Source organism: Serratia sp. OLAL2 (genome assembly GCF_002752475.1).
In the GTDB taxonomy this organism is placed as follows: Bacteria; Pseudomonadota; Gammaproteobacteria; order Enterobacterales; family Enterobacteriaceae; genus Serratia; species Serratia bockelmannii.
In genome coordinates, this window is record NZ_MSTL01000017.1 from 1 (window position 1) to 115,343 (window position 115,343).

Annotated in this window: 102 protein-coding genes, 12 tRNA genes and 3 other RNA genes (1 of these 117 running past the window's edge); 57 read left to right on the forward strand and 60 right to left on the reverse strand. The window is 59.9% G+C overall.

Going from position 1 to position 115,343, the window contains the following annotated elements; genetic code table 11:
- The 4 genes from BVU99_RS11590 to BVU99_RS11605 all read right to left on the reverse strand — a co-directional run.
- A partial coding sequence (locus BVU99_RS11590; protein ID WP_144334763.1) for an iron chelate uptake ABC transporter family permease subunit occupies window positions 1-358 on the reverse strand: 358 nt, incomplete at its 3' end.
- Between the two features lies 1 nt (window position 359).
- Window positions 360-1,115, reverse strand: coding sequence for a class I SAM-dependent methyltransferase (locus BVU99_RS11595; protein ID WP_099816703.1), 756 nt, complete (start codon window positions 1,113-1,115; stop codon window positions 360-362).
- 1 nt (window position 1,116) lies between these two features.
- Entirely contained in the window at window positions 1,117-2,112 is a 996-nt protein-coding gene (locus tag BVU99_RS11600) for an ABC transporter substrate-binding protein (protein ID WP_099816702.1), read from the reverse strand.
- A 4-nt stretch (window positions 2,113-2,116) separates the two neighbouring features.
- Window positions 2,117-4,279: a TonB-dependent receptor gene (locus BVU99_RS11605; protein ID WP_099816701.1), complete on the reverse strand. Its 2,163-nt coding sequence runs from the start codon at window positions 4,277-4,279 to the stop codon at window positions 2,117-2,119.
- A 188-nt stretch (window positions 4,280-4,467) separates the two neighbouring features.
- On the opposite strand from BVU99_RS11605, the gene modE reads away from it, so the two are divergent.
- The 9 genes from modE (at window position 4,468) to gpmA (ending at window position 13,526) form a co-directional block, all read left to right on the forward strand.
- Entirely contained in the window at window positions 4,468-5,259 is a 792-nt protein-coding gene (gene modE / locus BVU99_RS11610) for a molybdenum-dependent transcriptional regulator (protein ID WP_049295182.1), read from the forward strand.
- A 90-nt stretch (window positions 5,260-5,349) separates the two neighbouring features.
- Entirely contained in the window at window positions 5,350-6,837 is a 1,488-nt protein-coding gene (gene modF / locus BVU99_RS11615; RefSeq protein WP_025301902.1) for a molybdate ABC transporter ATP-binding protein ModF, read from the forward strand.
- Window positions 6,838-6,932: 95 nt separating this feature from the next.
- Window positions 6,933-7,505, forward strand: a complete 573-nt coding sequence (locus BVU99_RS11620) for an isochorismatase family cysteine hydrolase (RefSeq protein ID WP_049295181.1) — start codon at window positions 6,933-6,935, stop codon at window positions 7,503-7,505.
- Window positions 7,506-7,672: 167 nt separating this feature from the next.
- Window positions 7,673-8,491, forward strand: a complete 819-nt coding sequence (locus BVU99_RS11625; protein WP_099816700.1) for a CPBP family intramembrane glutamic endopeptidase — start codon at window positions 7,673-7,675, stop codon at window positions 8,489-8,491.
- Window positions 8,492-8,775: 284 nt separating this feature from the next.
- Window positions 8,776-9,828, forward strand: coding sequence for a galactose-1-phosphate uridylyltransferase (gene galT / locus BVU99_RS11630; protein ID WP_099816699.1), 1,053 nt, complete (start codon window positions 8,776-8,778; stop codon window positions 9,826-9,828).
- Window positions 9,825-10,976, forward strand: coding sequence for a galactokinase (gene galK, locus BVU99_RS11635; RefSeq protein ID WP_025301898.1), 1,152 nt, complete (start codon window positions 9,825-9,827; stop codon window positions 10,974-10,976). Before galT ends, galK begins: the two co-directional genes overlap by 4 nt.
- Entirely contained in the window at window positions 10,970-12,013 is a 1,044-nt protein-coding gene (gene galM / locus BVU99_RS11640; RefSeq protein WP_025301897.1) for a galactose-1-epimerase, read from the forward strand. Before galK ends, galM begins: the two co-directional genes overlap by 7 nt.
- Window positions 12,014-12,210: 197 nt before the next feature.
- Complete coding sequence (locus BVU99_RS11645) at window positions 12,211-12,558, forward strand: PsiF family protein (protein ID WP_025301896.1); 348 nt, start codon at window positions 12,211-12,213, stop codon at window positions 12,556-12,558.
- 215 nt (window positions 12,559-12,773) lie between these two features.
- A complete protein-coding gene (gene gpmA, locus BVU99_RS11650; RefSeq protein WP_004939834.1) occupies window positions 12,774-13,526 on the forward strand; it encodes a 2,3-diphosphoglycerate-dependent phosphoglycerate mutase in 753 nt (250 codons plus the stop codon).
- Window positions 13,527-13,575: 49 nt separating this feature from the next.
- Here gpmA and BVU99_RS11655 read toward each other — a convergent pair whose 3' ends face one another.
- The 3 genes from BVU99_RS11655 to aroG all read right to left on the reverse strand — a co-directional run bounded on the left by BVU99_RS11655 (window position 13,576) and on the right by aroG (window position 17,127).
- Window positions 13,576-14,619 (reverse strand): M48 family metallopeptidase, encoded by a 1,044-nt coding sequence (locus tag BVU99_RS11655; protein WP_049295178.1) that lies wholly within the window; start codon window positions 14,617-14,619, stop codon window positions 13,576-13,578.
- 7 nt (window positions 14,620-14,626) lie between these two features.
- A complete protein-coding gene (locus BVU99_RS11660; protein ID WP_025301894.1) occupies window positions 14,627-15,817 on the reverse strand; it encodes a DUF898 family protein in 1,191 nt (396 codons plus the stop codon).
- 257 nt (window positions 15,818-16,074) lie between these two features.
- On the reverse strand, window positions 16,075-17,127 hold the full coding sequence (gene aroG / locus BVU99_RS11665) for a 3-deoxy-7-phosphoheptulonate synthase AroG (RefSeq protein ID WP_025301893.1): 1,053 nt from the start codon (window positions 17,125-17,127) through the stop codon (window positions 16,075-16,077).
- Window positions 17,128-17,339: 212 nt separating this feature from the next.
- Between aroG and BVU99_RS11670 the strand changes: the two genes are divergently transcribed.
- The 3 genes from BVU99_RS11670 to zitB are packed head-to-tail and all read left to right on the forward strand — an operon-like array spanning window position 17,340 to window position 22,104.
- Window positions 17,340-17,945, forward strand: coding sequence for a response regulator transcription factor (locus BVU99_RS11670; protein WP_025301892.1), 606 nt, complete (start codon window positions 17,340-17,342; stop codon window positions 17,943-17,945).
- Window positions 17,942-21,142, forward strand: coding sequence for a transporter substrate-binding domain-containing protein (locus BVU99_RS11675; RefSeq protein WP_060432603.1), 3,201 nt, complete (start codon window positions 17,942-17,944; stop codon window positions 21,140-21,142). Before BVU99_RS11670 ends, BVU99_RS11675 begins: the two co-directional genes overlap by 4 nt.
- A complete protein-coding gene (zitB, locus tag BVU99_RS11680; RefSeq protein ID WP_025301890.1) occupies window positions 21,142-22,104 on the forward strand; it encodes a CDF family zinc transporter ZitB in 963 nt (320 codons plus the stop codon). The genes BVU99_RS11675 and zitB overlap by 1 nt, the downstream gene beginning before the upstream one ends.
- Before the next feature lie 35 nt (window positions 22,105-22,139).
- On the opposite strand, the gene pnuC is transcribed toward zitB, so the two are convergent.
- The 22 genes from pnuC to cydA form a co-directional block, all read right to left on the reverse strand.
- Window positions 22,140-22,865 (reverse strand): nicotinamide riboside transporter PnuC, encoded by a 726-nt coding sequence (gene pnuC / locus BVU99_RS11685; RefSeq protein WP_099816698.1) that lies wholly within the window; start codon window positions 22,863-22,865, stop codon window positions 22,140-22,142.
- A 20-nt stretch (window positions 22,866-22,885) separates the two neighbouring features.
- Window positions 22,886-23,947 carry a quinolinate synthase NadA gene (nadA, locus tag BVU99_RS11690; RefSeq protein WP_015376982.1) on the reverse strand — a complete coding sequence of 354 codons (1,062 nt, stop codon included), beginning with the start codon at window positions 23,945-23,947 and terminating at the stop codon, window positions 22,886-22,888.
- 324 nt (window positions 23,948-24,271) lie between these two features.
- Window positions 24,272-24,396, reverse strand: a non-coding RNA gene (locus tag BVU99_RS11695) — RtT sRNA.
- Window positions 24,397-24,472: 76 nt separating this feature from the next.
- Window positions 24,473-24,597, reverse strand: a non-coding RNA gene (locus BVU99_RS11700) — RtT sRNA.
- A 75-nt stretch (window positions 24,598-24,672) separates the two neighbouring features.
- Window positions 24,673-24,748: transfer RNA gene (locus BVU99_RS11705), tRNA-Lys, on the reverse strand.
- Between the two features lie 6 nt (window positions 24,749-24,754).
- Window positions 24,755-24,830: transfer RNA gene (locus tag BVU99_RS11710), tRNA-Val, on the reverse strand.
- A gap of 35 nt (window positions 24,831-24,865) precedes the next feature.
- A tRNA-Lys gene (locus BVU99_RS11715) sits at window positions 24,866-24,941 on the reverse strand.
- A 151-nt stretch (window positions 24,942-25,092) separates the two neighbouring features.
- Window positions 25,093-25,217, reverse strand: a non-coding RNA gene (locus tag BVU99_RS11720) — RtT sRNA.
- 15 nt (window positions 25,218-25,232) lie between these two features.
- Window positions 25,233-25,308: transfer RNA gene (locus tag BVU99_RS11725), tRNA-Lys, on the reverse strand.
- Between the two features lie 7 nt (window positions 25,309-25,315).
- Window positions 25,316-25,391, reverse strand: a tRNA-Val gene (locus BVU99_RS11730).
- Window positions 25,392-25,522: 131 nt separating this feature from the next.
- Window positions 25,523-25,598 (reverse strand) — tRNA-Lys (locus BVU99_RS11735).
- Between the two features lie 178 nt (window positions 25,599-25,776).
- Window positions 25,777-26,571 carry a cell division protein CpoB gene (gene cpoB, locus BVU99_RS11740; RefSeq protein ID WP_004939852.1) on the reverse strand — a complete coding sequence of 265 codons (795 nt, stop codon included), beginning with the start codon at window positions 26,569-26,571 and terminating at the stop codon, window positions 25,777-25,779.
- Window positions 26,572-26,580: 9 nt separating this feature from the next.
- Window positions 26,581-27,090, reverse strand: a complete 510-nt coding sequence (gene pal, locus BVU99_RS11745; RefSeq protein WP_025160033.1) for a peptidoglycan-associated lipoprotein Pal — start codon at window positions 27,088-27,090, stop codon at window positions 26,581-26,583.
- Window positions 27,091-27,134: 44 nt separating this feature from the next.
- Complete coding sequence (tolB, locus tag BVU99_RS11750; RefSeq protein ID WP_004939856.1) at window positions 27,135-28,427, reverse strand: Tol-Pal system beta propeller repeat protein TolB; 1,293 nt, start codon at window positions 28,425-28,427, stop codon at window positions 27,135-27,137.
- A gap of 136 nt (window positions 28,428-28,563) precedes the next feature.
- The gene (gene tolA, locus BVU99_RS11755; protein WP_025301886.1) at window positions 28,564-29,790 is read right to left on the reverse strand and encodes a cell envelope integrity protein TolA; all 1,227 of its coding nucleotides are present in this window, start codon (window positions 29,788-29,790) and stop codon (window positions 28,564-28,566) included.
- Window positions 29,791-29,871: 81 nt separating this feature from the next.
- Window positions 29,872-30,300 (reverse strand): colicin uptake protein TolR, encoded by a 429-nt coding sequence (gene tolR / locus BVU99_RS11760; RefSeq protein ID WP_004939859.1) that lies wholly within the window; start codon window positions 30,298-30,300, stop codon window positions 29,872-29,874.
- Between the two features lie 12 nt (window positions 30,301-30,312).
- Window positions 30,313-30,996: a Tol-Pal system protein TolQ gene (tolQ, locus tag BVU99_RS11765; RefSeq protein WP_004939862.1), complete on the reverse strand. Its 684-nt coding sequence runs from the start codon at window positions 30,994-30,996 to the stop codon at window positions 30,313-30,315.
- Window positions 30,993-31,397: a tol-pal system-associated acyl-CoA thioesterase gene (ybgC, locus tag BVU99_RS11770; protein ID WP_004939863.1), complete on the reverse strand. Its 405-nt coding sequence runs from the start codon at window positions 31,395-31,397 to the stop codon at window positions 30,993-30,995. The genes tolQ and ybgC overlap by 4 nt, the downstream gene beginning before the upstream one ends.
- Before the next feature lie 130 nt (window positions 31,398-31,527).
- Window positions 31,528-31,824: a cyd operon protein YbgE gene (gene ybgE / locus BVU99_RS11775; protein ID WP_025301885.1), complete on the reverse strand. Its 297-nt coding sequence runs from the start codon at window positions 31,822-31,824 to the stop codon at window positions 31,528-31,530.
- Complete coding sequence (gene cydX, locus BVU99_RS11780; RefSeq protein WP_004939868.1) at window positions 31,824-31,937, reverse strand: cytochrome bd-I oxidase subunit CydX; 114 nt, start codon at window positions 31,935-31,937, stop codon at window positions 31,824-31,826. Before cydX ends, ybgE begins: the two co-directional genes overlap by 1 nt.
- A 17-nt stretch (window positions 31,938-31,954) precedes the next feature.
- On the reverse strand, window positions 31,955-33,094 hold the full coding sequence (gene cydB / locus BVU99_RS11785) for a cytochrome d ubiquinol oxidase subunit II (RefSeq protein ID WP_019454033.1): 1,140 nt from the start codon (window positions 33,092-33,094) through the stop codon (window positions 31,955-31,957).
- A 14-nt stretch (window positions 33,095-33,108) separates the two neighbouring features.
- Window positions 33,109-34,677: a cytochrome ubiquinol oxidase subunit I gene (gene cydA / locus BVU99_RS11790; RefSeq protein ID WP_019454034.1), complete on the reverse strand. Its 1,569-nt coding sequence runs from the start codon at window positions 34,675-34,677 to the stop codon at window positions 33,109-33,111.
- 683 nt (window positions 34,678-35,360) lie between these two features.
- Between cydA and BVU99_RS11795 the strand changes: the two genes are divergently transcribed.
- The gene (locus BVU99_RS11795; RefSeq protein ID WP_060432600.1) at window positions 35,361-37,259 is read left to right on the forward strand and encodes a 5'-nucleotidase C-terminal domain-containing protein; all 1,899 of its coding nucleotides are present in this window, start codon (window positions 35,361-35,363) and stop codon (window positions 37,257-37,259) included.
- Window positions 37,260-37,331: 72 nt separating this feature from the next.
- Here BVU99_RS11795 and sucD read toward each other — a convergent pair whose 3' ends face one another.
- The 8 genes from sucD to sdhC form a co-directional block, all read right to left on the reverse strand.
- Complete coding sequence (gene sucD / locus BVU99_RS11800; RefSeq protein WP_004939878.1) at window positions 37,332-38,204, reverse strand: succinate--CoA ligase subunit alpha; 873 nt, start codon at window positions 38,202-38,204, stop codon at window positions 37,332-37,334.
- Window positions 38,204-39,370 carry an ADP-forming succinate--CoA ligase subunit beta gene (sucC, locus tag BVU99_RS11805; protein ID WP_025301883.1) on the reverse strand — a complete coding sequence of 389 codons (1,167 nt, stop codon included), beginning with the start codon at window positions 39,368-39,370 and terminating at the stop codon, window positions 38,204-38,206. The genes sucD and sucC overlap by 1 nt, the downstream gene beginning before the upstream one ends.
- A 122-nt stretch (window positions 39,371-39,492) precedes the next feature.
- Window positions 39,493-40,710 (reverse strand): 2-oxoglutarate dehydrogenase complex dihydrolipoyllysine-residue succinyltransferase, encoded by a 1,218-nt coding sequence (gene odhB, locus BVU99_RS11810; protein ID WP_025301882.1) that lies wholly within the window; start codon window positions 40,708-40,710, stop codon window positions 39,493-39,495.
- A gap of 63 nt (window positions 40,711-40,773) precedes the next feature.
- Window positions 40,774-43,581: a 2-oxoglutarate dehydrogenase E1 component gene (gene sucA / locus BVU99_RS11815; protein WP_025301881.1), complete on the reverse strand. Its 2,808-nt coding sequence runs from the start codon at window positions 43,579-43,581 to the stop codon at window positions 40,774-40,776.
- 275 nt (window positions 43,582-43,856) lie between these two features.
- On the reverse strand, window positions 43,857-44,573 hold the full coding sequence (locus BVU99_RS11820) for a succinate dehydrogenase iron-sulfur subunit (RefSeq protein WP_025301880.1): 717 nt from the start codon (window positions 44,571-44,573) through the stop codon (window positions 43,857-43,859).
- 16 nt (window positions 44,574-44,589) lie between these two features.
- Window positions 44,590-46,356, reverse strand: a complete 1,767-nt coding sequence (sdhA, locus tag BVU99_RS11825) for a succinate dehydrogenase flavoprotein subunit (protein ID WP_015376974.1) — start codon at window positions 46,354-46,356, stop codon at window positions 44,590-44,592.
- On the reverse strand, window positions 46,357-46,704 hold the full coding sequence (gene sdhD / locus BVU99_RS11830) for a succinate dehydrogenase membrane anchor subunit (protein ID WP_004939891.1): 348 nt from the start codon (window positions 46,702-46,704) through the stop codon (window positions 46,357-46,359).
- Entirely contained in the window at window positions 46,698-47,087 is a 390-nt protein-coding gene (gene sdhC / locus BVU99_RS11835) for a succinate dehydrogenase cytochrome b556 subunit (protein ID WP_004939893.1), read from the reverse strand. Before sdhC ends, sdhD begins: the two co-directional genes overlap by 7 nt.
- Window positions 47,088-47,816: 729 nt before the next feature.
- On the opposite strand from sdhC, the gene BVU99_RS11840 reads away from it, so the two are divergent.
- Entirely contained in the window at window positions 47,817-49,109 is a 1,293-nt protein-coding gene (locus BVU99_RS11840; protein ID WP_016928730.1) for a citrate synthase, read from the forward strand.
- Between the two features lie 57 nt (window positions 49,110-49,166).
- On the opposite strand, the gene nei is transcribed toward BVU99_RS11840, so the two are convergent.
- From nei to BVU99_RS11900, 12 genes are all read right to left on the reverse strand, one after another.
- Window positions 49,167-49,958 carry an endonuclease VIII gene (nei, locus tag BVU99_RS11845; RefSeq protein WP_099816697.1) on the reverse strand — a complete coding sequence of 264 codons (792 nt, stop codon included), beginning with the start codon at window positions 49,956-49,958 and terminating at the stop codon, window positions 49,167-49,169.
- A gap of 54 nt (window positions 49,959-50,012) precedes the next feature.
- Entirely contained in the window at window positions 50,013-50,657 is a 645-nt protein-coding gene (gene pcp, locus BVU99_RS11850) for a pyroglutamyl-peptidase I (protein ID WP_016928732.1), read from the reverse strand.
- An 8-nt stretch (window positions 50,658-50,665) separates the two neighbouring features.
- Window positions 50,666-51,685 carry a DUF979 domain-containing protein gene (locus BVU99_RS11855; RefSeq protein ID WP_049205782.1) on the reverse strand — a complete coding sequence of 340 codons (1,020 nt, stop codon included), beginning with the start codon at window positions 51,683-51,685 and terminating at the stop codon, window positions 50,666-50,668.
- The gene (locus tag BVU99_RS11860) at window positions 51,682-52,413 is read right to left on the reverse strand and encodes a DUF969 domain-containing protein (RefSeq protein ID WP_016928734.1); all 732 of its coding nucleotides are present in this window, start codon (window positions 52,411-52,413) and stop codon (window positions 51,682-51,684) included. Before BVU99_RS11860 ends, BVU99_RS11855 begins: the two co-directional genes overlap by 4 nt.
- 62 nt (window positions 52,414-52,475) lie before the next feature.
- A complete protein-coding gene (gene pxpA, locus BVU99_RS11865; RefSeq protein ID WP_043136590.1) occupies window positions 52,476-53,216 on the reverse strand; it encodes a 5-oxoprolinase subunit PxpA in 741 nt (246 codons plus the stop codon).
- Complete coding sequence (pxpC, locus tag BVU99_RS11870) at window positions 53,206-54,138, reverse strand: 5-oxoprolinase subunit PxpC (protein WP_025301875.1); 933 nt, start codon at window positions 54,136-54,138, stop codon at window positions 53,206-53,208. The genes pxpA and pxpC overlap by 11 nt, the downstream gene beginning before the upstream one ends.
- On the reverse strand, window positions 54,132-54,788 hold the full coding sequence (gene pxpB, locus BVU99_RS11875; RefSeq protein WP_025301874.1) for a 5-oxoprolinase subunit PxpB: 657 nt from the start codon (window positions 54,786-54,788) through the stop codon (window positions 54,132-54,134). The genes pxpC and pxpB overlap by 7 nt, the downstream gene beginning before the upstream one ends.
- Window positions 54,789-54,947: 159 nt before the next feature.
- Window positions 54,948-55,691, reverse strand: coding sequence for a type 2 GTP cyclohydrolase I (locus BVU99_RS11880; protein WP_025301873.1), 744 nt, complete (start codon window positions 55,689-55,691; stop codon window positions 54,948-54,950).
- Between the two features lie 18 nt (window positions 55,692-55,709).
- Window positions 55,710-56,690: an MBL fold metallo-hydrolase gene (locus BVU99_RS11885; RefSeq protein ID WP_043136583.1), complete on the reverse strand. Its 981-nt coding sequence runs from the start codon at window positions 56,688-56,690 to the stop codon at window positions 55,710-55,712.
- 22 nt (window positions 56,691-56,712) lie between these two features.
- Complete coding sequence (gene phrB, locus BVU99_RS11890) at window positions 56,713-58,143, reverse strand: deoxyribodipyrimidine photo-lyase (protein ID WP_099816696.1); 1,431 nt, start codon at window positions 58,141-58,143, stop codon at window positions 56,713-56,715.
- Window positions 58,144-58,158: 15 nt separating this feature from the next.
- Complete coding sequence (locus BVU99_RS11895; protein WP_099816695.1) at window positions 58,159-59,115, reverse strand: DUF523 and DUF1722 domain-containing protein; 957 nt, start codon at window positions 59,113-59,115, stop codon at window positions 58,159-58,161.
- 142 nt (window positions 59,116-59,257) lie between these two features.
- On the reverse strand, window positions 59,258-59,467 hold the full coding sequence (locus tag BVU99_RS11900) for a YbfA family protein (RefSeq protein WP_004939916.1): 210 nt from the start codon (window positions 59,465-59,467) through the stop codon (window positions 59,258-59,260).
- A 441-nt stretch (window positions 59,468-59,908) separates the two neighbouring features.
- Between BVU99_RS11900 and BVU99_RS11905 the strand changes: the two genes are divergently transcribed.
- The 6 genes from BVU99_RS11905 (at window position 59,909) to kdpE (ending at window position 67,846) form a co-directional block, all read left to right on the forward strand.
- A complete protein-coding gene (locus BVU99_RS11905) occupies window positions 59,909-59,998 on the forward strand; it encodes a K(+)-transporting ATPase subunit F (RefSeq protein WP_016928742.1) in 90 nt (29 codons plus the stop codon).
- Window positions 59,998-61,686: a potassium-transporting ATPase subunit KdpA gene (gene kdpA, locus BVU99_RS11910; protein WP_099816694.1), complete on the forward strand. Its 1,689-nt coding sequence runs from the start codon at window positions 59,998-60,000 to the stop codon at window positions 61,684-61,686. Before BVU99_RS11905 ends, kdpA begins: the two co-directional genes overlap by 1 nt.
- A gap of 26 nt (window positions 61,687-61,712) precedes the next feature.
- On the forward strand, window positions 61,713-63,782 hold the full coding sequence (kdpB, locus tag BVU99_RS11915; protein WP_049295169.1) for a potassium-transporting ATPase subunit KdpB: 2,070 nt from the start codon (window positions 61,713-61,715) through the stop codon (window positions 63,780-63,782).
- An 18-nt stretch (window positions 63,783-63,800) separates the two neighbouring features.
- Window positions 63,801-64,370 (forward strand): potassium-transporting ATPase subunit KdpC, encoded by a 570-nt coding sequence (kdpC, locus tag BVU99_RS11920; RefSeq protein WP_025301867.1) that lies wholly within the window; start codon window positions 63,801-63,803, stop codon window positions 64,368-64,370.
- Between the two features lie 73 nt (window positions 64,371-64,443).
- Window positions 64,444-67,140, forward strand: a complete 2,697-nt coding sequence (gene kdpD / locus BVU99_RS11925; RefSeq protein WP_099816693.1) for a two-component system sensor histidine kinase KdpD — start codon at window positions 64,444-64,446, stop codon at window positions 67,138-67,140.
- A gap of 16 nt (window positions 67,141-67,156) precedes the next feature.
- Window positions 67,157-67,846 (forward strand): two-component system response regulator KdpE, encoded by a 690-nt coding sequence (gene kdpE, locus BVU99_RS11930; protein ID WP_016928747.1) that lies wholly within the window; start codon window positions 67,157-67,159, stop codon window positions 67,844-67,846.
- Window positions 67,847-67,873: 27 nt separating this feature from the next.
- Here kdpE and BVU99_RS11935 read toward each other — a convergent pair whose 3' ends face one another.
- From BVU99_RS11935 to seqA, 4 genes are all read right to left on the reverse strand, one after another.
- The gene (locus tag BVU99_RS11935) at window positions 67,874-68,173 is read right to left on the reverse strand and encodes a DUF3861 domain-containing protein (protein WP_004939927.1); all 300 of its coding nucleotides are present in this window, start codon (window positions 68,171-68,173) and stop codon (window positions 67,874-67,876) included.
- Window positions 68,173-68,814 (reverse strand): PadR family transcriptional regulator, encoded by a 642-nt coding sequence (locus BVU99_RS11940; protein WP_025301865.1) that lies wholly within the window; start codon window positions 68,812-68,814, stop codon window positions 68,173-68,175. The genes BVU99_RS11935 and BVU99_RS11940 overlap by 1 nt, the downstream gene beginning before the upstream one ends.
- Before the next feature lie 190 nt (window positions 68,815-69,004).
- Window positions 69,005-70,648 (reverse strand): phosphoglucomutase (alpha-D-glucose-1,6-bisphosphate-dependent), encoded by a 1,644-nt coding sequence (gene pgm / locus BVU99_RS11945; protein WP_016928750.1) that lies wholly within the window; start codon window positions 70,646-70,648, stop codon window positions 69,005-69,007.
- A 77-nt stretch (window positions 70,649-70,725) separates the two neighbouring features.
- On the reverse strand, window positions 70,726-71,268 hold the full coding sequence (gene seqA / locus BVU99_RS11950) for a replication initiation negative regulator SeqA (protein WP_099816692.1): 543 nt from the start codon (window positions 71,266-71,268) through the stop codon (window positions 70,726-70,728).
- Between the two features lie 224 nt (window positions 71,269-71,492).
- Here seqA and ybfF point away from each other — a divergent pair, with 224 nt between their 5' ends.
- The 4 genes from ybfF to fur all read left to right on the forward strand — a co-directional run bounded on the left by ybfF (window position 71,493) and on the right by fur (window position 74,390).
- A complete protein-coding gene (gene ybfF / locus BVU99_RS11955) occupies window positions 71,493-72,266 on the forward strand; it encodes an esterase (protein WP_025301863.1) in 774 nt (257 codons plus the stop codon).
- Window positions 72,267-72,522: 256 nt separating this feature from the next.
- Entirely contained in the window at window positions 72,523-72,810 is a 288-nt protein-coding gene (gene ybfE, locus BVU99_RS11960; protein ID WP_004939936.1) for a LexA regulated protein, read from the forward strand.
- A 264-nt stretch (window positions 72,811-73,074) separates the two neighbouring features.
- A complete protein-coding gene (fldA, locus tag BVU99_RS11965) occupies window positions 73,075-73,614 on the forward strand; it encodes a flavodoxin FldA (RefSeq protein ID WP_025301862.1) in 540 nt (179 codons plus the stop codon).
- Window positions 73,615-73,943: 329 nt separating this feature from the next.
- Window positions 73,944-74,390, forward strand: a complete 447-nt coding sequence (gene fur / locus BVU99_RS11970; RefSeq protein ID WP_019454058.1) for a ferric iron uptake transcriptional regulator — start codon at window positions 73,944-73,946, stop codon at window positions 74,388-74,390.
- Between the two features lie 246 nt (window positions 74,391-74,636).
- On the opposite strand, the gene BVU99_RS11975 is transcribed toward fur, so the two are convergent.
- The 5 genes from BVU99_RS11975 to nagE all read right to left on the reverse strand — a co-directional run bounded on the left by BVU99_RS11975 (window position 74,637) and on the right by nagE (window position 83,602).
- A complete protein-coding gene (locus tag BVU99_RS11975; RefSeq protein ID WP_099816691.1) occupies window positions 74,637-77,294 on the reverse strand; it encodes a beta-N-acetylhexosaminidase in 2,658 nt (885 codons plus the stop codon).
- Window positions 77,295-77,307: 13 nt separating this feature from the next.
- A complete protein-coding gene (chiQ, locus tag BVU99_RS11980) occupies window positions 77,308-77,634 on the reverse strand; it encodes a ChiQ/YbfN family lipoprotein (protein WP_025301860.1) in 327 nt (108 codons plus the stop codon).
- Window positions 77,635-77,679: 45 nt separating this feature from the next.
- The gene (locus BVU99_RS11985; protein ID WP_025301859.1) at window positions 77,680-79,083 is read right to left on the reverse strand and encodes an OprD family outer membrane porin; all 1,404 of its coding nucleotides are present in this window, start codon (window positions 79,081-79,083) and stop codon (window positions 77,680-77,682) included.
- 577 nt (window positions 79,084-79,660) lie between these two features.
- Window positions 79,661-81,325: a glutamine--tRNA ligase gene (gene glnS, locus BVU99_RS11990; RefSeq protein WP_025301858.1), complete on the reverse strand. Its 1,665-nt coding sequence runs from the start codon at window positions 81,323-81,325 to the stop codon at window positions 79,661-79,663.
- Between the two features lie 240 nt (window positions 81,326-81,565).
- Entirely contained in the window at window positions 81,566-83,602 is a 2,037-nt protein-coding gene (gene nagE, locus BVU99_RS11995) for an N-acetylglucosamine-specific PTS transporter subunit IIBC (RefSeq protein ID WP_025301857.1), read from the reverse strand.
- Window positions 83,603-83,936: 334 nt separating this feature from the next.
- On the opposite strand from nagE, the gene nagB reads away from it, so the two are divergent.
- From nagB to BVU99_RS12060, 12 genes are all read left to right on the forward strand, one after another.
- Window positions 83,937-84,737, forward strand: a complete 801-nt coding sequence (nagB, locus tag BVU99_RS12000) for a glucosamine-6-phosphate deaminase (protein WP_004939952.1) — start codon at window positions 83,937-83,939, stop codon at window positions 84,735-84,737.
- Window positions 84,738-84,755: 18 nt separating this feature from the next.
- On the forward strand, window positions 84,756-85,895 hold the full coding sequence (nagA, locus tag BVU99_RS12005) for an N-acetylglucosamine-6-phosphate deacetylase (RefSeq protein WP_025301856.1): 1,140 nt from the start codon (window positions 84,756-84,758) through the stop codon (window positions 85,893-85,895).
- 27 nt (window positions 85,896-85,922) lie between these two features.
- A complete protein-coding gene (locus tag BVU99_RS12010) occupies window positions 85,923-87,143 on the forward strand; it encodes an N-acetylglucosamine repressor (protein WP_019454064.1) in 1,221 nt (406 codons plus the stop codon).
- A gap of 67 nt (window positions 87,144-87,210) precedes the next feature.
- The gene (locus BVU99_RS12015) at window positions 87,211-87,963 is read left to right on the forward strand and encodes an HAD-IIA family hydrolase (RefSeq protein WP_004939957.1); all 753 of its coding nucleotides are present in this window, start codon (window positions 87,211-87,213) and stop codon (window positions 87,961-87,963) included.
- A gap of 190 nt (window positions 87,964-88,153) precedes the next feature.
- Window positions 88,154-89,596: a glycosyl hydrolase family 18 protein gene (locus BVU99_RS12020; protein WP_043135770.1), complete on the forward strand. Its 1,443-nt coding sequence runs from the start codon at window positions 88,154-88,156 to the stop codon at window positions 89,594-89,596.
- A 283-nt stretch (window positions 89,597-89,879) separates the two neighbouring features.
- Window positions 89,880-91,544 carry an asparagine synthase B gene (gene asnB / locus BVU99_RS12025; RefSeq protein ID WP_004939961.1) on the forward strand — a complete coding sequence of 555 codons (1,665 nt, stop codon included), beginning with the start codon at window positions 89,880-89,882 and terminating at the stop codon, window positions 91,542-91,544.
- 219 nt (window positions 91,545-91,763) lie between these two features.
- Window positions 91,764-91,840: transfer RNA gene (locus BVU99_RS12035), tRNA-Met, on the forward strand.
- Between the two features lie 16 nt (window positions 91,841-91,856).
- A tRNA-Leu gene (locus tag BVU99_RS12040) sits at window positions 91,857-91,941 on the forward strand.
- 30 nt (window positions 91,942-91,971) lie between these two features.
- Window positions 91,972-92,046 (forward strand) — tRNA-Gln (locus tag BVU99_RS12045).
- A gap of 44 nt (window positions 92,047-92,090) precedes the next feature.
- Window positions 92,091-92,165, forward strand: a tRNA-Gln gene (locus BVU99_RS12050).
- A 41-nt stretch (window positions 92,166-92,206) separates the two neighbouring features.
- Window positions 92,207-92,283, forward strand: a tRNA-Met gene (locus BVU99_RS12055).
- Between the two features lie 4 nt (window positions 92,284-92,287).
- A tRNA-Gln gene (locus tag BVU99_RS12060) sits at window positions 92,288-92,362 on the forward strand.
- An 87-nt stretch (window positions 92,363-92,449) separates the two neighbouring features.
- Here the strand turns inward: BVU99_RS12060 and ubiF are convergent.
- Window positions 92,450-93,631 carry a 3-demethoxyubiquinol 3-hydroxylase gene (ubiF, locus tag BVU99_RS12065; RefSeq protein ID WP_099816690.1) on the reverse strand — a complete coding sequence of 394 codons (1,182 nt, stop codon included), beginning with the start codon at window positions 93,629-93,631 and terminating at the stop codon, window positions 92,450-92,452.
- Window positions 93,632-93,828: 197 nt separating this feature from the next.
- Between ubiF and miaB the strand changes: the two genes are divergently transcribed.
- The 12 genes from miaB (at window position 93,829) to BVU99_RS12125 (ending at window position 105,504) form a co-directional block, all read left to right on the forward strand.
- Entirely contained in the window at window positions 93,829-95,253 is a 1,425-nt protein-coding gene (gene miaB / locus BVU99_RS12070) for a tRNA (N6-isopentenyl adenosine(37)-C2)-methylthiotransferase MiaB (RefSeq protein WP_025301853.1), read from the forward strand.
- A gap of 111 nt (window positions 95,254-95,364) precedes the next feature.
- Window positions 95,365-95,700, forward strand: a complete 336-nt coding sequence (locus tag BVU99_RS12075) for a zinc ribbon domain-containing protein YjdM (RefSeq protein ID WP_004939967.1) — start codon at window positions 95,365-95,367, stop codon at window positions 95,698-95,700.
- A gap of 234 nt (window positions 95,701-95,934) precedes the next feature.
- Complete coding sequence (locus BVU99_RS12080; protein WP_025301852.1) at window positions 95,935-96,990, forward strand: PhoH family protein; 1,056 nt, start codon at window positions 95,935-95,937, stop codon at window positions 96,988-96,990.
- Entirely contained in the window at window positions 96,987-97,460 is a 474-nt protein-coding gene (gene ybeY / locus BVU99_RS12085; protein WP_016928766.1) for an rRNA maturation RNase YbeY, read from the forward strand. Before BVU99_RS12080 ends, ybeY begins: the two co-directional genes overlap by 4 nt.
- A gap of 85 nt (window positions 97,461-97,545) precedes the next feature.
- Window positions 97,546-98,424, forward strand: a complete 879-nt coding sequence (gene corC, locus BVU99_RS12090; RefSeq protein ID WP_025301851.1) for a CNNM family magnesium/cobalt transport protein CorC — start codon at window positions 97,546-97,548, stop codon at window positions 98,422-98,424.
- Window positions 98,425-98,431: 7 nt separating this feature from the next.
- Window positions 98,432-99,961, forward strand: coding sequence for an apolipoprotein N-acyltransferase (gene lnt, locus BVU99_RS12095; protein WP_043135765.1), 1,530 nt, complete (start codon window positions 98,432-98,434; stop codon window positions 99,959-99,961).
- A 392-nt stretch (window positions 99,962-100,353) separates the two neighbouring features.
- Complete coding sequence (locus BVU99_RS12100) at window positions 100,354-101,250, forward strand: amino acid ABC transporter substrate-binding protein (RefSeq protein ID WP_099816689.1); 897 nt, start codon at window positions 100,354-100,356, stop codon at window positions 101,248-101,250.
- Between the two features lie 213 nt (window positions 101,251-101,463).
- Window positions 101,464-102,204: an amino acid ABC transporter permease gene (locus tag BVU99_RS12105; RefSeq protein WP_019454074.1), complete on the forward strand. Its 741-nt coding sequence runs from the start codon at window positions 101,464-101,466 to the stop codon at window positions 102,202-102,204.
- Window positions 102,204-102,878, forward strand: coding sequence for a glutamate/aspartate ABC transporter permease GltK (gltK, locus tag BVU99_RS12110; RefSeq protein WP_025301848.1), 675 nt, complete (start codon window positions 102,204-102,206; stop codon window positions 102,876-102,878). The genes BVU99_RS12105 and gltK overlap by 1 nt, the downstream gene beginning before the upstream one ends.
- Window positions 102,878-103,603, forward strand: coding sequence for an amino acid ABC transporter ATP-binding protein (locus BVU99_RS12115; RefSeq protein WP_025301847.1), 726 nt, complete (start codon window positions 102,878-102,880; stop codon window positions 103,601-103,603). The genes gltK and BVU99_RS12115 overlap by 1 nt, the downstream gene beginning before the upstream one ends.
- Before the next feature lie 115 nt (window positions 103,604-103,718).
- A complete protein-coding gene (gene rihA / locus BVU99_RS12120) occupies window positions 103,719-104,651 on the forward strand; it encodes a pyrimidine-specific ribonucleoside hydrolase RihA (RefSeq protein WP_099816688.1) in 933 nt (310 codons plus the stop codon).
- Between the two features lie 148 nt (window positions 104,652-104,799).
- Window positions 104,800-105,504 (forward strand): FMN-dependent NADH-azoreductase, encoded by a 705-nt coding sequence (locus BVU99_RS12125; RefSeq protein ID WP_099816687.1) that lies wholly within the window; start codon window positions 104,800-104,802, stop codon window positions 105,502-105,504.
- A gap of 40 nt (window positions 105,505-105,544) precedes the next feature.
- On the opposite strand, the gene BVU99_RS12130 is transcribed toward BVU99_RS12125, so the two are convergent.
- Window positions 105,545-106,027: a zinc ribbon-containing protein gene (locus BVU99_RS12130; protein WP_025301844.1), complete on the reverse strand. Its 483-nt coding sequence runs from the start codon at window positions 106,025-106,027 to the stop codon at window positions 105,545-105,547.
- A 274-nt stretch (window positions 106,028-106,301) separates the two neighbouring features.
- Between BVU99_RS12130 and leuS the strand changes: the two genes are divergently transcribed.
- The 9 genes from leuS to rlpA form a co-directional block, all read left to right on the forward strand.
- The gene (leuS, locus tag BVU99_RS12135; RefSeq protein ID WP_043135757.1) at window positions 106,302-108,884 is read left to right on the forward strand and encodes a leucine--tRNA ligase; all 2,583 of its coding nucleotides are present in this window, start codon (window positions 106,302-106,304) and stop codon (window positions 108,882-108,884) included.
- A gap of 14 nt (window positions 108,885-108,898) precedes the next feature.
- Window positions 108,899-109,459, forward strand: a complete 561-nt coding sequence (gene lptE / locus BVU99_RS12140; protein ID WP_099816686.1) for an LPS assembly lipoprotein LptE — start codon at window positions 108,899-108,901, stop codon at window positions 109,457-109,459.
- Window positions 109,456-110,490, forward strand: a complete 1,035-nt coding sequence (holA, locus tag BVU99_RS12145) for a DNA polymerase III subunit delta (protein ID WP_033651150.1) — start codon at window positions 109,456-109,458, stop codon at window positions 110,488-110,490. Before lptE ends, holA begins: the two co-directional genes overlap by 4 nt.
- Window positions 110,480-111,142, forward strand: coding sequence for a nicotinate-nucleotide adenylyltransferase (gene nadD / locus BVU99_RS12150; RefSeq protein ID WP_099816685.1), 663 nt, complete (start codon window positions 110,480-110,482; stop codon window positions 111,140-111,142). The genes holA and nadD overlap by 11 nt, the downstream gene beginning before the upstream one ends.
- A 194-nt stretch (window positions 111,143-111,336) precedes the next feature.
- Window positions 111,337-111,654 (forward strand): ribosome silencing factor, encoded by a 318-nt coding sequence (gene rsfS, locus BVU99_RS12155; protein WP_025301839.1) that lies wholly within the window; start codon window positions 111,337-111,339, stop codon window positions 111,652-111,654.
- 3 nt (window positions 111,655-111,657) lie between these two features.
- Window positions 111,658-112,128: a 23S rRNA (pseudouridine(1915)-N(3))-methyltransferase RlmH gene (gene rlmH, locus BVU99_RS12160; protein WP_004940002.1), complete on the forward strand. Its 471-nt coding sequence runs from the start codon at window positions 111,658-111,660 to the stop codon at window positions 112,126-112,128.
- A gap of 38 nt (window positions 112,129-112,166) precedes the next feature.
- On the forward strand, window positions 112,167-114,062 hold the full coding sequence (mrdA, locus tag BVU99_RS12165) for a peptidoglycan DD-transpeptidase MrdA (RefSeq protein WP_025301838.1): 1,896 nt from the start codon (window positions 112,167-112,169) through the stop codon (window positions 114,060-114,062).
- Window positions 114,063-114,070: 8 nt separating this feature from the next.
- Window positions 114,071-115,183: a peptidoglycan glycosyltransferase MrdB gene (gene mrdB, locus BVU99_RS12170; RefSeq protein ID WP_004940006.1), complete on the forward strand. Its 1,113-nt coding sequence runs from the start codon at window positions 114,071-114,073 to the stop codon at window positions 115,181-115,183.
- A gap of 10 nt (window positions 115,184-115,193) precedes the next feature.
- On the forward strand, window positions 115,194-115,343 hold the beginning of the coding sequence (rlpA, locus tag BVU99_RS12175) for an endolytic peptidoglycan transglycosylase RlpA (RefSeq protein ID WP_025301837.1). It continues 936 nt past the right edge of the window; 150 of the gene's 1,086 nt are visible here — the first part of the coding sequence; the start codon lies at window positions 115,194-115,196; the stop codon falls past the right edge of the window.

The following is a 115,343-nucleotide window of genomic DNA, read 5'->3' on the forward strand; positions in this document are numbered from 1 at the left end:
GCCCCAATACCAGCACCGTCACCGCCCCCACGCCCGCGCCGGAGGAGATCCCCAGCACCCAGGGATCGGCCAGCGGGTTGCGGGTCAGCGACTGCAGCACGGTGCCCGCCAACGCCAGCCCGGCGCCGGCCAGCGCCGCCAGCAGCGCGCGCGGCATCCGCAGCGACCAGATGATGCGCTGATACACCTCGGCATCGGTCGCCGCACCGCCGCTGACGCCGAATACGATGCGCCAGGCGTCGTGCCACGCGATCGGCGCAGGCCCCGACAAGGTGGCGCTCAGCAGGGCCATCGGCAGCGCCGCCGCCAGCAACAGCAGCCAGCCGGCCTCACGGCCGGGCAGTAACCGCCGGCTCATGCTATTTCCAACCTGCGAACACATAGTCGTCCAACAGCTGCCACACCGTCCCCGCCTCGCTGAAACCGGCCTGCCTGAGGGCCGCGAGCTGGAAATCCACCGGCGTCGGCGGCGGCACCGGGCGGCCGGCGAACAGCGCCTCACGCTCGGCCTGATAAGCGGCCAACGCCGGCAATTGCAGCGCGCCGGCGAACCAGCGATCCCAATCCTCGACGCCGTTGTCCCAGGCGCGTTGCTGGGTCCGCTCATCGTGCCGCTCGGCCAACACCTTCAGCCGTGGCTGACGGTGGTCATAGCGCTGATGATCGGCATTGAGGAATACGCCGCCGTCGGCCAACAGCCCGGCGACGTTGCGGTACAGCGCCAGTTGCTGCTCCGGCATCAGCCAGTGCAGCGCCGTGCTGGACACCGCCGCCTGCGGCGCGGGGCCGGACAGCGCGGAAAAACAGGCAGGATCCGCCAGATCGGCCTGCAGAATGCGGATCCGATCGCCATACTCCGCCAGTGCGCCGCGCGCCACCGCCAGCAGCAACGGATCGAGATCGATGGCGGTTACCCTGGCCTGCGGAAAGCGCTGCAAAATGCGCAGGCTCAGCGATCCCGGGCCACAGGCTAGATCCACCACGTGAAAATCCTGGCCGGCGGCCAGCGCCAGCACCTCCAGCTGGGCGTTAAAACGCGCTTCCCGCTCGGCGATGTAGGCCGCCTGCTGGCGATCCCAGGAGTCCAGCAGCGAAGATAATGAAACGGCAGTCATATCAAGGTTCCTTGTTGGAAAAAGTCGCAGCCTGCGGCGGCAAGGCCGCCAGGCCTCGAATCAAACGGCCCAGCGCCGCCACGGTGCGGGCGGAAGGGTCCATGTCGTAACCGGGGAGGATCATGTAGCGCCGCTGACGCACGGCGCGCAGCGTAGCGGTCAGCGGGTGATGCTCCAGAAAGGCGATCTTGTCGGCCGCGCTGTCGCCGAAGCCGCCGCGCGGCAGATCGCCAAGCACGATCGCATCCGGATCGCGGGCGGCGATAACCTCCCAGGATACCGTCGGCCACAGCTCGGGCAGATCGCCGAACAGGTTCTCGCTGCCGACGCTTCGGCTCAGCAAACCTGGTGCGCCGCAGCAGCCCGCCACGTAGGGCGTCTGCGTGCCGGCATACCACCACAGCAGACGTAAATGCGGCAGCGGCGCGCGCTGCGCCTCAAACGCCTGGAGTTGCCCACGTAGCCGCGCGATCAGCGCTTCACCGCCGCGGCTGACGTTGAAAATGCGCGCCAGCTCCCGCAGCTCGGTGAAGATGTCTTCAAACGTCAGCGCAGCGGCGATCGCGCTTTGCTGGCCGCTGCAGGCGCCGGGAGAGAGGTAAGTGCCGATGCCCCATTCCGCCAGCCGCGTCCGATCGGGCGTTTCCGGGCTGTGCAGCCAGTAATAGCTGGCCGAATAGACAAAATCCGGCCGCATCAGCAGCAACGCTTCCGCCGTGGGCGGCGCCGGGCTGGTGGGCGCCCGCAGCGCATCGGCCGACGCCGTCGGCGCGGGATCGCGCATGCGGTCATACCCGACCACGCCGATTGCACGGGCGGCCAGCCCCAGCGCCAGCAGGTTTTCCAGCGCCGGATTGGCATAAACCAGCACCCGCTGCGGCGGCTGCGGGTAATCGCGCGTGACCCCGCAATTTTGCAGGCTGACGCTATCGGCACGCAGCGGCACGCCCCCGCCCAACACCAGGGCGCACAACAACAGGCAAAGCCGGCGTTTCACGCCGTCAGAACCTGACCGACACGAAGGTTTCATAGCTGCGCGGCGGCGCGATCAGCGCCTGATCCGGGTAGGTGCGCTGATAGGCGTACAGCTGGTTGGTGGCGTTGCGAATGCGGAAACCGACATCGACGATCGGCGTCAGCTGATAATCCGCCGCCAGATCGAGCGTGGTGTACGCGCGCATCTTGCGCTGGTTGGCGTCGTCGTTATAACTGCTGCCGACGTAGCGCAGCGAAGAAGCCAGCCCCAGGCGCGCCGTCGCCTGATAATGCACGCTGAGGTTGGCGGTCCAGTCCGGGATATAGGCCGGGCGATTGCCGTTGTAGCTGCGCAGCGGGCTACCGCCGCGATAGTCGTCGTAGCGGGCGTGCGTGTAGGCGGCATTGCCGGCCAGCTCCCAACGATCGTCGGGACGCAGCACCACGCCAAGCTCGATGCCGCGCGACGTCTGCCTACCTACCGCGTTCAACGCATCCGGCCGCTGCGCGTCGGGCACAAACAGGTTGTCCTTGCGCAGTTCGTACAGCGCCAGCGTCGCCTCTCCCTTGTTATCCCAAAACTGCCCTTTGGCGCCGGCCTCCCACTGGCGCGCTCGCGTCAGCGGCAGATCGGTCTGCGTCGGGCTGAGGAAGAACAGATCGTTGCCCGGCTCCTGGCCGGTGGTGTAGTTGGCGTAAAGCGTGAGGTTATCGGTCAGTGCATAGCTGGGGCCCAGGCTCCAGGTGCTGAAAACGTAGGTGCGCGCGCGGCTCTCTTCCTGCGGCCCCTGGAAGCGCCAATCCATGTTCATATGGTTGTAGCGCAGCTGGCCCAGCAGCGCTAAACGCTCGGTCAGGCTGAAGCGGTCTTCAAGAAAGGCGGCGTACTGATTCTGAGTGACGTGGCGCACCGGCGCACGCTGGCTGGCGGTGCCCTGAGCGAACGGCTCTCTGGGCGGCGCGCCGAGCGGCACGTCCTCGGAGCCGGGGAAACCGTTGGAGTAGTACTGAAAATGCCGCTTGCTCAGATCGAAGCCGACCAGTAACCGATTATCGAAACCGGCGATAGCGCGATCGAACACCAGCGAACTGCGGTTGCCGATCAGATCGTCGTCGTGCGCCAGAGCGCCGAAAGAGTCGCGGTTGACGTCGCCGGGCCGGGTCGCCGCCGCGACGCGGAAACGCTCGACGTTGCGCCATTCGCGAAAGCCGCTGTAGTAATAGAATTGGTTATGCCACTCCACTTCGGGCGTCATAAACCAGTCCAGACTGGCCTGAAATGCGGTGGCGTTGCTCTGGATACGGCTGTCGGTCAGGTTGTTGTAATTGATGTCGCGCAGCTCGCCGGCAATGCGCCCATTCAGCAGCGGCGTGCCGTAGTAAGGGTTGTTGGTGCGGTTGAGCATGCGGTCCAGGCTCAGCGTCAGCAGCGCATCGTCCGTCAATTTAAACAGCAGCGAGCCGGATACCCGCTTCTGCCGATCGCGTTCATACTGCACGTTGCTGCCGCTGTCGTTGCCGCTGACGTCCAACCGGTACGCCATCACATCGTCCACCAGCGCGCCGCCGGCACCCAGATGCAAACGCTGGCTGCGGTAGCTGCCGAGGCCATAATCGAGCTCGAACGGCTGCCGGTTGAAGGTCGGCCGCCGCGAGATCAGGTTGACGCTGCCGCCTGCGGCGCTCAGCCCGTTCAAGCCCGACCCCGGCCCACGCAGCACCTCGATGCTGTCGTAATGCGCCGGATCGCCCAGTTGCAGCGTACTGCCGGGCATCTCTACGCCGTTATACAGCCAGGCGATCGGCCGAAAACCGCGTGCGGAAAAGTTGTTGGACAACGTTGGCGAAGCGACGCCGGACAGACCGGTAGCGTGCTCGACGGCGGCGGCCAGCGAACGATCGCCCCGCTGTTGGATCGCCCGCGCGCTGATAATATCGACGCTGCGCGGCGTCTCCCGAGCGGTCAGCCCGATCTGCGAAGCGCTGCGGCTCACGGCGTTCAACGCATCGTAACGCCCGGCGGGGGCCGCCGCCTCCACGGTGAGCTGTTCTTCACACCCCGTGGCATTGCGGGCTTTATCGCAGTCGGCGGCGAAAGCCAGCGGCGCTGTCAGTGCGCCGCCGATCCATGCGGCGGCAAGACATAAAGATTTTTTGGGCGTGCCAAGACGCCGGCGTGTCGTACTCATGTGGAGCATCCCTGTGGTGAAATAAAAACCGGCCGCAGCCGGCGTAAAGCCTTATTGTTTTTCTGTTATGTTATATTATTACAATATTACAATACCAGTCTTTATTGCCCCACTCTCCCACGCACGGCGTTTGGCGCTTTGCCGCCAAATCGGCGACAATACGGTTTTTGCCGTCGACAGGATGCGCTATGCAGGCCGAAATTCTTCTGACTCTCAAACTCCAGCAAAAGCTGTTCGCCGATCCGCGCCGCATCGCGCTGCTGAAACAGGTGCAGCACACCGGCTCCATCAGCCAGGGCGCCAAACTGGCGGGCATCAGCTACAAAAGCGCCTGGGACGCCATCAATGAGATGAACCAACTGGCGGAACACACGGTGGTGGACCGCGCCACCGGCGGCAAAGGCGGCGGCGGCGCGCAGCTGACGCACTACGGCCAACGGTTGATCCAGCTGTACGATCTGCTGGGCCAGGTGCAGCAAAAGGCCTTCGACGTGTTGCAGCAGGACGATCTGCCGCTCGACAGCCTGCTGGCGGCCATCTCGCGCTTCTCGCTGCAAACCAGCGCGCGCAATCAATTCTTCGGCACCGTGATCGAACGCGATCATCAGCAGGTGCAGCAGCACCTGGCGATTTTGTTGAACGACGGCACCACTCGCCTGACGGCGGCCATCACCCAGCAAAGCGCCGACCGGCTGCAGCTGGTGCCCGGCAAAGAGGTGCTGGCGCTGATCAAAGCGCCCTGGGTGCGGTTAAGCATCGAGACGGGGGAGCATACCGGTGCGGATAACGCGCTGGCGGGCGTGGTAGCCGGCATTCAGCCGGGGGCCGAACACAGCGAGGTGCTGGTGACGCTGGCGGGGGGCGAAACCCTGTGCGCCACCCTGACGACGGCGGAGTTGCAGCGCCTGCAGCTGAGCGTCGGTACCGCCGTACACGCCCTGTTCAACGCCGACCACGTGATTATCGCCACGTTGTGTTAAGCGCAACGTAACGTTGCGTTTTTGCTGATTGACATCACCGTGCAATGCGCCTATTTCTAAGGCAAATAATTGCAAAAAAAGGAACAGGTGATGTCGTCGTTGCACATTTCGCAAGGTTCATTCCGCTTAAGCGATACCCGTACCCTGACGCTGGATGCACTGGCGATCCAGGCCGGCGACAGCTGGGCCTTCGTCGGCGCCAACGGCAGCGGCAAATCCGCCCTGGCGCGCGCGCTGGCCGACGAACTGGTTCTGCTGAGCGGTGAACGCCGCAGCGACTTTCAGCATGCGGTGCGCATCTCCTTCGAACAGCTGCAAAAAATGGTCAGCGACGAGTGGCAACGCAACAACACCGACCTGCTCAGCGCGGACGAGGACGATACCGGCCGCACCGCGGCGGAGATCATTCAGGAAGAGGTGAAAGACGCCGCGCGCTGTGAGCGGCTAGCCGCGCAGTTCGGCATCACCGCCCTGCTGACCCGCCGCTTTAAATACCTCTCCACCGGCGAAACGCGCAAGACCCTGCTGTGCCGGGCGCTGATGCCCGAGCCTGACCTGCTGATCCTCGACGAACCCTTCGACGGGCTGGACGTGCACTCGCGCGCACAGCTCGCCGCGTTGCTGAGCGAGCTTTCCTCCCAGGGCCAGACCGTGGTGCTGGTGCTCAACCGGTTCGACGAAATACCGGATTTTGTCCGGCAGGTGGGCGTGCTGGCGGACTGCACCCTAACCAGCCGCGGGCCGCGCAGCCAGGTGATGGCGGACGCGCTGGTGGCGCAGCTGGCGCACAGCGAAAACCTCAGCGGGCTGGCGCTGCCGGAAACCGAGGATCCGACGCAAAAAGTAGCCCTGTCGACGGACCGGCCGCTGATCGTCCTGCGCGACGGCGTGGTCAGCTATAACGATCGGCCGATCCTCAATCACCTCAACTGGCAGGTTAACCCCGGCGAGCACTGGCAAATCATCGGCCCGAACGGCGCCGGAAAATCCACGCTGCTCAGCTTGATCACCGGCGATCACCCGCAGGGCTACAGCAACGATCTGACGCTGTTCGGCCGCCGTCGCGGCAGCGGGGAAACCATCTGGGAGATCAAGCGCCATATCGGCTACGTCAGCAGCAGCCTGCATCTGGATTATCGCGTCAACACCAGCGTGCGCAACGTGGTGCTGTCGGGGTTCTTCGATTCGATCGGCATTTATCAGGCGGTCTCGGATCGTCAGCGGCAGCTGACCGAGCAATGGCTGGCGCTGCTCGGGCTCGACGGCGCGCGTGGTGATGCCCCGTTCCATAGCCTTTCCTGGGGCCAACAGCGGCTGGCGCTGATCGCCCGTGCGCTGGTGAAACACCCGGCGCTGCTGATCCTCGACGAACCGCTGCAAGGGCTGGATCCGCTCAATCGCCAGCTGGTGCGCCGCTTCATCGACGTGCTGATCGGCCAGGGCGCCACCCAGTTGCTGTTCGTTTCGCACCATGCCGAAGACGCGCCGCAGTGCATCACTCACCGCCTCAGCTTCGTGCCCGACGGCGAGGGCGGCTACGGCTATCAACACCAGCGGCTGGAGGCGGCCTCCGCCTGAAACGCGGCGTAAACATATCCGGCAACACTTCACCGCAGCACATCACATTTGGCCTTTTATCATAGAAAGAAAGAAGGCCATTTTCTGGAGACGCCATGTCCGCTGCGTTGATTATCATCGACCTGATCGAGGATCTGATCGGGCCCAAAGGGCGCGCCAGCCACTGCCGTGAACAGGTGGTGGCAACCCACCTGCTCGCTAACGTCAATGCCGCCACGGCCTATGCCCGGGTGCGAAAAATTCCGGTGATCTGGGTGCGGGTGGGATTCGCCGACGATTATCATGATATCCCGCCCCACTCGCCGTTGTTCAACCATCTCAAGCAGATCGGTGCGCTGCGGCTAAATGGCCCGGGCTGCCGCTGGGTGCCCGAACTGCATCAGGAAGAGACCGATCTGCAGTTTGAAAAAACGGCGGTTAGCGCCTTCTCCGGTAACAATTTGTTAGCCTGGCTGCGGCAACATCGGTGCCACCATTTGCTGCTGGCGGGTATCAGTACACCGCTCGCCATCGAGAGCACCGCGCGTCAGGCGCACGACGCCGGCTTTCAGGTGACCGTACTGCACGATCTGTGCGCAGCCCCTACGCAGGAGATCCACCAGCAGAGTCTGGATACCCTGCAAAACCTGGCCGAAATCACCCGTTCGCAGGCATGGATGAAAGGCTGACCCGCATCGCCGGCGATCGTGTGGGCCGGCATCATGCACGAATGCATCACTGCCCCGACCTTTAGCGTCATCCTGGTGTGCTACTATCCGCTCTAGCGCTCAATTTCGCCATCATCGCACGCCGCAAAGGCGCTGAGCGCCGTGTACATATTTTAAAGGGACATATTATGTGGGGCGTACTGGCTGCTTCGTTATTTTTCTTGCCGTTTAACCGGCTGATAGCCTGGGTGATCCTGGCCGCCTCGGCGGGTATGGGGCTTTATCATGGGGTACTGACGCCGCTCAGCCTGAGTTATATGCTGGCGATCGTAGCGCTAGCGGGGTTGCGTCACCATTTTCGCGCGCAGCGCAATCTGGCGATCGTGCTCGAAGGGTTGGTGGTCGCCGGCTGCGTGGCGCTGTTCTTGCATCTGGTGCCGGGCATCCACAACCAGCTGATGATCGACGGCGAAAGAGCCGGCCCGCTCAGCGCGCCGTTCACCATGTATTACAACTTCGATAAGGCGATGGTGCCCTTCCTGCTGTTCGCCTGCTTGCCCACGCTGTTTTCCGCCGAACCCGGCGGCAACGCCGGCAAAGTGGGCTGGATTGCGCTGCTGCTGGCCGTGCCGGCGCTGTTGCTGCTGGCCGTGGCGCTGGGCGGCTTAAAAATCGAGCTGCATGCGCCCGCCTGGATCCTGCCTTTCGTGATGGCGAACCTGTTCTTCGTCTCCATGGCCGAGGAAGCGCTGTTTCGCGGCTACCTGCAACAGCGCCTCAGCCAGTGGCTAGGCGCCTGGCCGGCGCTGATCGTCGCCTCCCTGGTGTTCGGCGCCGCACATTTGGCGGGCGGTATGCTGATGGTGATCTTCGCAACCCTCGCCGGGGTGATCTACGGCCTGGCGTGGATGTGGAGCGGCCGTCTGTGGGTGCCGATTCTGTTCCATTTCGGGCTTAATCTGACCCATCTGTTGTTCTTCACCTACCCGCTGTATCAGCATTCTTAACGGCTGACGCCGGCAGAGAGCCCCTTTCTGCCGGCTGGTCGGGTGAAAACGCTATCACTAGCACCTCACCGTATGACCCCAATCATGCCGCCCCCTGCTTTTCTCCGCCCGTACAGTGCTTTTCAATGAAGTGTAAACGATTCCATTTTTCGCGTTAGATCACCTTTTTATCGCCGCGGGCGTGCTATCTTTCTGCGCAATAGCCTCTCCCTGTTCAGCAACGGGCGTCTCAAGACGGTAATTGGAAGCGATTACACTTTCGTCGGCGCCAAGAAAGGAACCGTATGACGGAATTTAACCCTATCGATCATCCGCACCGCCGCTACAACCCGCTGAGCGGCCAGTGGGTGCTGGTCTCACCGCACCGCGCCAAGCGCCCCTGGCAAGGCCAGCAGGAGGCCGTCCCCACGGAAACGCTGCCGGCGCACGATCCCGACTGTTTCCTGTGCCCGGGCAACGCGCGCGTCACCGGCGATCGTAATCCGGATTATCGCGGCACCTACGTTTTCACCAACGATTTCGCCGCGCTGATGAGCGATACGCCGCCGGCGCCCGACAGCCACGATCCGTTGATGCGCAGCCAGAGCGCGCGCGGCGTCAGCCGGGTGATCTGCTTCTCTCCCGATCACAGCAAGACTCTGCCCGAACTGACGCTGCCGGCGCTGGAGCAGGTGGTCACCACCTGGCAGGCGCAAACCGAGGAGCTGGGCAAGCACTACCCCTGGGTGCAATTGTTCGAAAACAAAGGCGCGGCGATGGGCTGCTCCAATCCGCACCCGCACGGGCAGGTCTGGGCCAACAGTTTTCTGCCAAACGAGGCCGAGCGCGAAGATCGCCTGCAACACGACTATTTCCGGGAACATGCCTCCCCGCTGCTGCTGGATTATGCGCAGCGCGAGCTGGCCGCAGGCGAACGCATCGTGGTGAACACCGAACACTGGCTGGCGGTGGTGCCCTACTGGGCCGCCTGGCCGTTTGAAACGCTGCTGCTGCCGAAAACGGCGGTGCAGCGCATCACCGATCTCAGCGCGGCGCAGAGCCGCGATCTGGCGCTGGCGCTGAAGAAGCTGACCAGCCGCTACGACAACCTGTTCCAGTGTTCTTTCCCCTATTCGATGGGATGGCACGGCGCGCCGTTCAACGGCGCCGACAACCGACACTGGCAGCTGCACGCCCATTTCTATCCGCCGCTGCTGCGTTCAGCCAGCGTGCGTAAATTTATGGTCGGTTACGAGATGCTGGCGGAAACCCAGCGCGATCTGACCGCCGAACAGGCCGCAGAGCGTTTGCGCGCCGTCAGCGATATTCATTACCGTGAAGCCGGAGCCCAAGCATGAGCCTGAAACCGCTTACCCATTCCCTGTTTACCGAACACTTCGGCTACGCGCCGGCGTTGACCATCCAGGCGCCGGGGCGGGTGAATTTGATCGGCGAGCATACCGATTACAACGACGGCTTCGTGTTGCCCTGCGCCATCGATTACCAAACCGTCATCGCCTGCGCCAAGCGCGACGACCGCCAGATCCGCGTACTGGCCGCCGATTATCAGAATCAGCAGGATCAATTCTCGCTCGACGAGCCGATCGTCAACCACCCCGATCAGCGCTGGTCCGACTATGTGCGCGGCGTGGTGAAACATCTTCAGCGACGCAACCCCGATTTCGGCGGCGCGGATCTGGTGATCGCCGGCAATGTGCCGCAGGGCGCGGGGCTCAGCTCCTCCGCCGCGCTGGAAGTGGCGGTAGGCCAGGCGCTGCAGGCGCTCTATCAGCTGCCGCTGGACGGCGTGGCGCTGGCGCTGAACGGCCAGGAGGCGGAAAACCAGTTCGTCGGCTGCAACTGCGGCATCATGGACCAGCTGATCTCCGCGCTCGGCCGGCGCGACAGCGCTCTGCTGATCGACTGCCGCTCGCTGGAGACCCGTGCGGTGCCGATGCCGGACAGCGTCGCGGTGGTGATCATCAACTCCAATGTGCAGCGCGGGCTGGTGGACAGCGAGTACAACACCCGCCGCAAACAGTGTGAAGAAGCGGCTCGGTTCTTCGGCGTCAAGGCGCTGCGTGACGTCAGCCCGGAACAGTTTGAAGCACGTCAACATCAGTTGGATCCGTTGGTGGCCAAACGCGCGCGCCATGTCATCAGCGAGAATGCCCGCACGCTGGCGGCGGCCGATGCGCTGGCGGCCGGCGATCTGCAACGCATGGGCCGGCTGATGGCGGAGTCCCACGCCTCGATGCGTGACGACTTCGAAATCACCGTGGCGCCAATCGATCGGTTGGTCGAGATTGTCAAAGCGACGATCGGCTCGCGCGGTGGCGTGCGCATGACCGGCGGCGGCTTTGGCGGTTGCATCGTCGCGCTGATGCCACAGGATCTCGTGGAGACGGTGCGTGCCGCCGTGGCGCACGAGTATCCGCGGCAAACCGGCGGATTACAGGAAACGTTCTATGTCTGCCAGGCTTCGCAGGGGGCCGGTACATGCTGACGATGAGCACGGCAGCGGCGCCCGATGGGGAGCCTTATCAGCTGACGCAGCTGCAAAACGCCGCCGGCATGACGGTGACGCTGATGGACTGGGGCGCCACCTGGCTGTCCGCCGTCTTGCCGCTCAAATCCGGTGAAAAACGCGAACTGCTGCTCGGCTGCCGCAGCCCGGCAGACTACCCGCGTCAGGGCGCCTATCTGGGCGCCACCGTCGGCCGTTACGCCAACCGCATCGCCAACGCCAGCCTGCCCATCGATGGGACTCCCCATGCGCTGGCCGCCAATCAGGGCGTCCACCAGCTGCACGGCGGCCCCGACGGTTTTCATGCCCGCCGCTGGCGCCGGGTCCAGCAGGATGCGCAACAGGTCTGCTATGCGCTGCACTCGGCGGAGGGCGATCAGGGTTTCCCCGGCAATCTCGACGTGCAGGTCTGCTACCGTCTGACCCCGGATAATCGTTTGGAAATCAGCTATCTGGCACAGGTCGATCGCCCCTGCCCGGTCAACCTGACCAACCACGCCTATTTCAATCTGGACGGCGCCGGCACCGACGCCCGCGCCCAACGGCTGCAGCTGTTCGCCGATCGCTATCTGCCCGTCGACGCCGAGGGCATTCCCTGCGCCGATCTGACGCCGGTGGACGACAGCGGCATGGATTTTCGTCAGCCGAAAACGCTGCTGCAGGATTTCCTGCGCGATCGCGACCAGCAGCGGGTAAAAGGCTACGATCACGCATTCTTGCTGCACCGCACCTGCGGCGCGCTGGAGAGCCCGGCAGCCCATTTGTGGTCCGCCGACGGCCAGGTGCAAATGAGCGTGTTCACCGACGCGCCTGCACTGCAACTCTACAGCGGCAATTTTCTGGCCGGCACGCCGGCGCGCGATGGCGGCAGCTACGCCAACCATGCCGGCGTGGCGCTGGAGAGCGAGTTTTTGCCGGACAGCCCGCACCATCCCGAGTGGCCGCAGCCGGACTGCTGGCTGCAACCGGGGAGTCGCTACCGCAGCGCCACGCATTATCAGTTTTATCCTATCTGACCCGCTACGCCCCTCGCCGTGCGGCCGGGGGCAATTTGTTATAAATGCTTACCTTTTAGCGCTATCCCCCTACCGGCGCCCACCTTCCCTTATTCCAAAGCGCGCACTACACTCAGGCTACCGTGATAAGCACAACGCCTTGTGCAACGTCACCATTTTCGGCCGATGGCGGCCAATCAATAGCTGAAGGAACACCTATGCGTCTGATTACTGCACTTCCATTGCTGGCGGGCTTAATGCTGAGCACCAATCTGATGGCGGCCGACGCGACGACGGCGACGAAAACGCCTTCTCCGGCGCAGGCCGCCCAACAGAAACGCATGACCGATTGCAACCAGCAGGCATCCACCAAATCGCTGAAAGGCGCCGATCGCTCCACCTTCATGAGCACCTGTCTGAAATCCGAAGGCTCCGCCGCGGCGGGCAAAACCCTGACGCCGCAGCAGCAGAAAATGAAAAGCTGCAACGCCGACGCCAAGACCAAGGATCTGAAGGGCGACGCGCGTAAAACCTTCATGAGCAACTGCCTGAAAAAATCGGCCTGATTTCCCCCACGCCACGGCGCGCCCGGAGCGATTTCGGCGCGCCGTTTCCCCCTCACAGCGCCAGCCTGAACGATTCAGCTTTTTCCTTTCGCCAGCCCTTACTTTGCGGCAAGAAATTGGCTATGGTTAGACACTATCGATTGCCGAGCCCCGGCCCGCGGCAATATAATGATTTTCGTTATCATTGAAATGTCAGATTATTAAGGAGTTAAGCTATGGCTGTAACTAAGCTGGTTCTGGTGCGTCACGGCGAAAGCCAGTGGAACCAAGAAAACCGCTTCACCGGTTGGTATGATGTTGATCTGTCCGACAAGGGCCGCACCGAAGCGAAAGCAGCAGGCAAGCTGTTGAAAGAAGAAGGTTTCACTTTCGACTTCGCTTACACCTCCGTACTGAAGCGCGCGATCCACACCCTGTGGAACATCCTCGACGAGCTGGATCAGGCCTGGTTGCCAACCGAAAAATCCTGGAAGCTGAACGAACGTCACTACGGTGCGCTGCAGGGTCTGAACAAAGCCGAAACCGCTGAAAAATACGGCGACGAGCAGGTGAAGCAATGGCGTCGCGGCTTCGCGGTGACCCCACCTGAGCTGACCAAAGAAGACGAACGTTACCCTGGCCACGATCCGCGCTACGCCTCCCTGACCGAACAAGAGCTGCCGCTGACCGAGAGCCTGGCGCTGACCATCGATCGCGTTATCCCTTACTGGGACGAAGAGATCCTGCCACGCATCAAGAGCGGCGAGCGCGTGATCGTTGCAGCACACGGCAACTCGCTGCGCGCGCTGGTGAAATACCTGGATAACCTGAGCGAAGACGAAATCCTCGAACTGAACATCCCAACCGGCGTGCCGTTGGTGTATGAGTTCGATGAGAACTTCAAGCCAACCAAACGTTACTACCTGGGTAACGCCGACGAAATCGCTGCAAAAGCGGCCGCCGTGGCGAACCAGGGTAAAGCGAAGTAATTTCGCCCGTTAACGAAAAAGCCCCCGGTTTTCACCGGGGGCTTTTTTATTACTGTCGCGGCTGCTGCGCCATCGCCTCATTCACCGCGTCCAGCCGTTCCTGCATCGCCGGATGGGTGCTGAGCCAGGCCGGCAGCGCCCAGTCATCGGTCTTTTCTCGTTCAGGCGCCTGCGCCAACGCGCGATAGATCGCCGCCATTTCCGCCAGCGAACGCCCCTGGCGCTGCATTTCCGCTATCGCAAACGCATCGGCCTCACGCTCCATCCCGCGAGAAAACTGCATCTCATTCACGAAGGACGCGGACTGCAGCAACGTGTCGCCGATGCCGCTGACGTCACCCGTCATCCACATCAGCGTCAACGCCACCAGTGACGAACGCACCAGCATGCGCATCGGATGACGATAAGCGTGATGCCCCATTTCGTGCAGCATCACCGCCGCCAAGCCATCGTCGTTTTTCGACAAAGTGACCAGCTCATCGCTGAGCACCAGCGTGCCGTCTGGCAACATAAAGGCGTTCGGCGCACCGGGCGCCGCCATCAACTTCAGCGACAGCGGCGTGCGCTCCTGGCGCATCTCAGGCGGCATCACCTGCCGGAACAGCTGTTGCAACGCCTGCTGCCTCTCGACCGGGAGTGCGGAGGGCGCGAAGCCGCTCTGGTCCAAAAACGTCTGTGTATGCTCGCCCAGCGTCTGTTCCACCGAGGTGGGGATGCGCATGGCGATCTCGCTGCTCGCCCACGGCAGCACCACGTAAACGTAAGCCACTACCGCCAGCAGCGTCATCAGCAGCGCTAAGGCAACGCCGCGTTTATGGCGTTCCAGGCGATGTACCCACCCCGGCGAACGGCGCTGATAGAACCAGCGGCGAAAGGCCGCATCGTCATCCGGCACAAAGCGCGCACCGTCGCTAAAGGTGAGCGTCAGCGGAATATTGCCCAGCGCGGCAGAAACGGTGATGTCCGCCAGCGGGATGTAACGCTGTTCATCCTGCCGCTGCAGCGTCACGCCTTCGCCGCTTTCGTTCACCAGTAAACGGGCCGCCTCACGTGCGGCCCGCCCCGGCAATTGATAAGCGCCTTCAAGGATCATCGGCGCCTCAGAAGCTGCCGCCCAGATCCAGCGCCTGCACCGCTTCTTCGGCCACCGCGCTGTTGGCAGTTTCCTGATGCGCAGTAATGTTCAGCAGCGCCAAATCGCCTTCAACCGCCGTGCAGGCCGCCAGATAACGGGCATGGCGCACTTCCGCCACCGGCGCCGCCAAACCGAGCGAGAACAGGGTAATCAGGGTATTGGTGATCAACAATCCCATGTACGGCATCGTTTTCATTGAGGAATGCAGCTTGATGTCGCCGTTCAGCCTTGCCTGGTTAAACAGGTAGTTGCGTTGGGCGACAACCTGGTAACTGCTGGCCACCAGGGCGCCGATCAGCAGCACCACCATCATCAGCAGCAGGCTGCTGATATTGTCCAGCACCAGCACATCAATGGCTTCATTGGTCAACATGCCCATCAACACCATCTGATAGAGGGTAAGGAAGAACGAACCGATGCACACCAGCGCGACCAACATGAACGGCAGGAATATGAGCAGGCCAACCAAGGCAAATTTGATAAAGGCCGATTTCTTCAGTTCGGCAATAAACGGTGTCTTCCCGAAAAACAGGTTATTAACGTACAAGTCATGCTGCAGTGCGCTAATAATGCCGTTTACCGCCGCAAATGCCGGCACGGCCAAAATCAGCGTCAGCACCAGCATAAAAGCAATGGCGTTGATGCTGCCAAGACCGCTGCCAATGCCGAGCAAGACGATCAGACCGACATACAGCCCGATAATCAGCAATAACGGGCAGAACAGTAAAGCCCAATAGGCGCGCCCGGTGCGGCAGACATAATTAAAACGCACGCCGCGATAGCTCGACATAATCGCATTGTAACGCCAGCTGCGGATAACGATCCACGGCAACAGGGCAAGCAACACCAGCAAAGCCAGCAGCCCCAGCAGAGGCGTTATCGCCAGCAAGATATAAAACACGATGATGCCGCCGATCACCAACAGCCGCCCTTTCAGAATTTGCAGCGGTTGTGCATGATAATCGAAACGATCGCCGTCCAATTCCGTGTTGCCGTAAAAATAGCGACGACGACGCACCGTCGCCCAGGCGGAATAGATGCCCAGGGTCAGAGCCGTCAATAACGCGTTGACTAACCAAATAGCGAAGTACTCACCACCTTTCCCATGGAATTTAATCCGGTGCAGCCCCAGCGGCTGCGAGGTATTACTTGTCATAATTCTTTCGTCCTGAAAGGAATAGGTCATACCACTCCCCGCTTATTCGTCATGCGGAGTTTGTGGAATAAAAAAGCGTCTTATATAAGCACAATGCCGAGAGCGGTGACAATTATTCTTTTATTAAATAGGAATAATGCGAAGACGGTCGCTTAATGATTTAATAAGCCTATTGACTGTAGGCCTTAAATTGACAGGAGATATAAAAATTTAAGATAAATAGAAAAGGGCCCGCTGGCGAGCCCTTCTTTGCGCGATTAACCGCGGCGCGCTTTCACCGCCGCCGCCAGATCGCGCAGCACGGTTTCGGTATCCTGCCAGCCGATGCAGCCGTCGGTGACGCTCTTGCCGTAAACCAGCGGCTCGCCGCTTTCGAGGCTCTGGTTGCCTTCCACCAGGTGGCTTTCGATCATCACGCCGATAATCGCTTTTTCACCGCCGCCAATTTGCCCGCAAACATCGGCGCTCACGTCCATCTGCTTTTTGAACTGTTTGCTGCTGTTGGCATGGCTGAAGTCGATCATCACCTGCGCCGGCAGCCCGGCTTTGCTCAGACCGGCTTTGACGTCCTTCACGTGCGCCGCGCTGTAGTTCGGCTCTTTGCCGCCGCGCAGGATAATGTGGCAGTCGCCGTTGCCGCTGGTGTTAACAATCGCCGAGTGGCCCCATTTAGTCACCGAGAGGAAGCAGTGCGGCGCGCCGGCGGCGTTGATAGCGTCGATCGCCACCTTGATGGTGCCGTCGGTGCCGTTCTTGAAGCCGACCGGGCAAGAGAGGCCGGAAGCCAGCTCACGGTGCACCTGCGATTCCGTGGTGCGCGCGCCGATGGCGCCCCAGCTCATCAGATCCGCCAGGTACTGCGGCGTGATCATGTCGAGGAATTCGCCGGCGGCCGGCAGGCCGCTGTCGTTAATCTCCACCAGCAGCTTGCGCGCCAGGCGCAGGCCGTCGTTGATGTTGAAGCTGTTGTCCATTTGCGGATCGTTGATCAGGCCTTTCCAGCCCACGGTGGTGCGCGGTTTTTCGAAGTACACGCGCATCACCACTTCCAGCTCGCCGCTCAGTTCTTCACGCAGCGCCAGCAGGCGCCCCGCGTACTCTTTGGCGGCTTGGGTATCATGGATGGAGCAAGGGCCAATCACCACCAGCAGGCGATCGTCGCTGCCACGGAGGATATTGTGAATTGCGCTGCGGGCCTGGGACACCGTCTTTGCCGCGCGTTCAGTGGCCGGGAATTTCTCCAGCAAAGCCACCGGCGGCAGGAGTTCCTTAATATCATTAATGCGTAAATCGTCGTTTTGGTAATTCATAGCTTTTCCATTCGGTATCGTGGGGTATTTCGCAGTGCGTAACGGTGTAGATCCCAACAATCTAGCCTGTGAGAATGGCGCTGTAAATCACCTTTGCCCCCCACCGCTGGAACCGCCAAATTAACAGCAGATTGTGCTGTTTCATCTGGCGAGCGCAGAGCCTCCTTTTTCGCTATGCTAGCGATCAGAATATAAAGTGACCCGAGTTGAACATGCCCTCTCTGCTATTAGTTGATGACCACCCGGTGGTTCATGTCGCACTGGAAGCGGCGCTAATGAAATCATCCCGCCCCTACCGCCTGCAGGCGGCACAGGATGACGTACAGGCGCTGGCCCTGCTGGCCGAGGCCGCTTTTGGCCTGGTGATCCTGGATATCGGCCTGCCGCAGGCCGACGGGCTGCAGCTGTTGAAAAAAATCCGCCGCCGCTATCCGCAACAAAAAATCCTGATCTATACCGCGCAGGAAGCCGATGTCTATGCGCGCATGGCGCATGCCGCCGGCGCCGACGGTTTCGTCAATAAAGGCAGCTCGCTGGCGGAGTTGGTGCAGGCGATCGAGCAGGTGCTGGACGGTGAAACCCGCTTCCCCGCCGCCGCGCTGGCCGAAGAGCCGCCGACGGCGGACGGCGGGCAGCTCACCCCTAAGGAGCTCGAGGTGCTGGGCTTGCTGAGCCAGGGGCTGTCCAACCTGCAGATCGCCGACCGGCTGCACATCAGCAACAAGACCGTCAGCACGCACAAAAAAAACATCCAGCGCAAAACCGGCGCCGGCAACCTGCTGGAGCTGGTGGCGGTGTTTAAAGAGCTGGCGCCATGATGCGCCGCGCCCTGCTGCTGCTGATCCTGTGGTGCGGCCTGGCGCAGGCGGCGGAGCCGGTGCGCTATCAGTTGGTCAGCAACCTGAATACCCCCGAGAACATGCTGATCGTCGGCGAGAAAAATCCCTGGCGCGATCGCACGCTGCGCGTCGGCATCATCAGTGAGAACACCAGCCCATACAACATCATCGTGGACGACGATCTGTATGGGCTGAACGCCGACTACCTCGGCTATATTCAGCAGGTGACCGGCATCCGCTTCGCCATTTACGGCTTCGCCGACCTGACGCAGCTGGAGCAGGCGCTGCACGACGGCAAGGTCGATCTGCTGTACGGCATCCCGCAGAGTGAAGCGCTGCACGGGCTGGAGATCTCTCAGCCCTACTACGTCAGCAATCTGCGCGTATTGCGCGATCGCAGCAACGATCGGCCGGTGATGCTCAATTCCGCCAACGCCCGCGTCGCGATCGGCGCGCTGACCGACATGCAGTCCGGCGGCGCCCTGCAGGCGGTGGCATCGCAGATCCAGCGCTACGACAACAACCTGCAGGCGGTCTATTCGCTGCTCAACGGCAGCAGCGACTACTTTATCGCCGACGAGGCCAGCGCCAGCTTTATCATCGACCAGCTGCAGCTCGGCCAGCTCTATCAGATTGAAAGCAACGAGAACCTGGGCAACCTCTCCTTCGTGTTCGCCGCCGCCGATCCGCGCCTGATAGACACGCTGGACACCGCCATCGCCGACGCGCCGATGGAGCTGATGAATGCCCTGCAGAGCCGCTGGAGCAAAAAGATCCCCAGCTACCTCGACACCGGCAATGCCGATCTGACGGCGATGGAGAAAAACTGGGTGGCGAGCCACCGCGTGGTTTACTACGCCGCCATCGAGAACAACTTCCCGTTCGCCTACCGCGGCTCCGACGGCCAGCCGCGTGGCTACGCCATCGACATTCTCAACATCATCGCGCAAAACACCGGACTGCGTTTCGCGCCACTGTGGGCGCGCAACGCCGAGCAGGCCGATGAGCTGGTGCAGTCCGGCCAGGCCAGCTTCCGCGCCGCCCTGCCGCTGGCGCGCGGCGTCAAGGCGCGCTACGGTGCCAGCATGCCGATCCACCGTTCGCTGTGGGGCGTTTACGTCGGCCAATACGCCAACGGCATCTCAACCTGGAGCGATTTGGCCGGTAAGCGCATCGGCGTGCTGCAGGGCGATTTGGCGCGGGGGCTGGTACCGGAACAGGAGCAGACCGTCAGCTTCGCCGACAGCAAGTCGATGTACGACGCGCTGGCCAACGGCCAGTTGGATGCGCTGGTGGATAACGTCATTTCCGCCAACTTTTTGGCGCTGTCGCGCTATTCCGGCGCCATCAAACTAGCCTTCGCTGCCAACAATATCCCCTATCCGGTGGCCTTCGGCGTGCGTCGCGATCAGACGCTGCTACTGGCAATCCTCGATAAGAACCTGATGCAGATCCCGGCGGACACCCTGCAATCGCTGCGCGACGAGTGGATCGTCGATCGCAGCAACCTGATCGATGCGGTGAACGATAACCGCATGCCACCGCAGACTACCTGGCTGCTGGCGCTGCTGGCCGCCGCCACCGTGCTGCTGTTGGCGCTGACGCTGCGCCGTTTCATGCTGCAGCGCCGTGAAAAACGCGAACGCGAAGAGCTCGAGCAGGCGCGCCGCCGCGCCGAAGCGGAAAACCGCATGAAGAGCAAATTCCTCGCCACCGTCAGCCACGAGTTGCGCACGCCGATGCACGCCATCCTCGGCCTGCTGGAACTGGAGCTCAAACGCCAACCCGCGCAGGAAGGCCTGCCGGTGATATACAGCTCGGCCTCTTCGCTGCTCAACCTGCTCAACGACCTGCAGGATCACGCTCGGCTGGAAACCGGTTCGCTGACGCTGGCGCCGAAACCGGTGGCGCTGCGCCCCTGGGTCGCGCGCATCGACGCCCTCTACCGGCCGCTGATCGGCGAACGGCCGTTGACGCTGAGCGTAGTGGCGGATCCGGCGCTGCCGGAGGCGGTGATTATTGATGGTGAGCGTTTACTTCAGGTGGCTAATAACTTGATAAACAACGCGATAAAGTTCACGCCACGCGGCGCTATTCAGGTCGAGGTCGGCTGGCGCGCGCAGGATGAACGGCAGGGAGAGTTGCAGTTAACGGTAAACGACAGCGGTTGCGGCATCGCCGCCGATGAAATAGGCAAGTTGTTCCAACCGTTTTACCGTGCACGCGGCGCGCAACGCATCTCGGTGCAGGGCACCGGTTTGGGGCTGTCGATCTGCAAAGAAATCGTCGAACAGATGGGCGGCCGTATCGAACTGCACTCGCAGCCGGGCGTCGGTACCCGTGTCAAGGTCGCGATACCGGTCGAGCTGAGCGGCGCGCTGCCGGCTGTCGCCCCGGCAGAGCGCACTTTTGATCTGCCGTCTTCCGCCTTACGTACCGCGCTGATCGACGATCATCCCACCAATCTGTTGCTGATGGAACGCCAGCTGCGCCACTTCGGATTACAGCCGGCCCGCTTCGAACAAGGCTATGCGCTGCTGAAGGCCCAGCGCCGACAGCCGTTCGATCTGCTGTTTATCGACTATAACATGCCGCGCCCGGACGGCCTGACGCTGGCCAGACTGATCCGACGCGACGAACAGCGGCTGCAGCGCCCGCCTTGCCGCATCGTGCTCTGCTCGGCAGACGTGCAGGAGTTTACCCGCATCCCGCCGGGGCTGGTGGCGATCGACCACTTCCTGACCAAACCGATTTCACTGGCGGCGATCGGCCAGGTATTGGCTCAACAGCCGCAGGCTCAGGAAGAAAAGTCAGTCCTTACTGACCTGCGGCAAACGCTGGCCGAAATGGCGGGTGGCGATCGCGCCATGCTGCAGCGGCTGGCGCAGACGCTCGGCGATACGCTGCGGCAAGACCGGCAGCGGCTCGCGGACGCCGTCGACGCGCACGACTGGCCGCGCCTGGAGCAGGCGGCGCACCGCATCAAGGGCAGCCTGCTGATGCTGCAGCTGCCGGAAGCCGCGCAGCTGTGCCAGCAGTTGGTGGATACCGCACGTCGGGGCGAGCTTGCCGCCGCCGCTTATACTAAATTAAAGGCGTTAGTGGCGCAGATAGAACCGGAGCTGGACGCTCTGCTCGCCGCCGCCCCCTCTTTCGCTATGCATAAGGATGAATAATGTCGGACACTCCACACGTACACCTGCCGAAAGACAGTAATAGTAAACGCCTACTGACCGCTTTTTTAGTCACCGCGGTCTTTATGGTGGCCGAGGTGGTCGGCGGCCTGTTGTCCGGCTCGCTGGCGCTGTTAGCCGATGCCGGGCACATGCTGACCGATGCCGCCGCGCTGTTGGTGGCGCTGATGGCGGTGCACTTTTCCCAGCGCAAGCCCAACGCGCGCCACACCTTCGGCTATCTGCGCCTGACCACCCTGGCGGCCTTCCTCAACGCCGCGGCGCTGCTGGTGATCGTGGTATTCATCCTGTGGGAGGCGATACGGCGTTTCTTCGAACCACAGCCGGTGATGGGTACTCCGATGCTGATCATCGCCATAGCGGGGCTGCTGGCGAACCTGTTCGCCTTCTGGCTGCTGCATCGCGGCAGCGAAGAGAAAAATATCAACGTGAGGGCGGCCGCGCTGCATGTGTTGGGCGACCTGCTCGGCTCGGTGGGCGCCATCGTCGCCGCCATCGTCATTCTCGCCACCGGCTGGACGCCGATTGACCCGATCCTGTCGGTGCTGGTCTCCTGCCTGGTACTGCGCAGCGCCTGGCGGCTGCTGAAGGAGAGCTTCCACGAGCTGCTGGAAGGCACGCCGCAGGAGGTCGACATCGCCAAGCTGCAAAAAGACCTGTGCCTGAATATCCCGGAAGTGCGCAACATCCACCACGTACACGTCTGGCAGATTGGCGACCAGAAGCTGATGACGCTGCATGCGCAGGTGATCCCGCCGCATGACCACGATGGGCTGTTGCAACGCATTCAGGCTTACCTGTTGGAACACTACAAGATTGGCCACGTGACCATTCAGATGGAGTACCAGCACTGCGAGACGCCGGACTGCGGTATCAACCGGGCGCCGGAGCCGAGTGAACACTCACATGCCGAAGCGCATTCCCATCTGGGACATCGCCACTAAGCCAAGAGGGCGCCACCACGGCGCCCTCTGCGTTGTTACGGAGCGGAAGATAACGGATTGGAATGGTTGCGCCCGGCGCTCTTGATCCACAGCCAGGAGCCGTTCAGGGCGATCAGCGTCAGAATGACGTACTCCAGCGCCATCGCGTACACCCCTTGGTAGGCGAAGATCGCCACGCTGATGACATCAATAACCACCCACAGCAGCCAGTTTTCCACGTATTTGCGCGTCATCAGGATCATCGCCACGATGGAGAGCACCATCATCGCCGAATCCCAAAACGGGAACGCGTCCGGCTGCAGCTCAGGCATCTGTACGTTCAGCCCCAGCCCTTGCATCACCGCCACCGCAACCTGCGTCAGCCAGGCGAACACGTGGTCGATGTTGAAGGTCATCAGGCCGATGCCGATGACGCAGACCGCCGCCCAGGCCAACGCTTTCGGCAGCGGCAGCCAGCGGATCTGCAGCTCGGCCTGATTATCCTGGGTCTGGCGGCTCCAGGCATACCAACCGTAAATATTGGCGCCGAAGAAAAACAGCTGCAGCAGCAGGCTGGCGTACAGCTGGATCTGGAAGAAAATCACCGCGAACAGCGTGACGTTGATCAGGCCGAACAGGTAGTTGATGATTTTTTCCTTGCTGGCGTACCAGATGCACAGCAACCCGAACAATGTGCCGATAGCTTCGATCCACGACAGATCGTAACCGCCTGCACCAAGCGGAATGTGCACCAGAATATTGCTGGTACTGAAGAAGCTCATGAGGTCATCCTTTTAAACGGTTAAGCGTTGCCTTTAACCTGCATCTTAAGCTGAGCGGCGAAATCCAGCATGCGGTTCAGCGGCACCAGCGCCTTCTCACGCAGCGCGGCGTCCACGTGGATCTCATGCTGCGCGCCCCCCTGCTCCAGCCCTTCGGCAATTGCCTTCAGGCCATTCATCGCCATCCACGGGCAATGCGCGCAGCTGCGGCAGGTCGCGCCTTCTCCGGCGGTCGGTGCTTCGAATAACTCTTTGTCCGGGCAGGCCTGCTGCATCTTGTAAAAGATACCGCGATCGGTGGCGACAATCAGCTGTTGATGCGGCAATGTTTTCGCCGCCTGGATCAGTTGGCTGGTAGAGCCCACCGCATCCGCCAGCTCGACCACCGCCTGAGGCGATTCGGGATGCACCAGGATCGCCGCCTGCGGATAAAGCGCCTTCATGCGCCGCAGCGCCTGGGTCTTGAACTCGTCATGGACAATGCAGGCGCCTTGCCAACACAACACGTCAGCGCCGGTCTGTTTCTGCACGTAGCTGCCGAGATGACGATCCGGCGCCCAGATGATCTTCTCGCCCAGGCTATCCAGATGCTCGATCAATTCGACGGCGATGCTGGAGGTCACCACCCAGTCAGCGCGCGCTTTGACCGCCGCCGAAGTGTTCGCATAGACCACCACGGTGCGATCGGGATGGCTGTCGCAAAACGCATGAAACTCCTCTTCCGGGCAGCCCAGATCCAGCGAACATTCGGCAAACAGCGTCGGCATCAGCACCTGCTTTTCCGGGCTGAGGATTTTGGCGGTTTCCCCCATGAAACGCACGCCGGCCACCAACAGCGTGGAAGCCGGATGGGCGCTGCCGAAGCGCGCCATTTCCAGCGAATCCGCCACGCAGCCGCCGGTTTCTTCCGCCAGCGCCTGGATTTCCGGATCGGTATAATAGTGGGCGACCATCACCGCATTGCGCTGCTTGAGCAGGGTTTTGATCTTCTCGCGATAAAAGGCTTTTTCGGCTACGTCCAGCGGTACCGGTTTAGGCGGGAAGGGATACACCGCCGCATTGACATCAAACATTTCACTCATCGCTGCAATCTCATGCTAGGCTGGGCGCCTGCCGCGTGAATATCGCCTACCGCAACGCCCTTCGTTTTATATACTAAACAAAATACCTAAAATCGCGCGAAAAGTCCGCTGATATTTTCAATTTTGCGCAATCAATGTTTAATAGATTAAAAACATAGGCATTAGCCGCGCAGTTCACAGCGGATTAACAGCCTGAGGAGAACGTATAGCCGTTCAGAAAAGAGCGGGATGATAGTCGGTGTCATGTTGAAACGAGAAAGCAGCGGATTCAGATTGCGGTGATACGGATACGAAAAAAGCGCCAAAAGGCGCTTTTTTCTGAATGGGTGGGTCGTGCAGGATTGATTCGGCCTGTGGCCTCACCCTACGGGCAACGCTGCGCGTTGTCGTATCGCTACGCGATGCTCGAACCTGAGCGCAGGATCTCACCCGCACGACTCAGTGGGCTATATCAGCAAGAAGATAAAGGTAGAGTCAGGTGGGCGCAGATGCGAAAAAAGCGCCAAAAGGCGCTTTTTTCTGAATGGGTGGGTCGTGCAGGATTGATTCGGCCTGTGGCCTCACCCTACGGGCAACGCTGCGCGTTGTCGTATCGCTGCGCGATGCTCGAACCTGAACGCAGGATCTCACCCGCACGACTCAGAGGGCTATGTCAGCAAGAAGATAAAGGTAGAGTCAGGTGGCGCAGATGCGAAAAAAGCGCCAAAAGGCGCTTTTTTCTGAATTGGTGGGTCGTGCAGGATTCGAACCTGCGACCAATTGATTAAAAGTCAACTGCTCTACCAACTGAGCTAACGACCCGCAGTGTGGTGGGTGATGACGGGCTCGAACCGCCGACCCCCTCCGTGTAAAGGAGATGCTCTACCAACTGAGCTAATCACCCACTGCTGTGGTACTGCTATTTTCACTCTCAAAGAGTGGTGGGTCGTGCAGGATTCGAACCTGCGACCAATTGATTAAAAGTCAACTGCTCTACCAACTGAGCTAACGACCCACTGATGTGGTTTACTGCTGATGGCGAATAGGTTATTGGAACCGACTCGCGGAAAACAAGGATGGGGATGTTCAGGACAACTCGACGGGTACTCGACTCGGACCTTTACTTGCCACATCAAACCGATTCTGAAGCTGCCATTCTTAAAGAATGGTGGGTCGTGCAGGATAACTCGGCCTTTGGCCTCGCCCTTGCGGGCCATCACCGGAGTGATGTTGTCTCGCTGCGCGAGACTCGAACCTTTACGGTTCTCATCCTTTACGATTTTCTATCGCAGCCATTCGCGAAGAATGGTGGGTCGTGCAGGATTCGAACCTGCGACCAATTGATTAAAAGTCAACTGCTCTACCAACTGAGCTAACGACCCATAACAGTGGTGGGTGATGACGGGCTCGAACCGCCGACCCCCTCCGTGTAAAGGAGATGCTCTACCAACTGAGCTAATCACCCACTGTTGTGGTTACTGCTACTTCAGAAATTGGTGGGTCGTGCAGGATGACTCGGCCTTTAGCCTCGCCCTGACGGGCCATCACTTCGTGATGTTATCCTTCCCGATTCCACTTCATTTCTTGCTTCAAAATTGGTGGGTCGTGCAGGATTCGAACCTGCGACCAATTGATTAAAAGTCAACTGCTCTACCAACTGAGCTAACGACCCAATTTCCCTGCCGCTTTAACATCTTGCAAGATGTCTTGGCAACGGCGGCATATATTACTAATTTATCTTGGCAGCGCAACCTAAATTTTTTACCGATGCGTTCAACTGCTTGTTCTTCACGCGAATGAGCCCAGAAATCGGTCAAATCGACTAACTTCTGGGCTCATTTTTCTGACTGTTAACCGCCTACGCGACTTTTCGCCTGTTTGGCCGCCGCACTGGTTGGGTATTGTTTAATCACCTGCTGGAACACGGCTTTGGCTTTATCGGCCTGCCCTTTCTCCTGCATGATGATACCCACCTTGTACATGGCGTCCGGCGCCTTCGGTGATTTAGCGTAATTCTTCACCACCACCGCAAAATAGTAGGCCGCGTCGTCTTTTTTACCCTTGTTGTAGAACAACTGACCCAGCCAATAGTTGGCGTTGGGCTGATAGGTAGACTTCGGGTACTGTTTTACGAAGGACTGAAAGGCAGAAATCGCCTGGTCATACTGTTTTTTTTCCAGCGCCAGAGAAACAGCGGCATTGTAGTCGCTGTTCTCATCACCGCCGCTCGGCGTTGCAGACGCGGCTGCAGGCGCGCTGCTGCCCGCATCGGAAGATGCGCCTGCGGCTGCCCCACCGGCAGCGCCCGCGGCCGCAGAGGCGCTCTGAGCGCCGCCCTGGCTGAGGCTATCCATCTGCTGATAGATTTGCTTCTGGCGTTCAACCACCTGATTCAACTGATACTGACTTTCCTGGATTTGCCCACGGAGAGAATCAATGTCGCGTTGGTTATCAGAGAGTTGTTGCTGGAGTTGGTTTAAAAGCTGGCCTTGAGCATTGCTGATGCGCTCAAGCGAGGTGACGCGGTCTTCGACCGAGCCGGAGCCGACATTACTGATTGGCGCTTGGGCAGTAGCGGCCCAGGGGGCCGCTACGCCAACCAGTAACGACAGACTCAACAGGTGACGTCTGAAGTTACTGTTCATGCGATTCTCTTAGTAAACCAGAACGGCACGACGGTTTTTAGCATAAGCCGCTTCGTCGTGGCCCAGTACTGCTGGTTTTTCTTTACCGTAAGAAACGATAGAGATCTGGTCAGCGGAAACACCTTTACCCTGCAGGTACATTTTAACGGCGTTAGCACGGCGCTCACCCAGAGCGATGTTGTATTCCGGCGTGCCGCGTTCGTCAGCGTGGCCTTCAACGGTCACTTTGTAAGACGGGTTGTTACGCAGGAATGCAGCGTGCGCGTCCAGCATCTGAGCGAATTCGGAGCTAACGTCATACTTGTCCAGGCCGAAGTAAACGATGTTGTTCTTCTGCAGTTCTTGCATCTGCAGACGAGCTTGTTCTTCGGAAGACAGGTTGCTGCTGCCGTTTTCCATACCAGTGCCAGCGCCCATACCAGATTGGTCGTTGTTCGCGCTTTTGTTAGAACTACAAGCTGCTACAGCCAGAACTGGCAGTGCCAGCAGAAGCCCTTTCAGCACTTTGTTCAGTTGCATTTCTTTGATCCTTTTATAGTTTGCCATACATATTTACACATGCATCACAGATACGGCGACCAGGCAGGGAATTTGACCTGTCCATCAGTTGCCGGAAGACGCGCTTTGAAACGCCCATCAGTTGACACCAACTGCAGCACGGAGCCCATACCTTGCGTGGAGCTATAGATCACCATGGTGCCGTTTGGCGCAATACTAGGCGTTTCATCCAGGAAGGTGCCGGTCAAAACCTGAACGGCGCCCGATCCAAGATCTTGTTTGGCGATGTGTTGTGCACCACTGTTGGTGCTCACCATCACCAGGAATTTACCGTCGGAGCTGACTTCAGAATCCTGGTTCTGAGAGCCTTCCCACGTCAGACGCTGTGCGGCACCGCCGCTGGCGCTGATTTTATAAATCTGCGGACGCCCGCCCTGGTCGGAAGTAAACGCCAGCGACTGGCCATCCGGGAACCAGGTCGGTTCGGTGTTGTTGTTGCGACCATCGGTCAGCTGCGTGATCTGGCCGGAGCCGAGGTTCATCACGTACAGGTTCAGGCTCCCGCTCTTGGACAGCGCGAAGGCCAGCTTGCTGCCGTCCGGCGAGAACGCCGGCGCACCGTTGTGGCGCGGGAACGAGGCGATCTGGCGGATTGCGCCGTTAGCCAGGGTTTGCACCACCAGCGCGGAACGGCCGCTCTCGAAGGTCACGTAAGCCAGTTTGCTGCCGTCCGGCGACCAGGCCGGCGACATCAGCGGCTCAGGCGAACGGTGCACCGTGAACTGGTTGTAACCGTCGTAATCCGCTACGCGCAGCTCATACGGGAATTTCCCCCCGTTGGTCTGCACGACGTAGGCGATACGGGTACGGAACGCGCCCTTGATGCCGGTCAGCTTCTCGAACACTTCGTCGCTGGCGGTATGGGCAGAATAACGCAACCACTGTTTGGTCACTTTATACTGGTTCTGCGCCAATACGGTGCCCGGCGAACCCGAGGTGTCCACCAGCTGGTAGGAGATCAGGTAGCTGCCGTCGGCGCCAGGCTGAACCTGGCCGACAACCACGGCGTCGATGCCCAATGCAGTCCAGGCCGCCGGCGTCACTTCAGACGCGGAGGTCGGTTGCTGCGGCATGCGCGCCACGTCGATCGGGTTGAATTTGCCGCTGTTGCGCAGATCCGCGCCGACAATCTTGCCGATATCTTCCGGCGGCGTGCCTGGGCCCGCCCACTTAAACGGCACCACGCCAATCGGGCGAGCGGAGTCGACCCCTTGGGTGATTTCAATGCGAACTTCCGCGTGCAACACGGACGCCCACAGAATTAAAAAACCTAGCGCTACTCGAAATGCCTGCTTCATCTCATCTCCCTTATCCAGGCGGGATGCCTGCGATAAATTAGCAGAATTTTAACAAACCAACTTACGTAAAACTACATAATCCCTGTTGGTTACCTTAGTACATCCCTGTGATCTTACTCAGCTCAAACAACCATTATTAAGGTTTGAATTCAAGGGTAGCATTCTTAACATGCTGATAAACGGCATCGCTCGGCGGCTTCGGTATATGCGCCAACTTGGCGGCAGACACCGCGGCCTGGCACAATGCCGGATCGCCTCCCGCCGGTTGTACACTTATCAGCAGGCCGTCCGGCGCCAGCTTGATACGCAGGTCACAGGTTTTTCCGGCGAACGAACTGGCGTCATAGAACTTGCTTTCAATCGCGTTTTTAACCTGCCCAATATAACCATTGATATCCGCCCCGCTGGCGCCTGCCGCCTTGGCATTGCCCTGCCCGGCCGGTTTACCGTCACCTTTCGATTTGGCACCGCCGCCCTTCGGCGCGTTCTTGCCGTCCGCCAGGCCGCCAAACAGATCGCTAACTTCATCCGATTGTTTCGCAGCCTCAGCGGCGGCCTTCTTCTTGGCGTCCGCAGCGGCTTTCTTGGCTGCCGCAGCTTTCTCAGCGGCGGCCGCTTTCTTCTCTGCCTCAGCGGCAGCCTTCTTCTCGGCTTCCGCTGCGGCTTTTTTCTCGGCTTCAGCGGCCGCTTTCTTCTCCGCGGCCTCTGCGGCTTTTTGCTCTGCGGCGGCAGCTGCGGCTTTCTTCGCCTCTTCCGCCTGTTTCTTGGCGGCGGCAGCGGCGGCCGCTTCTTTCTTGGCTTCCGCTTCGGCTTTCTTCTGCGCGTCCGCCTGTGCCTTGGCGACCTTTTCCGCTTCGGCCTTCGCCTTGGCGGCGGCGGCTTCGGCGACCTTCTGTTGCTCTTTGGCCTTGGCTGCGGCGGCTTCCGCCGCTTTTTGCTGCTCGGCGGCCTGTTTCTGCTGCTCCGCTGCCTTCTGCTGTTGCTCAGCCTGCGCCTTGGCGTCCTGCGCAGCTTTCTCCTGCGCCGCCAAACGCTCTTTCTCCAGCTCCTTCAGGCGCTGCTGCTGCTCCGCCTGCTTCTGCTGAAGCTCTTCGGCCTGTTGCTCCGCCTTTTTCTGGCGCTGCTTCTCGGCACGCTGCGCATCGTTGCTCTGCTGCTGCTGGCGGTTGTATTGCTCCACCACCGCGCCAGGATCGACCATCACTGCGCCCACCACGGTGCCATCACCGCCACCGCCGGCGCCCATGTCGACCTTTTCCTGCAGCGATCCCCAAATCAGCAGGGCAATCAATATGAAGTGCAGAACGACCGAAACAATAACGGCGCGGTTCAGCTTATCGTTTTGCTCAGTTGCCTTTACCAAAATAGATTCCCAAAAACTGGTGTTGCTTATACGGGGTTCCTGGGCCGCAGCGCAGGAACCGGGTTGCCGTTCGCCTTACGGTCAGATCGGCTGGGTCATCAGCCCCACGGAAGCTACGCCCGCCTGATGGAGAATATTCAATGCCTTGATAATCTCATCGTAAGGGACTTCCTTCGCACCGCCGATCAAAAAGACCGTTTTCGGGTTAGCCGCCAAACGCGACTTGGCTTCGGCCGCGACTTGCTCAGGCGGCAGCAGCTCCATACGGTTGTGATCCACCACCAGGGTGTATTGACCTACGCCGGAAACCTCAAGGATCACCGGCGGATTGTCATCGCTGGACACCGTTTTGGAATCGGTGGCGTCCGGCAGGTCAACCTCCACGCTCTGCGTGATGATTGGCGCGGTTGCCATAAAGATCAGCAGCAGCACCAGCAACACGTCGAGCAGCGGAACGATGTTAATTTCGGACTTCAGCTCGCGCCGACTACGTCCACGTACTCTCGCCATGCTACCTCCTACTTATTTGCTGTCGCTGGAGAAGGCCTGACGATGCAGAATAGCGGTGAACTCTTCCATAAAGTTGTCGTAATTCTGCTCAAGCTTGTTGACGCGCTGGTTGAGACGGTTGTAGGCCATTACCGCCGGGATAGCGGCGAACAGACCGATCGCGGTGGCGATCAGCGCTTCGGCGATACCCGGCGCTACCATCTGCAGCGTGGCTTGTTTCACCGCGCCCAGCGCGATAAAGGCGTGCATGATCCCCCACACGGTGCCGAACAGGCCGATGTACGGGCTGATCGAACCGACGGTGCCGAGGAATGGAATATGGGTTTCCAGCGTTTCCAGCTCGCGGTTCATCGAAATGCGCATCGCGCGCGACGCCCCTTCGATCACCGACTCCGGCGCATGGTTGTTGGCGCGGTGCAGGCGGGCGAACTCTTTGAAGCCGGAATGGAAGATCTGCTCGGAACCGGTCAGGCTATCGCGACGCGCCTGACTTTCCTGGTACAGACGGGAAAGCTCGATACCGGACCAGAATTTGTCTTCAAAGGCTTCGGCGTCACGCGTCGCCGCATTGAGGATGCGGGTGCGCTGAATGATGATCGCCCAAGAGGCTACCGAGAAGCATATCAAAATCAACATGATAAGCTTAACCAGCAGGCTCGCCTTCAAGAATAAATCTAGGATGTTCATGTCAGTCACTGCTTAAACTCCGCGACAATAGACTTAGGAAGCGCTCTTGGCTTCATTTGGTGTGGATCAATACAGGCAATCAGGACATCTGCCTGGCTCAGTAGGGCCCCGTCAGAATTGACAATGCGTTGAGCAAACGTGAGAGAAGCCCCGCGCAGAGAGGTGATTTCACTCTGGACTTCCAGTTGCTCGTCGAGACGAGCCGGAGCCAGATAATCCACCGTCATGCGCCGGACGACAAAAGCGACTTGTTCACTGAGCAGCTGCTGTTGATGAAAGTTGTGCTGACGCAGCATCTCTGTGCGCGCTCTTTCAAAAAAGGCGACGTAGCGGGCGTGATAGACCACACCACTGGCATCGGTATCCTCGTAGTAAACGCGAACCGGCCATCGAAACAACGTATTACTCACTCTACTTCCCAGCAATGCAATTTAACGCTGCTACTATACGCAAGACGGATCGGGTTGGGAATGGGTTACAAGATGGGAATGAAAATAATTATGGGCCGTGAGGGCCCATAACAAGGGGACATCGGGGAGATTATAAAGAAACGTAAAGTAATCCTGCGAACAAGATCACAATGGCGGGAAGCGGCGCGAAAAAAGCGCGCCAGACGCTGCGCTGCGGGCGGAATCCGAAACCGTGGATCACCCCGGCGCACACCGCCCAAATCAGCAACAGCCCTTCCCAAATCTCCAGCGAGCTGGTTTTGGCGGCGAAGCGCGTCGGATCCCAGAACACGCACCCCGCCAAAATCAACGCCAGCACCAGGGAAAGGGCCCGGATCGGGCCCTTGTCGGTGACAGCGTACAGCTTGTCAATCACGGACGAGCTCATCACTTACCGTCTTGCTGAGCTTTGGTCGCTTCGCTCTGCTCAAGCGCCAGCGCCGTGATAATGCCGAAGGCGCAGGCAAGAAGCGTTCCGAGAATCCAGGCAAAATACCACATGGTTTAGCTCCTTATCCTTAGTACAGCGAATGCTTGTTGTTTTCGATGTAGTTCTTGTCGAGGCGACCGAACATTTTGTAGTACGACCAGCTGGTGTACGCCAAAACGATAGGCACGAAGATCGCCGCCACGACGGTCATCACTTTCAGCGTCAACAGGCTCGAGGTCGCATCCCACATGGTCAGGCTGACGTTAGGCACAGTGCTCGACGGCATCACGAACGGGAACATGGTGACCCCGGCGGTGAGGATGACGCAGGCGATGGTCAACGACGAGGTGACGAACGCCAGCGCGCCCTTCTCCAGACGCGAGAACAGGATGGTGAACAACGGCAGCACTACGCCCAGTGCAGGCAAGGCCCACAGCAGCGGATACTTGTTGAAGTTGATCAGCCAAGCACCGGCCTGATGCGCCACTTCTTTACGCATCGGGTTGGATTCCGCCAGGGTGTCCAACGCCGACGTCACAACGAAGCCGTCGATGCCTTTCACCAGCCATACGCCCGCCAACAGGAAGCACACCGCCATGATCAGCGTCGCGATCTGTGCCGCAGCGCGTGAACGCAGGTGGATCTCGCCGGTGGTGCGCATTTGCAGGTAGGTCGCGCCCTGGGTGACCAGCATGGTCAGGCTGACCACGCCCGCCAACAGACCGAACGGGTTCAGCAGTTGGAAGAAGTTGCCGGTGTAGAACAGGCGCATGTACTCGTCCATGTGGAACGGCACGCCCTGCAGCAGGTTACCGAACGCCACACCGAATACCACTGCAGGCACGAAGGAGCCGATGAAGATGCCCCAGTCCCACATGTTGCGCCAGCGGCTGCTCTCCAGCTTGGAACGGTAGTCGAAACCGACCGGGCGGAAGAACAAGGCGGCCAGCACCAGGATCATGGCGACGTAGAAGCCGGAGAAGGCCGCTGCGTAGACCATCGGCCAGGCGGCGAACAGCGCGCCGCCGGCGGTGATCAGCCACACCTGGTTACCGTCCCAGTGCGGAGCGATGGAGTTGATCATCACCCGGCGCTCGGTGTCGGTTTTGCCGATGATGCGCACCAGAATGCCGACGCCCATGTCGAAACCGTCGGTGACGGCGAAGCCGATCAGCAGAACGCCAACCAGGACCCACCAAATAAATCGCAGTACTTCATAGTCAAACATACGTGGACTCCTGTTTAGCGCGCTTCCTGCACGGCGGCAGTCGGTTGTTCAAAGTGATAGCGGCCGGTTTTCAGGCTGCTTGGACCCAGACGCGCAAACTTAAACATCAGGTACAATTCAGCCACCAGGAACAGGGTGTACAAGCCGCAGATCAGCCCCATTGAGAACAGAATGTCGCCCGCGGTCAGCGAAGAGTTGGCGACCGCCGTCGGCAGCACCTCACCAATCGCCCACGGTTGACGGCCGTATTCCGCCACGAACCAACCCGACTCGATCGCGATCCAAGGCAGCGGCAAACCGTACAGCGCCGCGCGGTGCAGCCATTTTTTCTGGCCGATGCGGCCGCGGATCACGTTCCAGAACGACAGGCCGATGATCAACAGCATGATCACGCCACAGGCCACCATGATGCGGAAGGCGAAGTACAGCGGCGCCACGCGCGGAATGGAGTCCTTGGTCGCCAGCTGGATTTGCGCTTCCGTCGCGTCGGTGACGTTCGGGGTATAGCGCTTCAGCAGCATGCCGTAGCCCAGGTCTTGCTTGGTTTTGTTGAATTCGGCACGCACCGCAGGATCGGTATTGCCGCCGCGCAGCTCTTCCAGCAGCTGGTAGGCTTTCATCCCGTTGCGGATACGCACTTCATGCTGCGCCATCAGATCTTTCAGGCCGGTGACCTGAGTGTCCGTGGAGCGGGTGGCGATCAGGCCAAGCGCATACGGGATCTGAATAGAGAAGGAGTTTTCCATCTTGTCCTGATCGGGAATGCCGAACAGGGTGAAGGAGGCCGGCGCCGGCTGAGTGTCCCATTCCGCTTCGATAGCGGCCAGTTTGGTTTTCTGCACGTCGCCCATTTCGTAGCCGGATTCATCACCCAGAACGATAACGGACAGAATGGCAGCCATACCAAAGCTGGCAGCGATGGCGAAGGAGCGCTTGGCAAAGGCGATGTCGCGGCCTTTCAGCAGATAGTAGGAACTGATACCCAGCACGAACATCGCGCCGCAGGTGTAGCCGGAAGCCACGGTGTGAACGAATTTCACCTGCGCAACCGGGTTAAGCACCAGTTCGGAGAAGCTGACCATCTCCATGCGCATGGTTTCGAAGTTGAAATCCGAAGCGATCGGGTTCTGCATCCAGCCGTTGGCGACCAGGATCCACAGCGCGGACAGGTTGGAGCCGAGGGCCACGAACCAGGTTACCGCCATGTGCTGCACCTTGCTCAGACGATCCCAGCCGAAGAAGAACAGGCCGACCAGCGTCGATTCAAGGAAGAACGCCATCAGACCTTCGATAGCCAGAGGGGCCCCGAAGATATCGCCGACGTAGTGAGAGAAATACGACCAGTTAGTCCCGAACTGGAACTCCATGGTCAAACCGGTGGCCACACCCAGAGCAAAGTTAATCGCAAATAACTTTCCCCAGAATTTGGTCATGTCTTTATAAATTTGTTTGCCAGACAGGACATATACCGTTTCCATAATTGCCAGCAAGAACGCCATACCGAGCGTTAATGGGACAAATAAGAAATGGTACATCGCCGTTAAAGCAAACTGTAAGCGCGACAGTTCGACAATATCAAACATCTTGACTCCTTGCTCCTCGCAGGAAGACTCCGACACGCGGTTATCGGCACGCTTCTTTCAAAGCTGCCAGTAACGCCCCGCAGTGAATGCCCTTAAACACAACAAATTTGATCCAGCTTCTCCGCTTTCAACCGCACACTCGGCCAATAGCCCCTCGGGCCCTCGACAAGCACGCCACTGAAAACCGACAACGGGTAACAAATGCAACAAGATCAACCATCCATAATCACAACATGGATGATACTCGCCCAATCCCACACAATAAATAGGTTTTTACGTGACGTGGGTTAGACTTTTGGTTACAGGTCAAATCTTAGCCGAAAGAGGTACTTCGGGCTAATTTGATCTGAGACAATTTAAGCCTATCCGCATCTTATTTCCATATTCATCAGCACATTTCGCATAATTTTCTTAGGGTCATGTTGCGCAATGGTTTAATTGTTTTTTAATGATATTTTTGTGTTAAATAAATGTAATTTAAAAGAGCCGCCATTGTATTATTACGCGCTTATTATGCGACATAATTAACCTTTTATTTCCAATAAGCCGTGACAGTGATAGCAGTCACAAAACAACAAATCTCTCTCCAATATTAGTCTATTTCTCGCGATGGGATCGTAAAGGTTGCGATTTTGTAGCAAAATGACCACTAATGTTAAAATTACATTGAGTGACAATAACTTATGAAAAAAATCATCTTTGCCTCTGTATTGGGACTCTCGGGAAACGTCATGGCCGCCGAAACGGTAAATATCACCTTGCTGGGTACTTCCGATCTGCACGGCACTTTCGTGCCCTGGGACTACGCCAGCGACACGGAAAATCTGGCGGGCAGCCTGAGCCAGATAGCCACTCAGGTCAAACAGGTGCGGGCCGAGCAGCCCAACCTGATCCTGGTGGACGCCGGCGACACCATTCAGGGCAATTTCGTCGAAACCTTCAAGCATGAGGCCGTCAGCCCGATGATGCTGGGCCTCAACGCGCTCAATTATGATGTCTGGGTGATGGGTAACCACGAGTTCGACTTCGGCCTACCGGTGCTGGCTACGCCGCTCAAGCAGTTCAAAGGCGCGGCGCTGGCGGGCAATATCGTCTGGGACAACGGCAAGCCCTACCTGCCGGCCTACACCATCGTCGAACGCCAGGGGGTGAAAATTGGCATTATCGGCATGGACACGCCGATGACCGCGGAATTCGCCAAGGGCACCGATCGCATCAAAGGGTTGAACTTCACCGATCCGGTGCAGGCGGTGAAACAGGTCATCAGGCAAATCGACGGCCAGGTCGACGCCATCGTGCTGGTGGCGCATATGGGCATCGACAACGAGAACCAGCGCCCCGGCACCGGCGTGGCCGACATCGCCAACGCCAACCCGGAGCTGGCGGCGATCGTCGCCGGCCACATGCATGTTAAGATCGACAAAGCGGTGGTTAACGGCGTCATCATCACCGAGCCGGATAAATACGGCCGCGCGCTGTCACGCATCGACCTGCAGTTTGAACGCCGCGACGGCAAATTCACGCTGATCGACAAAAACAGCTACACCTACCCGATCAAAGGGCTGGCGCCGGACAGCGCCATGCAAGCGCTCTACCAGCCGTACCATGACATTTTGCGCGCCAACGCCAACCGGGTCGTGGCGAAGCTGAGCGGCAGCGATCTGGTGCCCGCCGACGAGTTTCGCGGCATTCCCCAGGTTCACGTGCAGGATACCGGCATCAGCGCGCTGTTCCAGCAGGCCGCCCGCCACTATGCGCCGCTGGCTCAGGTGATCGCCCTGCAGATCGACAACGATCGCGCCAAATTGAACGTCGGCGACATCAAGGCCAAGGACATCGCCTTTAACTACCAATACGCCGGCGGCGAGATCACCGTTTATCAGCTCAACGGCAAAGCGCTTAAACGCTACATGGAGTGGTCCGCCGACTATTTCAATCAGCTGCAGCCGGGCGACGTCACCTACAGCTTTAACCCGGCGCGGCGATCGTCCAAATATTCCACCAACGATTTCTTCGACGGCGTCACTTACACCATCGATCTGCGCCAGCCCGCCGGTTCGCGCATCGTCGATCTGCGCCTGGCGGACGGCACACCGGTCACCGACGACATGCCGATCCGCCTGGGCATGAACAGTTACCGCATGGGCCACCTGACGCAAAAGGGCGGCGCGTTGGAGGGGCAATCCTTCCCGGTGCTGTTTGACAGCAAAGCGCAATACGGTGAAGAAGAAGGCACCATTCGCCACCTGGCTCTGCGCTACCTGGCGGAAGTGAAACACGGCCAGTATCAGGGCGTGACGCCGCAGCGCTGGAAGCTGGTCGGCATGGAGGGGTACGAACCGCAGCGGGCGATCGTCAAACGGCTGCTCAATGAAGGCGTTATCCAGGTGCCGACCACCGACGATGGCCGCTACACCAACGTCGCCTCGATCAACGTCAAAGACGCGCTGTTCCGCAACGCCGACGATTACCGCACCGCCCTCACCTCGCTGGAAAAACAGCGGCAAACCGCCGCGGATCCGGTGCAACAGCGCCGCCTGCAGGATCGGATCGCGCTGATCAAAGCACTCAACGATTTCTGATCTTCCCCCATAAAAAAGGCCACCCAATGGGTGGCCAAACATGTCGAGATATTATTATTTCGTACTAAGATCTTAGCGCTTCAGCACCGCTTTTACCGCGTCGCCGATGTCCGCCAGGCTGCGAACGGTTTTCACGCCCGCCGCTTCCAGCGCAGCAAACTTCTCGTCCGCCGTGCCTTTGCCGCCTGCGATGATGGCGCCCGCGTGGCCCATACGCTTGCCTTTCGGCGCGGTTACGCCGGCGATGTAGCCGACAACCGGTTTGGTGACGTGTTCTTTGATGTAAGCTGCCGCTTCTTCTTCAGCGCTGCCGCCGATCTCACCGATCATCACGATCGCTTCGGTCTGCGGATCCTGCTGGAACATCTTCAGGATATCGATGAAGTTGGAGCCCGGGATCGGGTCGCCGCCGATGCCCACGCAGGTGGACTGGCCCAGACCGGCATCGGTGGTTTGTTTCACCGCTTCATAGGTCAGGGTACCGGAGCGGGAAACGATGCCCACTTTGCCCGGCAGGTGGATGTGGCCAGGCATGATGCCGATTTTGCACTCGCCCGGGGTGATCACGCCAGGGCAGTTCGGCCCGATCATGCGCACACCGGCTTCGTCCAGCTTCACTTTCACGGTCAGCATATCCAGGGTCGGGATGCCTTCGGTGATGGTGATGATCAGTTTGATGCCGGCATCGATCGCTTCCAGGATGGAGTCTTTGCAGAACGGCGCTGGAACGTAGATGACCGAGGCAGTCGCGCCGGTCGCTTCAACCGCTTCGCGCACGGTGTTGAACACCGGCAGACCCAGATGCTGAGTGCCACCTTTGCCCGGGGTGACGCCGCCAACCATTTTGGTGCCGTAAGCGATAGCTTGTTCGGAGTGGAAAGTCCCCTGGCTACCGGTGAAGCCCTGGCAAATTACTTTGGTGTTTTTATCGATTAAGATGGACATTATTTACCCTCCACTGCTGCAACAACTTGCTGAGCCGCATCAGTCAGGCTGGTCGCAGCAATGATATTCAGGCCGCTGTCCGCCAGTTTCTTGGCGCCCAGTTCGGCATTGTTCCCTTCCAGGCGCACCACGACCGGGACGTTAACGCCCACTTCGGCCACTGCGCCGATGATGCCGTCGGCGATCAGATCGCAACGTACGATACCACCGAAGATGTTAACCAGAACCGCTTTCACCTTGTCATCGGACAGGATGATTTTGAACGCTTCGGTCACGCGCTCTTTGGTCGCGCCGCCGCCAACGTCCAGGAAGTTGGCCGGTTCGCCGCCGTGCAGTTTAACGATGTCCATAGTGCCCATCGCCAGACCGGCGCCGTTAACCATGCAGCCGATGTTGCCGTCGAGGGCAACGTAGTTCAGCTCCCACTGAGCAGCACGGGATTCGCGCTCGTCTTCCTGCGAAGGGTCACGCATTTCACGCAGTTCCGGCTGGCGGAACAGGGCGTTACCGTCGGCGCCCAGTTTGCCGTCCAGGCACACCAGATCGCCCTGCTTGGTGATCACCAGCGGGTTGATCTCAACCATCGCCAGATCGCGCTCCAGGAACAGCGTCGCCAGGCCCATGAAGATCTTGGCGAACTGGCTGACTTGCTTACCGGTCAGACCCAGTTTGAAGGCCAGCTCACGGCCCTGATAAGGCTGTGGACCCGCCAGCGGATCGATGGTCATTTTGTGGATCAGTTCTGGGGTTTCTTCCGCCACCTTCTCGATTTCCACGCCGCCTTCGGTAGACGCCATGAACACCACGCGACGGGTAGAACGATCCACTACCGCGCCCAGGTACAGCTCTTTATCGATGTCGGTCGCCGCTTCTACCAGGATCTGGTGAACCGGCTGGCCCAGCGCGTCAGTCTGGTAAGTCACCAGACGCTTGCCCAACCAGGCTTCCGCGAAAGCACGGATATCTTCTTTGCTGTTGACGACTTTAACGCCGCCCGCTTTACCGCGGCCGCCAGCATGAACCTGACATTTCACCACCCACGGGCCGGAGCCGATTTTGGATGCGGCTTCTTCTGCTTCACGCGGAGTGGTACAGGCGTAACCGGTTGGTGCCGGCATGCCATACCGAGCAAACAGCTGTTTTGCCTGATATTCGTGTAAATTCATGATGTTCTATCCATTCAGTTCTGAAGGTTTTTAGCCGGACCATTATTACGCGGTAAACCGCATGGTTTTCCGGCCACATAGCACAGAGTGCGGGCGCGGCACGCCGCGCCCGGCAAGGGTTACTAGACGTCCAGCAGCAGACGAGCCGGATCTTCCAGCATCTCTTTGACCGTCACCAGATAGCCGACGGATTCTTTACCGTCGATCAGGCGGTGGTCATAAGACAGCGCCAGATACATCATCGGCTGGATCACCACCTGACCATTGACCGCCATTGGGCGATCTTTGATGGCGTGCATGCCCAGGATGGCGCTCTGCGGCGGGTTGATGATCGGGGTAGACATCAGGGAGCCGAATACGCCGCCGTTGGTAATGGTGAAGTTACCGCCGGTCAGCTCTTCAACGGTCAGTTTGCCGTCGCGGCCCTTAACGGCCAGCTCTTTGATTTTCTTCTCGATGTCAGCCATGCTCATGGCGTCTACATCGCGCAGCACCGGCGTCACCAGGCCGCGCGGGGTAGAAACCGCGATGCTGATGTCGAAGTAGTTGTGGTAAACCACGTCGGAACCGTCGATCGACGCGTTCACTTCCGGGAAGCGCTTCAGCGCTTCAACCACGGCCTTGATGTAGAAGGACATGAAGCCCAGACGCACGCCGTGGCGCTTCTCGAAGGCTTCGCCGTACTGCTTGCGCAGGTCCATGATCGGCTGCATGTTGATTTCGTTGAAGGTGGTCAGCATCGCGGTGCTGTTCTTCGCTTCCAGCAGACGCTCGGCAACGCGTTTGCGCAGGCGGGTCATCGGCACGCGTTTTTCGCTGCGGCCGGCCAGAACAGGCTGCGGTGCGGTTTCAGCGGCGGCGGCCGGTTTGGCAGCGGCGCCGCCTTTGGCCAGGTGCGCTTCCACGTCTTCACGCGTGATGCGGCCACCCACGCCGGTGCCTTTGATGGCGCCAGCATCGAGATCGTGTTCGGCGATCAGGCGGCGAATCGCCGGGCTGAGCGCGTCATTGCTTTCTTCTTCCAGGCTCGCGGTAGCGCGCTGTGCAGGCGTGGCTTCTTTCTCTTGGCTCTTCTCAGCGGTCGGCTTGCCGGAGCTGTCGCCCGGACGGATGCGGCCGAGCAGCTGGCGAGACAGCACGGTCGCGCCCTCTTCTTCCACGATAGCATCGAGAATACCCGCTTCACTGGCCGGCACTTCCAACACCACTTTGTCGGTTTCGATTTCAACCAGGACTTCATCACGCTGCACGCTGTCGCCCGGTTTTTTGTGCCAGGTGGCTACGGTCGCATCGGCAACCGATTCAGGAAGGTCAGGAACCAGAATATCTACGCTACTCATTTAGCTTTCCCTTAAGTTTTTTATCATCTGCTTGCCGGCCCTTGGCCGGCAAGCGAGCGAACATTAGTCAATATTCAGCGCGTCGTTCACCAGAGCCTGCTGCTGCTTCTGGTGTACGGACATATAGCCCACCGCCGGAGAGGCGGAGGCCGGACGTCCTGCGTAACGTAAAGAAGCCCCGAACGGCACCACTTCACGGAAGTTGTGTTGGCTGCAGTACCAGGCGCCCTGGTTCAGCGGCTCTTCCTGACACCAGACGAAATCATGCACGTGCGAGTATTGTTCCAGCACGGCCTGCACGGCCTGATGCGGGAACGGATACAGCTGCTCGATACGCACGATGGCCACGTCTTTCTGCTCGTTCTTGCGACGCTGTTCCAGCAGGTCGTAGTAGACCTTGCCGGAGCACAGCACGACGCGCTTGACCGCTTTCGGATCCAAGTCGTCGATCTCGCCGATCGCCGGCAGGAAGGTGCCGTTGGCCAGCTCGTCCAGCGAAGAAATCGCCAGCGGGTGACGCAGCAGCGACTTCGGCGACATCACCACCAGCGGACGGCGCATACCGCGCAGCGCCTGACGACGCAGCATATGGTAAACCTGCGCCGGCGTAGACGGGACGCACACCTGCATGTTCTGCTCTGCGCACAGCTGCAGATAGCGTTCCAGACGCGCGGAAGAGTGCTCAGGGCCCTGGCCTTCATAGCCGTGCGGCAGCAGCATCACCAGGCCGCACATACGGCCCCATTTTTGCTCGCCGGAGCTGATGAACTGGTCGATAACGACCTGTGCGCCGTTGGCGAAGTCGCCGAACTGCGCTTCCCAGATGGTCAGCGTGCGCGGTTCCGCCGTGGCGTAGCCGTATTCGAACGCCAGCACCGCCTCTTCAGACAGCACGGAGTCCCAGACTTTGAATTCGCCCTGGCCGCTGTGGATGTTCGCCAGCGGAACGTAGACGGAACCGTTTTTCTGGTTGTGCACCACCGCATGACGGTGGAAGAAGGTGCCGCGGCCGGCGTCTTCACCGGAGATGCGGATCGGGATGCCTTCATCCGCCATGGTCGCGTAAGCCAGCGTTTCGGCAGCGCCCCAGTCGAACGGCTTGTTGCCCGCCGCCATCTCGGCGCGGTCAGCGTAGATTTTCGCCACGCGCGACTGCATTTCAATCGCTTCCGGCACGGTGCTGATGCGACGTGCCAGCTCTTGCAGGCGCTTCATCTCAACCTTGCTCGGGTACTCTTCGTCCCACTCGTGGTTCAGATACGGTGACCAGGTGAAGGAGTGCAGGTTCATCGGACGCCACTCTTCAACCACGCAATCGCCGCGGTCGAGCGCGTCGCGGTACAGGTTGACCATTTCCGTGGCATCTTCCAGGCTGGCCACTTTCTGCTCGGTCAGCACGTCAGCGTAGATTTTGCGCGGCGTAGGGTGTTTCTTGATCTTCTGATACATCACCGGCTGGGTGGCGCTCGGCTCGTCGGCCTCGTTGTGCCCATGGCGACGGTAGCAGACCAGATCGATCATCACGTCACGCTTAAAGGTGTTACGGAAATCCAACGCCAGGCGGGTGACGAAGGCCACGGCCTCCGGATCGTCCGCGTTAACGTGGAAGATCGGCGACTGAACCATTTTGGCGATGTCGGTGCAGTATTCGGTAGAGCGCGCATCCAGCGGGTTGGAGGTGGTGAAGCCAACCTGGTTGTTGATGACGATACGCACGGTGCCGCCCACTTCGTAACCGCGAGCCTGAGACATGTTCAGGGTTTCCTGAACCACGCCCTGGCCGGTGATGGCGGCGTCGCCGTGGATGGTGATCGGCAGCACCATGTTGCTGCGCGCTTCGTCCAGACGATCGCGACGGGCACGTACCGAGCCCATGACCACCGGGCTGACGATCTCCAGGTGCGACGGGTTGAACGCCAGCGCCAGGTGAACCATGCCGCCTTCGGTTTCCACGTCGGAAGAGAAGCCCTGGTGATATTTCACGTCACCGGTGCCGAGGTGTTCTTTATGCTTACCGGCGAATTCGTCGAACAGATCGGCCGGCTTTTTGCCCAGCACGTTGATCAGCACGTTCAGACGGCCGCGGTGGGCCATGCCCAACACCACTTCGCGCGTGCCGTTCTTACCGGCGTGGCGCACCATCTCTTTCAGCATCGGCACCAACGCGTCGCCGCCTTCCAGCGAGAAGCGTTTGGCGCCCGGGAATTTGGCGCCCAGGTAGCGTTCCAGGCCTTCCGCCGCAGTCAGCTCGTTCAGGAAACGGCGTTTTTCGTCGGCGGTAAAGCTGGCGCGCCCCACCACCGATTCGATGCGCTGCTGGATCCAGCGTTTCTCTTCGGTGTTGGTGATATGCATGTACTCAGCACCGATCGACCCGCAATAGGTCTGCTTCAGCGCGGCGTACAGATCGCCCAGCTTCATGGTTTCTTTGCCGATGGCGAAAGAGCCCACGTTGAAGGTTTCCTGGAAATCGGCTTCGGTCAGGTTGTGGTAAGCGGGATCAAGGTCAGGAACTTGCTCGCGCTGCCACAGGCCGAGCGGATCGAGGTTGGCATGCTGATGCCCGCGGAAGCGGAAGGCGTTGATCAGCTGCAGTACCTTGACCTGTTTGGCGTCGGTTTCCGGATCGGTGATGGTGGTATTGTAGCGCGCGGAGTCTTTCGCCAGGCGGCGGAAGTAATCGCGCGTTTGAGAGTGAAGCTGATCGGGTTTGACACCCGCGGTTGGTAGCTGTTGAAAAATGGAACGCCAGCTATCTTCAACGGAACCCGGATCGGTTAAGAAGTCTTCATAGAGCTGTTCTATGTAAGACTGGTTCGCGCCCGCCAGATAGGAGGAATCCAGCCAGGCCTTCATTGCGCCGTTCTGCATCATGATCCCTTAAGCTTTGAAGCTTTAGTTTTCGCCGTGGTTAACATAATTACCGTGATGAATACGGTTTGCCGTAAAACGGTTCACTCGACGTACTTGCGGCCATGACGGCCCGATACGTTCTGTTATGGACCTTGCGGTCCCTTACAAGGAACCTCTAAAAACCGGCGGAAGAACCAGGCTGCATAGCGCCGCAGCCGCGGGTCAGTTTTTAGAGGTTCCCTCCCCTATGGGATGTGCGCCGGAAAAGAGCCCGGCGCAGCATCTCATTCCGTTTATGCGCCGCGTTGCAGCAGCATGGACTTGATATGCCCGATCGCACGCGTCGGGTTCAAGCCTTTAGGACATACACTGACACAATTCATAATGCTATGGCAGCGGAAAACACTAAAAGCGTCGTCCAGATCATCTAAACGTTCTTGCGTTTCCGTGTCACGGCTGTCGATCAGGAAGCGATACGCCGCCAACAGACCGGCTGGGCCAATGAACTTGTCCGGGTTCCACCAGAACGATGGGCAAGAGGTCGAGCAGCAGGCGCACAGGATGCACTCGTACAGACCGTCCAGCTTGGCGCGTTGGTCCGGCGACTGCAGGTGCTCGCGCGCCGGCGGGTTCTTGCCGTCGTTCAGCAGGTATGGCTTGATCTTTTCATACTGGGTATAGAACTGGCCCATATCCACCACCAGATCGCGCACCACCGGCAGGCCCGGCAGCGGACGGATCACGATCTTGCCGTTGCCTTTGCGCAGCGACGAAATCGGGGTGATGCACGCCAGGCCGTTTTTACCGTTCATGTTCAGGCCATCGGAACCGCATACGCCTTCACGGCATGAGCGACGGAACGACAGGGTCGGGTCTTTTTCTTTCAACTGGATCAACGCATCCAGCAGCATCATGTCGCGACCTTCTTCCGCTTCCAGGGTGTAATCCTGCATGTGCGGCGCGTCATCGACATCCGGGTTGTAGCGATAAATGGAAAATTCGAGTTTCATCTGTCGATCTCCGCAATTAGTAAGAACGCACTTTCGGCGGGAATGCCGGGCGCAGCTTCGGTTGCATGTTCACTTCACGACGCGTCATGCTTTCCGATTGCGGCAGATACAGCGAATGGCACAGCCAGTTGGCGTCATCGCGTTCCGGGTAGTCGAAGCGGCTGTGTGCGCCACGGCTCTCGGTACGGAAGTTGGCCGACACAGCGGTGGAATACGCGGTCTCCATCAGGTTATCCAACTCCAGGCACTCGATGCGCTGGGTGTTGAACTCGCTGGAGGTATCGTCCAGGCGTGCGTTCTTCAGACGTTCACGGATCACTTTCAGTTCTTCCAGGCCCTTGGCCATCGCATCGCCTTCACGGAATACCGAGAAGTTGTGCTGCATGCAAGACTGCAGCGCTTTGCGAATTTCGACCGGGTCTTCACCGGAACGGGTGTTGTTCCAACGGTTCAGACGGTCCAACGAGGCTTCCACGTCGGAGTCGCTGGCGTCACGGCTCACGCCCTGCTCTTCCAGCGATTCCTGCAGGTGCATGCCGGCGGAACGGCCGAACACCACCAGGTCGAGCAGCGAGTTGCCGCCCAGGCGGTTGGCGCCGTGCACCGATACGCAGGCGATTTCGCCCACGGCGAACAGCCCCGGGATCACCACGTCTTCACCCTTCTCGTTCACGGTCAGCGCCTGGCCGGTCACCTTGGTCGGAATGCCGCCCATCATATAGTGACAGGTTGGGATAACCGGGATCGGCTCTTTCACCGGATCGACGTGCGCGAAGGTGCGGGACAGCTCCAGAATGCCCGGCAGACGGGATTCCAGTACCTCTTTGCCCAGGTGATCCAGCTTCAGCTTGGCGTGCGGGCCCCAAGGACCGTCGCAACCGCGGCCTTCGCGGATTTCGATCATGATCGAACGGGCAACCACGTCGCGGCCCGCCAGATCTTTGGCATTCGGCGCATAACGCTCCATGAAGCGCTCGCCGTGTTTGTTCAGCAGGTAACCGCCTTCGCCGCGGCAGCCTTCAGTCACCAGTACGCCCGCGCCAGCGATGCCGGTCGGGTGGAACTGCCACATTTCCATGTCCTGCACCGGCACGCCAGCGCGCAGCGCCATGCCGACACCGTCGCCGGTGTTGATGTGGGCATTGGTGGTGGACTGATAAATACGGCCTGCGCCGCCGGTCGCCAGCACGGTGGCCTTGGCTTTGAAGTAAACCACTTCACCGGTTTCGATGCAGATAGCCGTGGTGCCGACCACCGCGCCATCCTGGTTTTTCACCAGATCGAGCGCATACCACTCGGAGAAGATGGTGGTGTGGTTTTTCAGGTTCTGTTGGTACAGGGTGTGCAACAGCGCGTGACCGGTACGGTCGGCTGCAGCTGCGGTACGCGCCGCCTGCTCGCCGCCGAAGTTCAGCGACTGACCGCCGAACGGGCGCTGATAAATGCGGCCGTCGTCCAGACGAGAGAACGGCAGGCCCATGTGTTCCAGTTCCAGAATTGCTTCCGGGCCGGTTTTACACATATATTCGATGGCGTCCTGGTCACCGATATAGTCGGACCCTTTCACCGTGTCGTACATATGCCATTCCCAGTTGTCCTCGTGGCTGTTGCCCAGCGCGACGGTAATGCCGCCCTGTGCAGACACGGTATGGGAACGGGTCGGGAAAACTTTGGACAGCAGGGCACAGGTCGAGCCCGCTTGGGAAATTTGCAGCGCGGCACGCATGCCCGCACCGCCGGCGCCGATTACGACGGCATCAAACTCTCTGACTGGCAGTTTCATTTAAGCACCCCACACTACGATTGTTCCGTACAGTAAATAGACCAGCAACGCGACCACGACAGCCAGCTGCAACACCAGGCGAACCGCCAGCGGCTTGACGTAGTCCGTCAGCACCTGCCACAGCCCGATCCAGGCGTGCACCAGAATCGACAGCAAGGTCAGCAGAGTGAACACTTTCGTAATGGAAGTGGCGAAGAAACCGCGCCAAATGTCATAAGTGAGTTCCGGAGCCGTGACGAAAAAGCCCAGGATATACAGGACGTACAGGGTGATGATGATCGCGGAAGCACGCAGCAGCAGCCAATCGTGCACGCCGTTGCGCCCTAATGCAGAAACGTTGTTTACCATACGAGGACTCCAGCCAGAACTGACAGCACGACGGTCAGACCGATCGCCACCTGGGCGGAACGGGTACCGGCGGCCAAACTCTCTTCGATGTAGCCAAAATCCATTAACAAGTGACGGATGCCACCGCAAATGTGATAGGCCAGCGCCGTGAGGATGCCCCAGAATATGAATTTGACGATGAAGCTATTCATGATGGCGGCCGCCTGCAGGAACCCCTCTTGGGAAGAGAGTGACAGGCCCAGCAGCCAGAGGAGGATACCCACGGCAACGAAGGTAATTACGCCAGAGACTCGGTGTAAGATAGACGCTATCGCAGTTACGGGGAACCGGATCGTTTGCAGATCCAAGTTGACAGGTCGTTGTTTTTTCACGTATTTGCCCACACAGCTCTTATTATTTTCCTTCCTCCGGGCCTGGGCGGGGATCAGACAGCGTTAAGAGCCTAAAACCCTTACACGTCACGCGCTCAAACATCAACATCCTCTGTGCTCAAACGGCGCGCATTTATAACGCTGGGTGCTCCTACTTCAGGGTAATCCGGAGACCTGGCGGCAGTATAGGAGGATCACATTCTGATTACAATTCTCATACAACCGCTTTGATAACATTTCCCCCGAACAGTGATTCAGATCACGGATTTCACAATTAGTGCAAAATTAATTATCTGATTTGACAAGAGATCAACATTTCCATTACATATAGGGGCACAAACGGTCCTATGATGCGCTATGGGTCAGCAGATACACTTCCTCCCGGGTTCGAGTTATGCAACAGTGTATTTGGCGAACCTATCCCAATAGACGTTGTTTCCCGCTCGAGTTTGCCGGCGTCAAAAGCAAATAAAGCACATAAAAACAGATTATTGGGATAGGTTCACATCTCTTCGAACAGCTCATAGGTAAGATTAACAGACTATAACGAATTACTCTGAATCGTTAACAACTGGTCACCCGTCTCGTTCGCCTGGTCAGCACTCTGTACCCTACCCGCGCACAGTTGCGCAGTCGCTCACAGAGTTAGCGTCCGCACCATTTTTTGCGGGCAACCTGCAGAGATTTAAGGTATTTCAGTTGTTAGTGGTTTTTTAAAATAAGGCGCTAAGGAGACAGTAAATGACTGATAAGAAAGCGACGCTAACCATTAACGACAGCGAAGCTCCGATCGAACTGGGCGTATTGACACCGACACTGGGCCCTGATGTCCTCGATGTCCGCGCTCTGGGTTCCAAAGGTTATTTCACATTTGATCCCGGCTTTACCTCCACCGCTTCTTGCGAATCCAAGATTACCTTCATCGACGGCGACAAAGGCGTGCTGCTGCACCGCGGCTTCCCTATCGAGCAGCTGGCGAAAGAATCTTCCTACCTGGAAGTGTGCTACATCCTGCTGTACGGCGAGACCCCAACGCCGGAAGAGTTCGAAACCTTCAAGACGACCGTAACCCGTCACACCATGATCCACGACCAGATCACCCATCTGTTCCGTGGCTTCCGTCGCGACTCGCACCCGATGGCGGTGCTGTGCGGCGTGACCGGTGCGCTGGCGGCGTTCTACCACGATGCGCTGGACGTCAACAACGAACGTCACCGCGAAATCACCGCGTTCCGTCTGCTGTCCAAAATGCCGACCGTGGCCGCGATGTGCTACAAATACTCCCTGGGCCAGCCGTTCGTTTACCCGCGCAACGATCTGTCCTATGCCGGCAACTTCCTGCACATGATGTTCGCCACCCCGTGCGAAGAGTACGTGGTGAACCCGGTGCTGGAACGCGCCATGGACCGCATCCTGATCCTGCACGCCGACCATGAGCAGAACGCCTCTACCTCGACCGTGCGCACCGCCGGCTCTTCCGGCGCCAACCCGTTCGCCTGCATCGCGGCCGGTATCGCCTCCCTGTGGGGGCCGGCACACGGCGGCGCCAACGAAGCGGCGCTGAAAATGCTGGAAGAGATCAAGACCGTCGAGCACATTCCAGAGTTCATCAAGCGCGCCAAGGACAAGAACGACTCCTTCCGCCTGATGGGCTTCGGCCACCGCGTGTACAAGAACTACGATCCGCGCGCCACCGTGATGCGCGAAACCTGTCACGAAGTGCTGAAAGAGCTGAACAAGAAGGACGACAACCTGCTGCAGGTCGCGATGGAGCTGGAACACATCGCGCTGAACGACCCGTACTTCATCGAGAAGAAACTGTACCCGAACGTCGACTTCTACTCAGGCATCATCCTGAAGGCGATGGGCATTCCTTCTTCCATGTTCACCGTGATCTTCGCCATCGCACGCACCATCGGCTGGATCGCCCACTGGAACGAAATGCACGACGAAGGCATCAAAATTGCCCGTCCGCGTCAGCTGTACACCGGCTATGCCGAGCGTGATTTCAAATCCCAGCTGAAAAACAAGTAAGCCGCTTTCCTGGCTGAAACCGCACAGCGCCGCCCCTTCGGGCGGCGTTTTTTTTGGTTATTTCTGGCAGCCCGGGCACCAATAAAACGGCCGCGATGACAGCTCGGTGCGCACAATCATCGCGCCGCAGCGTTCGCAAGGCTCACCGCTGCGATGAAATACCTTGAAGCGAAACAGCGCGCCGTGATGCCGGTTGTCATCCGCCTGCCCGCGCGTCTGGTAGGAAAGGCGCGGCACTGCCAGCAACGCCTCCGCCAGACGGCGCAGCGCCTCTGGCGTCAGATCCTGCGGTTTATGCTGCGGCGCCAGTTCGGCCTGCCACAGGATTTCGGCACGCAGATAATTGCCCAATCCGGCAAGAAACGCCTGGTCGAGCAGCATGCCGCCCAGCTGCCTGCGACGGAAACGCGGCGTCAGCAACCGCTCCGCCACCTCGTCTACCGTCAGCGACATGTCCAACACGTCAGGGCCGATGCGTTGCAAAAACGGGTGTTGTTCTATTTCCTCGCGCGGCCCGACGGTAATGTCGGAAGCGCTGTAGAGCAATATCGCGCTGCGGGCGGTTTCCAGCCGCACCCGCAGATCGCGTTTGGTCTCCGGCGTCTCTCCTGCCGCCGCCACTTTCCACACGCCATACAGTTGGTTATGGCTGTACATCGTCAGCCCATTGGAGAAATGGGTCAGCAGCGCCTTGCCGCGCGGCTCGATGGCGACGATACGCTCGCCGATCAGACGCTGGCGATAGTGTTTCAACTGAGGAAAAGCGAAATCGACGGCGGTCAACGGCTGATCGATCACCGCCGCCGTCAGTTTGTCCGCCGCCCGGCGAATCTCCGGTCCTTCCGGCATAGACCACTCCTTGCGTAGACCCGGCGCAGCCCGATGCGCCGGGGATTCTCTTGATTAATGCGTCGCGCCGCCCACCACTTTCAGATCGTGTTCCACCTGCAAAGCAATGGAAACGGCCAGCTCCAGCGCAAACAGCACCGTCGAAGCCGCCATGCTCGGCGCACCGGGGTGGGCCGCCGCCTGTTCCGGCAGGTACGGAATATGGATAAAGCCGCCCTTCACCTCACGCTGGCCGCTCAAACGGTGCAGCAGCCCATACATCACATGGTTGCACACGTAGGTGCCGGCAGTCTGCGAAACGGCGGCCGGAATGCCGGCCTCGCGCATCGAACTGACCATCGCCTTGATCGGCAAGGTGCTGAAATAGGCCGCCGGGCCGCCGGCGACGATCGGCTCGTCCACCGGCTGCTGCCCCTGATTGTCGGGAATGCGCGCATCGTCGACGTTGATCGCCACCCGTTCAATCGTGATATCGGTGCGGCCGCCGGCCTGGCCGATAGCCAGCACCATCACCGGCTGCACCTCATCGATCGCCGCATTGAGCGCCTCCAGCGCCGCGCCGAACACGCACGGCAGCTGGCGCGCCACGATGCGCGTGCCGACCAGCTCCATATCATTGAGCTGCTTCACCACTTCCCAGGAGGGGTTAAGGCGTTCTCCGCCAAACGGCTCAAAGCCGGTAATCAATACTTTTTGCATCCTTACTCCTACAGGAACATCAGGAAATACAGCAGGAACACGTTAACCAACAGCAACAGCACGCCGGTCGGCACCTGCGCCTTGATCACCGCATTCTTGTCCGGCAACTCCAGCAGCGCCGCCGGCACGATGTTGAAGTTCGCCGCCATCGGCGTCATCAGGGTGCCGCAATAGCCGGAGAACATACCGATCGCCGCCATCACCGCCGGGTTGCCGCCATGCTGCAATACCAGGATCGGAATGCCTATGCCGGCGGTAACGATCGGGAAAGCGGCGAAGGCGTTGCCCATCACCATGGTCAGCACCGCCATACCGATAGCGTAGACCGCCACGGCGATAAAGCGGTTATCGACCGCCAGATACTCCTGGGTCAGATGCGAGATCGCAGTGCCGACGCCGGCGACGGTAAACAGCAGCCCCAGCGTGGCGAGGATCTGCGGCAGAATGAATGCCCAGCCGATCGAATCCAGCAGGCGCCGCGCTTCCTGTATTGGCTGCAGGGCCTTCTCATGGGTCATTTTCACGGCGATCGCCAGACCGATCAGGCAGCCGACGGTCATCGAGAACAGGGTGATCAGCGTCGCGTGGTTACCGCTGCCGAATACCGCGCTCTGCAACGCCGGCACGTTGTTGAACAGCAGCACGCCGATCACCGTCACCACCGGGATCGCCAGCGCGGGGATAAACAGCTTGTTGCCCAGGCGCTTAGCGCTGGCCTCGCGTTCCTGCGGCGTCCGCTGGTGATAGCTGCCGAGGCGCACGCCGCCGAAGCCGGCAATCAGGGCCATCACCACCACCACCGCGCCAACGATGATGTGCAGCATGCGTTTTTCGTTGCTGCCCTCGCCCAGTACGTCGCCCAGCAGGCGGTAAGTCCAGTCGCCGACCAGGAATACCAGGCCGTACAGCCCCCAAAACAGCCCGGTGGTGATGCGGCGCGGGTTGGCGCGATCGCGGAAGGACATCACCGCCACAATCAGCAGCACCGCGCCGGCCAGCCAGTAGAGATATTGTTGCTGGAAGTTCATCGCGCCTCCCCCTTCGCCTGCAGCGCCGCCTGATTCAGCTGCGCCAGCTCGGCGCTCAGCTGCTTATCCATCCGATACAGCCGGAACGCGTGGATCAGGAAAGCGAAAATGGCGGTCGGAATGCCCCACAGCGCGATATGCAGCGGCTCGGTCTGAATGCCGCCGGACTCCAGCATAAAGTTATGCATGAAGATGATCGCGCCGAAGGCCACGAAGATATCCTCACCGAAGAACAGCCCGACGTTGTCGGTCGCGGCCGACATGGCGCGCAGGCGGTGGCGCGTACGCTCCGGCAGTTCGCCATAGCGGTTTTCCGTTGCCCCTTCCGCCATCGGCGCCAGCAGCGGCCGCACCATTTGCGGGTGCCCGCCCAGGCTGGTCAGCCCCATCGCCGCGGTGATCTCGCGCACGAACAGGTACACGATCAGCAAACGGCCGGCGGTGGCGCTTTTGATCTTGGCGATCCACGCCTGCGCCCGCTCTTTCAGCCCGTGGCGCTCCAGCAGGCCGATCACCGCCAGCGGCAGCAGCAGGATCAGCGGCAGGTTGCGGGTGTTGAGAAAGCCCTCGCCGAGCTTTTCCAGAATGACGTCCAGCGGCATCAGCGCCGCCAAACCGGTGATGATACCGGCGGCGATCACCACCAGCACCGGGTTGAAACGCAATACAAACCCGACCACGATGGCGGCGATGCCGATCAGTGGCCAGAGATTCACAGCCTGTTCCATAGTCTTCCCTCGATATTTTCTAATAGTTTTTTGCTTGTGATGTTGTGTCTTGCTTTACGGCTTTATTGCTCCGCGCTGACGCGAATACCCTGTTGAACAAAACTGTCCCGCAGCTTGCGCGCATACGCCAGCGCATGCTCGCCGTCCCCGTGCAGGCAGACAGTTTCCGCCTGAACGGCGGCCCAGACGCCATCCACGCTGCGCACCCGGTGATGGCGCACCATCTCCAGCGTTTGCGCCAGCGCCTGTTCGTCATCCTCGATCAATGCCCCCGGCAAACCGCGCGGCACCAGCGTGCCGTCGGCCTGATAACCGCGATCGGCGAACACCTCCTGCCGGGTGGTCAGACCGAGCCGTTGCCCGGCGCGGATCAGCTCGCTGCCGGCCAGCCCCACCAGCCGCAGCGCCGGATCGACCGCCTGCACCGCCCGGGCGATCGCTTCCGCCAGCGCCGGTTCAACCGCCGCCTGGTTATACAGCATGCCATGCGGCTTAACATGTACCATCACTCCCCCCTCAGCGCGGGCGATCGCCGCCAGCGCTCCGAGCTGATACACCACCTGCGCGTACACCGTTTCCGGCGGCAGCTGCATGCGGGTGCGGCCGAAGTTCTCCCGATCGGGAAAACTCGGATGGGCGCCGATCGCCACGCCGTACTGCAATGCCCAGCGCACCGATTGACGCATGGTCTGCGCATCGCCGGCGTGGAAGCCGCAGGCGATGTTGGCCGAGCTCACCAATTGCAACAGCGCCTGATCGTTGGCGCAGCCTTCGCCGAGATCGGCGTTCAAATCAACGATCATGTAACCCCCAGGCAATCTGTCGAAGGAAGAGATCCTGCTCGGCTTTGGCGCGCTGCGCCTCCGTCAGTGAGCAGAGAACGAAGTGGATCGGTTCGCCGAGACGGATCTGCGCCAAGTGGTAGAGATCGGCTTCGATCACGCAGGCGATACGCGGGTAACCGCCGGTGGTTTGCGCATCGGCCATCAGCACGATCGGCTGGCCGTTATGCGGCACCTGCACCACGCCGGGCATCAGGCCATGCGACAGCATCTCGCGGTCGGTGGTGCGCTCCAGCGGCGTACCGCCGTGCAGGCGGTAGCCCATGCGGTTGCTCTGCGGACTGAGCTGCCAGGCGGTGCGCCAAAACGTATCCTGCGCCTCTTCGCTGAATTCGGCGTACTCCGGCCCCGGCAGCGCGCGGATGCGGTTGGTGAACAGCAGCTGTTTCACGCCGCAGCGATGTTGCGGTTGAGCGGCTGATTTGCCCAGCGGCAGCCGATCGCCGTCCTTCAGGTTACGGCCTTCGTGGCCGCCAAAGGCGGCTTTCATGTCGGTGCTGCACGAGCCCAGCATTTCCGGCACGGCGATACCGCCCGAGATCGCCAGGTAGCTGCGCATGCCGCGTTTCGGCGTGCCCAGCGCCAGCCGCTGCCCCTTTTTCACCGGGTAGCGCCAGCCGGTCCACAGCGGCTTGCCGTCCAGCTGCGCGTCGCAGCCGGCGCCGGTCAGGGCAATCCAGCCAGAGCGGGTAAACTCGGCGCTGAATTGGCCGAGCGTGATCTCCAGCCCGGCGGCCTCCGGCGCGTTGCCCACCAGCAGGTTGGCGATCTTCAGCGCCGGTTGATCCAACGCCCCGCCGGTGCTGATGCCCAGGCGGCGGAATCCCTCGCGGCCCAAATCCTGCACCGTGGTATAGATGCCGGCACGCAGAATAATCAGCATACGCCCTCCTTCTGCGGCACGAAGCGCACGCTATCGCCCGGGCGCAGCAGCGTCGGCGGCATTTCATGCGGATTGAACAGCGCCAGCGGCGTGCGGCCAATCAGTTGCCAGCCGCCGGGCGTCACCAGCGGATAGATGCCGGTCTGGCCGCCGCCGATGCCGACGGAGCCGGCCGCCACCGCCAGACGCGGTTCGGCGCGGCGCGGCGTCGCCAATTTTTCCGGCATGCCGCCCAAATAGGAGAAGCCCGGCTGAAAGCCGAGGAAATAGACCACATAGGCCGCCGCCGCGTGGCATTCCACCACCTGCCGCGGCGTCATGCCGGTATGGCGCGCCACGTCATCCAGATCGGGGCCTTGCTCCCCGCCGTAGACCACCGGAATATCCACCTGGCGCGACTCCGGCGTCAGGCGCTCTTTGCTTTCCCAACCCTGCTGCAGCAACGCAAGCATCGCTTCGGCGTCGGCCTGCGGCGTATGCAGCAACAGCGTCAGGTTGTTCATCCCCGGCACCACTTCCCGCACGTCGGGGTGGTGATTCAGCTTTTCCGCCAGCGCCCAGATGCGCTGCTGGCTCGGTAACGTCACCGGCGGCGACAGTTCAAGCACTACCGCTCTTTCACCCAACAGGTAATAACGTGCTTGTTGCACCCTTATTCTCCTTATTATTATCGCGATGAAAAACACACCAGTTATGCGTGACGCGGCCCCGGCTGTCAATAGAACGCAACCATAAGGAAAATAAGGAAATAGCGCGATAAAAGGATTCAGCCGGCGCACAGGCCGGGCTGGATCCGGGGAAGAAAAAAATCAGGCGGGATTCGGGATATCGATAAAGGTCACATCAAAGCCGTGGTGCTGGGCCAGCCAGTCCCCCAACGCTTTCACGCCACCGCGCTCGGTCGCATGGTGACCGGCGGCGAAGAAATGCACGCCCATTTCGCGCGCGCTATGAATGGTCTGTTCAGACACTTCACCGCTGATGAACGCATCGACGCCGAAGCGCGCCGCGCTGTCGATAAAGCCCTGGCCACCGCCGGTGCACCAGGCCACCCGGCGAATGTGCTCAGGCGCGTTATCGCCGCAGTGCAACACCGCGCGCCCCAGCCGGCTTTCGATACGCTGCTGCAGCGCCTCGCCGGTCAGCGGCTGTTCAAATTCGCCGTGTGGCACCAGCGGCTCGACGTCGCCAATCACCCGAATGCCCAGCGCCTGCGCCAGCTGCGCGTTGTTACCCAGCACCGGATGCGCGTCCAGCGGCAGGTGGTAGCCGTACAGGTTAATATCGTGAGTCAACAGCGTTTTCAGACGATTGCGCTTCATGCCGCGCACCGCCGGCGCCTCATTTTTCCAGAAATAGCCGTGGTGCACGATAATCGCGTCGGCCTGATGCGCCACCGCGGCATCCAGCAGCGCCTGACAGGCGGTGACGCCGGTCACGATGCGCTGCACGTGCGGGCGGCCTTCTACCTGCAATCCGTTAGGGGCGTAGTCCTGAAACGCCGCGGCGTTCAGTTCCGTATTGATCAGTTGTTCCAGATCGAGGTTACGCATTCTCTTCTCTCTTCATAGTCAAAATGTCTGCCGGTCGCCCTGCGCCATCAGGATGAATTTCACGCCCAGATCGTTGCCCTGCGCCAGCTGCTGCGCAATGGCGGCGCGCGTGTCTTCGCCCTGCTTCAGGCTGGGCTTGATGTGGCTGATCACCACCGGCAGACCGTTCAGCGAACCTTCACCGCCGCTGTACTGCGTCAGGTTCTTCAACTCCTTCAGCAGCCAGGCCGGCGTCAAATGGCCGTACAGATGTTTATCCTCCATCCCATTGGGGTACGAGGTTTCGATAATCATGCCTTTGAGCTTTTTCTGCTCGACAAGCGGCCCCAGCGTGCGCCAGACGGTATCGAGATCGCGTGATTGCTCCACCTTATCCGGCCCGGTATCGCCGAAGTAGGCGAAGAACTCGCTGCCGTTGGAAATCAGCAGCATCGACGACGGGTAGCGATCGTGGCTAAGCGGGTACATCACGCCGGTCAACCCGGTCAGGCCGAGGGTAAAGCGCTGCTGCGGCCGCACCGTTTGCAACCGGTAGGTGCCCAGCCGCGAACCGTTGCCGGCGTCGGTAAAGTTCGGCCAGGCCTTCCAGTTGAAGTAGTGATTACGCAGGGTCAGCACGGTGTCCGCCTGGGCGTAAACGGTTTTTTTATTGTCCTCGGGCGAGCCGACGATCAGCCCCGCCACGTGGTCCAGATGGCCATGGCTGATAAAGTAACTGCCGATCAACTGCCGGAACACATAGCCCTGCGGCGTGTAAGGCGCGGCCAGCTCTGACGTCACCTGCGGGAAGCTACCCTTCTCCAGCCCTTTGGCGATGCCCGGCAGCAGTGAACCGGCGTCCAGCGCCACATACTGCGGCTGATTATCGCTGCGGATCAGATAAGAGGTCAGGTTGCCGTCGCTAACGCCGCCGTCGACGCCCAGCGCCACCACGTCAAAGCCGGCTATCGCCAGCGCCGAATAGCCGCTCAGGCACAGGGCCAGCACCTTTTTCATCATTGCGTCGCTCCTTGCAGTTGCCTCAAGACTCTCCCCGTTTCGCCGCCTCGAACGCCGCCAACGTCTCCATGCGGGCTTGTTTGTGATCGACGATCGGCAGCGGGTAGTTCAGCGTGCATCGCTGCTTTTCCGCCCAGCGATGGGGATGATGGATGTCATTGTCGGGCACATCCGCCAGTTCCGGCAACCATTTACGGATAAAAGTGCCTTGTGGATCAAAACGTTCACCCTGGGTGGTCGGGTTGAAGATGCGGAAATACGGCGCGGCGTCGGTGCCGGTGGAGGCCGCCCACTGCCAGCCGCCGTTGTTGGCCGCCAGATCCCCGTCCAGCAGTTGCGACATGAAATAGCGCTCCCCGGCGCGCCAGTCGATCAGCAGATCTTTCACCAGAAAACTGGCGCTGATCATGCGCAGCCGGTTGTGCATCCAGCCGGTGGCATTCAGTTGGCGCATGGCGGCATCGACGATCGGATAACCGGTTTCGCCCCGCTGCCAGGCCTGCAGCTTCGCCGCGTCATCGCACCAGCGCACCTTGTCCGTCCAGGCGATAAATGGCCGATAGCGGCACAACGCGGGATAAGCCACCAGCAGATGACGGTAGAACTCGCGCCAAATCAGCTCGTTCAGCCAGGCGAAAGCGCCGCTCTCGCGATCTTCCAGCAGCTGCGGGCATTCGGCGCGCAGGCGGTTGAAGCACTGGCGCGGCGACAGCGCACCGATCGCCAGATAGGGCGACAGGCTGCTGGTGCCGGCGATGGCGGGCAGATCGCGCTGCCGAAGGTAATCCTGCACCTGCTCACGACAAAAGGCGCGCAGCCGCTGCAGCGCGGCCTCCTCGCCGGCGGGATAGTCATCCCCAATTTCCGCCGCGGGATAATCGAACGCCGCCGGCGCCTCAGGCGCAGGCAACGCGCCATCGGCACGGATCTTCGGCGCCGGCAGGCAGCTCACGTCGGACTCGGTCAGGCGCTGAATAAAGGCGTTGCGAAACGGCGTATAAACCTTGTACATCTCGCCGCCGCCGGTGAGCACGCTGCCCGGCGGCAACAGCAGGCTGTCATCAAAACCGTGGCACGTTACCCGGTCGCTCAATCGCTGTTCCAACTGCTCATCGCGGCGCCGTTCATTCAGTTCATACTGGCGGTTGTAAAACAGCGCATCTACCTGCTCTCGCTCGCAATAGTCCGCCAGCCAGTCGATCGACGCGGCAAAGTCCGCACAGGCATGGCAATGCAGCGCAATGCCCTTTTGCGCCAGCGCCTGTTGCACCGCCTGCAGGCTGGCGTGGATCAGCGCCGCCTGCCGCGGCGCCATCTCATGTTGCCGCCACTGCTCCGGTGTGGCGATAAACACCGCCAGCACCCGGGCTTTCGGATCGCTGCAGGCGGCGTGCAGGGCTTTGTTGTCGGTGATACGCAGATCGTTACGCAACCAGACCAGATGCGTGGTCATAAAACTCCTTGTCAATCAATGGCCGTAACGCAAACGCAGCGCCTCCGGGTAAGGTTCGAAATAGCGTTGTTCCGCCAGATAGCGATCGGGGTATTCCGCCATGTAATGCTTGAGCAGCGCGATCGGCGCCAGCAGCGGCTGCATGCCCTGCCGGTAGCGATCGATCAGGTGCGCCAGCTCCTGGCGCTGCGCCGCGCTAAGCTGACAACGGAAGTAGCCCTGCACGTGCATTAACACGTTGGTGTGGTTGCGCCGCGTCGCTTTGTGCGCCAACAGCGCCATCAGGCGGCTGCGGTATTCCACGGCGAAGGCCTCCAGCGAGTCCCAACAGTGAATATCGGCGACGAAGCGCCCCAGCTCGCGGTACGCCGGCTGCGAATGCGCCAGCAGCGACAGCTTGTAGCGGCTGTGAAACGCGATCAGCCCGCCGCGGGTCAGCCCCTGACGCCACAGCATGTTCAACTCATACAGCGCGTACACTCGCTCGATAAAGTTTTCCCGCAGCGCCGCATCCTGCAATCGTCCATCTTCTTCCACCGGCAGCCACGGCATCTGACGCAGCAGCTCGGCGGTAAACAGCCCAACGCCGTTTTTACGCGAGTCCTTGCCGTTCTCGCTGTAGACCCGCACCCGTTCCAGGCCGCAGCTCGGCGACTTGGCGCAGACGATATAGCCGCACAGGTGCTGCAACGCGGCCACGCGCTGCGCGGAGAAACTGCGCATCTCCTCGGTCAGATCCACGCCGGCGTCGTTGCTGTAGCGCATCGCCGGCCACGGCTGCGCCTGTTTCACCAGGCGCAGCGCCGGGCGCGGCGTGGGCAGGCCGATCGCCATTTCCGGGCAAACGGGCTCAAAGCGCACATAGGGCGCCAACTGTTCCACCGCAAAAGCCAGCCGCTTGTGGCCACCGTCGAAACGCACCGCGTCGCCCAGTAAACAGGCGCTGATGCCGATAGGGATCTTGTCGCTCATACCGCTCTCCCATGTTGTTGACCGATGAGGAAAGTGTAGAAGAATGGCTTGCCAAATACGACCTTGCGCTTGATAGGGGTGGCCAGAGGCATAAAAAAACCCCCGCCACAGGGCGAGGGTTTTTTCGTGAATCGGCAGCGACTCAGTAGAAATCGCAGGACGCCAGTTCCGCCTGCTGCAGCCAGACCGGCTTATCGCTGGTTTTTGACCAGACGCGGTGCAGGTAGCTGTAAAAACGCCCGCGATCGCTGCGGAACAGCATCACCGGCAGGGCCAAAATGCCCGCGATAACCACTGCGCTGCGGCGCAGGAGAATCCGATGCAGTGAATAAGCGTGATAGGTCGTAGACATGCGAACCTCCTTAAAAACGCCTGCCGTTGATTTGTCAGGGAAAACGGCGTGGGCGTATCAAATGAACAATCGGTAATTTGGTAACTGAGCAAAATTTTAGCGCACTTGATGAAAGTTTACTACTCATCCGACCACTAAATCGCACAAAAAATCGCTAATCACCGCAGCGATTCGTAATTTTGTTACAGTCAGGTTAATTTTTAACTTATCATGGGTTACATTGTGGTTATTATCCGGTTCCTGCTTCCACGCCTCTGCCCTTGCTTATTCACTCATCAGGCGCAATCTCGCCGCCAACCTGCTGCTTGAAATGCTCAATTTCCGCTGAAATTTCAGCCATTTTTATACTTTTTTTACACCCGCCCGCGCGATTTTTTCATCTTCTTTCTACCCCGCTCCCTACACTGCCTCTATCAAAAACAACACCTCTGGAGGTGTCCCGTGAGTTTCAGCGTTATTGGTGGTGCGCTGTTGGTCCTGCTGCTGTTGGCCTATCTGGTCTACGCCCTGTTTAACGCGGAGGATTTCTGATGGCGGCTTCAGCCTTTTTACTGATCGCCAGTTTCCTGCTGGTGCTTCTGCTGCTGGCCCGGCCGCTGGGCGGTTTTATGGCGCGCCTGATCGAAGGTGAGCCGCTGCCTACGCTGCGCGGGGTGGAAGCCGGCGTCTGGCGCGCCTGCGGCATCCGCGCCACCGAGATGAACTGGTGGCAGTACGCGCTGGCGATCCTGGCGTTTAACCTGCTCGGCCTGGCGCTGCTGTTCGCCCTGCTGATGGCGCAGGGCTCGCTGCCGCTCAACCCGCAAGGCTTCCCGGGCCTCTCCTGGGATCTGGCACTCAACACCGCCGTCAGCTTCGTCACCAACACCAACTGGCAGGCCTACAGCGGTGAAAGCGCTCTCAGCTATTTCAGCCAGATGGCCGGGCTGGCGGTGCAGAACTTCGTCTCCGCCTCCACCGGCATCGCCGTGGCCTTTGCGCTGATCCGCGCCTTTACCCGCCGCGCCGGCAAGACCGTCGGCAACGCCTGGGCCGATCTGTTCCGCATCACGCTGTATGTGCTGCTGCCGATCGCGCTGCTGATCGCCCTGTTCTTCGTCAGCCAGGGCACGCTGCAAAACTTCCTGCCTTACCTGCACGTCACCACGCTTGAAGGCGCGCAGCAAACGCTGCCGATGGGGCCGGTGGCCTCGCAGGAAGCGATCAAAATGCTCGGCACCAACGGCGGCGGCTTCTTCGGCGCCAACTCGGCGCACCCGTTCGAGAACCCAACCGTGCTGACCAACTTCGTGCAGATGCTGGCCATCTTCCTGATCCCCTGCGCGCTGTGCTTCTCCTTCGGCCAGTTGGCCGGTGAAAACCGTCAGGGCCACGCGCTGATCTGGGCGATGGCGCTGATCTTCGTGGTGGCGGTGGTGGTGGTGATGGTCGCCGAGCTGGCGGGCAACCCGCACCTGAGCGCGCTGGGCGCCGACAGCAACATCAATATGGAAGGCAAAGAGTCGCGCTTTGGCATTCTCGCCACCAGCCTGTTCTCGGTGGTGACCACCGCCGCGTCCTGCGGGGCGGTCAACGCCATGCACGACTCCTTCACCGCGCTGGGCGGCATGGTACCGATGTGGCTGATGCAGATCGGTGAAGTGGTGTTCGGCGGCGTAGGCTCCGGCCTGTACGGCATGCTGCTGTTCGTACTGCTGACGGTATTTATCGCCGGCCTGATGATCGGCCGCACCCCGGAATATCTGGGCAAGAAGATCGACGTTTACGACATGAAGATGACCGCGCTGGCGATCCTGGTCACGCCGACGCTGGTGTTGCTGGGCAGCGCGCTGGCCATCGGCACCGACGCGGGCCGCGCCGGCATCCTCAATCCGGGCGCCCACGGCTTCAGCGAAGTGCTGTACGCCCTGTCCTCCGCCGCCAACAACAACGGCAGCGCCTTCGCCGGGTTGAGCGTCAATACGCCGTTCTACAACCTGCTGCTGGCCTTCGCCATGTTCGTCGGCCGCTTCGGGGTGATCCTGCCGGTGCTGGCGATCGCCGGTTCGCTGAGCGCCAAACAACGCCAGCCGGCGGGCAACGGCACCCTGCCGACCTATGGGCCGCTGTTTATCGGTCTGCTGATCGGCACCGTATTGCTGGTGGGTGCACTGACCTTCGTGCCGGCGCTGGCGCTAGGCCCGGTGGCCGAGCATTTGCAGCTTTGGTTGGCAAACTAACCGACGTCACAGAGAGAGAATAAGAGATGACTCGCAAACAACGCGCGCTGTTTGAACCCGCCCTGGTGCGCACCGCGCTGATCGATGCGGTGAAAAAACTGGACCCTCGCGTTCAATGGCGCAACCCGGTGATGTTCGTGGTGTATATCGGCAGCATTCTGACCACCGCCATCTGGCTGGCGATCCTCACCGGCCAAACCGACGGCGCCGCCGCCTTTACCGGCAGCGTCGCCCTGTGGTTATGGTTCACCGTGCTGTTCGCCAACTTCGCTGAGGCGCTGGCCGAAGGCCGCAGCAAAGCCCAGGCGGAAAGCCTGAGGGGCACCAAGAAAACCAGCTGGGCGAAAAAGCTGGCCGGCCCGCGCCGCGACGGCGCCACGGAGAAAGTGGCCGCCGAAAGCCTGCGCAAAGGTGATATCGTACTGGTGGAAGCCGGCGATACCGTCCCGTGCGACGGCGAAGTGCTGGAAGGCGGCGCCTCGGTAGATGAAAGCGCCATCACCGGCGAATCCGCCCCGGTGATCCGCGAATCCGGCGGGGACTTCTCCTCGGTCACCGGCGGCACCCGCGTGCTGTCCGACTGGCTGGTGGTACAGTGCAGCGTCAACCCGGGGGAAACCTTCCTCGATCGCATGATCGCCATGGTGGAAGGCGCCAAGCGCCGCAAAACGCCGAACGAGATCGCGCTGACTATTCTGCTGGTGGCGCTGACCATCGTGTTCGTCCTGGCCACCGCCACCCTGTTCCCGTTCTCGCAATACAGCGTGGAAGCGGCCGGCAGCGGCAGCGTGGTCACCATCACCGTGCTGGTCGCCTTGCTGGTTTGCCTGATCCCCACCACCATCGGTGGCCTGCTGTCCGCCATCGGCGTGGCCGGGATGAGCCGCATGCTCGGCGCCAACGTGATCGCCACCAGCGGCCGCGCGGTGGAAGCCGCCGGCGACGTGGACGTGCTTCTGCTGGATAAAACCGGCACCATCACGCTGGGCAACCGCCAGGCTTCAGAGTTCCTGCCGGCGCCGGGCGTGAAAGAGCAAGAGCTGGCGGACGCCGCGCAGCTGGCTTCGCTGGCGGACGAAACGCCGGAAGGCCGCAGCATCGTGGTGTTGGCCAAACAGCGCTTCAACCTGCGCGAACGCGATCTGCAGGCGCTGAACGCCACCTTCGTGCCCTTCTCCGCCCAAACCCGCATGAGCGGCGTCAACGTGCAGGAGCGCATGATCCGCAAAGGCGCGGTGGATGCCATTCGCCGTCACGTCGAAACCAATCAGGGGCACTTCCCGCGGGCGGTGGACGATCTGGTGGAAAGCGTGGCGCGCACCGGCGGCACGCCGCTGGTGGTGGCGGAAGGCGCCCGAGTGCTGGGCGTGGTGGCGCTGAAGGATATCGTCAAGGGCGGCATCAAGGAACGCTTCAATGAGCTGCGCAAGATGGGCATCAAAACGGTGATGATCACCGGCGATAACCCGCTGACCGCGGCGGCGATCGCCGCCGAAGCCGGGGTGGACGACTTCCTGTCGGAAGCCACGCCGGAAGCCAAGCTGGCGCTGATCCGCCAGTATCAGGCGGAAGGCCGTCTGGTGGCGATGACCGGCGACGGCACCAACGACGCCCCGGCGCTGGCGCAGGCCGATGTGGCGGTGGCGATGAACTCCGGCACCCAGGCCGCCAAAGAGGCGGGCAACATGGTCGATCTGGATTCCAACCCGACCAAGCTGATCGAAGTGGTACACATCGGCAAACAGATGCTGATGACGCGCGGCTCGCTGACCACCTTCAGCATCGCCAACGACGTGGCCAAATACTTCGCCATTATTCCGGCGGCGTTCGCGGCCACCTATCCGCAGCTGAACGCGCTGAACGTGATGCACCTGCACTCCCCTGCCTCCGCCATCATGTCGGCGGTGATCTTCAACGCCCTGGTGATCGTGTTCCTGATCCCGCTGGCGTTGAAAGGGGTGAGTTACAAACCGATGAGCGCCGCGGCCCTGCTGCGCCGCAACCTGTGGCTGTACGGGGTCGGCGGTCTGCTGGTGCCGTTCGTCGGCATCAAACTGATCGACCTGATCCTGGTCGCGCTGCACGTCGCCGGTTAACCATTGAGGGAAATGAACATGACGTATTTACGACCTGCGCTGGTGATGTTGATCCTGCTGACGCTGATCACCGGCATCGCCTATCCGCTGCTGACCACCGGGCTGGCGCAGCTGCTGTTTTCGGGCGCGGCCAACGGTTCGCTGCTGTACCAGGGCGACAAGGCGGTCGGCTCCGCACTGATCGGCCAGAACTTCACGCGCGCCGACTATTTCTGGGGCCGCCCATCGGCCACCGGCGATTCGGCCTATAATTCGCTGGCCTCCGCCGGCAGCAACCTGGCGGCCACCAACCCGGCGCTGGATAAGGCTATCGCCGAGCGCGCAGCGCAGCTGCGCCAGGCCAATCCTGCGATGAGCGGCCCGATCCCGGTCGATCTGCTGACCGCCTCCGGCAGTGGGTTGGATCCGCAGATCTCGATCGCCGCGGCGCGGTATCAGCTGGCGCGGGTCGCGGCGGCGCGTCATTTGCCGCCGGAACAGGTCGCCAAACTGATCGAAGACAACACCGATCGGGCCACGCCCAACTTCATGGGCGAATCGGTGGTGAACGTGCTGAAGCTGAACCTGGCGCTGGATGCGTTGAAGTAACGCGCCGTATTCAGCATAGTGATAGGGTTCGGCATGCCGAACCCCTTTTTGCTTGGTAACACAAGGAATTGTCATGGTCGAAGAAGAACAGCAGCGTCCCGATCCCGACAGCCTGCTGGCGCTGGCCAATGAAAAACCGCGCGGCCGGTTGAAGGTATTCTTCGGCGCCTGCGCCGGCGTCGGCAAGACCTACGCCATGCTGCAGGAGGCCCAGCGCTTGCGCGCTCAGGGGCTGGACGTGTTGGTCGGCGTGGTGGAAACCCACGGCCGCAGCGAGACCGCCGCCCTGCTCGACGGCCTGACGCTGCTGCCGCAAAAACGCATCCAGCATCGCGGCCGGCTGGTGCATGAATTCGATCTCGACGCCGCGCTGGCGCGCCACCCGGCGCTGGTGTTGATGGATGAACTGGCGCACAGCAACGCTCACGGTTCGCGCCACCCCAAACGCTGGCAGGATGTGGAAGAGCTGCTGGATGCCGGCATCGACGTGCTGACAACCGTCAACGTACAGCATCTGGAAAGCCTTAACGACGTGGTGGGCGGCGTGACCGGCGTACGGGTGCGCGAAACGGTGCCCGACCACGTGTTTGACGAGGCCAGCGAAGTGGTACTGGTCGATCTGCCGCCGGACGATCTGCGCCGGAGGCTGCACGAAGGCAAAGTGTATATTCCCGGCCAGGCCGAGCGCGCTATCGAGCACTTCTTCCGCAAAGGCAACCTGCTCGCCCTGCGCGAGCTGGCGCTGCGCCGCACCGCCGATCGGGTCGATGACCAGATGCGCGAGTTTCGCGACACCCAGGGGCGCGAGAAAGTGTGGCACACCCGCGACAGCATTCTGCTGTGCGTTGGCCACAACAGCGGCAGTGAAAAGCTGGTGCGCATCGCCGCCCGGCTGGCGGCGCGGCTTGGCTGCCACTGGCATGCGGTCTATGTGGAAACCCCCAAGCTGCACCGGCTGCCGGAAAACCAGCGCCGCGCCATTCTGCGCGCGCTGCGGCTGGCGCAGGAACTGGGTGCCGAAACCGCTACCCTGGCCGATCCGTCCGAAGAGCGTGCGGTGCTGCGCTACGCCCGCGAGCATAACCTCGGCAAAATCATCATCGGCCGCCGCAGCGAGCAGCGCTGGAAGCTGCGCGGCAGCTTCGCCGATCGCCTCGGCCGGCTGGGCCCGGATCTCGATCTGGTGATCGTCGCGCTGGAGAGCGACGCCGCACCGCCGCCGCCAGGCAAGGAGCACGACGGCCGCAGCTTCAATGAGAAATGGCGCATGCAGCTGCGCGGCTGCGCGGTGGCGGTGGCGCTGTGCGCGCTGATCACCCTGCTCTCGCAGTGGCTGCTGCCGGGCTTCGATCAGGCCAACCTGGTGATGGTCTACCTGCTCGGCGTGGCGATCGTCGCACTGTTCTTCGGCCGCTGGCCATCGGTGCTGGCAGCGGTGATCAACGTCGCCAGTTTCGATCTGTTCTTCGTTCAGCCCGAATGGTCGTTCGCCGTCAGCGATATGCAGTATCTGCTGACCTTCGGCGTGATGCTCGCCGTCGGCATCATCATCGGCAACCTGACCGCCGGGGTGCGTTATCAGGCCCGGGTGGCGCGCTATCGCGAGCAGCGGGCGCGCCATCTGTACGAAATGTCGCGCGGGCTGAGCCGCGCGCTGACCGTGGCCGACATCGCCAACACCAGCCGTCATTTCCTCTCCAGCAGCTTCCAGGCGAAAACCGTGCTGCTGCTGCCGCAGGAAGGCGGCCGGCTGCAGCAAATGGTCGGCGAGGAAGGCGGGCTGCTGTCGGTAGACGAAGCCATCGCGCGCTGGAGTTTCGATAAAGGCTTGCCGGCCGGCGCCGGCACCGACACCCTGCCCGGCGTGCCTTACCAACTTCTACCGCTCAATACCCCCAAGCAGACCTTCGGCCTGTTGGCGATCGAGCCCAATAACCTGCGCCAGCTGATGGTGCCGGAACAGCAGCGGTTGCTGCAAACCTTCGCAGTGCTGATCGCCAGCGCGCTGGAACGACTGCACCTGGCGCGCAGCGCCGAAGAAGCCAAGCTGGACGCCGAACGCGAACAGCTGCGCAACTCGCTGCTGGCGGCGCTGTCGCACGATCTGCGCACGCCGCTGACGGTACTGTTCGGCCAGGCGGAAATCCTCACGCTGGACCTGGCGGCCGAAGGCTCCAATCACGCCACCCAGGCCAGCCAGATCCGCCAGCAGGTGCTGAGCACCACCCGGCTGGTGAACAACCTGCTGGATATGGCGCGCATCCAGTCCGGCGGTTTCAGCCTGCGCAAAGAGTGGCAGTCGCTGGAAGAGATCGTCGGCGCTTCGCTGCACATGCTGGAGCCGCTGCTCAGCCAGCATCCGATCGAGGTCGAGCTGCCGCCGGAACAGATCCTGGTCAACTGCGACGGTAGCCTGCTGGAACGGGTGTTCACCAACCTGTTGGAAAACGCCAATAAATACGCCGGCGCCGAGGCCACCATCGGCATTCGCGCCCGCACGCTGCCCGAGTGGCTGGAAGTCGAGGTCTGGGATAACGGCCCCGGCATCCCCGCCGATCAGCTGCAGCTAATTTTCGACAAGTTTTCACGCGGCAATAAAGAGTCGGCGATCCCCGGCGTCGGCTTGGGGTTAGCGATTTGTCGTGCCATTATTGAAGTGCATGACGGCCGCATCTGGGCGGAAAACGGCGCCAACGGCGGCGCCAGCTTCCGCTTCGTGCTGCCGCTGGAAAAACCGCCCGAGATCGACGGCGACGCCTTCGATCTGTAATCAACGCAGGGGAAACGTGAGCATAACGCCAACCAACATTCTGATTGTTGAAGATGAAAAAGAGATCCGCCGCTTCGTGCGCACCGCGCTGGAGAGCGAAGGTCTGCGGGTATTTGAAAGTGAAACGCTGCAGCGCGGGTTGATTGAAGCCGGCACGCGCAAACCGGATCTGATCATCCTGGATTTGGGCTTGCCGGACGGTGACGGGCTGAGCTACATCCGCGATCTGCGGCAGTGGAGCGCCATTCCGGTGATCGTGCTCTCGGCGCGCAACGCCGAAGAGGACAAGATCGCCGCGCTGGATGCCGGCGCCGACGACTACCTCAGCAAACCGTTCGGCATCGGCGAGCTGCTGGCGCGGGTGCGGGTCGCACTGCGCCGCCACTCAGCTAACCAACAGGAAAGCCCGCTGGTGAGCTTTTCGGCGATTACCGTCGATCTGGTGAATCGCCGGGTGCTGCGCAACGACGAAGATCTGCATCTGACGCCGATCGAGTTTCGCCTGCTGGCGGAGCTGCTGGCCAACGCCGGCAAGGTGATCACCCAACGCCAGCTGTTGAGCCACGTCTGGGGGCCGAACTACGTGGAGCACAGCCACTATCTGCGCATCTACATGGGCCATTTGCGGCAGAAGCTCGAAGCCGATCCGGCCCGGCCCAAACACCTGCTGACCGAAACCGGCGTCGGCTATCGCTTCATGCCTTAACCCCGGTGGGCGCGGTTTGCCGCGCCTTTACGCCGCCGGGCCCTTCTTCAATCCGACCATAAATTCCTTAAACGCCTCGCGCAGCGGAGCGAACACCGGGTGTTTGCGGTTTTCGATCATCACTTCGGAGAACAGCTTCAATCCTACGGCGAAGGCCGCGCTCTGCTCGGGGCCGAAGTTCAGATCGTCACGCGCCCGAATGCGCTCGACGATCTCGAGAATATCGTCGTGGTTGGTCACCTCAAAACTCAGCGGTGCTTTCTCGACGGGGTTGCCCTGGCGATCGCTCAGGGCTTCAACGGTAATGTTAAAACGGTGGCCGGGCATCAGTTCTTCTCCTGCTGCGTGGGTTGAATATGCATTTCGCTTTCGATCGCCGCCACGGCGGTCAGCAACGCGGCGTTGATGCGCTCCACCTGCTGCGGCGTGAGATCGGCGCGCATCACGTTGCCGCGCAGCAGGCTGCGCAGACGGTTCATGGCGTCGTAGATGCCTTCCGCCAGGTTGCCGTGCCGATGATGCTCGCGGCCGGCGCCCGCCAGGCGCGCCAGAATGACGTCAACCACCTGTTGATGCTTTTGCAGCTCGCCCTCGCCCGCCACGGTGATACGGTAGCTTTTGCGGCCGTTGCCGGTGGTGAGCGGCTCAAGGAAATCCTGTTCTTCCAGCAGCGTCAGCGTGGGGTAAATCACCCCCGGGCTCGGCACGTACAGGCCGGATGACGCTTCCTCGATCGCCTTGATCAATTCGTACCCGTGGCTGGGCTTGCGCGCCACCAACGCCAGCAACACCAGGCGCAGATCGCCGTGTTCGAACAGACGATGACGCCCGCCCCGGCCACCACGCCCACCTCGGCCGTGTTCTTCGCCTTCGCCGCCGAAGTGATGGCGCCCGCCGCGATGACGGCGGCCCTCTTCGCACTCATGATGGTGGTGGTGATGCCGGTGTAAACCTAATCGATGAAACATAAGGTGATACCTCGCTTAACAGTGAACATCAATACGAGGTTGTTTAGATATATCTAAACAGCGTCGATAGCGCTAATCTAGATCGATATATCTAAATGTGCAAGCACGTACCGTGAAAAAGATATATCTAAATTACAGGCATAAAAAAAGCGCTGTAAAAACAGCGCTTTTTATCCATCATGAAAAGCGATTACTTGGCGGAAGCCAGCACTTCGCTGACGATCTCGACCGCTTCGTGCTCAATCTTCTCGCGGTGTTCCGCCCCGAGGAAGCTCTCGCAGTAGATCTTGTAAGCCTCTTCAGTACCGGAAGGACGGGCCGCGAACCAGCCATTGTCAGTCATCACTTTCAAGCCGCCGATCGACGCGCCGTTGCCCGGCGCCGCGGTCAGACGTGCGGTGATCGGATCCCCGCCCAGCGTACTGGCCTTGACCATCTCCGGCGACAGTTTGGACAGCGCCGCTTTCTGCGCATGGGTTGCCGGCGCCTGGATGCGGTTGTAGCTCGGCGCGCCGAAGCGCTTGGCCAGATCGTCATAATGATGCTGCGGGTTCTCACCGGTTACCGCGGTGATTTCAGCCGCCAGCAGGCACATGATGATACCGTCTTTGTCGGTCGACCACGGCTGGCCGTTGAAGCGCAGGAACGAGGCCCCGGCGCTTTCTTCGCCGCCGAAGCCCAGGCTGCCGTCGAACAGGCCGTCCACGAACCACTTGAAGCCGACCGGCACTTCCACCAGCTTGCGCCCCAGGTCAGCCACCACGCGGTCGATCATCGCGCTGGATACCAGCGTTTTACCTACCGCCACATCGGCGCCCCACTGCGGGCGATGTTGGAACAGGTAGTTGATGGCTACCGCCAGATAGTGGTTCGGGTTCATCAGGCCCTTCGGCGTGACGATGCCGTGACGGTCGTAATCCGGATCGTTGGCGAACGCCAGATCGAATTTGTCGCGCAGCGCCAGCAGGCCGGCCATCGCCGACTCGGACGAGCAGTCCATGCGGATGATGCCGTCATGGTCCAGGTGCATAAAGCGGAAGGTCTGATCGATGGAGTCGTTCACCAGCGTCAGATCCAGCTTGTAGTGTTCCGCCACCCGCTGCCAATAGGCGATGCCGGAGCCGCCGAGCGGATCCACGCCCAGCTTCAGGCCGGCGCGTTGAATGGCCGGCATGTCGACCACGTCAACCAGGCCTTCGACATAAGGCTGCACCAGATCTTTGGCATGCAGGTGGCCGCTGTTCCAGGCCTTATCCAGCGACTGACGCTGAACGCCTTTCAACTGCTGCGCCAGCAGTTCGTTGGCGCGCTTCTCGATCACCGACGTCAGGTTGGTGTCAGCCGGGCCGCCGTTCGGCGGATTGTATTTGATACCGCCATCTTCCGGCGGGTTATGGGACGGCGTAATGACGATGCCGTCGGCCTGCGCGCCGCCGCGGCGGTTGTGGCACAGAATGGCGTGCGATACCGCCGGCGTTGGCGTGAAGCCGTTGTTTTCCTGCACGATCACATCGACGCCGTTGGCGGTCAGCACTTCCAGCACGGAAATGAAGGCCGGCTCGGACAGTGCATGGGTGTCTTTGCCCACGTAGCACGGGCCGGTAGTGCCTTGCTGATGACGAACTTCGGCGATCGCCTGAGCGATGGCGAGGATGTGCGCTTCGTTGAAGCTGTGGCGCTGCGCGCTGCCGCGGTGGCCGGAGGTACCAAACTTCACCGCATGTGCGGCATTGCCGGCTTCCGGTTGCAGCACATAGTACTGCGACGTCAGCTGGGCTACGTTGATCAGATCGCTTTGGCGGGCGGGCTGCCCGGCACGTGGATTATTCGCCATCGACATATCTCCCTCATCCCTGTCGGTGACCGGGCAAATACGTCGCGCACGGCCATCATGACGGGCTGTTCGCTAAATTAGACGGTACCGCAAACTTTCTCGATCAGTTCCGCCGGGAACTGCATCGCCTGCATGATGTGTTCGATCATGCTGCGCTTGCGGCCGGTATTGGTATTGGTGATCACCCAGTAAGGGGTGCCCGGTACATGCTTCGGCTTGGTGTGCGTGCCGTTGGCCAGCAGAGTCTGCTGATCGCCGGCGAAATAGGTGCGGGTACGGCCGGTCAACGCCTCGGTAGCGGCGGCGAAACCGGCGGCATCGAGGGTGTACAGCGTGGACAGCACCAGCATGAAACGGTTGACCGCTTTGTTCTGCTCGGCGTATTCATCCGACAGCAGCAGTTCACGCACGGCGCGTACGCGATCGCGCGGACGCTGAGCCGGCACCACTTTTTCCAGCTCGACGGACTGTGACGCACTGGCGGCAGGCAACGCGCGCACCGGTTGCCCGGCGGTGAATTTCAACATGCGGCGTAAAATATCGGACGCGCTTTCACCGATGTGTTGCGTGTGGCTGGCAATATAACGGTAAAGCTCTTCGTCGACTTCAATAGTTTTCATCTTTATCCAATACTGTTTTTTCTACTTAGAACCTGAAGCCAGATCCTGCATTCAAGCCATGGGATTATAAGGTTAAAAGCGCTGGGGCGAACACAACAATGTGCCTCCGGACGGCAAATGCAGACTAATACCTATAGCCGGCACTGCCAAGCCCGCGCCGCGAAAATTCCGCATGATTCATCGTGCGATTCAATCATGATACCCTAATCTGAATCTCTCTCAGTATGAACTTCGCCATGAAATTACATTATCAACTGCTGGCCGCCGAGTCAGACGCGCTGCCGGTGCTGCTGATCCACGGGCTGTTCGGCAATCTGGACAACCTGGGCGTGCTGGCGCGCGATCTGCATAAACAGCACAGTGTGATCAAGGTCGATCTGCGCAACCACGGCCTCTCCCCGCGCGCCGACGACATGAACTACCCCGCCATGGCGCAGGATCTGCTGGCGCTGCTCGACGAACTGCAGCTGGAAAAAGCGATCGTCATCGGCCACTCGATGGGTGGCAAAGCGGCGATGGCGCTGACCGCCATCGCGCCCGAGCGCATCGCCAGGCTGATCGTCATCGACGTCGCGCCCGTGGATTACCAAACCCGCCGCCACGACGAGATCTTCGCCGCGCTGAAGGCCGTCAGCGCCGCCGGCATTACCCAGCGCCAGGCGGCTGCCCAGCTAATGCGCGACTACCTGCAGGAAGAAGGCGTCATCCAGTTCCTGCTGAAGTCCTTCCATAACGGTGAATGGCGCTTCAACCTGCCGGTACTGATCGAACGCTACGCAGACATTACCGGCTGGCAGGAAGTCCCGGCCTGGCCGCATCCGACTCTGTTCATTCGCGGCGGCCTGTCGCCGTACGTGCAGGACAGCTACCGTGCGGATATCGCCCGCCAGTTCCCGCAGGCCCGCGCACACGTCGTCGCCGGCACCGGCCATTGGGTGCACGCCGAAAAACCGGAAGCGGTGCTGCGCGCCATCCACCGTTTCCTCGGCGAAGCCTGAAAAACGCACTCACCTGGCGAAAAAACGCGCTAAAGATAACGGCTTAGCGCGTTTAGCCCGCAGTTAGGCATTGTCGCCGCTCCATCTGCTGGGGTAATATGGCGCGCTATAATTTTGCCGCCGCGCCAGCGCGTTCGCGAACGCCGGTTCGGAGGTGAATTTGGGTTAGGGTTTATTGGCCCGAAGTGTGTTAACCGATGCCTCCGGAAGCGTGCGAGCGCTTTTTGATGCAAACTCCCTTGCAGTACCGCTACCTATGGCAAAAGAACAAACGGATCGCACGACGCTGGATCTGTTCGCAGATGAACGCCGTCCGGGGCGCCCGAAAACCAACCCGCTTTCCCGCGATGAACAGCTTAGAATCAATAAGCGCAATCAGTTACGGCGCGATAAAGTGCGTGGATTGCGACGCGTAGAGCTGAAAATCAACGCGGACGCGGTGGATGCCCTGAACAAACTGGCGGAACAGCGCAACATCAGCCGCAGCGAACTCATCGAGCAGATGCTGTTGGCACAACTGGCGGAAGAACAGCCGGAACATTGATCTCTTCGGCCGCACGCGCGGCGCGGCGTTAAGGACAACGCCGGATCGACCCCGCTTTTCTTCATTCTCCGGCATCGCATAAATGCGATAAAACCCCGGCGCCACTTTCTGGCATGATACGCATTTACCGGTAAGAGACTGCGCCTGTCGGCGCCCGCCCCGGAGGCGAAAGGCTCTTGCCATGGCATCATTTTAATCGGCGTCAGCGGCGGCAGTGCTGGCATCGAGTAATGCAATTACTTGAATTTAAAGGTTATACGCGATATGGCTACTGTAGGCATTTTCTTTGGCAGCGACACTGGCAATACCGAAAACATTGCCAAAATGATCCAGAAAATTCTCCAGAAACAGTTTGGCGACGACGTCTCTGAAGTGCATGACATCGCTAAAAGCAGCAAAGAAGACCTGGAAGGGTTCGATATCCTGCTGCTGGGTATCCCGACCTGGTACTACGGTGAAGCGCAGTGTGACTGGGATGATTTCTTCCCGACGCTGGAAGAAGTCGACTTCAACGGCAAACTGGTGGCGCTGTTCGGCTGCGGCGACCAGGAAGACTACGCGGAATACTTCTGTGACGCGATGGGCACCATCCGCGACATCATCGAACCGCGCGGCGCGGCCATCGTGGGCCACTGGCCGACCAAAGGCTACCACTTCGAGGCCTCCAAAGGTCTGGCGGACGACGATCACTTCATCGGTCTGGCGATCGACGAAGACCGTCAGCCGGAGCTGACCAACGAGCGCGTGGACGCTTGGGTCAAACAGATTGTCGAAGAGCTGAGCCTGGCCGATATCGTCGGCTAAACCCCGGCACTGGCGAAAGGTTGAACAAAGGCCCTGTAAAGTGCATAGTGTGCCGACAGGGCCGTCATCGGCAACAGGGATTGCTGCGATAGAAGCTACAGATTTGTAACTTCCCACCCCGTCACGGTAGACTGAGATATCGGTTTATCCCATCCATCAAGGCGTTGCATGCAAAACATGCAATAGTGCAATTATATCTTTGTTAACAACCGGCGGTTTCCATTTAGTACAACCGGTTCTATAATGAGACGCATTAACTCTTTGTGCCGACCGATGCCACAGGCGAGTACGCCTCAACTTGATTAGCATAGTAACAGGACTGAATTCGCATGACCGACAACAACATCGCATTGAAGAAGGCCGGCTTAAAAGTCACGCTTCCGCGACTCAAAATCCTGGAAGTACTGCAAAATCCGGAATGCCATCACGTCAGTGCGGAAGATTTGTACAAAAAACTGATTGATATGGGCGAAGAGATCGGGCTGGCAACGGTTTATCGCGTACTGAACCAGTTTGACGATGCGGGCATTGTGACACGTCACAATTTCGAAGGCGGCAAGTCCGTGTTCGAGCTGACCCAACAGCATCACCACGATCACCTGATTTGCCTGGACTGCGGCAAAGTGATCGAATTCAGCGACGAATCCATCGAAGTGCGCCAGCGTGATATCGCCAAGCAGCACGGTATCAAGCTCACCAACCACAGCCTGTACCTGTACGGCCACTGTGAAACCGGTGACTGCCGCGAAGACGAAACGCTGCACGACAAGAAGTAAGCCCTGACCGGCTATGAAAAACCGCCTCACACCGAGGCGGTTTTTTTATGCCCGCCGTACAGCAGACAAAAAAATCCCCGGACAAGCCGGGGGAAAATCATGTCATGAAATATCACAATTGCAGCGGCACAGCGACTCCACGTACTACTCTCACTACAACGTCCGCCCTACGCCGACACGCGTGGGCGAACGCATTCCCCCTTCGTTATACGGCCGCCGCCAGGGCTGCGGGCCGTTGCACCGGGCTTAGACCTTCTCGGCGCGGCTGTAGCGTTTGCCGTCCGGGCTGACCGAACGCACCTGCACTTCACCGGAGATCGCCGGCTTGGCCTTGGCATCATAGCGCTGCCACTGCTTGCCACCGTCGGTGGAGTACTCGATGCCCAACCCCGGCAGCGCGATATTCGCCTCCAGCTTGCCGCCCGCTACGCGTGCGCCCGGTACCGGCAGACGGTAAGCGACGCCGCCCTTGTCCAGCTTGGCCAGTTCACGCTGGCCCAGGATATTGGCAAAGCGCAGCCAGTCTTTCTCCAGCGTCTTGGTATCGACAAAGTGGGTTTCCCCGCCTTTGTATTCGCGGCCGGCGCGATAGTCCTGCTCCCAACCGGCGCGGTGCCAGGCACGTTCTGCCACCGAGAGCGCGCGTGGGAAGATCATGTATTCCATCTGCGGGTCGGTGCGCTGGGTTTCGCTCCACAGCTGAGCGGACAGCCCGTAGGCGCCCGGCCACGGCTTGTCGCTCTTGGCGTTGAAGTGGTTGCCGTCTCGGTCAACCGAGGTTTCCGCGTTCTGCGGCATGTTGTCCGGCGCGAAGCTGAACACCTTGCGTTCGTCGCTGAAGCGGGTACCCCAGTAGTAACCGCGCTCGTCCGGGTTCACCTCGTAAGGGAAGTCCATATAGACGTAGTCCGGGTTGGAGACCACCACTTCATACCCTTTGTTGGCCCAGTCGTTGACGCTATCGAAACCGCCCCAGTACAACGTGTCCCAGAAGTTGACGCCCACGCGCGAGGTGGCGAACGCCTTCGCGCTCTCGGCGTCTTTCAGGCCGTCTTGCCAGGCCTGCATTCTGTCGATGCCGTGCGCTTTCACCAACTTGCTGACCTCTTGGCCAAAGTAGCTCGGCAGGTGCTCCATGTCGGCCACCTTGCCCTCTTTGATCATCGTCTGGCAAACCTGCGACTTGGCCCACGGCTTATCTTCGTTGCTCTGATCGATGATGCCTTTGCCCGGCTCCGGTTTCGCCTTGTCGGTATAGCCGGCGCCCAGGCGAATGTTTTTCGCTTCGTCGCCGCCGAAGTGCCAGGTCTTGATCGGCTGGCCGGCCTCTTTATGCATCTGGGCGATCTCGCCGATCACCTTGTCGACAAAGCGCTGGGAAGAGTCCAGGCACGGGTTCAGGTAGCTCTGGCGGTTAAAGAACTGCACGGAGGTGGTGTTGGAGGTATCGGTCGGATCCACCAGGCGGAATTCGTTGGCCTCCTGCTCTTTGCCGGCGGCATGCAGTTTCTTGTAGCGCGCTTCCATCGAGACCACCGCGGCGCGGGCGTGTGCCGGCATGTCGATCTCCGGGATCACCTCAATCTGGCGCGCCTGAGCGTATTTGATGATGTCGATATAGTCCTGACGGCTGAAGAAGCCGCTGTAGACGTCCGGCCCCTGGCCGTACTGCGGCAGCAGGCAGGTGGTTTCGCTCAGATCGTGGCAGCGCTGGCCGCCGACTTCCGTCAGCTCCGGCAAACCGGGGATCTCGATGCGCCAGCCTTCGTCATCGCTCAGGTGGAAGTGGAATTTGTTGAGCTTGTAGGCCGCCATCTGATCCAGCAGGCGCAGCACCGCGTCCTTCTTATGGAAGTTGCGCGCCACGTCGAGGAAAATGCCGCGATACTGGAAGCGCGGCGCGTCGCTGGCGTCCAGCGTGGCGATCTTGCCGCTGCCGTCGCTCGGCACTAACGACAGGATCGACTGCAGCCCGTAGAACACCCCGGCCTGATCGAAGCCGATCACCCGCGCCTCTTTCTTGCCAATGTTCAGCTCATAGGCACCCGGCACCGCCATCGCGCCTTTAAATTTGCCCGGCTGGATGTCGGTTTTGATCGGGTAACCGTTGGCCTGAACCGGCACGCCCAGCAGCGCGAAGCGCTGGTTGACGACGTCCGCCGCCGGCTTAACCAGCGTGCTCAGATCCGGCGATACCCCTTTGCGCAGATCGACGTCCTGCGCGTGAACCTTCACCTGCATCGGCGTCGGCACGATCTGGCCGCGCAGCGCGCCGGCAGGCAGCGTCTGCAGATCGGCGTTGCTGACAAAACGCGAGGTCGGCGTCATCAGAATGTTTTTGTCGTCCTTGGTGCGCTTCCACTGATCGCCGGTGAACGGCGCCACAAACTGATCCAGGTTTTCGGTGTCGGTATTCGCCAGCATTTTCGGCTTAGCGTCGCCGGAGGTGGCATACCAGCGCGGCAGGAAGTCGTTTCTGAACAGCTGCCAATATTCGGCGACCACCGGGATTTCCACCGCCTTACCGGCCGGGAAGCCGCTGAATTTGGCAGTCGGCTCCAGCTTGTACAGATCGCCGGTGAGGTGAGCGATCTTGAACTGGTCGTTGTCTACCCGCAGGGTCTGGCGCGGGCTGTGGAAATAGATGACCCAGTCTTTGCCGTCGATCGCCTGGCCGTCGTTGCTGAGGGTGAACAACACCCGGTTGCAAGAGGCCCAGTCAGCGCCCAGCGCCGCGCAATCCACGCCGTTTTCGCCGGCGCGGTTATCCAGCATTTTCACGTTCAGCTTCAGCTGGCTAAGCTGATCCACCAGCTGTTGATCGGCCATGGCGCTCCCCATGCCGCCCAGGAATCCCATCGTTGCCGTCAACGCGGCCAGTGCGCTCAGTTTGAATGCGTTCATCTTCTTATCCTTCTTAATTATTGTTATCGCGAATTTCTTGCCACAGCTTGCCGCACTTGGCGTCGTAAGCCTGACCGTTACCGCTGTGCACCGCCATAATGCAGTTCTGATAATCCATCACCCGCACCGTTTCCTGCGCGGCGAACTGCTGGTGCTGCTTCTCTTGTTTCAGCACGTTCAGCACCGCCTTACAGGGCTGCAGACGCTCCGGCGAGCCTTCGGCAGTGTTGATGCAGGCGCTGTAAGCCTGCTTCAACTTGGCGTCTTCCGGCGGCGCGGTGGGTTGCGCGCAGGCGCTCAGGGCCGCAGCGGCCGCCAACATCAGCATGATTTTTTTCATCGTTGAATTCCCTTAACTGCCCCGGCGGCGAGGCCGGGGAACGCATCAGAAGATGGTGAATGGCGCGATGACCATGAACTTGACGTCTTTCTCGTCCTGGAAGATGTTGCCGTAACCGCCGCCCCAGCTCGGGATGTTGGTGTGGTTGTCATACTGGGTGTAGTGCAGTTTGATCAGGGTGCCCTTGGCGCGCCCTTCCTGGATGGTATACATCGCGTCCAGGCTCCAGGCGCTCTCTTTCAGGCGCTGGCTCTGATCGTAGATCGGGTTGGTGCTCGGCTTGGCGTCCCAGGCGTAAACGTAGGAGCCGCCGACCGCCATGCCCGGCAGGTTCCAGTTGCTGAGGTCATACATCACGCCGGCGTACACCGCTTTCTCGCCGTTGGCGTTAAAGTCGGAGCGGTTATCCCACCACACGTCCAAACGACCGTTGGACGAAGCGTAGGTCGGGGTCATGCGCTGCAGGAAGAAGCCCTGGTTGCCTTCCGCCTTGACCATGGTGCCTTCCAGACGCCAGTTGAACTGCCCGGTGGTGTAACCGAAGGTCAGCGCCTGCAGCCAGGCCAGACCGTCGTAGATGCTGTTCGGATCGTTCTTGTCGCTGATGCGGTCTTCCGCACCGTAGAACTGGTAACTGGTGGTCAGCGGGTTGCCCAGCAGATCGAATTTGTAAGACGCCTTGGTGAAGTATTGATTCACATACCCCTGTGCCTGGCCGAAGGCAGCTTCCAGCACCAAATCGTTTTTGAAATCGTACTTGGCGCCCAGCGAGTGCAGGTAGGAGACGCGGGTTTTCTTATCGTTCTGGCGGAAGTCATCCACCTCGATATGCCACGGCGCCTTGTATTTGTCGGCCCACATGTAGGAGAAGCTCAACGCGCCGGCATCGCCGTAATCGAACTTGGCGCCGGCTTCAGCCCCCTGATAGGTGCCCGGCATAAAGCTCCAGTGCGGCGCCAGCAGGGTTTGGCCGCTCGGCTGAATGTAACCGGCACGCGCCCAGACCGGGCCGTATTTGAATTTAGCGGCAGCTTTGTACAGGCTGACGCCACCTTTGTCACCGGAATAGTCTTCGTCGTAGGTACGGTTTTTAGAGGAGAACGCGATCTCGTTCGGGTGGCCGCTGGCGCTGGATTCCGCCAGCTCGATGGCGGTAAAGGCGCCGACGTCCAGACCGAACATGTCCCAGGCGTAGCCCGACGCGAAATCCAGGCTCAGGTTGGCGGTGGAGTGCGACAGGTTGGTGGTGTATTGGTTGTAATCCTTGCTGTCCGGATTGAGATCTTTACGGTCGCGCTCACGTTGCCAGTAATAAATGCCGCCGGTCAGCGTGGAATCATCGATAAACCCTGCGGCTTTCGCCTCAGGCGCCATGGCAAACCCTGTTCCCAACAGCGCGCCCGCGACTGCGAGCGCCAGCGTTTTACGCTGAGCACCGTGCGTACCCATAGTGAAATTCCTCTTTGACTTAACTTAAAAGTTGCAGCCGCCTGTGTTCACCACTGCCCTGCACGACTGCCAATAAAAAACCCGAACGGGTAAAAAATATTGCCGACGAGATGTTATTCCCACAGCACTAATTGCTACAGACAGACTATTTTTCGCGACGCGAATTATCAAATGAAAAATGCGGAAGATTTGTCAAAGTATGACAAGGAGCACATATCAGTGATATTTTGTTACGCCGGCGATCATGGAAGGTGTCGAATAAAAAATTCAATTAAATCAGAATAAATTGAGATACAAGGTCAACCAGAGACGATTAATGGTTTCAGCCTGACTAAATTCGTCAGGCAGACGATAAAAATTGAGAGCGCTCTCTAAATGAAATTAATTCGCATCACGAATATATAAGTGAAAATTAAGATTAGTAAGGCCAATATCAGAAAACTTATGGCCTCACGCGCTGCGATTAATTAAACGCAGCCCAGATAAATGTGAGAGGAATAGATTATTCGCTAAATCGCAGGTATAAAAAAGCGCGGCCTAAGCCGCGCTGATTCATTAATTTTCGAGGCGAATAAGATTAGCCTTCGATTTTCGCCCAGGTGTCACGCAGGCCGACGGTGCGGTTAAACACCAGATGCTCGGCCGACGAGTAACGGTTGTCGGCGCAGAAGTAGCCTTCACGCTCGAACTGGTAGGCTTTCTCCGGCTGTGCGGCCGCCAGGCTCGGCTCAACGAAGCCGTGCTTGATCACCAGCGATTCCGGGTTGATGGTGGAGAGGAAGTCCTCCGCCGCGCCCGGGTTAGGCACGCTGAACAGGCGATCGTACAGGCGAATTTCCGCCGGCAGTGCGTGCGCCGCAGACACCCAGTGGATCACGCCCTTCACCTTGCGGCCGTCGGCAGGATCTTTGCTCAGCGTTTCCGCATCGTAGCTGCAGAAGATGGTGGTGATCTCGCCCGCTTCGTCCTTCTCGACGCGCTCGGCCTTGATCACGTACGCATTGCGCAGACGCACTTCTTTGCCTAGCACCAGACGCTTGTACTGCTTGTTGGCTTCCTCGCGGAAGTCGGCGCGATCGATATAGATTTCGCGGCTGAACGGCACATCGCGGCTGCCCATTTCCGGTTTGTTCGGGTGGTTAGGCATGGTGACCATTTCCACCGCATCGCCCATGTTCTCGATGACGATTTTCACCGGATCCAGCACCGCCATGGCGCGCGGGGCGTTCTCGTTCAGATCGTCACGGATGCAGGATTCCAGCGCCACCATCTCGACGTTGTTGTCTTGCTTGGTCACGCCGATGCGCAGGCAAAACTCGCGGATAGAGGCGGCGGTATAACCGCGACGGCGCAGACCGGAAACGGTCGGCATACGCGGATCGTCCCAGCCCTCAACGATCTTCTCGGCCACCAACTGGTGCAGCTTGCGCTTCGACATGATGGCGTATTCGAGGTTGAGGCGCGAAAACTCGTACTGACGCGGGTGGCAAGGAATGGTGATGTTATCCAGCACCCAGTCATACAGACGGCGGTTATCCTGGAATTCCAGAGTACACAGCGAGTGGGTGATCCCTTCCAGCGCATCGGAAATGCAGTGGGTGAAATCGTACATCGGATAGATGCACCATTTATTGCCGGTCTGGTGGTGTTCGGCGAACTTGATGCGGTACAGCACCGGATCGCGCATCACGATAAACGGCGAAGCCATATCGATCTTGGCGCGCAGGCAGGCGGCGCCTTCGGCAAACTCGCCGTTGCGCATCTTCTCGAACAGCGCCAGGTTCTCTTCCACGCTGCGATCGCGGTACGGGCTGTCTTTGCCCGGCGCGGTCAGCGTGCCGCGATATTCACGGATCTGCTCCGGCGACAGCTCATCGACGTAGGCCAGGCCCTTGGAGATCAGCTCAACCGCATACTGATGCAGCTGATCGAAATAGTCTGAGGAGTAACGAACGTTGCCGCTCCACTCAAAGCCCAGCCACTCCACGTCGTGCTTGATTGACTCCACGAACTCGATGTCTTCTTTCACCGGGTTGGTGTCATCGAAACGCAGGTTGCACTGGCCCTGATAGTCCTTGGCGATGCCGAAGTTCAGGCAGATGGACTTGGCGTGGCCGATATGCAGATAGCCGTTAGGCTCCGGCGGGAAGCGGGTATGTACCGACGTGTGTTTCCCCGACGCCAGGTCTTCATCGACGATCTGACGGATAAAATTGGTTGGGCGGGCTTCAGCCTCACTCATTTCACTGTTCCTCAATGCAAAGCGCTACACATAACCGCCTATGATCCAACAAGCCACGTCTGGAAACAACCGTTTGTTTCACGAAAAATGCGGCGCGTTGCACCATCGGCGCGCAGCGCACCGCCATGGGGCGAAACGGAATAAAAAAAGCGGGAAGAGATCGCTCTCTTCCCGCCAAGTCGGGGCAAACTCCGCCATGATGCGTGACCGGCCCCGGATACTACTCAGGTAAAAACGGCCTTACTTTTGGATCTCGTACAGCTTGGTCTGACCGGCGACCACCGAGCCGCTGGCCAGCGCCGCCAGGCCGGCGTAGTCGTCAGCGTTGCTGACCACCACCGGGCTTATCATCGAGCGCGCGTTAGCGTTCAGGTAATCCAGATCCAGTTCCAGAATCGGTTGACCGGCTTTCACTTCCGCGCCCTCTTCCACCAGGCGTTTGAAGCCCTGTCCTTCCAGCGCGACGGTGTCGATCCCCATGTGTACCACGACCTCAGCGCCCTTGTCGGTTTCCAGGCAGAACGCGTGGTTGGTATTGAAGATTTTCACCACGGTGCCATCCGCCGGCGCCACCACGATCTTGTCGGTCGGGCGAATCGCCAGGCCGTCACCGACCGCCTTGCTGGCGAAAGCTTCGTCCGGCACCTGATCGAGCGCCACGACTTCACCCGTCACCGGCGCCACCAGCGTTTCAAACGCGACTTTCGGTGCGTTCGGCACCGCCTGCGGTTTGACTTCCGCGGCAGGGGCCGCCGCCGGAGCCGCCGCAGCCGCTACCGGGCCGGCCGCAATTACGTTGCGCATTGCGCTGGCAATCAGCTCGGCACGGGTGCCGACGATCACTTGTACGCTCTGCTTGTTCAGACGAATAACGCCCGACGCACCAAGGCGTTTCGCCAATGCGTCGTTCACCAGCGCAGAGTCCTTCACGTTCAAACGCAGGCGGGTGATGCAGGCGTCGATGCCGGTCAGGTTGTCGGAGCCGCCGATCGCGCCGACGTAGCGACGGGCCAGCGTGGTGGTTTCGTTCTCGTCTTTACCGGCGCTGCTGTTGACGTTGACGTCATAACCGTCGGTTTCGTCACCGGCAACCGCCAGCTCGCGGCCCGGGGTCATCAGGTTGAACTTGTTGATGGTGAAGCGGAACACCACATAGTAGATAACGAAGAACACCAGGCCCTGCGGGATCAGCATGTACCAGTGGGTCGCCAGCGGGTTACGCACCCACAGCATCATATCCACCAGGCCGGCGCTGAAACCGAAGCCTGAAATCCAATGCATGTTAGCGGCGATGAACACCGAGATACCGGTCAGTACGGCGTGGATCACGTACAGCACCGGTGCCACGAACATGAAGGAGAACTCCAGCGGTTCGGTGATGCCGGTAAAGAAGGCAGCGAATGCCCCTGCCATCATGATCCCCAGCACCTTCGCCTTATTCTCAGGACGCGCGCAGTGATAGATGGCCAGCGCCGCGCCCGGCAGACCGAACATCATGATCGGGAAGAAGCCCGCCTGATAACGGCCGGTGATGCCAACAACCGCTTTACCCGCGTCAATCGACTGCTGGCCGCCGAGGAAGTTAGGGATATCGTTGATGCCGGCCACGTCGAACCAGAACACCGAGTTCAGCGCGTGGTGCAAGCCGACCGGGATCAGCAGGCGGTTGAAGAAGGCATAGATACCCGCGCCGACGGAGCCCAATTTTTGGATGTGTTCGCCGAAGCTCACCAGAGCGCCGAACACGACCGGCCAGACGAACATTAGGATGTAAGCGACCAGGATCATCAGGAAGGAAATGAGGATCGGCACCAAACGGCGGCCGCTGAAGAACGACAGCGCCTTAGGCAACTCGACACCGCTGAAGCGGTTGTACACTTCGGCGGAGATGATACCCACCAGAATACCAACGAACTGGTTCTCAATCTTGCCGAACGCGGCAGGCACCTGATCGAGCGGGATCTTCTGAATCATCGACACGGCGGCCGGTGAACAGAGGGTCGTCAGCACCAGGAAACCGACGAAACCGGTCAGTGCGGCAGAGCCGTCCTTATCTTTGGACATGCCGTAGGCGACACCAACGGCGAACAACACCGCCATATGATCGATAATCGCAGAGCCAGACTTAATCAATAAGGCAGCGAAAGCGTTGTCGCCGCCCCAACCAACAGGGTCAATCCAGTACCCGACGCCCATCAAGATGGCGGCGGCGGGCAGCGTGGCGACCGGCACCATCAGCGCCCGTCCCACCTTTTGCAAATAACTAAGAATGTTCACCTTTTCCCCCTATGTTGTCCGCGGACGGACCCTATTAGTAGTTTATTTGGAGCTCTCACTACCTTTTTAGAAACAATGCTTGGCACGTATCACTCATGCCGAGTGTAAAAAATTTATTTTGTATCGCAAATTAAAACCTCCTTTTTTGTGATAAATATCACCAAAAAGTAGTCTTTCCCTCCCAGATTGCTGGCCATCACACAAAACTTATTTTATCATTCAAAAAATCAACCGAACGGACGATTCACGCGAGAATCATAAAGCTGGGTTACGCTTAGGACTCCCGCAGGCCCGTACAGTATAGCTTTAGTTTACTTATCCCAAGAGGTGTTAGATGAGACTTATCCCACTGAAAGATACCGCACAAGTCGGCAAATGGGCCGCGCGTCATATCGTTCAACGCATCAACGCATTCAAGCCAACCGCAGAGCGCCCGTTTGTCCTCGGCCTGCCTACCGGCGGCACGCCGCTGGAAGCCTACAAACATCTGATTGCGATGCACAAAGCAGGTGAAGTAAGCTTTAAGCATGTTGTGACTTTCAACATGGACGAGTACGTTGGCCTGCCGCAGGAACACCCGGAAAGCTACCACACCTTCATGTACCGCAACTTCTTTGACCACGTTGATATCCCTCGTGAAAATATCAACCTGCTGAACGGCAACGCCGCGGATGTCGACGCCGAGTGCCGCCAGTACGAAGAGAAGATCAAATCTTACGGCAAAATTAACCTGTTCATGGGCGGCGTGGGTATCGACGGCCATATCGCGTTCAACGAGCCGGCTTCGTCCCTGGCTTCGCGCACCCGCATCAAAACGCTGACCGAAGACACCCGCATCGCCAACTCGCGCTTCTTCGGCGGCGACGTCAGCCTGGTGCCGAAATATGCGTTGACCGTCGGCGTGGGCACGCTGCTGGATGCCGAAGAAGTGATGATCCTGGTGACCGGCCATGCCAAGGCACAGGCGCTGGAAGCCGCAGTGGAAGGCAACATCAACCACATGTGGACCATCAGCTGCCTGCAGCTGCACGCCAAAGCGGTGGTGGTGTGCGACGAACCGGCCACCATGGAACTGAAAGTCAAAACCGTCAAATATTTCCGCGAGTTAGAAGCGGAAAGCGTGAAAAGTCTTTAATCTTTGCAGGGGGCTACGATGTTCGCTTTAACCCACGGCCGAATCTATACCGGCCACGACGTACTTGATGACCATGCAGTCATTATCGCTGATGGGCTGATCGAGAGAGTCTGCCCGGTGGCTGAATTGCCCGCCGGCATCGAAACGCGCGACCTGGGTGGCGCCATCCTGGCCCCCGGGCTTATTGACGTGCAGCTGAACGGCTGCGGCGGCGTCCAGTTCAACGATTCGCTGGAAGCAATCTCGGAAGAAACGCTGGAGATCATGCAGCGCGCCAACGAGAAATCCGGCTGCACCAGCTATCTGCCGACGCTGATCACCAGCAGCGACGAATTCATGAAGCACAGCGTCGACGTGATGCGCGCTTATCTGAAAAAGCACCAAAACCAGGCGTTGGGCCTGCACCTGGAGGGGCCGTACCTCAGCCCGGTAAAAAAAGGCACTCACAACCCGGCGTTCATTCGCAAGCCAACGCAGGACATGATCGATTACCTGTGCGCCAACGCCGACGTGATCACCAAGGTGACGCTGGCACCGGAAATGGTTGAGCCGCACGTTATTAAACAGCTGACCGAGGCCGGCATCGTGGTCTCCGCCGGCCACTCGAATGCCACCTACGATCAGGCGCGCACCGGCTTCGCCGCCGGCATCAGCTTCGCCACCCACCTGTACAACGCCATGCCGTATATCACCGGCCGCGAACCGGGGCTGATGGGGGCGATCTTCGATACGCCAGAGGTCTATACCGGCATCATCGCCGACGGCCATCACGTAGCCTGGGCGAGTATCCGTAACGCCAAACGCCTGAAAGGTGATAAATTGGTCTTGGTCACCGACGCGACCGCACCGGCGGGTGCAGATATTGACCAATTTATTTTCGCCGGTAAAACAATATACTATCGGGATGGGCTGTGCGTGGATGAGAACGGCACCCTGAGCGGTTCCGCGCTGACCATGATCGAAGCGGTGCAAAACAGCGTCGAGCATATCGGCATCGCGCTGGACGAAGCGCTGCGCATGGCGACGCTGTATCCGGCGCGCGCCATTGGCGTCGATCACCGTCTGGGCACCCTCGAAGCCGGCAAGGTGGCTAACCTGACCGCCTTCACCCGTGATTTCAAGATCACCAAAACGCTCGTTAACGGTAACGAGGTTTAATTCAATGAACAGCGAGTAACATTATTGATGAGCACTGGCGGACAAGCACAAATAGGGAACGTTGACTTAGTCAAACAACTTAACGGCGCAGCAGTTTACCGCCTGATCGACCAGCAGGGCCCGATCTCGCGCATTCAAATTGCCGAACTCAGCCAGCTTGCTCCCGCCAGCGTCACCAAAATTACTCGCCAGTTGCTGGAGCGCGGGCTGATCAAAGAAGTCGATCAGCAAGCCTCCACCGGCGGCCGCCGCGCGATCTCCATCGTGTCGGAAACCCGTCATTTCCATACCGTCGCGGTGCGTCTCGGCCGCCACGACGCCACCATCACCCTGTATGACATGAGCGGTAAATCGCTCAGCGAAGAACACTATCCGCTGCCGGAACGCACCCAGGAAACGCTGGAGAATGCGCTGTTCGCCGCCATCGCCCAATTCATCGATGCTAACCAGCGCCGCCTGCGCGAGCTGATCGCCATCGCGGTGATCCTGCCCGGCCTGGTGGATCCGGCGCTGGGCGTGGTGCGCTATATGCCGCACATCAGCGTCAGCAACTGGGCGCTGGTGGACAACCTGCAGCAGCGCTTCAACGTCACCAGTTTCGTCGGCCACGACATCCGCAGCCTGGCGCTGGCGGAGCACTACTTCGGCGCCACCCGCGACTGCGAAGACTCGATTCTGGTGCGCCTCCACCGCGGTACCGGCGCCGGCATCATCGTCAACGGGCAGATTTTTCTCGGCAACAACGGCAACGTCGGCGAGATCGGCCATATCCAGATCGATCCGCTGGGGGAACGCTGCCACTGCGGCAACTTCGGCTGCCTGGAAACCGTGGCCGCCAACGCCGCGATCGAACAGCGCGTGCGCCAGTTGCTGAGCCAGGGCTACCCGAGCAAACTGACGCTGGAAGACTGCGGCATCAACGCCATCTGCAAGGCCGCCAACCGTGGCGATCTACTGGCCAGCGAAGTGATCGAACACGTCGGCCGCTATCTGGGCAAGGCAGTGGCCATCGCCATCAACCTGTTCAATCCGCAGAAGGTGGTGATCGCCGGTGAGATCACCGAAGCGGATAAGGTGCTGCTGCCGGCGATCCAGAGCTGCATCAATACCCAGGTACTGAAGGACTTCCGCAAAAATCTGCCGGTGGTGACCTCCGAACTCAATCATCGCTCGGCGATCGGCGCTTTCGCCCTGGCCAAACGCGCGATGCTCAACGGCGTGCTCTTGCAGCGATTGCTGGAAAGCTGATCCGCCGCTTCTGGCAGGTGTGTTATCGTCACCTCTTGCCTGCCGTAATCATGAGAAACAGCGACAAATGAAAATCAAAAACGTTATATGCGATATCGACGGCGTGCTGCTGCATGACAATACGCCGGTGCCCGGCGCCGATCTGTTCCTGGCGCGCATCCAGGAACAAGGCATGCCGCTGGTGGTGCTGACCAACTACCCGTCACAGACCGCGCAGGATCTGGCGAACCGCTTCGCCGCCGCCGGTCTGGAAGTGCCGGAGAGCGCGTTCTATACCTCGGCGATGGCCACCGCCGATTTCCTGCGCCGGCAGGAAGGCAAAAAGGCCTACGTGGTCGGTGAAGGCGCCCTTATCCATGAGCTGTACAAAGCCGGTTTCACCATCACCGACATCAACCCGGATTTCGTGATCGTCGGTGAAACCCGCTCTTACAACTGGGACATGATGCACAAAGCCGCCTATTTCGTGAGCAATGGGGCGCGCTTTATCGCCACCAACCCGGATAGCCACGGCCACGGCTTCTCGCCGGCCTGCGGCGCACTGTGTGCCCCCATCGAGAAGATCACCGGCCGCAAGCCGTTTTACGTCGGCAAGCCCAGCCCGTGGATCATTCGCGCCGCACTGAACAAAATGCAGGCGCACTCGGAAGAAACGGTGATCGTCGGCGACAACCTGCGTACCGACATCCTGGCGGGCTTCCAGGCCGGCCTGGAAACCGTTCTGGTGCTGTCCGGTGTCTCCACGCTGAGCGACATCGAAACCATGCCGTTCCGCCCGAGCTATGTCTACCCTTCCGTCGCCGATATCACTATCTTCTGATGCGGCCATGGCGGCCGCCCGGCCGCCATTATTTCCTTCTCCCTCAGCGTCAGTTTGAATTTAATTCGTTCATGGCCGCAAAAGGTTTCAGCCTGCCTGCATTAAAAATCCTCATTATAAGTTTACGCCCCGCCAATAGCTGATATTGCCGGCGAGCGAAAAACTCTCACCCCTAATAAATGAGGCTACCATGAGCACAAATAACATTATTAATGCCGTCGCCGCCGATGACGCGGCCATTATGCCGTCTATCGCCAATAAAAAGATCCTGATGGGTTTCTGGCACAACTGGGCCGCCGGCGCCAGTGACGGCTATCAGCAGGGCCAGTTCACCAATATGAACCTGACCGACATTCCCGCCGAGTACAACGTGGTGGCCGTCGCCTTTATGAAAGGCCAGGGCATCCCGACCTTCAAGCCTTACAACCTGTCCGACGCCGAGTTCCGCCGCCAGGTGGGCGTGCTGAACAGCCAGGGCCGCGCGGTGCTGATCTCCCTCGGCGGCGCAGACGCGCATATCGAGCTGAAAACCGGCGACGAAGACAAGCTGAAAGACGAGATTATTCGCCTGGTGGAAGTCTATGGCTTCGACGGCCTGGATATCGATCTGGAACAGGCGGCGATCGGTGCCGCCAATAATAAAACCGTCTTGCCTGCAGCGCTGAAAAAAGTAAAAGACCATTACGCCGCCCAGGGGAAAAACTTTATTATCAGCATGGCGCCGGAATTCCCGTATTTACGCACCAACGGCACCTACCTGGATTATATTAACGCCCTCGAAGGCTATTACGACTTTATCGCGCCGCAATATTATAACCAGGGTGGCGACGGTATTTGGGTGGATGAACTCAACGCCTGGATCACGCAGAATAACGACGCCATGAAAGAGGACTTCCTCTACTACCTGACGGAAAGCCTGGTTACCGGCACCCGCGGCTATGCGAAGATCCCGGCGGCGAAATTCGTCATCGGCCTGCCGAGCAACAACGATGCCGCCGCCACCGGCTACGTGGTCAACAAACAGGCGGTGTATAACGCTTTCTCGCGTCTCGACGCCAAAAACCTGTCGATCAAGGGCCTGATGACCTGGTCAATCAACTGGGATAACGGCAAGAGCAAAGCCGGCGTCGCCTACAATTGGGAGTTCAAAACCCGCTATGCGCCGCTGATTCAGGGCGGCGTCACCCCGCCGCCGGGAAAGCCTAATGCGCCGACGGCGCTGACGGTCTCCGAGCTGGGCGCCACCTCGCTGAAACTGAGCTGGGCCGCCGCCACCGGCGCCTCACCGATCGCCAGCTACACCGTCTACCGCAACGGCAACCCGATCGGCCAAACCGCCGGTCTGTCGCTGGCCGACAGCGGTCTGACGCCGGCAACCCAGTACAGCTACTTCGTTACCGCGACCGACACCCTGGGCAATACCTCCCTGCCGAGCAGTGCGCTGGCGGTCAAAACCGCCAACGACGGCACGCCGCCCGATCCGGGCGCGCCCGAATGGCAGAACAACCACAGCTACAAAGCCGGCGACGTCGTGAGTTATAAAGGCAAGAAATACACCTGTATTCAGGCGCACACCTCCAATGCCGGCTGGACGCCGGATGCCGCGTTCACCCTCTGGCAGCTCATCGCCTAATCGCTAATCGATTGCCGGTCAAACTGGCCGGCAATCCCGCCATCACGCTAAAAATTGCATAATCGACAATTTTTTACGCCAATAACTGAAAATCCGTTAAAAACCTCAGCCACGCAAACAACTATTTCTCAGCGCATGGCTAAAACGCTTGCATCCTCCGCAGCTTTTGGCGCATTTTCATAACCACAGCGCAGCAAAACCGCGTTATCGCTGATAAATCGGCAATGCTGCCCATAACAGTAAAAACAACATCACAGTCATAAAAGCCCGTTAGGAGAGTTGTATGTGTTCTATTTTCGGTGTGCTCGATCTGAAGTCCGATCCCGTTGAACTGCGTAAGAAAGCGCTGGAGCTGTCACGTCTGATGCGCCACCGCGGCCCGGATTGGTCCGGCGTTTACGCCAGCGACAAAGCCATTTTGGCCCACGAACGCCTGTCGATCGTCGACGTCAACAACGGCGCTCAACCGCTGTACAACGCTGCGCACACCCACGTTTTGGCGGTCAACGGCGAAATTTACAACCACCAGGCGCTGCGCCAACAGCTGAGCGACCGCTATGCGTTCCAGACCGGTTCCGACTGTGAAGTAATCCTGGCGCTGTATCAGGAGAAAGGACCGGACTTCCTCGACGATCTGCAAGGCATGTTCGCTTTTGCCCTGTATGACACTGAAAAAGACGCCTACCTGATCGGCCGCGATCACCTGGGCATCATCCCGCTGTACATGGGCCATGACGAACACGGCAACCTGTACGTTGCCTCGGAAATGAAAGCGCTGGTGCCGGTGTGCCGCACCATCAAGGAATTCCCGGCCGGCAGCTACCTGTGGAGCCAGGACGGTGAGATCCGCGAATATTATCGCCGCGACTGGTTCGATTACGACAGCGTCAAGGACAACGTGACCGACGCCGCCGCCCTGCGCACCGCGCTGGAAGAGTCGGTGAAAAGCCACCTGATGTCCGACGTGCCTTACGGCGTGCTGCTGTCGGGCGGGCTGGATTCCTCGGTCATCTCGGCGATCACCAAGAAGTACGCTGCGCGCCGCGTGGAGGATCAGGAACGCAGCGAGGCCTGGTGGCCGCAGCTGCACTCCTTCGCCGTCGGGCTGGAAGGCTCGCCGGATCTGCGCGCCGCGCAAGAGGTGGCTAACCACCTGGGCACCGTGCACCATGAGATCCACTTCACCGTGCAGGAAGGGCTGGACGCCATCCGCGACGTGATTTATCACATCGAAACCTACGACGTCACCACCATTCGCGCCTCGACGCCGATGTACCTGATGTCGCGCAAAATCAAGGCGATGGGCATCAAGATGGTGCTTTCCGGCGAAGGCGCGGACGAAGTGTTCGGCGGCTACCTGTACTTCCATAAGGCGCCGGACGCCCGCGAATTCCACGAAGAGACCGTGCGCAAACTGCTGGCGCTGCACATGTTCGACTGCGCGCGCGCCAACAAGGCGATGTCCGCCTGGGGCGTCGAAGCCCGCGTGCCGTTCCTGGACAAGAAATTCCTCGACGTGGCGATGCGCATCAACCCGAAAGATAAAATGTGCGGCAACGGCAAAATGGAAAAACACATCGTTCGCGAATGTTTCGAGTCCTATTTGCCCGCCAGCGTGGCCTGGCGCCAGAAAGAGCAGTTCTCCGACGGCGTCGGCTATAGCTGGATCGACACGTTAAAAGAGGTGGCTGCGCAGCAAATTAGCGATCAACAGCTCGAAACCGCGCGTTTCCGCTTCCCGTACAACACGCCAACGTCGAAAGAAGGCTACCTGTACCGCGAAATCTTCGAAGAGCTGTTCCCGCTGCCGAGCGCCGCCGAATGCGTACCGGGCGGCCCGTCCGTCGCCTGCTCGTCCGCCAAGGCCATCGAGTGGGATGAATCGTTCAAGAAGATGGACGATCCTTCCGGCCGCGCCGTTGGCGTGCACCAGGCCGCCTATAAATAATTGCGCGGCATTTCCCTCAGGGCGGGCCTTTTGGCCCGCCTTTTTGTTGCCTTTTCCCCCCGCCAACTGCCTGAATTGCCGATTTTATCGCCATAATGTTCACAACCCAGACAAACGGCGCTTCCGGGCGCTTTTTCGGGAAAAAACTTGTTGACGCAAATCGGTCATATACGCATAATGCGCCCCGCAACGCCGATGAAGGCAAAGCAAAAAAAAGAGGGCTACGTAGCTCAGCTGGTTAGAGCACATCACTCATAATGATGGGGTCACAGGTTCGAATCCCGTCGTAGCCACCATCTCTTTTTTGTATTTGCGGGAGTGGCGAAATTGGTAGACGCACCAGATTTAGGTTCTGGCGCCGCAAGGTGTGCGAGTTCAAGTCTCGCCTCCCGCACCATTTCTCTTCATCGTCGGCGCAGTATGTTGATGGGGTATCGCCAAGCGGTAAGGCACCGGTTTTTGATACCGGCATTCCCTGGTTCGAATCCAGGTACCCCAGCCATATTCTTTCGGGAATGGGGTTTCAACATAAGATTTGTTTGCAGGTGGGGTATCGCCAAGCGGTAAGGCACCGGTTTTTGATACCGGCATTCCCTGGTTCGAATCCAGGTACCCCAGCCATAACAAACTGCTTGCAAATCAAAGAAGTAAAAAGTAACATCGGCTACGTAGCTCAGCTGGTTAGAGCACATCACTCATAATGATGGGGTCACAGGTTCAAATCCCGTCGTAGCCACCATAATTGGGGTGTCGCCAAGCGGTAAGGCTCTGGTTTCTGATACCAGCATACCCAGGTTCGAATCCTGGCACCCCAGCCATATTTAGAAAAGCCCGCTTCGGCGGGCTTTTTGCTGTCTTGCGTTCAGCCCATCCTAACGGGCCCAGCCGCAGCTGAGCCCTGTCGGTTACAATCCCAACGCGTACTTCAACGCATGCTCTTTCAGCTTGCCCGCCCGCTGCGCGGCCATCAGCGCCAGATTGCGCGCGACGTTCAGCGGCGCCAGGTTATTGCTGAAAGCGGTATAAAACAGATCCATGCCGCTCTGCATCAGCAGATTGTCGGTACGGCGGCGACGCTGATAACGCAGCAGTACCGCCTCGCTGCTCCAGTCCTCTCCCTGATCCCGCGCCTCGCTCAGCACGTTCAGCAAGGCATCCACATCGCGATACCCCAGATTGACGCCCTGCCCGGCCAGCGGGTTGATGGTATGCGCCGCATCGCCCACCAGCGCCAGCCCCGGCAGCACGTAGCGCTGCGCATGACGCCGCGTCAGCGGGAACGATCCGGCAGCGTGCACCTTGACCGGGCCCAGTCGCGCCGGAAAAGCGGTAGCGATTTCGCGCTCCAGCTGCGCCGGCGGCATCGCCTGCAGTTGGCGAATGCGCTGCGGGCTGTCATACCACACCAGCGACGCCCAGCTGTCGTACAGCGGCAGGAAGGCGCGCGGCCCGGACGGGAAGAAGCGCTGCCAGGTCACATCCTGCTGCGGCGCGCCGGTATCGACGGTGATCAACATGCACGCCTGACGATATTGCCAGCCGTTGGTGCCGATCGCCGCCAGCTTGCGCACCTGAGAGTTGGCCCCGTCGGCACCGACAACCAGCCGCGCTTGCAGCGTCTCGCCGCTGTCCAGCGTCAGCTGCCAGGCATTGTCCGCCCGCTGCAGCGATTGCAGCCTGGCGGGGCACAGCAGCGTCAGGTTGGCGCACTGCGCGAACTGTTGCCACAGCCCCAGCTGCAGAATGCGGTTTTCCACCATAAAGCCCAGCTCGGGCAGCCCCAGGGACACCGCGTCGAACGCCACGCGCGACGACGCCCACTCCCAGGTCTCCAGCCGGCGATACGGCGCCGTACGCATCGCCGTCACGGCCTGCCAGGCGCCGAGCTGTTTCAGCAGCCCCACCGAGGTGCAGCCGATCGCGGAAATGCGCAGGTCCGGCGGGCTTTGCGCCTCGAACGCCTTCGGCGCCTGATGTTCCAGCAACGCCACCGACCAGCCCGCCTGCGCCAGCCCCAGGGCCGCCGCCGCGCCGACCATGCCGCCACCCACCACCACCGCGTCATACCGATTTTGAGATGTCTTCATATTGGCTATGTTTTCTATGTGAATGCTCGCCATCCCACCCGACATGGCGTTTTGTGCAGTGTACCGGATTTTCGCTTCGGCTTCAGGTTGCGTGCCATTTTCCCCCGCGCTGGTCACAACGGCGGCAAATGATTACAATACGCGCCCTGCATGTCGCGTAACGCAACTTTCGCTCCGCACTGAGTAATGGCAAGTCAATGACGAAAAAACTACATATCAAAACCTGGGGCTGCCAGATGAATGAGTACGATTCATCGAAAATGGCCGACCTGTTGAACAGCACGCACGGCTTCGAGTGGACCGACAACGCCGAGGAAGCGGACGTGCTGTTGCTGAACACCTGCTCGATCCGTGAAAAAGCGCAGGAGAAAGTTTTCGCCATGCTGGGGCGCTGGCGCTTGCTGAAAGAGAAGAACCCGTCTGTCATCATCGGTGTCGGCGGTTGCGTGGCCTCGCAAGAAGGCGAACTGATCCGCAGCCGCGCGCCTTGCGTCGACGTGGTATTCGGCCCGCAGACCCTGCACCGCCTGCCGGAAATGATCAATCACGTTCAGGGCACCCGCAGCCCGGTGGTCGATATCAGCTTCCCGGAGATCGAAAAATTCGACCGCCTGCCGGAGCCGCGCGCCGAAGGCCCGACCGCCTTCGTGTCGATCATGGAAGGCTGCAACAAATACTGCACTTTCTGCGTGGTGCCTTACACCCGCGGCGAGGAAGTGAGCCGCCCGAGCGACGACGTGCTGTTCGAAATCGCCCAGCTGGCGGCGCAGGGCGTGCGCGAGGTCAACCTGCTCGGCCAAAACGTCAACGCTTACCGCGGCGCGACGCATGACGGCGATATCTGCTCATTCGCCGAACTGCTGCGCCTGGTGGCGGCCATCGACGGCATCGATCGCATTCGCTTCACCACCAGCCACCCGATCGAGTTCACCGACGACATTATCGCGGTGTACGAAGACACGCCGGAGCTGGTCAGCTTCCTGCATCTGCCGGTGCAGAGCGGTTCGGACCGCATCCTGACCATGATGAAACGCGCGCACACCGCGCTGGAGTATAAGGCGATTATCCGCAAGCTGCGCAAGGCGCGGCCGGCCATCCAGCTCAGCTCCGATTTCATCGTCGGTTTCCCGGGCGAAAGCCAGGCCGACTTCGAACAGACCATGAACCTGATCGCCGACGTCAACTTCGACGTCAGCTTCAGCTTCATCTATTCGTCGCGCCCCGGTACGCCGGCGGCGGACATGGTCGACGACGTCAGCGAAGAAGAGAAAAAGCAGCGGCTGTACATTCTGCAGGATCGCATCAACCAGCAGGCGCTGCAGTTCAGCCGTCGCATGCTCGGCACCGTCCAGCGCATTCTGGTGGAGGGCACCTCGCGTAAAAGCGTGATGGAGCTGGCCGGGCGCACGGAGTGCAACCGTGTGGTAAACTTCGAAGGCACGCCCGACATGATCGGCCAATTTGTCGACGTGGAAATTACCGAGGTGCTGACCAACACCCTGCGTGGCGCAGTGGTGCGCACCGAACAGCAGATGGATCTGCGCGTACATGAATCCCCGCAGTCGGTGATCGCCCGTACCCGCAAAGAAAACGCGCTGGGCGTCGGCATTTACCAGCCCTGACGCCGCGGCGGCCGCCTTATCGCCGCCCGTTCGCGCTACTCCTTACCGTTTCTCCGCCGGGCGTCCGCGCCCGGTGATGTTCTTTTTTTATTGTTGAAGAGGCGACATAACATGCAACTCCCACACTGCCCGAAGTGCAACTCCGAATACACCTACCAGGACAATGCCCTGTTCATCTGCCCTGAGTGCGCCCACGAGTGGAGCGACAGCGCCCCGGCGGAAGATCAGGACGCGCTGATCGTCAAAGACGCCAACGGCAACCTGCTGGCGGACGGCGACGCGGTCACCGTGATCAAGGATCTGAAGGTCAAAGGCAGCTCCTCGATGCTGAAGATCGGCACCAAGGTGAAAAACATTCGCCTGGTGGAAGGCGATCACAACATCGACTGCAAAATCGACGGTTTCGGCCCGATGAAGCTGAAATCCGAGTTCGTGAAAAAGAACTGATTCCCAGCGGCCTTGTTCTGTGATGACGCGGCGGGCTTTGCGCCCCGCCGCGTTTTTTCCTTATCTTCCCTTGAATTCCGCCGACGGCGCACAGATAGATCAGCGGTAAACTTGCGCCGTTGCGGCGCACCATGAATAATTCAAGAAAGAGAGTATTCAGGCTCGCCCTGAACGCGCGCGTCCCGGACGCGCTATGTGACATCAACCAGGCCCGATGTGACCTAGAGGAATAGTTTGAACGTCGCAACACAAGAAATTTTGTTAGAGCCCGCAGACAACAAGCGTTTGCTCAGCCTGTGCGGCCCGTTTGATGACAACATCAAGCAACTCGAGCGCCGATTGGGCATCGAAATCAATCGCCGCGACAACCGTTTCAAGTTGGTCGGCAAAAACCTGTGCGTGGTTGCCGCCGCCGATATCCTGCGCCATCTGTACGTGGATACCGCGCCGATTCGCGGCGTGATCCCGGATATCGATCCGGAGCAAATCCATCTGGCGATCAAAGAGAGTCGGGTGCTGGAACAGGTGGCGGACAGCGTGCCGGATTACGGCAAGGCGGTCACCATCAAAACCAAGCGCGGTATGGTGAAACCGCGCACGCCTAACCAGGCGCAGTACATCGCCAATATTCTCGATCACGACATCACCTTCGGCATCGGCCCGGCGGGCACCGGCAAAACCTACCTGGCGGTCGCCGCTGCAGTGGATGCGCTGGAACGCCAGGAAATTCGCCGCATACTGCTGACCCGCCCTGCGGTCGAAGCCGGCGAAAAGCTGGGCTTCCTGCCCGGCGATCTGAGCCAGAAGGTCGATCCTTATCTGCGCCCGTTGTACGACGCCCTGTTCGAAATGCTGGGCTTCGAGCGCGTGGAGAAGCTCATCGAACGCAATGTGATCGAAGTCGCGCCGCTGGCCTATATGCGCGGCCGCACGCTGAACGACGCCTTTATCATCCTGGATGAGAGCCAGAACACCACCATCGAGCAGATGAAGATGTTCCTGACACGCATCGGCTTCAACTCGAAGGCGGTCATCACCGGCGACGTCACCCAGATCGACCTGCCGCGCAACCAGAAATCCGGCCTGCGCCATGCGGTGGAAGTGCTGTCGGACGTGGAAGAACTGAGCTTCAACTTCTTCCACAGCGAAGACGTAGTGCGCCACCCGGTGGTGGCCCGCGTGGTCATCGCCTATGAGGCCTGGGAAGCCGCCGAACAGAAACGCAAAGACGCGATTGCCGAGCAACGTAAGCGCGAGGCGCTCGCCGCCTCCGAGCAGGAGACACCATGAGTCAGGTGATTTTGGATCTGCAGATTGCCTGTGAAAGCAGCGACGGCCTGCCGGATGAGGCCACCTTCCAGCGCTGGCTGGAAGGCGTGCTGCCGCAATTTCAGGAAGAGGCCGAGGTCACCGTGCGTCTGGTGGACGAAGCGGAAAGCCACGAGCTGAACCTGACCTACCGCGGCAAAGACAAGCCGACCAACGTGCTCTCTTTCCCGTTCGAAGCCCCGCCGGGCATCGAGCTGCCGCTGCTCGGCGATCTGATCATCTGCCGCCAGGTGGTTGAGCAGGAAGCGATTGAGCAAGGCAAAACGCTGGAGGCCCACTGGGCGCATATGGTTGTCCACGGCAGCCTCCATCTGCTAGGGTATGACCACATCGAAGACGATGAAGCCGAAGAAATGGAGTCTTTGGAAACCGAAATCATGCACGGACTGGGTTATCCTGATCCGTACCTGGCGGAAAAAGACCCCGTCTGACGTCAGCCGTTTACCCCACAGCCCCCATGCGGGGCTGTCGCTGACGCCCCTTAACTCTGACATGAGTGACAGTAACTAAAACGCCATGAGCGACGACCATTCACAAAGCAATGACAGCCCCAGTCCCAAGAAGGGGTTCTTTACTCTTATCCTTAACCAGCTGTTCCACGGCGAGCCCAAAAACCGTGGCGATCTGGTCGAGCTGATCCGTGATTCCGAACAAAACGACCTGATCGATCCCGATACCCGCGACATGCTGGAAGGCGTGATGGATATCGCCGAACAGCGCGTGCGCGACATCATGATCCCCCGCTCCCAGATGGTGACGCTCAAGCGCAACCAGACGCTGGAAGAGTGCCTGGACGTGATTATCGACTCCGCCCACTCGCGCTTCCCGGTGATCAGCGAAGATAAAGATCACATCGAAGGCATCCTGATGGCCAAGGATCTGCTGCCGTTCATGCGCGCAGACTCCGAGCCGTTCAGCATCGACAAAGTGCTGCGTACCGCGGTGGTGGTGCCGGAAAGCAAGCGCGTCGACCGGATGCTGAAAGAGTTTCGTTCCCAGCGCTATCACATGGCGATTGTCATTGACGAATTCGGCGGCGTGTCCGGCCTGGTCACCATCGAAGATATCCTAGAGCTGATCGTCGGCGAGATTGAAGACGAATACGACGACGAAGACGATCTGGATATCCGCCAGCTCAGCCGCCACATGTACACCGTGCGCGCGCTGGCGCCGATCGAAGACTTCAACGACGCCTTCGGCACCCATTTCAGCGACGACGAGGTCGATACCATCGGCGGTCTGGTGATGCAGGCCTTCGGCCACCTGCCGGCGCGCGGGGAAACCATTGAAATCGAAGGTTACCTATTTAAAGTTGCCATGGCAGACAGTCGACGTATCATCCAGGTTCATGTAAAAATTCCGGACGACTCTCCACCACCGAAACTGGAAGATTAAATCCAACATGGCTAAAGCCTCATTACTTGAACGCCAGTGGGTTCGCGCCCTGCTGGCGCTGTTGTCAGGTGCCGGCGGGACGCTGGCGTTCTCGCCCTACGATTTTTGGCCCGCGGCCATCGTCTCCCTGTTCGGCCTGCTGGCCGTTACCCTCAATCGCACCACCAAACAGTCTGCCCTGCTCGGCTTTGTCTGGGGCTTCGGGTTGTTCGGCAGCGGGATCAACTGGGTGTATGTCAGCATCGCCGATTTCGGCGGCATGCCCTTCGCCGTCAACATCTTCCTGGTGGCGCTGCTCGCCGCTTACCTGTCGCTGTATACCGGGCTGTTCGCCGGGCTGCTGACGCGCCTGTGGCCGGCCACCCGCTGGTGGAGGCTGGCCATCGCCGCGCCGGTGCTGTGGCAGGTGACCGAATTCCTGCGCGGCTGGGTGCTGACCGGCTTCCCGTGGCTGCAGTTCGGCTATAGCCAGATCAACGGCCCGCTGAAGGGCATCGCGCCGCTGCTGGGCGTCGACGCCATCACCTTTGTGCTGATGGCCATCGCCGGCCTGCTGGTGTACGCCGTCAATCAGCGCCGTCTCTCGGCAGCCGTGATTGCCGCCGCGCTGCTGCTGTTGCCGTGGCCGCTGCGCCAGCTGCAGTGGTTTACCCCGCAGCCGGAGAAAGCGGTGAACGTCGCCATGGTGCAAGGCAACATCGCTCAATCGATGAAATGGGATCCGAAAGCGCTGGTCAGCACGCTGCAAACCTATCTGGACGAAACCCGTCCCTACATGGGCAAGGCGCCGATCGTCATCTGGCCGGAATCCGCCATTCCGGATTATGAAGCCAATCAGAACGGCTTCCTGACGATGATGGACGACCTGATGCGGGCGAAGAACAGCAGCCTGATCACCGGCATCGTCGACGTGCGTGCTACGCCGCAGGGCCAGCAAATCTACAACAGTGCCATCGTGCTCGGTGAACCGACGCCGTACAGTTACCCGGCCAACGATCGCTACAACAAGCACCACCTGGTACCGTTCGGCGAGTTCGTGCCGCTCGAGACGCTGCTGCGGCCCCTGGCGCCGTTCTTCGACCTGCCGATGTCCTCCTTCAGCCGCGGCGACTACGTACAACCGCAGCTCAGCGTACGCGGCTACAACCTGACGGCGGCCATCTGCTACGAAATCGTGTTGGGCCAGCAGGTGCGCGATAACTTCCGCCCGGACACCAACTTCCTGCTGACCATCTCCAACGATGCCTGGTTCGGCCACTCCATCGGCCCGTGGCAGCACTTCCAGATGGCACGCATGCGGGCGCTGGAGCTCGGCCGACCGCTGCTGCGCAGCACCAATAACGGCGTCACCGCCGCGGTGGACGCGAATGGCGAGGTGATCGCCGAGATCCCGCAGTTCACCCGTCAGGTACTCGAAGTGAAAGTCACGCCGACCACCGGCTTCACGCCTTATGCGCGCTTCGGCGCCACGCCGCTGTGGGTGATGACCCTGTTGCTGGGCGGCTGGGCGCTGATATTGGGCCTGCGCCGCAAATAGCCCTCTTCGTCGGGGCGCACCCGCTGCGCCCCGCTTTCCCGTCAAATCTTCCCTCAGTCAGAAAACGCCGTTAAATCAACGCGGCTGGCACACTCCTTGCTTTTATCTATGGCGACATCGCGCGCCGGTTTACTTTTGCTGACGTTTTGTCGCACCTGCGCACATTTTGGGTGCATTGAACGCACCGCACGGGTGCGCCGACGTTTTGTTGCATTGATTTGGTGCGCGCGGCGTCTCAAAAAATGAAACATTTTAGTTTCAAGGTGTTCACAATCGGTTATTTTTTAACAGCGTTCAGTTCATAAGACTATCTTTATAACTTGAGCAATAAACAGTCGATTTAACCTGACGCTCTTTAGTCAGAGCCACAACAACAGTAAAGGAGTTGGACCATGCAAATGCGTAAACTGGCGTTATCGTTACTGCTGCTCGGTGCGGCAGGTAGCGTGGCGCAAGCGGAAGACCTGACCGGTACGCTGAAGAAAATCAAAGACAATGGCGTGATCGTTGTCGGCCACCGCGAATCGTCAGTGCCGTTCTCCTACTACGACAACCAACAAAAAGTTGTGGGCTACTCTCAGGACTACTCCAACCAAATCGTTGAAGCCGTTAAGAAAAAGCTGAATGCACCGAATCTGCAGGTGAAAATGCTGCCGATTACCTCGCAGAACCGCATCCCGCTGCTGCAAAACGGCACCTATGATTTCGAGTGCGGCTCCACCACCAATAACCTCGAGCGCCAGAAACAGGCCGCCTTCTCCGACACCATTTTCGTGGTCGGCACCCGCTTGCTGGTGAAAAAAGGCTCCGACATCAAAGACTTTAAAGACCTGGCCGGCAAACCGGTGGTGGTCACCTCCGGCACCACCTCTGAAGTGCTGCTGAACAAGCTGAACGACAGCGGCAAGATGAACATGCGCATCATCAGCGCCAAAGACCACGGCGACTCCTTCCGCACTCTGGAAAGCGGCCGCGCGGTGGCCTTTATGATGGACGACGCCCTGCTGGCGGGCGAGCGCGCCAAGGCCAAGAAGCCGGATCAGTGGGAAATCATCGGCACACCGCAGTCGAAAGAAGCCTACGGCTGCATGCTGCGTAAAGACGATCCTGCGTTCAAGAAACTGGTCGATGACACCATCGCCCAGGCGCAAACCTCCGGCGAAGCGGCCAAGTGGTTTGATAAATGGTTCAAGCAGCCGATTCCACCGAAAAACCTCAACATGAACTTCGAACTGTCGGACGACATGAAGCAGCTGTTCAAAGAACCTAACGACAAGGCATTGAACTAAATAGAATGACAGCCGGGGCGGCCGCCAGGCCAAACCGGCCCAGTTGATGACTGGGACAGACAGGTATGAGGGGGGCCGTTCCCCTCCCTCATTTTCCCCAAGGCGCATCACCGACATCCGCACACAATAAGCCAGCCAGACTGGCCGCGCGGCGATCGGCGCTCATCAAGTCATCAATCTTCGGCGCTCTGCGCCCGTTTACCGGAGTTTGTTATGTCAATAGATTGGAACTGGGGTATCTTCCTGCAGCAGGCCCCGTTTGGGAACACCACTTACCTCGGCTGGATCTGGTCCGGCTTTCAGGTCACGGTGGCCCTCTCCGTCTGTGCATGGATTATCGCTTTCTTCGTCGGTTCGCTGTTCGGTATCTTGCGTACCGTACCCAACCGCTTTCTTTCCGCCCTCGGCACCTGTTACGTCGAACTGTTCCGCAACGTGCCGCTAATCGTGCAATTCTTTACCTGGTATCTGGTGATCCCCGAGCTGCTGCCGGCCAATATCGGCACCTGGTTTAAAAGCGAGCTGGATCCCAACGTGCAGTTCTTCGTCTCTTCCATGCTTTGCCTGGGATTGTTTACCGCCGCCCGCGTTTGCGAACAGGTGCGCGCCGCCATCCAGTCCCTGCCGCGCGGCCAGAAAGCGGCCGGGCTGGCGATGGGCCTGACGCTGCCGCAAACCTACCGCTACGTGTTGCTGCCGAACGCCTACCGGGTGATCGTGCCGCCGATGACCTCGGAGATGCTCAACCTGGTCAAAAACTCCGCCATCGCCTCTACCATCGGGCTGGTGGACATGGCCGCGCAGGCCGGCAAGCTGTTGGATTACTCCGCACACGCCTATGAATCCTTTACCGCCATCACGCTGGCTTATATCGGCATCAACGCCGTTATCATGCTGTTTATGCGTCTGGTCGAAAAGAAAGTGCAGTTGCCTGGCAACCTGGGGAGTAAATAATGTACGAATTTGACTGGGCGTCGATCGTCCCAAGCTTCCCGTTTCTGCTGCAGGGCATGGTAATCACGCTGAAGATCACCGTGACCGCCATCGTGGTCGGCATTCTGTGGGGTACCGTGCTGGCGGTGATGCGCCTGTCGCCGTTCAAACCGATCAGCTGGTTCGCCACCCTGTACGTCAACCTGTTCCGCTCGGTGCCGCTGGTGATGGTGCTGCTGTGGTTCTACCTGGTGGTTCCAAGCTTATTACAACAGGTTCTAGGCTTATCGCCGAAAACCGATATTCGCCTGATCTCGGCTATGGTAGCCTTTTCCCTGTTTGAAGCGGCCTATTACTCGGAAATCATCCGCGCCGGCATCATCAGCATCTCGCGCGGCCAATCCTCCGCCGCGCTGGCGCTGGGCATGACCCATTGGCAATCCATGCGGCTGGTGATCCTGCCGCAGGCGTTCCGCGCCATGGTGCCGCTGCTGCTGACCCAGGGCATCGTGCTGTTCCAGGATACCTCGCTGGTTTACGTACTGAGCCTGGCCGACTTCTTCCGCACCGCGTCGACCATCGGCGAACGCGACGGCACCCAGGTTGAAATGATCCTGTTCGCCGGCTTTGTCTATTTTGTTATCAGCCTCGCCGCCTCGGCGCTGGTAAGCTATTTGAAGAAAAGGACTGTTTGATGATATCCCTGAAAAATGTTTCTAAGTGGTACGGTCACTTTCAGGTGTTGACCGATTGCACCACCGAAGTGAAAAAAGGCGAAGTGGTCGTCGTCTGCGGTCCTTCAGGTTCCGGCAAGTCCACCCTGATCAAAACCGTCAACGGCCTCGAGCCGATCCAGCAGGGCAATATCCTGGTGAACGGCACGCCGGTCAACGACAAGAAAACCAACCTGGCGCAGCTGCGTGCCAAGGTTGGCATGGTGTTCCAACACTTTGAGCTGTTCCCGCACCTGTCTATCATCGACAACCTGACGCTGGCGCAGGTGAAAGTGCTCAAGCGCGACAAATCCGCCTCACGCGAGAAGGGTCTGAAGCTGCTGGAGCGCGTCGGCCTCTCCGCCCATGCCAACAAGTTCCCCGGTCAGCTGTCCGGCGGCCAGCAGCAGCGCGTCGCCATCGCCCGTGCGCTGTGCATGGATCCTATCGCCATGCTGTTCGATGAGCCGACCTCTGCGCTCGATCCGGAAATGATCAACGAAGTGCTGGACGTGATGGTCGAACTGGCGAACGAAGGCATGACCATGATGGTGGTAACCCACGAAATGGGCTTCGCCCGCAAGGTGGCGAATCGAGTGATCTTTATGGACGAAGGCAAAATCGTCGAAGACCGCAACAAAGACGATTTCTTCAACAACCCCGAGTCCGATCGCGCCAAGGATTTTCTGGCCAAGATCCTGCACTAAACGCTCTGCCTATGCGCCCCGCCAGGGGCGCATCTTTTCCCCCGGCACTAAAAGCGCTTGTTTCTCCCCGGTTTTGATCCGATGCTCGCTGGATAACAAACAGAGGAGAAAGAACATGCCCCGCCCTATTATCATCGATTGCGATCCCGGCCTCGACGACGCCATCGCGCTGGCTATGGCGCTGCGTTCGTCAGAACTGGACATCAAAGCCATCACCACCTCCGCCGGCAACCAGACGCCGGAGAAAACCCTGCATAACGCGCTGGGCCTGTTGACCCTGATGCAGCGCGAGGACATACCGGTCGCCGCCGGCGCCAGCGGCCCGCTCATGCGCGAACTGGTGATCGCCGACTATGTCCACGGCAAAACCGGCATGGGCAACACCCACCTGCCGACGCCGACAATCAAACCCGATCCCCGCGGCGCCGTCGAGCTGATCGCCGACTTGCTGCGCGCCAGCCCGCAGCCGATAACCCTGGTGGTGACCGGCCCGATGACCAATATCGCCCTGCTGCTGGCCCAGCATGCCGAGCTGAAAAGCCATATCGAACGCATCGTATTCATGGGCGGCGGTATGAACGCCGGCAATACTACGCCTGTCGCGGAGTTCAACATCTTCGTCGATCCCGAAGCCGCCGAAATGGTGCTGAAATCCGGGGTGCCGCTGACCATGGCCGGGCTGAACGTCACCCATCAAGCGCTGGTGTTGCCGCAGGATATCGAGCGCATTCGCCAGATAGACAATCCGGTCGCGCAGGCGGTCGCGGAGATGCTCGATTTTTACCTGCCGCTGTACCTCAGCCATCCGCGCGGCCTGCCCGGCGCTGCGATGCACGATCCCTGCACCATCGCCTGGCTGCTGGCGCCGCAGCTGTTCACCGGCCTAGAACGCTGGGTCGGTGTGGAGACCAAAGGGGAATACACCGTCGGCATGACGGTGGTGGACTATTTCCAGCAAACCGGCAACGCGGCCAACGTGGAAGTGCTGACCGGCATCAACCGCGAGGGTTTTATCGATCTGCTGGCCGAGCGCCTGGCGCGTTATTGATCCCATCGGGGCGCGCTCGCGCCCCTCCTTCAACTTTTTTGATTTAACTCAGCGAATTTTTGCGCTATCACTGTTGATGGCTTGCCTCTACCATGCGTTTACACCGACTGACATCGTCACCGATTAAACTTCGCCTGGAGATAAGCCAATGAGCCGCGTACTGGTCCTGAAATCAAGTATTCTGGGTGAATATTCCCAGTCTGGAAAATTAGTCGATTTTTTTGTTGAACAATGGCATGAAGCTCACCCAGAAGACACGTTCACCGTGCGCGACTTGGCTAACCCAACGCTGCCGGAGCTGGATGGCGAAGTGATGGCTGGCTTTACCGCCGGCGACAACCCGCTGACGCCGCATCAGCAGAGCACCCTGGCGCTGTCCGATGAGCTGATTGCCGAGCTGAAGTCGCACGACACGCTGATCATCAGCGCCCCGATGTACAACTCCAACATCCCGACGCAGCTGAAAATCTACTTCGATCTGATCGCCCGCGCCGGTCAGACGTTCCGCTACACCTCCGCCGGTGCCGAAGGGCTGGTGACGGGCAAGAAAGCGATCGTCATCTCCAGCCGCGGCGGCATCCACGCCGACACGCCGACGGATCTGATCACGCCGTACGTGAAGCTGTTCCTGGGCTTTATCGGCATCACCGACGTTGAATTCGTGCTGGCGGAGGGCTTCGCCTACGGCCCGGAAGCGGCGGAGAAAGCCGCCCAGGACAGCCGCGTCGCGGTCGCGCAGAAAATCCCGGCCGGCGTCGCCGTACCGGCCAGCGCACCGGCGCAGGCGCAAGCCGCCCCAGCAGCCGTCAGCGGCGGTTTCCTGAGCAACCTGCTGAAGAAACTGTTCCGTTAAACGCCGGCCTTAGTGTTCCCCGCCCTGGCGGGGAACGTCATCAAGGCTCAAACGGCCGACGCTGGAACTGGTCGTGACCGCATTTCGGGCAAAGCGGCAGCACCTCCGGCGTGTAAAACGCCAGATGGTAGTGACACTGCTCGCACACCAGATTGCCCAACCCCACCACTTCACCGCTGTGGTAAACGCCATGGTGGCTGACATCCTTGAACACCTCGCGCCACTCCAGCTGGGTTTTGTCGGTGATATCCGCCAGTTCCTGCCACAGGCTCTCTTTGATCACCCGCATAAACACGCTGTCGGTAAACTCGTCCCGGCTTTCCTGATAGCTGCGGGCGAACTCTTCCAGATCGCGCCGCACCGCCTGCGTCACCTGCCGCACCTCGTCGCGGGTCAGATCTTCGGCCTCGTTCAACCGCCGCTCCGCGCTGGCCACCAGTTCGTCGATATCGCGTTCACCGTTTTTCAGGCGTTCGGTCAGTGATGCCACCAATTCGCGGTAATACTGAGCAACCTTGTTCATAGACTCTCCTCGATAAACGCTGCGCCGGGCTTGGCTGTAGGGATACCCCTACTTATTTTAGCCGTAAATGACTGATGTCACTTGGCAAGACGCGGGATCCGCAGGTTGTGAGCCGCGTCATGGCGGCGTTTTTTTTAAATGCGCCGAGTCAGGCGCTTGGAGTTGTTGCCGAGAGGTCTTATCAGCTATGCTATGCGGATCTACGAATACTAAATGTTCATTGCGTTGCCTCTGACCGGGGCAACGGTTTACACCTACAGGACCACCGGCCGCCATGCAAGAGCAATACCGTCCAGAAGACATAGAATCGAACGTACAGCTTCACTGGCAAGAGAAGCAGACTTTCAAAGTTACCGAAGACGACAGCAAGGAAAAGTACTACTGCCTATCCATGCTGCCTTACCCGTCCGGCCGACTGCACATGGGCCACGTTCGTAACTACACTATCGGCGACGTGATCTCGCGCTATCAGCGCATGCTGGGTAAAAACGTACTGCAGCCGATCGGCTGGGATGCGTTCGGCCTGCCGGCGGAAGGTGCGGCGGTGAAAAACAACACCGCACCGGCCCCGTGGACCTACGACAACATCGAATACATGAAGAACCAGCTGAAACTGCTGGGCTTCGGCTACGACTGGGATCGCGAAATCGCTACCTGCCAGCCGGAATACTACCGCTGGGAACAGTGGTTCTTCACCAAGCTGTATGAAAAAGGCCTGGTCTACAAGAAGACCTCGGCGGTGAACTGGTGTCCGCACGATCTGACCGTGCTGGCCAACGAACAGGTTATCGACGGCTGCTGCTGGCGCTGCGACACCAAGGTCGAGCGTAAAGAGATCCCGCAGTGGTTCATCAAAATCACCGCTTACGCCGATCAGCTGCTGAACGATCTGGACACGCTGGAAAGCTGGCCGGAGCAGGTGAAAACCATGCAGCGCAACTGGATTGGCCGCTCCGAAGGCGTGGAAATCACCTTCGACGTGGCGGACAGCGAAGAGAAGCTGACGGTTTACACCACCCGTCCCGACACCTTCATGGGCGCCACCTACGTGGCGGTCGCCGCGGGCCACCCGCTGGCGCAACAGGGCGCGCGCAACAATCCGGCGCTGACCGACTTCATCGACGAATGCCGCAACACCAAAGTGGCCGAAGCCGAAATGGCGACGATGGAGAAGAAAGGCATGCCAACCGGCCTGTTCGTTGTCCACCCGCTGAGCGGCGAGAAGCTGCCGGTGTGGGTCGCCAACTTCGTGCTGATGGAATACGGCACCGGCGCCGTGATGGCGGTACCGGCGCACGACCAGCGCGACTGGGAATTCGCCACCAAATACGATTTGCCGATCAAACCGGTGATCCTGAACCTCGACGGCAGCCAACCTGACGTGAGCGCCGAAGCGATGACCGACAAAGGCGCGCTGTTCAACTCCGGCGAGTTTGACGGTCTGGACAACGAAGCCGGCTTTAACGCCATCGCCGACAAACTGGTCGCCAAGGGCGTGGGCCAGCGCAAGGTCAACTACCGTCTGCGCGACTGGGGCGTCTCCCGTCAGCGTTACTGGGGCGCGCCAATCCCGATGGTGACGCTGGAAGACGGCACCGTGATGCCGACGCCGGAAGATCAGCTGCCGGTGATCCTGCCGGAAGACGTGGTCATGGACGGCATCACCAGCCCGATCAAGGCCGACCCTGAGTGGGCGAAGACCACCGTTGACGGCCAGCCGGCGCTGCGTGAAACCGACACCTTCGACACCTTTATGGAGTCTTCCTGGTACTACGCGCGCTATACCTGCCCGCAGTACGACCAGGGCATGCTGGATCCGGCCGCCGCCAACTACTGGCTGCCGGTCGATCAATATATCGGCGGTATCGAACACGCCATCATGCACCTGATGTACTTCCGCTTCTTCCACAAGCTGATGCGCGATGCGGGCCTGGTGGATTCCGACGAGCCGGCCAAGCGCCTGCTGTGTCAGGGCATGGTGCTGGCCGACGCCTTCTACTACACCGGCAACAGCGGCGAGCGCGTCTGGGTATCTCCGGTTGACGCCACGGTCGAGCGCGACGACAAGGGCCGCATCATCAAGGCCACCGATCCGCAAGGCCGTGAACTGGTCTATGCTGGCATGAGCAAAATGTCGAAGTCGAAGAACAACGGCATCGACCCGCAGGAAATGGTGGAAAAATACGGCGCGGACACCGTGCGTCTGTTCATGATGTTCGCTTCACCGGCAGAAATGACGCTGGAGTGGCAGGAATCCGGCGTAGAAGGGGCTAACCGCTTCCTGAAACGCGTATGGAAACTGGCCTACGATCACGTGGCAAAAGGCGCGGTACAGCCGCTGGACGTGGCGGCGCTGAACGAAGATCAGAAAGCGCTGCGCCGCGATCTGCACAAAACCATCGCCAAGGTGACCGACGATGTCGGCCGCCGTCAGACCTTCAACACCGCGATCGCCGCCGTGATGGAGCTGATGAACAAGCTGGCCCGCGCGCCGCAGGAGAGCGAGCAGGATCGCGCGCTGCTGCAGGAAGCGCTGCTGGCCGTGGTTCGCATGCTGTATCCGTTCACCCCGCACGTGTGCTTCACCCTGTGGCAGTCGCTGGGCGGCGAAGGCGACGTGGACACCGCGCCATGGCCGGTTGCCGACGAACAGGCGATGGTCGAGGACTCCAAGCTGGTGGTGGTGCAGGTGAACGGCAAGGTTCGCGCTAAAATCACCGTATCTGCCGATGCGACCGAAGAGCAAGTGCGCGCGCGCGCTGCCGAAGAGCATCTGGTGGCTAAATATCTGGACGGCGTCACGATTCGCAAAGTGATCTACGTTCCGGGCAAACTGCTTAACCTGGTTGTGGGTTAACACAAGGAGGAGTTGTGCGACAACGTATTCTGACGCTGTTGCTGGGGTTGGCGGTGCTGGTCACCGCCGGCTGCGGTTTTCACCTGCGTGGCACCACGCAGGTGCCTAATGAAATGAAAACGCTGATCCTGGACAGTTCGGATCCTTACGGACCATTGACGCGCGCGGTGCGTGAGCAGCTGCGTTTGAACGCCGTGACCATCGTCAGCGATCCGAAGCGTAAAGACGTGCCTTCCTTGCGCATCCTCGGCGCGACGGAAAGCCAGGATACCGCCTCGATCTTCCAGGACGGTAAAACCGCCGAGTACCAGCTGGTGCTGACCGTGCAGGCGCAGGTGCTGCTCCCGGGCCACGACCTGTATCCGCTGTCGGTGAAAGTGTTCCGTTCGTTCTTCGACAACCCGCTGACCGCGCTGGCCAAAGACTCCGAGCAGGAGATCATTCGCCAGGAAATGCGTGAGCAGGCGGCGCAACAGCTGGTGCGCAAACTGCTGACCGTGCACGCGGCGGAAGAAGAAAACCGGCAGAAAGCCGCTGCCGTCGGCGAACGAGCGGCAAGCCAAACCGCACAATGATCCGCATTTATCCGGAACAACTTGCCGCGCAGCTCCGAGAGGGGCTGCGCGCTTGTTATTTATTGAGCGGCAATGAACCGCTACTGCTGCAGGAAAGCCAGGATCTGCTCCGGCAGGCTGCGCAACAGCAGCAGTTCAGCGAGCACTACAGCATTTCCCTCGACGCCCATACCGACTGGGACGCCATCTTCGGCATCTGCCAGGCGATGAGCCTGTTCGCCAGCCGCCAGACGCTGCTGCTGATCTTCCCGGAAAACGGCCCGACGGCGCCGATCGGCGAACAGCTGACCAAGCTTGCCACGCTGCTGCACGAGGATATTCTGCTGATCCTGCGCGGCCCGCGCCTCACCAAAGCGCAGGAAAACAGCGCCTGGTTCAAGGCGCTCAGCCCACACGGCGCCCTCGTCAGTTGCCAGACGCCGGAACAGGCACAGCTGCCGCGCTGGGTCGCCACGCGCGCCAAGGCGATGAAGCTGGAATTGGACGACGCGGCCAATCAGCTGTTGTGCTACTGCTACGAAGGCAACCTGCTGGCGCTGTCGCAGGCGCTGGAGCGGCTGTCGCTGCTGCACCCGGACGGCAAACTCACGCTGCCGCGCGTCGAACAGGCGGTGAACGACGCCGCCCACTTCACGCCGTTCCACTGGCTGGATGCCCTGCTGGCCGGCAAAAGCAAGCGCGCCTGGCATATCTTGCAGCAGCTGCAGCAAGAGGACGTGGAGCCGGTTATCCTGCTGCGCACCTTACAGCGCGAACTGCTGCTGTTGCTGACGCTGCAGCGCCGCATGGCGTCCGCGCCGCTGCGCACGCTGTTCGATCAGCACAAGGTTTGGCAGAACCGCCGCCCGCTGGTGACCCAGGCGCTGCAACGCCTGTCCGGCGCCCAGCTGCAGCAAGCGGTACAGCTGCTGACGCAAATCGAGCTGACCCTCAAGCAGGACTATGGCCAGTCGGTCTGGCCGGAACTGGAAACCCTGTCGATGCTGCTGTGCGGCAAACCCCTGGCCACGAGTTTTACCGATGCCCACTAATCCGGAACACCCCACCGTTTTGCACGCGCTGTTCGGCGGCACCTTTGACCCTATCCACTATGGCCACCTGCGGCCGGTGGAGGCGTTGGCCGCCGAAGTGGGCCTGAATCGCGTCACGCTGCTGCCTAACCACGTGCCGCCGCACCGCCCGCAGCCGGAGGCCAATGCGCAGCAACGCCTGAAGATGGTCGAGCTGGCGATCGCCGGCAACCCGCTGTTTGCGGTCGACGATCGCGAACTGCACCGCACCACCCCCTCCTACACCATCGAGACGTTGGAAACGATTCGTAAAGAGCGTGGCGCCGCCCAGCCACTGGCGTTTATTATTGGCCAGGACTCGCTGCTGACATTGCATAAATGGCATCGCTGGCAGGCGCTGTTGGACGTCTGCCACCTGCTGGTGCTGGCGCGCCCGGGCTATAACGATCGCATGGACACACCGGAACTGCAGCAGTGGCTGGAACGTCATCGCACCGCCGATCCGGCGCAGCTCAGCCGCCGCCCGCACGGCCATATCTATCTGGCAGATACGCCGGAGCTGGAAATTTCCGCCACCGAGATCCGCCAGCGCCGCCATCAGGGCCTCAACTGCGACGACCTGCTGCCACGCCCGGTGCAGCGCTATATCGAGTTGCAGGGTTTATATCGCTAGCGAAAGGTGCGTGATATACTGCGCCGCTATTTTTCAGGTATCCGCTGAAAACCCCGGAAACCTTAGCTGGCCGGGCAGTCACCAGTTAGCTGGCTTTCAGCGGCAGCCTGCCGAAATCATTATCCGGTTACGCCGCAGCGTGCGCATGTTGCCCGCTGCAGTCGACTGAACAGAACACACCCGAGGGGGAACCTTTGCAAGGTAAAGCGCTCCAAGATTTCGTCATCGATAAAATCGATGACCTGAAAGGCCAAGACATTATCGCTCTGGACGTACAGGGCAAATCCAGCATCACTGATTGCATGATCATCTGCACCGGCACATCGACTCGCCACGTGATGTCGATCGCCAACCACGTGGTACAGGAATCCCGTGCCGTAGGCATGGAGCTGTTTGGCATGAAAGGCCAGGAAGCCTCCGACTGGATCGTGGTCGATCTGGGCGAAGTGATCGTGCACGTGATGCAGGAAGAAAGCCGTCGCCTGTACGAGCTGGAAAAACTCTGGAGCTAAGCGGTGAAACTGCAATTGGTGGCGGTCGGCACCAAAATGCCAGACTGGGTGCAAACCGGCTTTATGGATTACCTGCACCGCTTTCCCAAAGATATGCCGTTTGAGCTGACCGAGATCCCGGCGGGCAAACGCGGCAAAAACGCCGACATCAAGCGCATTCTGGACAAGGAAGGCGAACAGATGCTGGCGGCGGTGGGCAAAGGCAACCGCATCGTTACGCTGGATATCCCAGGCACGCCGTGGGAAACGCCGCAGCTGGCGCAGCAGCTTGAGCGCTGGAAGCAGGATGGCCGCAACGTCAGCCTGCTGATCGGCGGCCCGGAAGGGCTGGCGCCCGCCTGCAAAGCCGCTGCCGAGCAGAGCTGGTCGCTTTCTCCGTTGACGCTGCCGCATCCTTTGGTGCGCGTCCTGGTGGCCGAAAGCCTCTACCGCGCCTGGAGTATTACAACAAATCATCCTTACCACCGGGAATAGCCGGTGGTGACCGTGACAGAGTGAAATAAAGCAGCGGGATGAAAATAGAACGTAACCCTTTTCGCGACTATACGGCTGAATCCGCCCTGTTTGTACGCCGCGCCCTGGTGGCGTTCCTGGTCATCCTGGTGCTGTCCGGCATCCTGATCGCCAACCTGTATAATCTGCAAGTGGTCCGCGTCGAGGATTACCGCACCCGCTCCAACGAAAACCGCATCAAGCTGGTGCCCATCGCGCCCAGCCGCGGCATTATCTACGATCGCAACGGCACCCCGCTGGCACTCAACCGCACCATTTATCAGCTGGAGCTGATGCCGGAGAAGGTTGACGATCTCAAAGCCACGCTGCAGGCGCTGCGCACGGTGGTCGATCTGACCGACGACGACATCACCAATTTCGAAAAAGAGCGCAAGCGTTCGCGCCGTTTCGTCTCCATTCCGGTGAAAACCGCGCTAACCGAGGTGCAGGTCGCCCGCTTTGCGGTCAATCAGTTCCGCTTCCCCGGCGTGGAAGTAAAAGGCTACCAGCGCCGCTACTACCCCTACGGTTCCGCCCTCACCCACGTCACCGGCTATGTGTCTAAGATCAACGACCGCGACGTCGAACGCCTGGATAAAGACGGCAAGCTGGCCAACTACGCCGCCACCCACGATATCGGCAAGCTGGGCATCGAACGCTATTACGAAGACACGCTGCACGGCAAAACCGGCTATGAAGAGGTCGAGGTCAACAACCGTGGCCGGGTGATCCGCCAATTGCACGAACAGCCGCCTTCCGCCGGTCAGGACGTTTACCTGACGCTCGATCTTGATTTGCAGCGCTATATCGAGCAGCTGCTGGTCGGCAGCCGCGCCGCGGTGGTGGTGAGCGATCCACGCACCGGCGCCATCCTGGCAATGGTGTCCAACCCGAGTTACGATCCAAACCTGTTCGTCGACGGCATTTCCAGCAAGGACTACCAGGGGCTGTTGAACGATCCGAATCGCCCGCTGATCAACCGCGCCACGCAGGGGGTCTATCCGCCTGCATCAACGGTGAAGCCTTACATCGCGGTGTCGGCGCTGAGCGCCGGAGTGATCACCAAAAACACCGTGGTGTTCGATCCCGGTTGGTGGCAACTGCCCGGCTCGGAAAAACGCTTCCGCGACTGGAAAAAATGGGGCCACGGCCGCCTGAACGTCACCAAGGCGCTGGAAGAGTCCGCAGATACCTATTTCTATCAGGTCGCCTATGACATGGGGATCGATCGGCTGTCGACCTGGCTGACCAAATTCGGTTACGGCCAGTACACCGGCATCGATCTGTCCGAAGAACGATCCGGCCTAATGCCGACGCGCGAGTGGAAGCTCAAACGCTATAAAAAGCCGTGGTATCAGGGCGACACCATTCCGGTGGGTATCGGCCAGGGTTACTGGACCGCCACGCCGATCCAGATGGCCAAAGCACTGAACACCCTGATCAACGACGGCACCGTCAAAACGCCGCACCTGCTGCAGAGTACCCGCGTCAACGGCGCGCTGGTGCCGTTCAAACAGGAAGAGAGCACGCAGATCGGCGATATTCACTCCGGCTTCTGGGAAATCGCCAAAGACGGCATGTATGGTGTGGCCAACCGTCCGAACGGGACGGCGCGCAAATACTTTGCGGACGCACCTTATAAAGCCGCGGCGAAATCGGGTACCGCACAGGTATTCGGCTATGAAACCTACAACGCCCACAAACTGGCGGAGCACCTGCGCGATCACAAACTGATGACCGCCTTCGCACCGTTCAACAATCCGACGGTGTCGGTCGCCATCATTCTGGAAAACGGCGGCTCCGGTCCGGCGGTGGGAACCATCACCCGCCAGATCCTCGACCACATTCTGCTGGGCGACAACAATACGCAATTGCCAAGCGAGGCCCCGCTGCCGCCTGGCGTAGAAGGTGACTAAGGTAGAACATGACTGAAAGCCAACAAAAAGGCTCGATCTGGACCAAAATCCACATCGACCCGACGTTCCTGCTGCTGATCCTGGCCCTGTTGGTCTACAGCGCCTTCGTGATGTGGAGCGCCAGCGGCCAGGACATCGGCATGATGGAGCGCAAGATCGGGCAGATCGTCATGGGGCTGATCGTGATGGCCGTCATGGCGCAAATCCCGCCGCGCGTGTACGAAAGCTGGGCGCCCTATCTGTATATTTTCTGCGTAATTTTGCTGATCCTGGTGGACGCCTTCGGCCAGATAAGTAAAGGCGCGCAGCGCTGGCTGGATCTCGGCGTAGTGCGCTTCCAGCCGTCGGAAATCGCCAAGATCGCCGTGCCGCTGATGGTGGCGCGCTTTATGAACCGCGATGTCTGCCCGCCTTCGCTGAAAAACACCGCCATCGCGCTGGTGCTGATCTTCCTGCCAACGCTGCTGGTGGCCGCGCAGCCAGATCTGGGCACCTCGATCCTGATCGCCGCCTCCGGCCTGTTCGTGCTGTTCCTGTCGGGCATGAGCTGGAAATTGATCGCCGTCGCCGCCGTCGCACTGGCGGCCTTTATCCCGGTGCTGTGGTTCTTCCTGATGCACGGCTATCAGCGCGACCGCGTCATGATGCTGCTCGATCCGGAGAGCGACCCACTCGGCGCCGGCTATCACATTATTCAATCCAAGATAGCCATCGGCTCCGGCGGCCTGTCCGGCAAGGGCTGGCTGCACGGCACCCAGTCGCAGCTGGAGTTTCTGCCGGAGCGCCATACCGACTTTATCTTCGCCGTGTTGGCCGAAGAGCTGGGGCTGATCGGGGTATTGGTGCTGCTGGCACTCTACCTGCTGGTGATCATTCGCGGGCTGATGATCGCCGCCAAGGCGCAAACCACCTTTGGCCGCGTGATGGTCGGCGGCTTGATGCTGATTTTGTTCGTTTATGTCTTTGTTAACATCGGTATGGTCAGTGGCATTTTGCCGGTAGTTGGCGTACCTTTGCCTCTGGTCAGTTACGGGGGGTCGGCGCTGATAGTATTGATGGCCGGTTTCGGCATCATCATGTCGATCCACACGCATCGGAAAATGCTGTCTAAAAGTTTATAAGAGGTGAGTAATGCGTAAGGAATGGCTTTGGATCGGCGTCGCGGCGGTGTTGCTCTCCGCCTGTACCGCCCCGACCACGGAACAGCAGGCACCACAGCAGCCGTACAACGGCCCGGTGGTGGAGATCGGTGGCGTCGAGCCTCAATATGAACCCTATAAC

What these genes read in the sequence shown, in the direction of transcription:
- BVU99_RS11595 (WP_099816703.1), bottom strand. Translation starts at nt 1,115, where the DNA reads ATGACTGCCGTTTCATTATCTTCGCTGCTGGACTCCTGGGATCGCCAG.
- BVU99_RS11605 (WP_099816701.1), bottom strand. Translation starts at nt 4,279, where the DNA reads ATGAGTACGACACGCCGGCGTCTTGGCACGCCCAAAAAATCTTTATGT.
- modE (WP_049295182.1), top strand. Translation starts at nt 4,468, where the DNA reads ATGCAGGCCGAAATTCTTCTGACTCTCAAACTCCAGCAAAAGCTGTTC.
- modF (WP_025301902.1), top strand. Translation starts at nt 5,350, where the DNA reads ATGTCGTCGTTGCACATTTCGCAAGGTTCATTCCGCTTAAGCGATACC.
- BVU99_RS11620 (WP_049295181.1), top strand. Translation starts at nt 6,933, where the DNA reads ATGTCCGCTGCGTTGATTATCATCGACCTGATCGAGGATCTGATCGGG.
- BVU99_RS11625 (WP_099816700.1), top strand. Translation starts at nt 7,673, where the DNA reads ATGTGGGGCGTACTGGCTGCTTCGTTATTTTTCTTGCCGTTTAACCGG.
- galT (WP_099816699.1), top strand. Translation starts at nt 8,776, where the DNA reads ATGACGGAATTTAACCCTATCGATCATCCGCACCGCCGCTACAACCCG.
- galK (WP_025301898.1), top strand. Translation starts at nt 9,825, where the DNA reads ATGAGCCTGAAACCGCTTACCCATTCCCTGTTTACCGAACACTTCGGC.
- galM (WP_025301897.1), top strand. Translation starts at nt 10,970, where the DNA reads ATGCTGACGATGAGCACGGCAGCGGCGCCCGATGGGGAGCCTTATCAG.
- BVU99_RS11645 (WP_025301896.1), top strand. Translation starts at nt 12,211, where the DNA reads ATGCGTCTGATTACTGCACTTCCATTGCTGGCGGGCTTAATGCTGAGC.
- gpmA (WP_004939834.1), top strand. Translation starts at nt 12,774, where the DNA reads ATGGCTGTAACTAAGCTGGTTCTGGTGCGTCACGGCGAAAGCCAGTGG.
- BVU99_RS11655 (WP_049295178.1), bottom strand. Translation starts at nt 14,619, where the DNA reads ATGATCCTTGAAGGCGCTTATCAATTGCCGGGGCGGGCCGCACGTGAG.
- BVU99_RS11660 (WP_025301894.1), bottom strand. Translation starts at nt 15,817, where the DNA reads ATGACAAGTAATACCTCGCAGCCGCTGGGGCTGCACCGGATTAAATTC.
- aroG (WP_025301893.1), bottom strand. Translation starts at nt 17,127, where the DNA reads ATGAATTACCAAAACGACGATTTACGCATTAATGATATTAAGGAACTC.
- BVU99_RS11670 (WP_025301892.1), top strand. Translation starts at nt 17,340, where the DNA reads ATGCCCTCTCTGCTATTAGTTGATGACCACCCGGTGGTTCATGTCGCA.
- BVU99_RS11675 (WP_060432603.1), top strand. Translation starts at nt 17,942, where the DNA reads ATGATGCGCCGCGCCCTGCTGCTGCTGATCCTGTGGTGCGGCCTGGCG.
- zitB (WP_025301890.1), top strand. Translation starts at nt 21,142, where the DNA reads ATGTCGGACACTCCACACGTACACCTGCCGAAAGACAGTAATAGTAAA.
- pnuC (WP_099816698.1), bottom strand. Translation starts at nt 22,865, where the DNA reads ATGAGCTTCTTCAGTACCAGCAATATTCTGGTGCACATTCCGCTTGGT.
- nadA (WP_015376982.1), bottom strand. Translation starts at nt 23,947, where the DNA reads ATGAGTGAAATGTTTGATGTCAATGCGGCGGTGTATCCCTTCCCGCCT.
- cpoB (WP_004939852.1), bottom strand. Translation starts at nt 26,571, where the DNA reads ATGAACAGTAACTTCAGACGTCACCTGTTGAGTCTGTCGTTACTGGTT.
- pal (WP_025160033.1), bottom strand. Translation starts at nt 27,090, where the DNA reads ATGCAACTGAACAAAGTGCTGAAAGGGCTTCTGCTGGCACTGCCAGTT.
- tolB (WP_004939856.1), bottom strand. Translation starts at nt 28,427, where the DNA reads ATGAAGCAGGCATTTCGAGTAGCGCTAGGTTTTTTAATTCTGTGGGCG.
- tolR (WP_004939859.1), bottom strand. Translation starts at nt 30,300, where the DNA reads ATGGCGAGAGTACGTGGACGTAGTCGGCGCGAGCTGAAGTCCGAAATT.
- ybgE (WP_025301885.1), bottom strand. Translation starts at nt 31,824, where the DNA reads ATGAGCTCGTCCGTGATTGACAAGCTGTACGCTGTCACCGACAAGGGC.
- cydX (WP_004939868.1), bottom strand. Translation starts at nt 31,937, where the DNA reads ATGTGGTATTTTGCCTGGATTCTCGGAACGCTTCTTGCCTGCGCCTTC.
- cydB (WP_019454033.1), bottom strand. Translation starts at nt 33,094, where the DNA reads ATGTTTGACTATGAAGTACTGCGATTTATTTGGTGGGTCCTGGTTGGC.
- cydA (WP_019454034.1), bottom strand. Translation starts at nt 34,677, where the DNA reads ATGTTTGATATTGTCGAACTGTCGCGCTTACAGTTTGCTTTAACGGCG.
- BVU99_RS11795 (WP_060432600.1), top strand. Translation starts at nt 35,361, where the DNA reads ATGAAAAAAATCATCTTTGCCTCTGTATTGGGACTCTCGGGAAACGTC.
- sucD (WP_004939878.1), bottom strand. Translation starts at nt 38,204, where the DNA reads ATGTCCATCTTAATCGATAAAAACACCAAAGTAATTTGCCAGGGCTTC.
- sucC (WP_025301883.1), bottom strand. Translation starts at nt 39,370, where the DNA reads ATGAATTTACACGAATATCAGGCAAAACAGCTGTTTGCTCGGTATGGC.
- odhB (WP_025301882.1), bottom strand. Translation starts at nt 40,710, where the DNA reads ATGAGTAGCGTAGATATTCTGGTTCCTGACCTTCCTGAATCGGTTGCC.
- sucA (WP_025301881.1), bottom strand. Translation starts at nt 43,581, where the DNA reads ATGCAGAACGGCGCAATGAAGGCCTGGCTGGATTCCTCCTATCTGGCG.
- BVU99_RS11820 (WP_025301880.1), bottom strand. Translation starts at nt 44,573, where the DNA reads ATGAAACTCGAATTTTCCATTTATCGCTACAACCCGGATGTCGATGAC.
- sdhA (WP_015376974.1), bottom strand. Translation starts at nt 46,356, where the DNA reads ATGAAACTGCCAGTCAGAGAGTTTGATGCCGTCGTAATCGGCGCCGGC.
- sdhD (WP_004939891.1), bottom strand. Translation starts at nt 46,704, where the DNA reads ATGGTAAACAACGTTTCTGCATTAGGGCGCAACGGCGTGCACGATTGG.
- BVU99_RS11840 (WP_016928730.1), top strand. Translation starts at nt 47,817, where the DNA reads ATGACTGATAAGAAAGCGACGCTAACCATTAACGACAGCGAAGCTCCG.
- nei (WP_099816697.1), bottom strand. Translation starts at nt 49,958, where the DNA reads ATGCCGGAAGGACCGGAGATTCGCCGGGCGGCGGACAAACTGACGGCG.
- pcp (WP_016928732.1), bottom strand. Translation starts at nt 50,657, where the DNA reads ATGCAAAAAGTATTGATTACCGGCTTTGAGCCGTTTGGCGGAGAACGC.
- BVU99_RS11855 (WP_049205782.1), bottom strand. Translation starts at nt 51,685, where the DNA reads ATGAACTTCCAGCAACAATATCTCTACTGGCTGGCCGGCGCGGTGCTG.
- BVU99_RS11860 (WP_016928734.1), bottom strand. Translation starts at nt 52,413, where the DNA reads ATGGAACAGGCTGTGAATCTCTGGCCACTGATCGGCATCGCCGCCATC.
- pxpA (WP_043136590.1), bottom strand. Translation starts at nt 53,216, where the DNA reads ATGATCGTTGATTTGAACGCCGATCTCGGCGAAGGCTGCGCCAACGAT.
- pxpC (WP_025301875.1), bottom strand. Translation starts at nt 54,138, where the DNA reads ATGCTGATTATTCTGCGTGCCGGCATCTATACCACGGTGCAGGATTTG.
- BVU99_RS11880 (WP_025301873.1), bottom strand. Translation starts at nt 55,691, where the DNA reads ATGCGTAACCTCGATCTGGAACAACTGATCAATACGGAACTGAACGCC.
- BVU99_RS11885 (WP_043136583.1), bottom strand. Translation starts at nt 56,690, where the DNA reads ATGATGAAAAAGGTGCTGGCCCTGTGCCTGAGCGGCTATTCGGCGCTG.
- phrB (WP_099816696.1), bottom strand. Translation starts at nt 58,143, where the DNA reads ATGACCACGCATCTGGTCTGGTTGCGTAACGATCTGCGTATCACCGAC.
- BVU99_RS11895 (WP_099816695.1), bottom strand. Translation starts at nt 59,115, where the DNA reads ATGAGCGACAAGATCCCTATCGGCATCAGCGCCTGTTTACTGGGCGAC.
- BVU99_RS11900 (WP_004939916.1), bottom strand. Translation starts at nt 59,467, where the DNA reads ATGTCTACGACCTATCACGCTTATTCACTGCATCGGATTCTCCTGCGC.
- kdpA (WP_099816694.1), top strand. Translation starts at nt 59,998, where the DNA reads ATGGCGGCTTCAGCCTTTTTACTGATCGCCAGTTTCCTGCTGGTGCTT.
- kdpB (WP_049295169.1), top strand. Translation starts at nt 61,713, where the DNA reads ATGACTCGCAAACAACGCGCGCTGTTTGAACCCGCCCTGGTGCGCACC.
- kdpC (WP_025301867.1), top strand. Translation starts at nt 63,801, where the DNA reads ATGACGTATTTACGACCTGCGCTGGTGATGTTGATCCTGCTGACGCTG.
- kdpD (WP_099816693.1), top strand. Translation starts at nt 64,444, where the DNA reads ATGGTCGAAGAAGAACAGCAGCGTCCCGATCCCGACAGCCTGCTGGCG.
- BVU99_RS11935 (WP_004939927.1), bottom strand. Translation starts at nt 68,173, where the DNA reads ATGCCCGGCCACCGTTTTAACATTACCGTTGAAGCCCTGAGCGATCGC.
- BVU99_RS11940 (WP_025301865.1), bottom strand. Translation starts at nt 68,814, where the DNA reads ATGTTTCATCGATTAGGTTTACACCGGCATCACCACCACCATCATGAG.
- pgm (WP_016928750.1), bottom strand. Translation starts at nt 70,648, where the DNA reads ATGGCGAATAATCCACGTGCCGGGCAGCCCGCCCGCCAAAGCGATCTG.
- seqA (WP_099816692.1), bottom strand. Translation starts at nt 71,268, where the DNA reads ATGAAAACTATTGAAGTCGACGAAGAGCTTTACCGTTATATTGCCAGC.
- ybfF (WP_025301863.1), top strand. Translation starts at nt 71,493, where the DNA reads ATGAACTTCGCCATGAAATTACATTATCAACTGCTGGCCGCCGAGTCA.
- ybfE (WP_004939936.1), top strand. Translation starts at nt 72,523, where the DNA reads ATGGCAAAAGAACAAACGGATCGCACGACGCTGGATCTGTTCGCAGAT.
- fldA (WP_025301862.1), top strand. Translation starts at nt 73,075, where the DNA reads ATGGCTACTGTAGGCATTTTCTTTGGCAGCGACACTGGCAATACCGAA.
- fur (WP_019454058.1), top strand. Translation starts at nt 73,944, where the DNA reads ATGACCGACAACAACATCGCATTGAAGAAGGCCGGCTTAAAAGTCACG.
- BVU99_RS11975 (WP_099816691.1), bottom strand. Translation starts at nt 77,294, where the DNA reads ATGAACGCATTCAAACTGAGCGCACTGGCCGCGTTGACGGCAACGATG.
- chiQ (WP_025301860.1), bottom strand. Translation starts at nt 77,634, where the DNA reads ATGAAAAAAATCATGCTGATGTTGGCGGCCGCTGCGGCCCTGAGCGCC.
- BVU99_RS11985 (WP_025301859.1), bottom strand. Translation starts at nt 79,083, where the DNA reads ATGGGTACGCACGGTGCTCAGCGTAAAACGCTGGCGCTCGCAGTCGCG.
- glnS (WP_025301858.1), bottom strand. Translation starts at nt 81,325, where the DNA reads ATGAGTGAGGCTGAAGCCCGCCCAACCAATTTTATCCGTCAGATCGTC.
- nagB (WP_004939952.1), top strand. Translation starts at nt 83,937, where the DNA reads ATGAGACTTATCCCACTGAAAGATACCGCACAAGTCGGCAAATGGGCC.
- nagA (WP_025301856.1), top strand. Translation starts at nt 84,756, where the DNA reads ATGTTCGCTTTAACCCACGGCCGAATCTATACCGGCCACGACGTACTT.
- BVU99_RS12010 (WP_019454064.1), top strand. Translation starts at nt 85,923, where the DNA reads ATGAGCACTGGCGGACAAGCACAAATAGGGAACGTTGACTTAGTCAAA.
- BVU99_RS12015 (WP_004939957.1), top strand. Translation starts at nt 87,211, where the DNA reads ATGAAAATCAAAAACGTTATATGCGATATCGACGGCGTGCTGCTGCAT.
- BVU99_RS12020 (WP_043135770.1), top strand. Translation starts at nt 88,154, where the DNA reads ATGAGCACAAATAACATTATTAATGCCGTCGCCGCCGATGACGCGGCC.
- asnB (WP_004939961.1), top strand. Translation starts at nt 89,880, where the DNA reads ATGTGTTCTATTTTCGGTGTGCTCGATCTGAAGTCCGATCCCGTTGAA.
- ubiF (WP_099816690.1), bottom strand. Translation starts at nt 93,631, where the DNA reads ATGAAGACATCTCAAAATCGGTATGACGCGGTGGTGGTGGGTGGCGGC.
- miaB (WP_025301853.1), top strand. Translation starts at nt 93,829, where the DNA reads ATGACGAAAAAACTACATATCAAAACCTGGGGCTGCCAGATGAATGAG.
- BVU99_RS12075 (WP_004939967.1), top strand. Translation starts at nt 95,365, where the DNA reads ATGCAACTCCCACACTGCCCGAAGTGCAACTCCGAATACACCTACCAG.
- ybeY (WP_016928766.1), top strand. Translation starts at nt 96,987, where the DNA reads ATGAGTCAGGTGATTTTGGATCTGCAGATTGCCTGTGAAAGCAGCGAC.
- corC (WP_025301851.1), top strand. Translation starts at nt 97,546, where the DNA reads ATGAGCGACGACCATTCACAAAGCAATGACAGCCCCAGTCCCAAGAAG.
- lnt (WP_043135765.1), top strand. Translation starts at nt 98,432, where the DNA reads ATGGCTAAAGCCTCATTACTTGAACGCCAGTGGGTTCGCGCCCTGCTG.
- BVU99_RS12100 (WP_099816689.1), top strand. Translation starts at nt 100,354, where the DNA reads ATGCAAATGCGTAAACTGGCGTTATCGTTACTGCTGCTCGGTGCGGCA.
- BVU99_RS12105 (WP_019454074.1), top strand. Translation starts at nt 101,464, where the DNA reads ATGTCAATAGATTGGAACTGGGGTATCTTCCTGCAGCAGGCCCCGTTT.
- gltK (WP_025301848.1), top strand. Translation starts at nt 102,204, where the DNA reads ATGTACGAATTTGACTGGGCGTCGATCGTCCCAAGCTTCCCGTTTCTG.
- BVU99_RS12115 (WP_025301847.1), top strand. Translation starts at nt 102,878, where the DNA reads ATGATATCCCTGAAAAATGTTTCTAAGTGGTACGGTCACTTTCAGGTG.
- rihA (WP_099816688.1), top strand. Translation starts at nt 103,719, where the DNA reads ATGCCCCGCCCTATTATCATCGATTGCGATCCCGGCCTCGACGACGCC.
- BVU99_RS12125 (WP_099816687.1), top strand. Translation starts at nt 104,800, where the DNA reads ATGAGCCGCGTACTGGTCCTGAAATCAAGTATTCTGGGTGAATATTCC.
- BVU99_RS12130 (WP_025301844.1), bottom strand. Translation starts at nt 106,027, where the DNA reads ATGAACAAGGTTGCTCAGTATTACCGCGAATTGGTGGCATCACTGACC.
- leuS (WP_043135757.1), top strand. Translation starts at nt 106,302, where the DNA reads ATGCAAGAGCAATACCGTCCAGAAGACATAGAATCGAACGTACAGCTT.
- holA (WP_033651150.1), top strand. Translation starts at nt 109,456, where the DNA reads ATGATCCGCATTTATCCGGAACAACTTGCCGCGCAGCTCCGAGAGGGG.
- nadD (WP_099816685.1), top strand. Translation starts at nt 110,480, where the DNA reads ATGCCCACTAATCCGGAACACCCCACCGTTTTGCACGCGCTGTTCGGC.
- mrdA (WP_025301838.1), top strand. Translation starts at nt 112,167, where the DNA reads ATGAAAATAGAACGTAACCCTTTTCGCGACTATACGGCTGAATCCGCC.
- mrdB (WP_004940006.1), top strand. Translation starts at nt 114,071, where the DNA reads ATGACTGAAAGCCAACAAAAAGGCTCGATCTGGACCAAAATCCACATC.